At 68.7% G+C, this 115343-nt stretch carries 89 protein-coding genes and 1 pseudogene (1 of these 90 only partly in view); 58 read left to right on the plus strand and 32 right to left on the minus strand.

The annotated features are described in order from the left end of the window. The first annotated feature begins 597 nt into the window (after positions 1–597). Positions 598–1101, plus strand: a complete 504-nt coding sequence (locus OD750_RS01480; protein WP_263543768.1) for a transposase — start codon at positions 598–600, stop codon at positions 1099–1101. A gap of 84 nt (positions 1102–1185) precedes the next feature. Here OD750_RS01480 and OD750_RS01485 read toward each other — a convergent pair whose 3' ends face one another. The 7 genes from OD750_RS01485 to OD750_RS01515 all read right to left on the minus strand — a co-directional run bounded on the left by OD750_RS01485 (position 1186) and on the right by OD750_RS01515 (position 6826). Continuing rightward, positions 1186–1689, minus strand: a complete 504-nt coding sequence (locus OD750_RS01485; RefSeq protein ID WP_263543767.1) for a hypothetical protein — start codon at positions 1687–1689, stop codon at positions 1186–1188. A gap of 138 nt (positions 1690–1827) precedes the next feature. Then, on the minus strand, positions 1828–2589 hold the full coding sequence (locus OD750_RS01490) for a class I SAM-dependent methyltransferase (RefSeq protein ID WP_263543766.1): 762 nt from the start codon (positions 2587–2589) through the stop codon (positions 1828–1830). Between the two features lie 93 nt (positions 2590–2682). Continuing rightward, entirely contained in the window at positions 2683–3240 is a 558-nt protein-coding gene (locus OD750_RS01495) for a TMEM165/GDT1 family protein (protein ID WP_263543765.1), read from the minus strand. A gap of 257 nt (positions 3241–3497) precedes the next feature. After that, entirely contained in the window at positions 3498–4457 is a 960-nt protein-coding gene (locus tag OD750_RS01500; protein WP_263543764.1) for a hypothetical protein, read from the minus strand. Positions 4458–4477: 20 nt separating this feature from the next. Continuing rightward, positions 4478–5044: a 2OG-Fe(II) oxygenase gene (locus OD750_RS01505; protein ID WP_263543763.1), complete on the minus strand. Its 567-nt coding sequence runs from the start codon at positions 5042–5044 to the stop codon at positions 4478–4480. A gap of 79 nt (positions 5045–5123) precedes the next feature. Beyond that, on the minus strand, positions 5124–5597 hold the full coding sequence (locus tag OD750_RS01510) for a hypothetical protein (RefSeq protein WP_263543762.1): 474 nt from the start codon (positions 5595–5597) through the stop codon (positions 5124–5126). Between the two features lie 227 nt (positions 5598–5824). Continuing rightward, the gene (locus OD750_RS01515; RefSeq protein WP_263543761.1) at positions 5825–6826 is read right to left on the minus strand and encodes a dipeptidase; all 1002 of its coding nucleotides are present in this window, start codon (positions 6824–6826) and stop codon (positions 5825–5827) included. Positions 6827–6906: 80 nt separating this feature from the next. Between OD750_RS01515 and OD750_RS01520 the strand changes: the two genes are divergently transcribed. The 3 genes from OD750_RS01520 to OD750_RS01530 all read left to right on the plus strand — a co-directional run bounded on the left by OD750_RS01520 (position 6907) and on the right by OD750_RS01530 (position 9656). After that, positions 6907–7611 carry an SDR family oxidoreductase gene (locus OD750_RS01520; protein ID WP_263543760.1) on the plus strand — a complete coding sequence of 235 codons (705 nt, stop codon included), beginning with the start codon at positions 6907–6909 and terminating at the stop codon, positions 7609–7611. A 24-nt stretch (positions 7612–7635) separates the two neighbouring features. After that, complete coding sequence (locus OD750_RS01525; protein WP_263543759.1) at positions 7636–8250, plus strand: SMI1/KNR4 family protein; 615 nt, start codon at positions 7636–7638, stop codon at positions 8248–8250. Between the two features lie 158 nt (positions 8251–8408). Next, entirely contained in the window at positions 8409–9656 is a 1248-nt protein-coding gene (locus OD750_RS01530) for a TCR/Tet family MFS transporter (protein WP_263543758.1), read from the plus strand. A 1-nt stretch (position 9657) separates the two neighbouring features. Here OD750_RS01530 and OD750_RS01535 read toward each other — a convergent pair whose 3' ends face one another. After that, on the minus strand, positions 9658–10587 hold the full coding sequence (locus tag OD750_RS01535; protein WP_263543757.1) for a hypothetical protein: 930 nt from the start codon (positions 10585–10587) through the stop codon (positions 9658–9660). Between the two features lie 68 nt (positions 10588–10655). Beyond that, on the minus strand, positions 10656–11330 hold the full coding sequence (locus OD750_RS01540; protein WP_263543756.1) for a peptidoglycan DD-metalloendopeptidase family protein: 675 nt from the start codon (positions 11328–11330) through the stop codon (positions 10656–10658). 272 nt (positions 11331–11602) lie between these two features. On the opposite strand from OD750_RS01540, the gene OD750_RS01545 reads away from it, so the two are divergent. Further along, positions 11603–12361, plus strand: a complete 759-nt coding sequence (locus OD750_RS01545; RefSeq protein WP_263543755.1) for a hypothetical protein — start codon at positions 11603–11605, stop codon at positions 12359–12361. A gap of 23 nt (positions 12362–12384) precedes the next feature. Here the strand turns inward: OD750_RS01545 and OD750_RS01550 are convergent, their stop codons facing one another. Then, positions 12385–13890: a M36 family metallopeptidase gene (locus tag OD750_RS01550; protein WP_263543754.1), complete on the minus strand. Its 1506-nt coding sequence runs from the start codon at positions 13888–13890 to the stop codon at positions 12385–12387. A 194-nt stretch (positions 13891–14084) separates the two neighbouring features. Between OD750_RS01550 and hemP the strand changes: the two genes are divergently transcribed. Both hemP and OD750_RS01560 read left to right on the plus strand, forming a co-directional pair. Continuing rightward, positions 14085–14285: a hemin uptake protein HemP gene (gene hemP, locus OD750_RS01555; protein ID WP_263543753.1), complete on the plus strand. Its 201-nt coding sequence runs from the start codon at positions 14085–14087 to the stop codon at positions 14283–14285. A 253-nt stretch (positions 14286–14538) separates the two neighbouring features. After that, a complete protein-coding gene (locus tag OD750_RS01560; RefSeq protein WP_263543752.1) occupies positions 14539–15144 on the plus strand; it encodes a hypothetical protein in 606 nt (201 codons plus the stop codon). A 4-nt stretch (positions 15145–15148) separates the two neighbouring features. Here OD750_RS01560 and OD750_RS01565 read toward each other — a convergent pair whose 3' ends face one another. Then, positions 15149–15700: a GNAT family N-acetyltransferase gene (locus OD750_RS01565; RefSeq protein WP_263543751.1), complete on the minus strand. Its 552-nt coding sequence runs from the start codon at positions 15698–15700 to the stop codon at positions 15149–15151. A gap of 115 nt (positions 15701–15815) precedes the next feature. Here OD750_RS01565 and OD750_RS01570 point away from each other — a divergent pair, with 115 nt between their 5' ends. Together OD750_RS01570 and OD750_RS01575 are read left to right on the plus strand one after the other, a co-directional pair. After that, positions 15816–16271: a DUF1579 domain-containing protein gene (locus tag OD750_RS01570; protein ID WP_263543750.1), complete on the plus strand. Its 456-nt coding sequence runs from the start codon at positions 15816–15818 to the stop codon at positions 16269–16271. Positions 16272–16279: 8 nt separating this feature from the next. Further along, a complete protein-coding gene (locus OD750_RS01575; protein ID WP_263543749.1) occupies positions 16280–16771 on the plus strand; it encodes a DUF4184 family protein in 492 nt (163 codons plus the stop codon). A gap of 29 nt (positions 16772–16800) precedes the next feature. Here the strand turns inward: OD750_RS01575 and OD750_RS01580 are convergent, their stop codons facing one another. The 3 genes from OD750_RS01580 to OD750_RS01590 are packed head-to-tail and all read right to left on the minus strand — an operon-like array spanning position 16801 to position 19299. Continuing rightward, positions 16801–18120, minus strand: coding sequence for a PDZ domain-containing protein (locus OD750_RS01580; RefSeq protein ID WP_263543748.1), 1320 nt, complete (start codon positions 18118–18120; stop codon positions 16801–16803). Positions 18121–18130: 10 nt separating this feature from the next. Beyond that, positions 18131–18724: a hypothetical protein gene (locus tag OD750_RS01585; RefSeq protein WP_263543747.1), complete on the minus strand. Its 594-nt coding sequence runs from the start codon at positions 18722–18724 to the stop codon at positions 18131–18133. Beyond that, positions 18697–19299, minus strand: coding sequence for an RNA polymerase sigma factor (locus tag OD750_RS01590; RefSeq protein ID WP_263543746.1), 603 nt, complete (start codon positions 19297–19299; stop codon positions 18697–18699). Before OD750_RS01590 ends, OD750_RS01585 begins: the two co-directional genes overlap by 28 nt. Before the next feature lie 213 nt (positions 19300–19512). On the opposite strand from OD750_RS01590, the gene OD750_RS01595 reads away from it, so the two are divergent. From OD750_RS01595 to OD750_RS01650, 12 genes are all read left to right on the plus strand, one after another. Beyond that, on the plus strand, positions 19513–20787 hold the full coding sequence (locus OD750_RS01595; RefSeq protein WP_263543745.1) for an efflux RND transporter periplasmic adaptor subunit: 1275 nt from the start codon (positions 19513–19515) through the stop codon (positions 20785–20787). 71 nt (positions 20788–20858) lie between these two features. Then, the gene (locus OD750_RS01600; protein ID WP_263543744.1) at positions 20859–21584 is read left to right on the plus strand and encodes an ABC transporter ATP-binding protein; all 726 of its coding nucleotides are present in this window, start codon (positions 20859–20861) and stop codon (positions 21582–21584) included. Positions 21585–21594: 10 nt separating this feature from the next. Next, a complete protein-coding gene (locus OD750_RS01605; RefSeq protein ID WP_263543743.1) occupies positions 21595–22908 on the plus strand; it encodes an ABC transporter permease in 1314 nt (437 codons plus the stop codon). An 8-nt stretch (positions 22909–22916) separates the two neighbouring features. Continuing rightward, positions 22917–24149, plus strand: coding sequence for an ABC transporter permease (locus OD750_RS01610; protein WP_263543742.1), 1233 nt, complete (start codon positions 22917–22919; stop codon positions 24147–24149). Positions 24150–24333: 184 nt separating this feature from the next. Next, positions 24334–25671, plus strand: coding sequence for a sigma-54-dependent transcriptional regulator (locus OD750_RS01615; RefSeq protein WP_263543741.1), 1338 nt, complete (start codon positions 24334–24336; stop codon positions 25669–25671). Positions 25672–25779: 108 nt separating this feature from the next. Then, a complete protein-coding gene (locus OD750_RS01620; RefSeq protein ID WP_263543740.1) occupies positions 25780–27102 on the plus strand; it encodes a sensor histidine kinase in 1323 nt (440 codons plus the stop codon). An 85-nt stretch (positions 27103–27187) separates the two neighbouring features. Further along, positions 27188–30178: a serine/threonine-protein kinase gene (locus OD750_RS01625; protein WP_263543739.1), complete on the plus strand. Its 2991-nt coding sequence runs from the start codon at positions 27188–27190 to the stop codon at positions 30176–30178. Between the two features lie 4 nt (positions 30179–30182). Continuing rightward, positions 30183–31034, plus strand: coding sequence for a hypothetical protein (locus OD750_RS01630; protein ID WP_263543738.1), 852 nt, complete (start codon positions 30183–30185; stop codon positions 31032–31034). A 180-nt stretch (positions 31035–31214) separates the two neighbouring features. Further along, positions 31215–39701: an RHS repeat-associated core domain-containing protein gene (locus tag OD750_RS01635; protein ID WP_263543737.1), complete on the plus strand. Its 8487-nt coding sequence runs from the start codon at positions 31215–31217 to the stop codon at positions 39699–39701. 130 nt (positions 39702–39831) lie between these two features. Next, entirely contained in the window at positions 39832–40344 is a 513-nt protein-coding gene (locus OD750_RS01640) for a hypothetical protein (protein WP_263543736.1), read from the plus strand. Between the two features lie 63 nt (positions 40345–40407). Beyond that, entirely contained in the window at positions 40408–40866 is a 459-nt protein-coding gene (locus tag OD750_RS01645) for a hypothetical protein (protein WP_263543735.1), read from the plus strand. 206 nt (positions 40867–41072) lie between these two features. Beyond that, positions 41073–43919, plus strand: a complete 2847-nt coding sequence (locus OD750_RS01650; RefSeq protein WP_263543734.1) for a TolB family protein — start codon at positions 41073–41075, stop codon at positions 43917–43919. Between the two features lie 69 nt (positions 43920–43988). Here the strand turns inward: OD750_RS01650 and OD750_RS01655 are convergent, their stop codons facing one another. Beyond that, a complete protein-coding gene (locus OD750_RS01655; RefSeq protein WP_263543733.1) occupies positions 43989–45278 on the minus strand; it encodes an OmpP1/FadL family transporter in 1290 nt (429 codons plus the stop codon). A 232-nt stretch (positions 45279–45510) separates the two neighbouring features. On the opposite strand from OD750_RS01655, the gene OD750_RS01660 reads away from it, so the two are divergent. The 8 genes from OD750_RS01660 (at position 45511) to OD750_RS01695 (ending at position 53916) form a co-directional block, all read left to right on the plus strand. Then, positions 45511–46470, plus strand: a complete 960-nt coding sequence (locus OD750_RS01660; RefSeq protein WP_263543732.1) for an SPFH domain-containing protein — start codon at positions 45511–45513, stop codon at positions 46468–46470. A 17-nt stretch (positions 46471–46487) separates the two neighbouring features. Next, positions 46488–46919: an NfeD family protein gene (locus OD750_RS01665; RefSeq protein ID WP_263543731.1), complete on the plus strand. Its 432-nt coding sequence runs from the start codon at positions 46488–46490 to the stop codon at positions 46917–46919. Positions 46920–47233: 314 nt separating this feature from the next. Then, positions 47234–48319, plus strand: coding sequence for a glycine cleavage system aminomethyltransferase GcvT (gcvT, locus tag OD750_RS01670; RefSeq protein WP_263543730.1), 1086 nt, complete (start codon positions 47234–47236; stop codon positions 48317–48319). A gap of 97 nt (positions 48320–48416) precedes the next feature. Next, positions 48417–48815, plus strand: a complete 399-nt coding sequence (gene gcvH / locus OD750_RS01675) for a glycine cleavage system protein GcvH (RefSeq protein ID WP_263543729.1) — start codon at positions 48417–48419, stop codon at positions 48813–48815. Positions 48816–48977: 162 nt separating this feature from the next. Further along, positions 48978–50333 (plus strand): aminomethyl-transferring glycine dehydrogenase subunit GcvPA, encoded by a 1356-nt coding sequence (gene gcvPA, locus OD750_RS01680; RefSeq protein WP_263543728.1) that lies wholly within the window; start codon positions 48978–48980, stop codon positions 50331–50333. A 500-nt stretch (positions 50334–50833) separates the two neighbouring features. After that, positions 50834–51346, plus strand: coding sequence for a met regulon transcriptional regulator MetJ (gene metJ / locus OD750_RS01685; RefSeq protein WP_263543727.1), 513 nt, complete (start codon positions 50834–50836; stop codon positions 51344–51346). A 191-nt stretch (positions 51347–51537) separates the two neighbouring features. Continuing rightward, positions 51538–52569 (plus strand): SRPBCC family protein, encoded by a 1032-nt coding sequence (locus OD750_RS01690; protein WP_263543726.1) that lies wholly within the window; start codon positions 51538–51540, stop codon positions 52567–52569. Positions 52570–52836: 267 nt separating this feature from the next. Then, entirely contained in the window at positions 52837–53916 is a 1080-nt protein-coding gene (locus OD750_RS01695; protein ID WP_263543725.1) for an energy transducer TonB, read from the plus strand. A 120-nt stretch (positions 53917–54036) separates the two neighbouring features. Here OD750_RS01695 and OD750_RS01700 read toward each other — a convergent pair whose 3' ends face one another. Then, positions 54037–54654, minus strand: a complete 618-nt coding sequence (locus OD750_RS01700; protein ID WP_263543724.1) for a GPP34 family phosphoprotein — start codon at positions 54652–54654, stop codon at positions 54037–54039. Positions 54655–54721: 67 nt separating this feature from the next. Next, complete coding sequence (locus OD750_RS01705; RefSeq protein WP_263543723.1) at positions 54722–56071, minus strand: serine hydrolase domain-containing protein; 1350 nt, start codon at positions 56069–56071, stop codon at positions 54722–54724. A gap of 87 nt (positions 56072–56158) precedes the next feature. Here OD750_RS01705 and OD750_RS01710 point away from each other — a divergent pair, with 87 nt between their 5' ends. From OD750_RS01710 to OD750_RS01730, 5 genes are all read left to right on the plus strand, one after another. Then, a complete protein-coding gene (locus OD750_RS01710) occupies positions 56159–56743 on the plus strand; it encodes a LemA family protein (RefSeq protein WP_263543722.1) in 585 nt (194 codons plus the stop codon). A gap of 64 nt (positions 56744–56807) precedes the next feature. Beyond that, positions 56808–58706, plus strand: a complete 1899-nt coding sequence (locus OD750_RS01715) for a M48 family metallopeptidase (RefSeq protein WP_272841746.1) — start codon at positions 56808–56810, stop codon at positions 58704–58706. A gap of 334 nt (positions 58707–59040) precedes the next feature. Beyond that, positions 59041–61182 (plus strand): winged helix-turn-helix domain-containing protein, encoded by a 2142-nt coding sequence (locus OD750_RS01720; protein ID WP_263543720.1) that lies wholly within the window; start codon positions 59041–59043, stop codon positions 61180–61182. Positions 61183–61616: 434 nt separating this feature from the next. Further along, positions 61617–62609, plus strand: a complete 993-nt coding sequence (locus tag OD750_RS01725) for a helix-turn-helix domain-containing protein (protein WP_263543719.1) — start codon at positions 61617–61619, stop codon at positions 62607–62609. 135 nt (positions 62610–62744) lie between these two features. Further along, on the plus strand, positions 62745–65642 hold the full coding sequence (locus tag OD750_RS01730) for a TonB-dependent receptor domain-containing protein (protein ID WP_263543718.1): 2898 nt from the start codon (positions 62745–62747) through the stop codon (positions 65640–65642). A gap of 256 nt (positions 65643–65898) precedes the next feature. On the opposite strand, the gene OD750_RS01735 is transcribed toward OD750_RS01730, so the two are convergent. Together OD750_RS01735 and OD750_RS01740 are read right to left on the minus strand one after the other, a co-directional pair. Next, entirely contained in the window at positions 65899–67476 is a 1578-nt protein-coding gene (locus OD750_RS01735; protein WP_263543717.1) for a GMC family oxidoreductase, read from the minus strand. 80 nt (positions 67477–67556) lie between these two features. Next, positions 67557–68360, minus strand: a complete 804-nt coding sequence (locus OD750_RS01740) for an MOSC domain-containing protein (protein ID WP_263543716.1) — start codon at positions 68358–68360, stop codon at positions 67557–67559. A gap of 125 nt (positions 68361–68485) precedes the next feature. On the opposite strand from OD750_RS01740, the gene OD750_RS01745 reads away from it, so the two are divergent. From OD750_RS01745 to prmC, 3 genes are all read left to right on the plus strand, one after another. Continuing rightward, complete coding sequence (locus tag OD750_RS01745) at positions 68486–69757, plus strand: NTP/NDP exchange transporter (RefSeq protein ID WP_263543715.1); 1272 nt, start codon at positions 68486–68488, stop codon at positions 69755–69757. A gap of 65 nt (positions 69758–69822) precedes the next feature. Next, positions 69823–73992, plus strand: coding sequence for a hypothetical protein (locus OD750_RS01750; protein ID WP_263543714.1), 4170 nt, complete (start codon positions 69823–69825; stop codon positions 73990–73992). Then, positions 73989–74819 carry a peptide chain release factor N(5)-glutamine methyltransferase gene (gene prmC, locus OD750_RS01755; RefSeq protein ID WP_263543713.1) on the plus strand — a complete coding sequence of 277 codons (831 nt, stop codon included), beginning with the start codon at positions 73989–73991 and terminating at the stop codon, positions 74817–74819. The genes OD750_RS01750 and prmC overlap by 4 nt, the downstream gene beginning before the upstream one ends. Before the next feature lie 278 nt (positions 74820–75097). Here prmC and ppk2 read toward each other — a convergent pair whose 3' ends face one another. From ppk2 to OD750_RS01790, 7 genes and pseudogenes are all read right to left on the minus strand, one after another. Next, on the minus strand, positions 75098–75874 hold the full coding sequence (gene ppk2 / locus OD750_RS01760; RefSeq protein WP_263543712.1) for a polyphosphate kinase 2: 777 nt from the start codon (positions 75872–75874) through the stop codon (positions 75098–75100). A gap of 10 nt (positions 75875–75884) precedes the next feature. After that, a pseudogene (gene moaB / locus OD750_RS01765) lies at positions 75885–76402 on the minus strand (molybdenum cofactor biosynthesis protein B). Positions 76403–76464: 62 nt separating this feature from the next. Continuing rightward, on the minus strand, positions 76465–77505 hold the full coding sequence (rlmM, locus tag OD750_RS01770) for a 23S rRNA (cytidine(2498)-2'-O)-methyltransferase RlmM (protein WP_263543710.1): 1041 nt from the start codon (positions 77503–77505) through the stop codon (positions 76465–76467). Between the two features lie 8 nt (positions 77506–77513). Beyond that, positions 77514–78074, minus strand: a complete 561-nt coding sequence (locus tag OD750_RS01775) for a nucleoside deaminase (RefSeq protein WP_263543709.1) — start codon at positions 78072–78074, stop codon at positions 77514–77516. A 111-nt stretch (positions 78075–78185) separates the two neighbouring features. Further along, on the minus strand, positions 78186–78452 hold the full coding sequence (locus OD750_RS01780; protein WP_263543708.1) for a hypothetical protein: 267 nt from the start codon (positions 78450–78452) through the stop codon (positions 78186–78188). Then, a complete protein-coding gene (locus OD750_RS01785; RefSeq protein WP_263543707.1) occupies positions 78431–80161 on the minus strand; it encodes a glutamine--tRNA ligase/YqeY domain fusion protein in 1731 nt (576 codons plus the stop codon). Before OD750_RS01785 ends, OD750_RS01780 begins: the two co-directional genes overlap by 22 nt. Before the next feature lie 52 nt (positions 80162–80213). Next, the gene (locus OD750_RS01790) at positions 80214–80732 is read right to left on the minus strand and encodes a DinB family protein (protein WP_263543706.1); all 519 of its coding nucleotides are present in this window, start codon (positions 80730–80732) and stop codon (positions 80214–80216) included. 93 nt (positions 80733–80825) lie between these two features. Here OD750_RS01790 and OD750_RS01795 point away from each other — a divergent pair, with 93 nt between their 5' ends. From OD750_RS01795 to OD750_RS01830, 8 genes are all read left to right on the plus strand, one after another. Then, the gene (locus tag OD750_RS01795; RefSeq protein ID WP_263543705.1) at positions 80826–81089 is read left to right on the plus strand and encodes a putative signal transducing protein; all 264 of its coding nucleotides are present in this window, start codon (positions 80826–80828) and stop codon (positions 81087–81089) included. Between the two features lie 190 nt (positions 81090–81279). Further along, complete coding sequence (gene nadA, locus OD750_RS01800; RefSeq protein WP_263543704.1) at positions 81280–82314, plus strand: quinolinate synthase NadA; 1035 nt, start codon at positions 81280–81282, stop codon at positions 82312–82314. Then, complete coding sequence (locus OD750_RS01805; protein ID WP_263543703.1) at positions 82311–82658, plus strand: ADP-ribosylation/crystallin J1; 348 nt, start codon at positions 82311–82313, stop codon at positions 82656–82658. The genes nadA and OD750_RS01805 overlap by 4 nt, the downstream gene beginning before the upstream one ends. Positions 82659–82668: 10 nt before the next feature. Further along, positions 82669–84141 carry an L-aspartate oxidase gene (locus OD750_RS01810; RefSeq protein WP_263543702.1) on the plus strand — a complete coding sequence of 491 codons (1473 nt, stop codon included), beginning with the start codon at positions 82669–82671 and terminating at the stop codon, positions 84139–84141. 98 nt (positions 84142–84239) lie between these two features. After that, positions 84240–84560 carry a hypothetical protein gene (locus tag OD750_RS01815; protein WP_263543701.1) on the plus strand — a complete coding sequence of 107 codons (321 nt, stop codon included), beginning with the start codon at positions 84240–84242 and terminating at the stop codon, positions 84558–84560. A gap of 128 nt (positions 84561–84688) precedes the next feature. After that, the gene (locus tag OD750_RS01820; protein WP_263543700.1) at positions 84689–85345 is read left to right on the plus strand and encodes a glutathione S-transferase family protein; all 657 of its coding nucleotides are present in this window, start codon (positions 84689–84691) and stop codon (positions 85343–85345) included. Beyond that, a complete protein-coding gene (locus tag OD750_RS01825) occupies positions 85342–86235 on the plus strand; it encodes a DMT family transporter (protein WP_263543699.1) in 894 nt (297 codons plus the stop codon). Before OD750_RS01820 ends, OD750_RS01825 begins: the two co-directional genes overlap by 4 nt. Next, entirely contained in the window at positions 86232–86750 is a 519-nt protein-coding gene (locus OD750_RS01830) for an adenine phosphoribosyltransferase (RefSeq protein WP_263543698.1), read from the plus strand. The genes OD750_RS01825 and OD750_RS01830 overlap by 4 nt, the downstream gene beginning before the upstream one ends. Positions 86751–86806: 56 nt before the next feature. On the opposite strand, the gene OD750_RS01835 is transcribed toward OD750_RS01830, so the two are convergent. After that, the gene (locus OD750_RS01835; RefSeq protein WP_263543697.1) at positions 86807–87016 is read right to left on the minus strand and encodes a hypothetical protein; all 210 of its coding nucleotides are present in this window, start codon (positions 87014–87016) and stop codon (positions 86807–86809) included. Positions 87017–87300: 284 nt separating this feature from the next. Here OD750_RS01835 and msrA point away from each other — a divergent pair, with 284 nt between their 5' ends. The 7 genes from msrA (at position 87301) to OD750_RS01870 (ending at position 96582) form a co-directional block, all read left to right on the plus strand. Continuing rightward, positions 87301–87948: a peptide-methionine (S)-S-oxide reductase MsrA gene (msrA, locus tag OD750_RS01840; protein WP_263543696.1), complete on the plus strand. Its 648-nt coding sequence runs from the start codon at positions 87301–87303 to the stop codon at positions 87946–87948. Between the two features lie 279 nt (positions 87949–88227). Then, positions 88228–89058, plus strand: a complete 831-nt coding sequence (locus tag OD750_RS01845; RefSeq protein ID WP_263543695.1) for a penicillin-binding transpeptidase domain-containing protein — start codon at positions 88228–88230, stop codon at positions 89056–89058. Positions 89059–89147: 89 nt separating this feature from the next. Next, a complete protein-coding gene (locus OD750_RS01850; RefSeq protein ID WP_263543694.1) occupies positions 89148–91343 on the plus strand; it encodes a winged helix-turn-helix domain-containing protein in 2196 nt (731 codons plus the stop codon). 245 nt (positions 91344–91588) lie between these two features. Continuing rightward, positions 91589–91804: a hypothetical protein gene (locus OD750_RS01855; protein WP_263543693.1), complete on the plus strand. Its 216-nt coding sequence runs from the start codon at positions 91589–91591 to the stop codon at positions 91802–91804. Positions 91805–91888: 84 nt separating this feature from the next. Continuing rightward, positions 91889–92791, plus strand: coding sequence for a helix-turn-helix transcriptional regulator (locus OD750_RS01860; protein ID WP_263543692.1), 903 nt, complete (start codon positions 91889–91891; stop codon positions 92789–92791). Positions 92792–92911: 120 nt separating this feature from the next. Beyond that, positions 92912–95827, plus strand: coding sequence for a TonB-dependent receptor (locus OD750_RS01865; protein WP_263543691.1), 2916 nt, complete (start codon positions 92912–92914; stop codon positions 95825–95827). A 101-nt stretch (positions 95828–95928) separates the two neighbouring features. Further along, complete coding sequence (locus OD750_RS01870; protein WP_263543690.1) at positions 95929–96582, plus strand: glutathione S-transferase family protein; 654 nt, start codon at positions 95929–95931, stop codon at positions 96580–96582. 58 nt (positions 96583–96640) lie between these two features. Here OD750_RS01870 and OD750_RS01875 read toward each other — a convergent pair whose 3' ends face one another. Further along, the gene (locus OD750_RS01875; protein WP_263543689.1) at positions 96641–97693 is read right to left on the minus strand and encodes an ATP-binding protein; all 1053 of its coding nucleotides are present in this window, start codon (positions 97691–97693) and stop codon (positions 96641–96643) included. Positions 97694–97941: 248 nt separating this feature from the next. Between OD750_RS01875 and OD750_RS01880 the strand changes: the two genes are divergently transcribed. Both OD750_RS01880 and pbpC read left to right on the plus strand, forming a co-directional pair. Then, a complete protein-coding gene (locus OD750_RS01880; RefSeq protein ID WP_263543688.1) occupies positions 97942–103950 on the plus strand; it encodes an alpha-2-macroglobulin in 6009 nt (2002 codons plus the stop codon). Between the two features lie 37 nt (positions 103951–103987). Beyond that, positions 103988–106327, plus strand: coding sequence for a penicillin-binding protein 1C (gene pbpC, locus OD750_RS01885; protein ID WP_263543687.1), 2340 nt, complete (start codon positions 103988–103990; stop codon positions 106325–106327). Here pbpC and OD750_RS01890 read toward each other — a convergent pair. Beyond that, positions 106324–107235 (minus strand): LysR substrate-binding domain-containing protein, encoded by a 912-nt coding sequence (locus OD750_RS01890; protein WP_263543686.1) that lies wholly within the window; start codon positions 107233–107235, stop codon positions 106324–106326. The genes pbpC and OD750_RS01890 overlap by 4 nt on opposite strands. Before the next feature lie 153 nt (positions 107236–107388). Between OD750_RS01890 and OD750_RS01895 the strand changes: the two genes are divergently transcribed. From OD750_RS01895 to OD750_RS01910, 4 genes are all read left to right on the plus strand, one after another. After that, positions 107389–107928: a peroxiredoxin gene (locus OD750_RS01895; RefSeq protein WP_263543685.1), complete on the plus strand. Its 540-nt coding sequence runs from the start codon at positions 107389–107391 to the stop codon at positions 107926–107928. Between the two features lie 156 nt (positions 107929–108084). Further along, the gene (locus tag OD750_RS01900) at positions 108085–108612 is read left to right on the plus strand and encodes a carboxymuconolactone decarboxylase family protein (RefSeq protein ID WP_263543684.1); all 528 of its coding nucleotides are present in this window, start codon (positions 108085–108087) and stop codon (positions 108610–108612) included. Positions 108613–108822: 210 nt separating this feature from the next. Then, positions 108823–111504 carry a M1 family metallopeptidase gene (locus tag OD750_RS01905; protein WP_263543683.1) on the plus strand — a complete coding sequence of 894 codons (2682 nt, stop codon included), beginning with the start codon at positions 108823–108825 and terminating at the stop codon, positions 111502–111504. 28 nt (positions 111505–111532) lie between these two features. Beyond that, positions 111533–112090 (plus strand): Pycsar system effector family protein, encoded by a 558-nt coding sequence (locus OD750_RS01910; RefSeq protein WP_263543682.1) that lies wholly within the window; start codon positions 111533–111535, stop codon positions 112088–112090. On the opposite strand, the gene OD750_RS01915 is transcribed toward OD750_RS01910, so the two are convergent. The 3 genes in view from OD750_RS01915 to OD750_RS01925 are tightly spaced (at most 60 nt apart) and all read right to left on the minus strand, a layout consistent with a single transcriptional unit that may run on beyond the window. Then, positions 112087–112554 (minus strand): hotdog fold domain-containing protein, encoded by a 468-nt coding sequence (locus tag OD750_RS01915; protein ID WP_263543681.1) that lies wholly within the window; start codon positions 112552–112554, stop codon positions 112087–112089. The genes OD750_RS01910 and OD750_RS01915 overlap by 4 nt on opposite strands. Before the next feature lie 60 nt (positions 112555–112614). Next, complete coding sequence (locus OD750_RS01920) at positions 112615–115083, minus strand: acyl-CoA dehydrogenase (protein ID WP_263543680.1); 2469 nt, start codon at positions 115081–115083, stop codon at positions 112615–112617. A gap of 10 nt (positions 115084–115093) precedes the next feature. Further along, positions 115094–115343 carry the 3' end of an alpha/beta fold hydrolase gene (locus OD750_RS01925; RefSeq protein WP_263543679.1) on the minus strand. Its footprint extends 650 nt past the window's final position, so 250 of the gene's 900 nt are visible here — the last part of the coding sequence; the start codon falls outside the window, past its right edge; the stop codon is at positions 115094–115096.

The following is a 115343-nucleotide window of genomic DNA, read 5'->3' on the forward strand; positions in this document are numbered from 1 at the left end:
TGATGGCCGCGAAGACTTGGTCCGGAGTGCCCGTTGAGAAATTGCAGGACTGGCGGCGCGCATACTCGAATTTTTCCTCCGAGTATTTCGTTCACGCACCCTGCCCGATCTGTGGGGGGATGGGGCTTCGTCGCTACTACTATTTTGTTGGGAAACGACTGCGGATTGAGCTGTGCGGGAATTTGTACCAAGGCAAGGGAGGGTTTTGGGCGTGGTGCACACTTTGCAGGTCGTATCTGCACTCCGAGGCCCTTGTGCCGGAGGATTGGATGCACACGTTCACTGATTTTGATCACTATCATCTAACTCCTGTCCCGGATGTTATTGACGAAAAAATCAACGAAATAGTTGGGCGTTCGAATTGCGACTAGCACGCGAAATGCTGATCGCTCGGGGAAAAAGAAGGCTGGATGTCCAGGATTCTGGATGTCCAGGATTCTGGAAAGCTGGACACCCACCGGAAAGCTGGACACCCGAAATCTGCCAGTGGCCCTAGAAATCCTAGAAATCCTGGACATCCAGACATCCGAAATTTCCCAGGCAACTCGGCGGCAATCGCCCGATGCGTTATCGCCCGGATGACGTCACGCTGCCGACATGACCATCGCCCGCATGCACATCGTTGACGCCCAGGTCGCCGGCACCTATCACTTCGTCTCGCGCTGCGTTCGTCGCGCTTGGCTGAGCGGACGCGATCCGTTGACAGGCAGCGACTTCTCGCATCGCAAGCGCTGGATCGAAGAGCGCATCGTCGCCCTGGCCGCGCAGTTCGCTATCGCGGTCTACGCGTATGCCGCGATGAGCAACCACGTCCATCTGGTCGTACGAATCGATCCCGAAGCGTCGCAGCAATGGGATGTGGAAACCGTCCTGCGCCGTTGGTTTGCCGTATCGCCGCGCAAGCACGACACCGACGAAACGCAGCAACAGCGAACCGAGGCAAACACCGGCAACGAGGCGCGAATCGCCGAGTATCGATCGCGGCTCGGCAGTCTCAGCTGGTTCATGCGCGCGCTGAACGAATCGGTCGCGCGGGCGGCCAACGCCGAAGATGGCTGCAAAGGGCGATTCTGGGAAGGTCGGGTTCGTTGTCAGGCATGACCGCGAAATCCCGAAATCCTGGACGCTGGAAATCTCATTCGAAGGACCAGTACGAAGGAAGTACGATCCGCGATCGTCGACGGATCAGATGCCGTGCGAATCGCTGTCCGCGAGCGCTTTGCTCAGATCCTGCACTGCTGTCAGCATGCCATCTTCGAAAGTCAGCTCCAGCACTTTTACGAATTTCGTCGGCGACGGGAAACGCAACTCCGGGTGCGATTCTCGATACGGCTCACGACCGATCCGCACCCGGCCGGTGTATCGCAGGCGCAGCCCGATGCGCTCGAACATCCATCTGCCAACGTCGGGCATTGTCGACTCTCGAGCTTCGACACCGTTCAGCGACGGTGGGCGTTTCAGCTGCGACGCCGGCACGCGACCTTCCTGATGGTTGACGTGGAACGCATCGAGCACGAGGAGATCATCCCGGACTTCGTACACGCACAGATAGCCGCGCCGGCATGCCGTACTCGACGATACCGGGCGAAAATCGTAGTCGGTCGGCACGAACGGCTCGCCGTCGACGAAACTTGCGATCAGGTGATTCCGACCGTCGAAGATGACGACGTCCGACTTTTGAAGGGTCATGGCTTTGTGGCGACGTGAAGATCCAGAGCGGTCGATTGTCGGGCATGCGTGTCGGAAAGAAGCGAGTGCCGCGTCGCCCCCGCCAGTAGGCCTGGTGTGTTCCTTGCGCCGGGATGCCGACGATCCGACGCTTCAGCGTCAAACTCTCCGATACGCAACCATGCACGTCTCGTACGGGAATGCCACGTCGCCGCCGTGCGAGAGCTCCGGCGTTCGCGCGATCAGCGCGTTCACTTCTTGTGCGACGACGTCGCGCTGCTCGGCCGGAAGTCCCGCGATGAAGCTGACCGACAGCGTACGTCCGAGCACGACGTCCTCGGCGGCGCCGACATGGCTGTTGCGCACGAGGCGTTCACCGACGAACGCGAAGCCCGGCGCAGGGAAGACGCGTCGCCAGTCGCCGGTCCGATAGCGTGGCGTGTCGCCTTCGTACCGATTCGTGATCGCCGACAGTTCGGCGACCCACGGCACGCTCTCGTCGCGAACGTTCCAGATCAGTCCCAGCGCGCCGCCGGTCGCCAGCACCCGATGCATTTCGGACAGCGCCGCCGGTGTGGCGAACCAGTGAAACGCCTGCGCGCAGACCACGGCATCCACCGACGCGTCGGGAAGCGGGATTGCCTCGGCGGTTCCGGCCATCGCCTCGACGTCGGGATGGTCGCGGATCAGCCGCTCGCGCATCTCGTCGATCGGTTCTAGGGCGACGATCGTGCCGCCGCATTGCTTGAGCACCGGCACGAACTTGCCGGTGCCTGCGCCGACCTCAAGCACCTTGCGACCGGGACCGACCCCGACGACGTCGCACAGCCAGTCGACCGCCTCGGGCGGATAGCCGGGGCGACCACGCACATAGTGCGCGGCGCCCGTGTGATATCCCTTCGACTTCTCGTGGATCGGCATGTGTTTCTCGTCCGGGTTCGCACGAGCCCAGCATCGGTCGTCGACGAGCGACGGTCAACGCCGATGTCGTCGCCTGAAAACGCGCGCCGCGCGTCAGCGCAGCGCGATCCACACGGCCAGCACCAGAAACAGGATCGCCGCGCCGATGCGCGCGGCCCTGAGCGGCAGGCGTTCGGCGAACTTCGCGCCGAGAAAGACCACCGGCACGTTCGCCAGCAACATGCCGAGCGTCGTGCCGGCGACGATCTGCCAGAGCGGCGAATACTGCGCGGCGAGCACCACGGTCGCGACCTGCGTCTTGTCGCCCATTTCGGCGATGAAGAACGCGACGATCGTCGCGACGAGCACGCCGTGACCGGCGCCCCTGGCCGCGTCGTCGTCGTCGGCCTTGTCCGGCACCAGCGTCCATGCCGCGACCGCGAGAAAACTCGCGACGACGATCCACTTCAGTACTTCGGGAGAAAGCCATTCCGATACCAGCGCGCCGGCGGCGCCGGCCAGCGCGTGGTTGGCGAGCGTGGCCACGAGTATGCCGATGCAGATCGGCCAGGGACGGCGGTATTTGGCGGCGAGGATCAGCGACAGCAGCTGTGTCTTGTCGCCGATTTCGGCGATGGCGACGGCACCGGTCGACACGAGGAACGCTTGCATGGGAACTCCGGCGGGCTGGGGCGGAACGGACGCAATGGCTCACACGCGTCCGCCCCTGCCCGGGTCGTCGCATGCGTGCCAAAGGTCTTGCCGGGCGACGGATCGTCGCAGCTGCGCCATGGTCGCAACGGACCAAGTGTGTTGACGCAGGGCCCGCGCGCGCGGCGCGGTCGGCTACTCCCCAATGGAGCGGGGCGCAGTGTAGGGGCGTGCCGGCCTCGAAACAAGGTTTGCCGGTTGCGACGTTCGTCGCGGCGTCAGTTGTCGCGTCCGCTGAAATACTCGAGCCGCAGCTTGTCGGCGGCGGCCTGCGCCGCGGCGCGCTCGTCGTCGGTCAGCGCGTCGCGCAGTTCGGCGAGCAGTTGCTGCGTGCGTTCCAGGCGCGCCGGATCGGGCTGCGTCGACAGATACAGCCAGAGCAGTTCGTACGCCCGTTTCGGATCGTTCGCGAGCGAGGCGTTGAAGGCGTTGCGCGTCACCGCGCCGCGGCGGCGCTCGTCGTAGTCGTCCTTCGCGTAGGCCACGCCGAGCGCGAACGCGGCTTCGGCGTCGCCTTCGGCGAGTTGCGCCTGCGCGATGCCGAGCGCGCGTGCCGACCAGTCGCGCCGGCGCGCGTCGTTGGCGGCGAGGTCGGCCGGCGGCGTGTCGATGAACTGCCACTTCGCCTGCGTCGGCCCCGACAGCGCGGCGGCGAGCGCGATGCGGTAGACCTCGTCGTCGGTCGGATCCTGGCTGCCGGCGCACAGAGTTTCGAGCCGCTCCATGAGGTTCTGCGCGTTCGCCGCGGCGATTTCGGCACTGTTGGCCGGATTGCGAAACGCTTCGAGTTCGTCCGGCGGCATCGCGAAGAACGGCGGCTGGCTGCCGCCCGCGGCGGCGGCGTCGATCAGCTTGCGTGCGAATCCTTCCGGCGCCGCCGACCACTCGCGCCAGCGCCGGCAGTCGGCCTGTTCGCGATACCAGCGCCATGCCGCGGCGCCGTCGCCGCCGCTCGCGCGTTCGCGCAGCGCCGTGTCGGTCGACGCGTGCGGCGCATCGGCGGGCGGCAGCGGCGCGCGTGCGACGGTCGGCGTTTGCGTTGCGTGTGGCGGCGTCGCCGCAACCGCAGGCGGCGGCGCGGCGCGTTCGGGCGCCGGCGCGCGCTGCTGCGTGACATACCAGGCGCCCGCGGCGGCGGCGGCAACGACGGCGAGCAGTACGACGGCGCGGGTTTGCATGGTGTTCCTCGGCTTCGCGGCTACACGCCGGGCGCGAGCAGCCAGGACGCGATGGTATAGCGTTTGCCGTGCGTGACGATCGCGACCTCGTGCGTCGTCTCGGCCCGAAACGCCACGAGCGTGCCGGCGGAGGGTGTCAGCATCTCGCGACGGTTCGGCTCGTCGCGCCCGCCGTGCAGCACGAGCGCGCCGCCGGCATAGTCGGCGGGATCGCTCAGCGCGATCACGAACGAGACGCGCCGATGCCGCGAGGCGTCATGGACGAGCGGCGTGTTGCCGTCCTGGTGCGCCACGAAATAGTCGCCGGGGTCGTAGCGCAGGAACTGCGGCGGCTCGCACGCGCCCAGCGCCGCGCCGTGCCACGTTTCGATGTCGCCGCGCCGGGCTTCGATTCGCGCCAATACGGCTTGTTCGATGCCAGCGCCGGGCGTCAGGCGCGTCGAGCGGCGCATCTGCGGCGCGACGCGACCGCCGGGCTGCGCCGACATTATCGTCGCGGCGCCGCCTTCGGCATCGCGCACGACGCGGCGCCAATGTTCCAGTGTCGCCGCGTCGAGAAAATCGCCGATTCTGAGCCAGTCGAGCACCGCGCGCCTCGCCGCAAAGAGCGGCAACGTAGCCGTCGCGCGCCGCGCGCGCAAGCGGCGCGGCGGCCGGTGCGGCGGCTTACAGGCAACCGATCAGCCCTTCGTAGATCGGCATGTCGCTTCGCGGCAGCGGCGCGTACAACGGCCGGTCGCCGGCCAGCGCGGCGAGGAGTTCGTGCAGCGTCGTGCCGCGCACGATCGGGACGCGGCAGCGCCACGTGCGCGTGTCGACGAGGATGCGGCCGGTCGGCGCGTCGACTTCCTCGTTGCTTGCGGCGAACACCCATACGCAGCGGCCGATCGCGCCGGTCGCGCGCTCGACCGAACAGCGCATGCGCAGCGCTTCGATATTGCTCCATTCGCCTTCGCAGAACGTGTCGGCGCAGATGTCGTCGAAGTTGCGGCGCAGGTTGGCGAGCAGCGTGTACCACGCTTCGACGTCGGCGTCGGTGCGCACCCAGCTGCCGGCTTCGACGTATTCGCGCGGCGGCGTCTGCGCGCCGGCCGAGCCCGCGGCGAGCATCAGCGACAACAGCAGCGACAGGCGTTTCATGTGAGCGCTCCTTGGGTTGGGGAGCGCCAGTTCAACGCGTGCGCCGTGCCGGTTTCAAGCCGCGATGTTGCGAAAGATAAAAATTAGAAAACTATTTGAAGCGACAAATTATCATTGAAATATCACGGCTGCCGGCGCGCGTTCGTACGGGGCCGTATGTCGATTGCGGCGACGCTCATCGTACGTTTGTGTATTTCAATACTCGGAACAACGCCGCAAGCCGGCCGTCAGCGCCACACCTGCCGCGCGATGCGCATCCAGTTGCCGCCGAGCACGGCGGCGACGTCGTTTTCCGGCCATCCGCGCGCGAGCAGCGTTTCGGTCAGCTCCGGCAGCTGCTCGGGTTCGACCATGCGGATGCCGGCGCCGTAGCCCAGATGCGGCGGAAACGTCACGGGATGCGCGGCGATGTATTCGTCGACTTCCGCGCTGTCGAACGTGTAGTCGAGGCCGAGGCCGACGTGCTCGACGCCGACGAGACCGGCGACGTACTCGACGTGCCGCGCGAGCGTCGCCGACGACGCGTCGTTGTCGCCGAGAAAGATGCCGATGCCGTTGATGCCGACGACGCCGCCGCGCGCGGCGCAGGCGCGGATCAGATCGTCCGGGATGTTGCGCGGATGGTCGCGCAGCGCGCGCGGATTGGAGTGCGAGAAGATCACCGGCGTCGGCGACGCGTCGATCGCTTCGCGCGCCGTGCGGTAGCCCGTGTGCGAGCAGCACGCGATCATGCCGACGCGCGCCATTTCCTCGAGCATGCGACGGCCGTAGTCGGTGAGGCCGCCGTCGTCGTCCTGGCAGCCGCCGCCGGCGAGATTGTTGCGGTTGTACGCGACGAGCATCCAGCGCACGCCGAGGTCGTAGTACAGCCGCACGAGGCTCAGCTGGTCGCCGATCGCGCGTGCGCCTTCGATGTCGAAGCCGACCGCGAGAAGGCCTTCGGCGCGGGCGCGTTCGATGTCGTCGACGGTGCCGATCAGGCGATAGCGGTCGGCGTTGCCGGCGAACCAGTCGCGCAGCGCGGCGAGCATGCGCAGGTGATCCTCGATGCTCTGGTCGCCGAAGCCGACGTTGACGATCACGACGTCGGCGCCGGCCGCGCGGTGGCGTTCGAGCTGCGGCAGGAAGCGCGTGTCGTGCGGGCGCAGCGGCATGCACGCGTGGTTGTCCCAGACGAGGTGGCGCGCGAGCAGTTCGCGGGCGTGCGGCGCGGCGGCGATGGCGTTCATCGCGCGAGCGTAGCGCCTTGCGCCGCGCGGGGGAACGATCGGGCGCGCTACCATAGCGCTCTTATCCCGAGGGACCGACTATGAACTTCACTGATCGCATCGTCATGGTGACCGGCGCGGCCGGCAATCTCGGCCGCGCCGTCGCGCAGGCGTTCGCCGACCGCGGCGCGCGCCTCGTGCTCGTGGACGTCAAGCGCGAGTATCTGGAAAAAGCGTTCGGCGCCGAGAACGACGCGCGCCGCTTCGCGCCGACCGACCTGCTCGACGCCGCGCAGGTCGCCGTGACGGTCGACGGCGCGATCGCGCAGTTCGGACGCATCGACGTGCTGTGCAATCTCGCCGGCGGATTCCGCATGGGCGAGGCGGTGCACGAAACCTCGGCGAAGAACTGGGATTTCCTGTTCGACATCAACGCGCGCACGCTGCTCAACATGGTGCATGCGGTGGTGCCGCGCATGCTCGCGGCCGGCGGCGGCAAGATCGTCAACGTCGGCGCGTTCTCGGCGCAGAAGGGCGTCGCGCAGATGGCCGCGTACACGGCGTCGAAGGCGGCGGTGATCCGCCTGACCGAGGCGATGTCGGCGGAACTGCGCGAGCAGGGCGTCAACGTCAACTGCGTGCTGCCGACGATCATCGACACGCCGGAAAACCGCGCGGCGATGCCGGGCGCCGATCCGTCGCGCTGGGTGGCGCCGGCGGACCTCGCCAACGCGATCGCGTTTCTCGCGTCGGACGAAGCGCGCGCGGTGCACGGCGCGGCGTTGCCGGTGACGGGGTTGAGCTGATCCAAGGCGACACGGACACGACCAATGACCCTAGAGCGCTCGACCGGCGAATGGACCGCGCTGCTTGCGCGGTTCTGCGACGAGCAGATCCGGCGTGTCGAAGCAACATCGGACCTGCACGATGTCGCCGAGATGCTGACCCACCATCAGCCGGTTTCCGATTCGCTGGTCGAACGCGCCGACCTTGGGGAATGCATGGCCCCGGGTCTGGACGAAGCCGCGCTCGCCGACCTTGAACGCAGGCTCGGATCGCCGCTGCCGCCGAGCTACCGCCGCTTCCTGGCCGCGACCGACGGACTCGTCGTCGCGTCGAATGTTTCGTTGTTGCCCGCGTGCGACGTCGGGTGGTATCGCGATCTCGATCATGATGCAGTCGAGTCGTGGCAGCGATGGAACGAGGCGAGCGACGCGCAGTATGAGGTCTACGGCCCTGCCCAGGATTGCATCTACATGCGACCGCGGCACTTGCGTACGGCGTTGCAGATCAGCACGTCGATCGACGGCGACGTGCTGCTGCTCGTGCCGGCCGTGCGTTTCGGCGACGAATGGGAAGCCTGGTTTCTCGGCGCGAAGAATCCGGGCGCCAACCGATACCGCTCGTTTGACGAGATGGTCGACGTACTGTTTTTCGGCGACTGAATCGAGGCGCACTCACGGACAAGTGATGACACCCATCACTTGTCCACAACCCGCGCGAACGAAAGAATCCGGCATCCTTCGCCGATCCCGTCGCACCGCCGACGAGCGGCGTTCCCGCGACGCGTTCCGCGTCGCCGCCGCTCTTTCGGATCATCCTCATGTCCACGATCTCGGGCGCCGGCCGTCAGGCCGCGATCGCGTTCATTCTCGTCACCGCGGTGCTCGACATCATCGCGATGGGCATCGTCATTCCGGTGCTGCCGCCGCTGATCGAGGCGTTCGCGGGCTCCAGCGCGCAGGCCGGCGTGATCAACGGCATGTTCATCGCGCTGTGGGGCCTCATGCAGTTCGTCGCGTCGCCGATCATCGGTTCGCTGTCGGATCAGTACGGCCGCCGTCCCGTGCTGCTGCTCTCCGCGCTCGGCCTCGCCGCCGACTACGTGCTGATGGCGCTCGCGCCGAACCTGTGGTGGCTCGCGCTCGGCCGGCTGATCGCCGGCGTCACGTCGGCGAGCTTCACCACCGTTTACGCGTACATGGCCGACATCACCGAGCCCGAGCACCGCGCACGCGCCTACGGCCTGATCGGCGCGGCGTTCAGCGGCGGCTTCGTGCTCGGTCCGCTGCTCGGCGGTTTTCTCGGCGAGATTTCGCCGCGCGCGCCGTTCTGGGTCGCCGGCGCGATGAGCGGCATCGCGTTCCTGTACGGCTGGCTGATCCTGCCCGAATCGCTGCCGGCCGACCGCCGCATGCCGTTCGCGTGGAGCCGCGCCAATCCGTTCGGCGCGATGCGCCTGTTGCGCTCGCATCACGAACTCGTCGGCCTCGCCGTCGTGAATTTCCTGCTGTACTTCGCGCACCACGTGTTCTCGGCGGTGTTCGTGCTGTACGCGGCGTATCGCTACGGCTGGACCGCATGGGAAGTCGGTGCGCTGCTCGCGCTGGTCGGCGTGCTCGACATGCTCGTGCAGGGCGCGCTCGTCGGCCCGGTCGCCAAGCGCTACGGCGACCGTGCGACGATGGTGTTCGGCCTGTTCGGCGGCGCGGTCGGCCTCGCCTGCATGGGCTTCGCGCCGACGAGCCTCGCGTTCGTGCTCGCGATGCTGCCGAACGCGTTGTGGGGCCTCGCCATGCCGACGCTGCAGTCCCTCATGACGCGGCGCGTGTCCGACTCGGAGCAGGGCCAGCTGCAGGGCGCGAACTCGGCGGTCGCGAGCATCGCGGGCGTCGTCTCGCCGCTGTTCTTCGGCTGGATCTATTCGCTGTCGGTCGGCGACAGGCCGCTGATGCCGACGTCCGGTGCGGCGTTTCTGATCGCGGCGCTCGTGCTGCTCGCCGCCGCGCTGATGGGCTGGTTCGTCGCACGCCAGGTGTTGCTGCGAGAGCGCGCCGAAGCTGCGGAGTAAGTCAGTGCCGTGCGTCCAGCGCGGCCTGGCTCTGCGCGTACAGCGCGTGTTCGGCGCGGTTGAGCGGATAGCGCTGCAGCGCGAACAGCGCCGAGGCGCGATCGGCGTCGTCGTAGGCAGGGTCGGTCGCGATGTCGATCAGCGCGAGCTTCATGCGCGCCGACTGCGCCGACGAGCCGATCGCCCCGGCGATCGCGGCGCGGCGTACGGCGAGCGCGGGATCGTTCAGCGCGCGGTGCAGCGCGACTTCGGTATTGGTGGCATTGTCCCATTGTGCATATTGCAGCACCGCCTGCGCGCGCACGTCGGCATCGGCGTGGCGCGAGAGATCGGCGAGCCGCGCGATCACGGGTGCGGCGTCTTCTTCGGCGACGAGGCTCGGCGTCAGCGCTTCGATCAGCGACTTGAGCGCCGCCGGATCGCTTTCGCGTTCGAGCCGCTGCGTGACGAGGTCGCGCGCGTCGGCATCGTTCATCGGAAACATCTTCAAGAGATCGAGGCCGTTGCGGCGCGCCTGCGCGTCGGCGCCGTCGAGCTGCGCGCGCGCGTAGGCGAGCAGTTGCGCGTTCGGGGCGCCGGCGAGAATCGCCAGCAGCGCGCCGCGCGCGTCGAGTTCGGTTTCGGTCGACAGCCGTGCGAGCAGCGAGGCGAGGTACTCAGGGTCGGTGCGCGCGCGGTTCTGCAGGTTTTCCAGCGATTCGGCGCCCTGCGCGAGCGCCTGCGCTTCGGCGACACGCATCGGCGAAGCGGGTTTCGGCACGCGCGCGGCGGCGCTCGAGGCGGCTGCCGATCCGGCGTCGTCGCGCGACGACGGCGCGGTCGTTTCGAAGAGCCGCGACGGCGGTGCGCGCAACGGCGAAAGCCAGGCGCCGGCCGCGGCGCCGACGAGCGCGGCGGCGACGAGGGCGGATGTGGAATGGCGCTTGTTCATGACGTCACCTCGGTCGCGATTGTGTCACCGGTGGCGCGGCCGCCGCAGCGGCGGCCGCGCGGCAATGCTTACGGACACAGCGGTGCGACGAGACCGTCCGAACCGGTGTAGGTGTAGGCGTCCGGAATGAACTGGCCCGAGCCGATGCGGTTCCAGATGCGGCTCGTGCCGCGCGTGCCGGTGATCGTCTCGCCGTAGGTCTGGCACTGGATCGTCACGGTCGCGCCGTCGGCGCGCGAGCCGACGATCGCGTAGCTCGTGCCGGGGCCGGCGCGCACGTTGAGGTTCGCGCCGTTCGTGTCGACGACGCCGGTGACGGTGCCGCTGCCGCAGCGGTTCGCGCTCGTGTAGCTGCGCGTGCCGAAATACAGGATCTGCGCGCCGTTCCACACGATGCGCTGCGCCGAGCCGTTCAGGCGTTCTTCGAAATGCAGGTGCGGGCCGGTCGAACCGCCGGTGCTGCCGACGGTACCGATCGCCTGGCCCTGCGCCACCTGCTGGCCGACCGACACCGACCAGGAGTTCAGATGCGCGTACAGCGTCGTCCACCCGCTGCCGTGATCGATGACGACGTAGCGGCCGTAGCTCGTCGAGCCGAGATTCGTCACGGTGGTGACGCGGCCGGCCGCCGAGGCGACCACGGTGTCGCCGAGGTCGTCGGCGCGATTGAGGTCGACGGAGTTCTGCGGGCTGTGGTTCGTCCGCGTCTGGCCTTCCCAGGTCTGGCCGCACGCGAACGGCATCTGGAAGGCCGGCGCGGCGGTAGCGGCGGATGTGACAAACGCAAGTGTGCACAAGGCAAGTCGCAGGGCGCGACGAAAGCGAGCTTTCATGACCGGTCCCCAGAGTTCGTGAATGCAGGATTCGTGATTGGCGGAGGGCGCGACGGGCGGCGCCCGGCGGCACTGTGCCGGCACGGCCCGGTGGCGCCATTCCGGCCGCATTCCGAAGCGACTCCGGAATGATTCATGCGGCGGGGTTACGATGGGGGCCGCGCTATCTGCAGGAGCCGGCCATGATCCGCGTCGTGATGTTCGATTTCGCCGGAACGGCCGTCGACGAAGACCGGCGGGTTCACCATCACCTGCACGGGCTGGTCGACACGGTCGGCAGTTTCGAGACGGCCGGCGGCAAGCCGTTGCGCACGTGCATCGTGTCGGACGCCGCGATGCCGGCGCGTGCGGCGTTCGAAGCCGAGCTCAAGCGTCTGCGCGTTCGCGCGACGTTCGACGAATGCCTCTGCGTGGCCGCGGACGCCGAACATGTCTCCGCCGCGCGCTCGCTCGGCATGCCGGTGCTGCGGTTCGGCGGCACCGGGGCCGATGCGTTCGACGACTGGTCGCAGGCGCCGGCGCTGATCGCGCAGCGCGTGGCCCCGGAATCCGAGGCGAACGCGCTCGTCGCGATTCGCGCACACCTCACGGCGCGCGGCATCGACGTGGCGTCGATCTCGCCGGCCGACGCGAACGGCAGGCGCATGGTGTCGGCGCGCATCTGGCGGGTGCTGTCGAGCGCGTCGGATTCGCAACCGCTGCGCGTCGCGGTGCCGGTGTCGGCCACGGTCGACCGTGCGCCGAACGGCGCGCTGCGCGCGCACATCGACATGCCGACGAAGGAGGAGATCGACGAGGCGGCGAACTACGCGCGCAGCCTCGCCGCGCACGGGCAGGTCGCGGCGCCCGGCGCGCCGGCGACGGGCGAGGCGACGCATACGCTCGAACCCGACGAACACGGCGGGCACAAGCTCGTGCGCCGCCGCTTCAAGGCCATCTGATCAAGGCGATTCGAGCCGGCGGGTCAACACCCGCACTGGAACCGCTTGCGCTTGAGCACCTTCTTGCCGCCGACCGTGCGCACTTCGTGCGTCGTGTGGTCCCACGGCTTGGCGACCGCGACGGCGCCGCGCCTGCGCGACGGGGCCGCCGCGCGCTTCTTCGGCGTGTCGATCGCGATGCGCCCGTACGCGAGCAGCGACTCGACGTAGGCCAGCACCTCGGCGTCGGTGTCGCTCGTATGCGGCACGGCGCCCATCACCGCGGCGCGACGGCCCGAGGCGCCGACCATCACCGGTTCCTGCGCGAGCGCGACGACGCCTTTGAGCTGCGGATGCAGCGAGGCCAGCGACACGCCGCGCGTCTGCACGGCCGCGATCGCGGGCGTGCCGAACAGGTCGACCTTCGACGTCGACAGCGTCGCGCCGGCGACGTTGCCGAGCCGCCGGCGCACGTCCTTGCGCGTCGCGGCGCTCAATGTCGCGCCGGTCGGCGCCGCGCCGGCGAGCACGGCGGACGGCGCCAGCATCGCGTTCGCGCCGAGCAGAATCTCGTGCGCGGCGAACGCGTCGCGGATGTGCGCGTGGTTCGCGCCGCCGTGCAGCGTCTGGTCGGCGAGCACCATCGCGCGGCCGATCGACTGCATGAAGCGCGTCTTGACCACGGCGGCCTTGAGGCCCTCGATCGTGATCTTGCCGGCGAGGCGCGCGGCGGCCAGCAGCGCCGCGTCGTTCTTCGTCTTCGTCGCGTTGAAGAGATTGGCCACGAGATCCCAGAAGCAGCCGGTGAACACCATGCCGAAGCTGTGCACTTCGTTGAGCAGTTCGCCCGGGCCGCCGTGCATCGGCAGCGTGCTCGGAATCTGGTACTTGAACGTGTTGAACGCGTGCCGCGGTTCGGAGGCGTTGTGGCCGGGCACCGCGATGCCGATCGCGCGCGACAGATCTTCGGCCGTGCTTTCGACGAAGTTGCGCTTGCGCAGGTCGGGCGAGGCCGCGAGCAGCTTCTTGCGCGTTTGCGCGTCTTCGAGCGCGGTCAGGATCGCGACGATGTCGCCGACCGCTTCGTGCACCGCGCCGACTTCGAGAAACGCGACGTCCCACAGGTCCGGGCGCAGCGAATCGAGCAGGCCGTGGCCGACTTCGTGCGCGACGACGTCGGTGCTCGCGCCCGAGAAGAACAGCGCGCCGCCGACGCTTTCGTGGAAAAAGGCAAAACTGGCGCGGTCGTAGGCGGCGTTGAGATCGATGCCGTCGTCGGGCAGCAGCGGCAGCTTCTTGCGATCGGCCTGCCACAGCTTGTGCGGCGCGCCGGACGCCGCCTCCCACGCGTCGACCGCCGCGATCGCAGCTTCGCGCGACTGCCAGAACAGGAACTGCGGCGTACCCGGATCGGCCGCGCCTTCGGCGCTCGGGGCGGGAAAGTCGAAACCCGAGCGGGCGGCGGGCCGGTTCGCCCGCTTGGCCTGCTTGCGCAACGGCGGCGCGTCGGCGCCGGCGCTCGGGTCGTTCGGAATGTAGTTGATCGTCATGCGCGGCTCCTGGACGGGGTGGGGAGCGGCGGTTCGTCGCGAGCCGCCGGCCGGTCTTGCTCGACGTCACTTCTCCACCGAACTGTGCCGAATCGGCGGCGGACCTCTCAGGTCTGCACATTCAGAAAAATGTCGTTGACAGCTAAATGCGAATCGTTATCATTTGCTCGCACCCCGCGGATCCGGAGCTAGCCATGCAAGCGATCACGTCCACCCTCACCCTCAATCGCACCGCGCAGACTGCCGTTTCGCGCCCGGCCGCGCCGGCCGTCGCGCCGCGCCGCGTCGACAGCCGTCTGCTGCTGCGCGAGTCCAAAGAGCTGGTCATCGAGCACATGGGTCAGGAATACCGTCTGCGCCGCACGCGCAACGACAAGCTGATCCTCACCAAGTAAGCGCGAACGCGCGTCCCTCCCGCGGCACGGCGGGCGGTGCGCGCGTTCGTGCGAACGTTCACGTCAGAGCAGCCAGCCCGGCCGACCGCCATCCCGGCCACTTGCCAGCCAGTCTCGGAACCTTCGTCCGCACGCTGACGACGGTTTCATCGCACCGCCCTCGAAGCGCAACGCAGCGCGTTCCGATCGGGGTTCAAACGCACCGCAGTCACGCCCCGCGAAAGCCGCCGGCCTTTCGGCCGAGGAGTAGCGCATGCCCAAATTGCCCCTTTTTGCACGCGCCGAGCGCGGATTGCGTTCGCCCGGCCGCGGCGGCATCTCGGCGGTCGCCGACGAGCCGGCGGCGCCGCCCGCGTTCCAGGCGTTGCGCCTGCCGGCGCAAGTCGCGCTGCGCGACCTCGCGCGGCGCTGGGTCGGACTCGGCCCGGTGCTGTGGCTGTGGCGCGCGCCGTCCGGCAACGCGCCGAGCTTCGACACCATCGCGGGCTGGCGCGGCCTGAACCGCATCGGCCCCGACGGCGTGTGCGAAGCGCTGCGCCTGTACAGCGCCGACGGCTGCGAGCGCGCGCGGCTGTGCCTCTTGCCCGACAGCGACTATCTCGTCTGGGAACACGTGCTGGCCGGCGTGCCGTGCACCGCATGCGACGATCATCGCGGCGGCCACCAGGGTCTGCGCGAAGCGGCGTGGTCGCGGCTCGGCCCGCGCTGGCACGCCTCGCTCGTGCGCTTCCGCCACGCGCACGCGTGCGACAACGGCGACGAGTGGCTGCTGGCGATGCCGGTGCGCGACGTTTCGTCGCCGGGCGCGCGGCTCGCGTCGGAAATCTGTACGGCGCTCGACGCGCGCGTCGTCGATTAGCTAGCTAAAGCGACCGACGCACCTTCGCCAGCACGCGCACGTCGAGCACGCGCCCGTGCTTGACCACGGCGCAGCGCGCCACGCCCTCCTCGTCGAAGCCGCATTTGGCGAGCACGCGCGCCGACGCGGGATTCGTTTCGAGCACCGTGGCGAACAATCGGTACAGCGCGAGCGAGTCCATCACCCACGGCGCGAACAGCCCGACCGCGCGCGTCATCACGCCGCGGCCCCAGTGCTTTTGCGCGAGCCAGTAGCCGATCTCGGCCGACTGCGCGCGTTCGAGCGCGCCCGGGCGAGCGCCGATGCCGCCGCACGCGGCGCCGTCGATTTCGATCGCGAACACCGGATGCGAAAAGTCGACGACGCGGCCTTCGAGAAACGCGATGCCGTCGTCGCGCGTATACGGATGCGGGAAGCGGTCGCTCGTCGCGCGCGCAACGGCCGGATCGTTCGCGTTGGCCACGAGATCGTCGAGGTCGTCGGCGCGCCAGCGGCGCAGCACGAAGCCGTCGCCCTGCAGGCGGACGGCGTTATCGGTCGAATTTAAGGCGCTCATAACCCGAGCGTAACGCCTTGATCGCAAATCGCAACGGACGTTTGGCGATGACGTTCCGATCGCACTAGGCTTGGCGCCCGCAAGGTCTTACCGCTCGACGCAGGAGAGGACACTCATGACCGACATCGCCGCCGCCACGGCCGCGCACCAGCCGCTCGCCGCCTTCGTGGGGGCCTGGAACACGCGCGGCGAAGTGAAACTGCTGGGGCCGTCGGGACGCGGCGCGCCGTTTCATGCGACCGACAACTACGAATGGCTGCCGGGCGGCCACTACCTCGTGCATCGCTACTCGGCGCAGATGCCGGACGGCGCGGTCGACGGCATCGAGATCGTCGGCTGGGACGCGAGCCGCAAGCTCTACACGATGCAGTCGTACGACAGCCAGGGCAACGCCAATACGATGACCGCGGCGGTCGACGGCGACCAGTGGACGTTCACCGGCAACAACGTGCGCTTTCGCGGCGGGTTCGGCGAGGAGGGGCGGGTGTTCGCGGGCGTGTGGGAGATGCGCGAGCGACTGAACGCGCCGTGGCGCGCGTGGATGACCGTGGAGCTGCGGCGCGCGGAGTGATCGCCGCCATGCCGTTCACGCCGTTCCACTTCGGACCCGGCGCGGCGCTGCAGGCGCTGGCGCCGCGGCACGTGAGCTTCATCGCGTTCTGCGGCACGAACGTGCTGATCGACGTCGAGTCGCTGATCAATCTCGTCCGGTCGCGCCATCCGGTGCACGCGTTCTTCCACACGTATATCGGCGCGACGCTCGCGGCCGGTGCCGCGACGCTGCTGTTGTGGGGCGCCTGCCGGCTCGGGCGGCGATGGCGGTTGCCGAACCCGTTCGGGTGGCGCGATCTCGACGCCGTGCCGATCGCGATCGGCGCGTTCGCCGGCGCGTACTCGCACGTCGTGCTCGACAGCCTCATGCACGGAGACATCGCGCCGTTCTCGCCGTTCAGCCAAAGCAATCCGTTGTTCGGCGCCGTGCCGCTCGACGCGCTGCACGCCGGCTGCGCCGTGGCCGGCATGGTCGGATTCGTCGCGCTGCTCTGGCGCGAGGCGCGGCAGGAGCGATAGCGGCGCCGCTCTCGCGGCGCCGGATCGATTCAGTCGTCGTGGCCGCGCGGCGGTGCGGGCGGTCTCGGCGGCGCGGGCGGGGCCGGCGGCGCGGCGACGGGCGGTACCGGCATCGCAGCCATCGGCGTCGGCGGAGCGGGCGGTGCCGGCGGTGCCGGTGCGGCGGGCGGCGCCGGCGGTTCGGGCGGCTCGGGCGGCAGCGGGAACAGCGATTTGAACTCGGGCGCCTTCATGGAGAGCGACAGCGTCTTGCCGCGGCGCAGTACCGACAGTTTCAGGTCGGTGCCGGCCGGCGCGTCGCGCAACAGGCGCATCGCGTCTTCGGGGCTGTCGACCTTGTCGCCGCCGATCGATTGCAATACGTCGCCGCTTTTCAACGACGGCGCGGCGTCGTCGTCGGCCGACAGCACGAGTACGCCTTCCTTCGTGCCGAAGTAGCCCGACAGATCGTCGTTCAGCGCGACGAGGTTCAGACCCCACCACGGCATGCGAAACCGCAGGTCGCGCACGGCGCGTTCCGCGCTGCGCCGCGCGTCGCGTTCGATGCGCCGCACGTCGCGCTGGCTGATCTGCGCCGCACGCTGCGCCTGCTGGCGGATGCGCTCGATCTGCGTCCGGTCGAGCGTGCCGGCTTCGCGCACCGCGCGATCGACGTCGGCGCGGATCTTCTCGGCGTCGATGCCGATGTCGATATCGATGTCGTCGCCGACGTCCACGCCGCCGTCGTGATCGACCGCGACGCGGATCGCGCGCGGCCAGTTCCATGCCTCGCGCCGCACGGCTTTGAGGTTCACGTCGACGTTCTTGCCGTCGCGCAGCACCACGAGCTTCAGGTTCTGGTCGACCTTGAGGTCGCCGAACGCGTTCTGGGTGACGTCCGGCGACTTGCCGTCGACCTTGCGGCCGTCGACGCTGACGACGATGTCGCCGTGGCGCATGCCGGCCTTCTCGGCGGGACCGCCCGGCGTGACGCCGACGATCTTGACGCCTCTCGGGTCGTTCTGCGTGATCACGCCGACGATCGCGCGGTCCTTGTCGCCGATGTAGCGCCACGCGTAGGCGCGCGGGTTCTCGTCGCCGAGCCTGGTCGACAGCTCGCCCATCTTGCGCGTGAGTTCGCGAACCTGTCCGCGCATCTCCTCGAGTTGCGCGCGCGCGGCGGCGTTCGCTTCGGCCGCCGCCTGCGCGCTCGCTGCCGGCGCGGCCGAAGCCGCCGCGGATGCCGATGCGGACGCCGATGCCGACGTTGCGGCGGTGGCCTTCGGCGCCGCCTCGGCCTTCGGTGCGTCGGCGGCGCTCGCGCCCGCCGCGGCGAGCGTCAATGCCAGAAAAAGTACGGTACGTTTCATCGTTGCCTCGTCAATTGATCCAGGTGCCGGGCGCGGCCGCGGTTCCGTTCGCGGCGACGCCGTTGCCAGCCAGGCTGTAAGCGTTGTTCGTTCGAATGGCGGCGAGATCGCGCAGGAGATCCACGCGCTGGCGCCACAGCGCCGCCGCATCCGGCGACGCGTCGTTCGCGCCGGCGAGCTGCAGGTCGACGAGGCCGATCAGGTCTTCGACTTCGGTCGCCGCCATGAGGTCGCGGCCGTCGAGCGGCCCGCCGCTCGCGGAGACCTTGCGCAGCCAGCCTTCGATCCGCTGCGATTCGTCGCGCAGACGCTCGACCGACGGCGCGGGTGCCGCCGCGAGCGTCGTCGTCGTCGTGCCGCCGGGTTCGGCGCCGCCCGGCGTCTGCACGCGGTTGGGCCACACGGCGAACAGCGCGAGTGCTGCGGCGAGCGCGGCCGGTATCGCGTAGCGCTTGCGCACGAGCGGCTGTCGCGCGGCGCCGGCCGCGCGCAGCGCGCGTTCGAGATCGGGCCACGCGCTCGCCGACGGCGACGCGAGCGGCAGGTCGCGCAGCGCTGCCCCGAGCGTGTCGTCGTTCAAGTCGTTTGCGGTGCGAATAGACATGATGCTGACTCCGTAACGCCGAGCAGAAAACCGCGCATGCGGGCCGTGCCTCGGGCTACCTGTGACTTCGAAAAACTGATCGTCTTGCCGAGCGAATCGGCGATTTCCGCGTGCGAGTAGCCTTCGACGTGATACAGCCACAGCACGCTGCGCGTGACCGGCGAGAGCTTGCCGAGCGCCTGTTCGAGCGCCAGGCCGTCGGCATGCACCCACGGCGCCGCGACTTCGGCTTCGATGTCGTCGTACACCGCGTCGAACTCGAGCTTGCGATCCTTGCGCAGGCGCATCAGCGCCTCGTTCAGCGCGATCTGCCGCAGCCAGCCCCAGAACGGCGAGTCGCCGCGGAACTGCGCGATGCGCTGGAACAGCTTGAGCATCGCGTCGTGCAGGATTTCGCGCGCCACGTCGGCGTCGCCGAGCAGGCGCAGCGCAAGCGTGTAGACCGGCCGCTCGAACAAGCGGTAGATCTGTTCGAACGCGCGCAGGTCGCCGCGCTGCGCGCGGTCGATCAGGCTCGTCGGTACGTCGATGGCGAAGGTCGATTGTCGTTCCACGGTCGGATAGATGCGCCTCATCGCGAAACGGTCGCAAGTGCCGCGGCATTCGACTGTCCGGACGCCCGGACACTCGCGACGAACCCCTGTCCGGGCACTGTCCGCGGACACCGTTCGGTATCGCGCACGTCATTCAATTATTTGATTTCAAAAGATTAAATGCGTTGGCACGCCTGTTGCTCTCTCGTCTGCATCAGCGCCATGAACGACGGCGCACGGACAACGGAGCAGACCATGATTCGCGATACCTCAGCCCAGGACAAAGCCGTCGCCGCACCGGCGATGCCCGCTTCGCGCAAGATCCGGCTCGCGGCGATCGCCGGCGGCGTGATCCTGCTCGGCGCGTGGTTCGTGCCGGGCATGGTACGCACGCTCACGCTCGGCGCGACGGTCAGCGCCGAGCGCCTGCGCATCGCGCCGGTGACGCGCGGCAACCTGACGCGCGACGTTTCCGCCCAGGGCAAGGTCGTCGCCGCAGTCGCGCCGACGCTGTACACGCCGACCGGCGGCATCGTCACCTTGACCGTGCAGGCCGGCGACAAGGTTGAGAAGGACCAGGTCGTCGCCGAAGTCGTGAGCCCGGAACTGACGAACAAGCTCGCCCAGGAAATGGCCACGCTGCAGAGCGTCGAGCTCGACGCCGAGCGCGCCGGCATCGACCACCGCAAGCAGAAGCTCGCCACGACCAAGGCGATCGACCAGGCGGAAATCGACCGCCAGACCGCCGCGCGCGAAGTCGAGCGCACCGAGAAGGCGTACAAGCTCGGCGCGCTGCCGCAGCTCGACGTGGCGCGCGCGAAGGACGCGCTGCAGAAGGCCGACATCACGCTCGAACACGCGCGCAAGGATTCGGGCCTGGAACGCGAAAGCCTCGATTTCGAACTGAAGACCAAGATGCTCGCGCGCGACCGCCAGCGCCTGATGGTTGCCGATCTCAAGCGTCAGGTCGACGAGCTGAACCTGCGCTCGCCGGTTGCCGGCCAGGTCGGCCAGCTGCTGGTGCAGCAAAAGGCGAGCGTGTCGGCGAACGCCGGCGTGCTGACCGTCATCGACCTGTCGAAGATGGAAGTGGAAGTGCCGGTGTCCGAAACGTTCGCGCGCGATCTTGCGATCGGCATGCCCGCGCAGATCGTCAACGGCAGCGAGACGTTCGCCGGCGAGCTGTCGGCGGTGAGCCCGGAAGTCGTCAACGGACAGGTCACCGCGCGCGTGCGCTTCACCGACAAGGAGCCTGCTGGTCTGCGCCAGAACCAGCGCCTGTCGACGCGCATCCTGATCGACGAGCACCCGAACGTGCTGATGGTCGAACGCGGCCCGTTCGTCGACGCGGGCGCCGGGCGCGTGGCCTACGTCGTGCGCGACGGCGTCGCCGAGCGGCGCGCGATCGAAGTCGGCGCGACGAGCCTGTCGTCGGTCGAACTCGTCACCGGCGTCAAGGAAGGCGAGCGCATCGTCATCTCCGGCGTCGACGAGTTCAAGGGTGCCGAACGCGTGGCGCTCGCGCGCTGAAGACGCAACGAAATTACCCCGACGCGCATCCAAGTCGCGCCGCAAACCGATTCCCCGCGAGGAAAACCGCCATGTTGAAAATGAATCATCTTTCCAAGGTATACCGCACCCACATGATCGAGACGCACGCGCTGCGCGACTTCTCGATCCACGTGCGCGAAGGCGAGTTCGTCGCCGTCACCGGCCCCTCGGGCTCGGGCAAGACCACGTTCCTCAACATCGCGGGCCTGCTCGAAGAATTTTCCGGCGGCGAATTCTTCATCGACGGCGTGAGCGTGTCGGGTCTGGGCGACGATGCGCGCTCGCGGCTGCGCAACGAGAAGATCGGCTTCATTTTCCAGGGCTTCAACCTGATTCCCGACCTCAACCTGTTCGACAACGTCGACGTGCCGCTGCGCTACCGCGGCTTCAGCGCGGCCGACCGCAAGCGCCGCATCGAAGAAAACCTCGCGCGCGTGGGCCTCGCCTCGCGCATGAAGCACTTCCCGTCGGAACTGTCGGGCGGGCAGCAGCAGCGCGTCGCGATCGCGCGCGCGCTGGCCGGCTCGCCGCGCCTGCTGCTCGCCGACGAACCGACCGGCAACCTCGATTCGCTGATGGCGCGCGGCGTGATGGAACTGCTCGAAGAGATCAACCGCCAGGGCACGACGATCATCATGGTCACGCACGATCCGGAACTCGCCGCGCGCGCGCAGCGCAACGTGCACGTGATCGACGGCCAGGTCACCGACTTCGACGAGGAGCCGCGCCTGCGCGTGCCCGAGAACGGCCGCGACACGGTCGCGACGACGGCCTGAGGAACGAGCGATGTTCTCCTATTACCTGCAACTGGGCTTTCACAGCCTGAAGCGCAATCCGGTGCTGACGCTCCTGATGGTGCTCGGCATCGCGATCGGCATCGGCGCGAGCATGACGAGCCTCACCGTATTCCACGTCATGGGCAGCGATCCGATTCCGTGGAAGAGCGACAAACTGCACTACGTGCAAATGGACAGCTGGGATCCGAACCGCGCGTACGACGACGACGACCAGTCGATGCCGCCGGATCAGGTGACGTACCGCGACGCCGTCGCGCTGATCGAGGCCGGCAAGGCCGACCGCCAGGCCGTGATGTACAAGGTGGCGTGGCCGGTGCAGCCGGAGAACCGCGACATCAAGCCGTTCCAGTCGCTCGGCCGCGCGACGTCGGGCGACTTCTTCGCGCTGTTCGACACGCCGTTCGAGTACGGCAACGGCTGGGACCGCGCGCAGGACAAGGAACACGCGCGCGTCGTGGTGCTGGCGCGCGAGACGAACGAAAAGCTGTTCGGCGGACAGAACAGCGTCGGCAAGCGCGTGCGCCTCAACGACGTCGAGTATTCCGTGGTCGGCGTGCTCAAGGAATGGAAGCCGAAGATCAAGTACTACGATCTGACCAACGGCTCGTTCAGCGATCCGGAAGAATTCTTCGTGCCGTTCAACACCGCGATCGAACTGAAGACGCCGGCCGCGGGCAACAACAACTGCTGGAAGAATTCGGCCGAGGGCTGGGAAGGCTATCTCGAATCCGAATGCATCTGGCTGCAGATGTGGGTGGAGCTCGAGAACGCGACGCGCACGGCCGAATACCACTCGTTCCTCGACAACTACGTGGCGGAACAGAAGAAGCTCGGCCGCTTCCCGCGTCCGGTCAACAACCGCCTGCCCGACGTGAACCAGTGGATGAAGGACAACCGCGTCGTCTCGCGCGACGTTGAAATCCAGCTCGGTCTTTCGTTCGCGTTCCTCGTCGTGTGCCTCGTCAACACGATCGGCCTGCTGCTGGCGAAGTTCATGCGCAAGACCGGCGAGATCGGCCTGCGCCGCGCGCTGGGCGCGTCGAAGCCGCAACTGTTCATGCAGCACATCGTCGAGTCGGGCGTGATCGGCATCAGCGGCGGCCTGATCGGTCTGCTCCTGACCTGGCTCGGCCTCATGGCGGTGCGCGGGCTGTACGACTACTTCGACAGCGTCGCGCGGCTCGACTGGCCGATGGTGCTGGCCACGATCGGCCTGTCGATCGTCGCGTCGATCCTCGCCGGCCTGTACCCGACGTGGCGCGCGTGCCAGATCGCGCCCGCCGCGCAATTGAAGACTCAGTGAGGCACGCCATGGAATTCCGTCCGATTCTTTCCGCCCTGATGCGCAGCAAGGTCGCGCTGGTCCTGATCGGCCTGCAGATCGCGCTGACGCTCGCGATCGTCAGCAACGCGCTGTTCATCATCAATCAGCGCATCGAAAACATGGGCCGCGCGTCGGGCATGAACGAGGCCGACACGTTCATGATCTCGAGCCTCGGCTTCGGCGCCGGCTACGACGTGAAGAACGCGTACGCCGAAGACCTCGCGACGCTGCGCGGCATGCCCGGCGTCGCCAACGCCGCGCCGATCCTGACCGTGCCGATGTCGCAGAGCGGCTGGTCCGAAGGCATCAGCCTGACGACGACGCAGCAGAACTCCGACGTCGGCGTCGCGATGTACTTCATCGACGAGCAGGGTCTCGACACGTACGGCCTGAAGCTCGTCGGCGGTCGCAACTTCACCGCCGACGAAATCACGCACCGCGACGTGCGCAGCACGTCGTGGCCGAACATCGTGATGATCACCAAGGCGCTCGGCGAGCGTCTGTGGCCGGGCCAGAACGCGGTCGGCAAGCAGTTCTATCTCGACCAGGAAAAGCCGCCGCTGACCGTGATCGGCGTCGTCGACCGCCTGATCATGCCGTGGCCGAACATTTCCAACCGCAGCGGCGACAAGAACGCCTACGAGTTCTCGATGATGGTGCCGCAGATGGTGCCGTTCGGCCTGCAGACGCGCTATCTCGTGCGCGCCGAGCCGGGCCGCGTCACCGAACTGGTGAAGGCGGTCGAGGCGAAGCTGGCGCAGACCAACACGAGCCGCATCGTGCGCGAGGCGCGCACGCTGACCGAGATTCGCGCCGAGTGCTACCGCAGCGACCGCGCGATGCTGATCATCCTCATCGCCGTGATCGTGGCGCTGCTGTCGATCACCGCGCTCGGCATCGTCGGCATGGCGAGCTTCTGGGTCACGCAGCGCACCAAGCAGATCGGCACGCGCCGGGCGCTCGGCGCGACGCGCGGCAACATCCTGCGCTACTTCCTGACCGAGAACTTCGTGATCACCACGATCGGCCTCGCGCTGGGCGCCGTGCTCACCTACGGCGTGAACCTGTGGCTGATGCAGGCCTATTCGGCGCAGCGCCTGCCCGTGCTGTACCTCGTCGGCGGCATGATCGCGCTGTGGCTGCTCGGCCAGCTCGCGGTGTTCGGCCCCGCCACGCGCGCCTCGCGCGTGCCGCCGGCCGTCGCGACGCGTTCGGTGTAACGTGCCACGCTCCGCCCGCGCGCCGTAACCAACGGACGGCGCGGGGGCGGAGTTGTGGTCCCGCCGCAACGCGCCGACAATCGCGCGCTCAATCGCAACGACGGTCAGCGATGCAACCTTTTAGTTTCTCCTCGCATCTGTGCGGCGTATGCGCCGCAATCTTCCGCCCAACGATCGAGTCGTCATGCGCACCGTCCTGGTGATCGACGACAATCCCGCCGTCGCCACGGCGCTGGAAGTGCTGCTGTCGCTCAACGAGATCCGCACGCTCGCGGCGCTGAGCCCCGACGAAGGCCTCGCCGTGCTCGAACGCGAGCAGGTCGAACTCGTCATCGCGGACATGAATTTCCACCAGGACACGACCTCGGGCGAGGAAGGCATCGCGCTGTTTCGCGCGATCCGCGCGCGGCATCCGGATCTTCCGGTGATCCTCCTGACCGCCTGGACGCACCTGGAAACCGCGGTCGAGCTCGTCAAGGCCGGCGCGGCGGACTACCTCGCCAAGCCCTGGGACGACCAGAAGCTGCTGGCGACGGTCGAAAACCTGATCGAGCTCTCCGAATCCACGCGCGAAGTGACGCGCCTCAAGCGCGCCCGGCACAAGAGCCAGGAAGCGCTGCGCGCGAAGTTCGAACTGAAGGGCCTCATCTTCGGCGACGGCGCGACCGAGCGCGTCATCGAGCTTGCGTGCCAGGTCGCGCGCGCCGATCTGCCGGTGCTGATCACCGGACCGAACGGCGCGGGCAAGGAGCGCATCGCGGAGATCGTGCACGCGAACTCGGCCGTCAAGCGCGGCCCGTTCGTGGCGGTGAACTGCGGCGCGCTGCCCAACGAGCTGATCGAGGCGGAACTGTTCGGCGCCGACGCCGGCGCGTACACCGGCGCGGGCAAGGCGCGCGAAGGGCGCTTCGAACTCGCCGACGGCGGCACGCTGTTTCTCGACGAGATCGGCAACCTGCCGCTGTCGGGTCAGGTGAAGCTGTTGCGCGTGCTCGAAACCGGTCAGTTCGAACGGCTCGGTTCGGGCCGCACGCGCACGGTCAAGGTACGCGTGCTGTCGGCGACGAACGCCGACCTGCCGGCGATGATCCGCGACGGCCGCTTCCGCGAAGACCTGTACTACCGCTTGAACGTGATCGAACTCGCGCTGCCCGCGCTGCGCGACCGGCCCGACGACATTCTGCCGCTGGCGATGCATTTTCTCGACGGCGGCGCGCAGCTGTCGGAAGACGCGCGGCAGGCGCTGATGGTGCACACGTGGCCCGGCAACGTGCGCGAACTCAAGAACGCGATCCAGCGCGCGCGGCTTCTGTGCCGCGACGGCGTGGTGCAGCCGGCCGACCTGGGTCTTGCGTCGCTGCGCCCGGCGCCGCGCGGCGCCGACGAGCCCGACCGCGCCGCGATCGAAGCGGCGCTGGCGCGTGCGCGCGGCGTGATCAGCCAGGCGGCGTCGGAGCTGGGGCTGTCGCGGCAGGCGCTGTATCGCCGGTTGGAGAAGCTCGGGATTTCGGTGGGGAACTAGACGCTTTCCCTCTCCCCCAAGGCGAGCCTTGGGGGAGAGGGAGCCCTGCGTTTGGCGCATGCCTCACTCGCGCGCTATCGTGAAATCTTTGAGCCGTCCCGAGCCCCGATGCGCCTGTTCTCCCTCGAAGGAAAAGTCGCCGTAGCGCTCGGCGTGTTCGCGCTCGGCGCGGGCGCGCTCGCGCTGTCGCTGTACGCCTGGCTCGAAAGCGACCTCGTCGTCGCCGCGGTGCTGCTCGCCGTGCTCGCCGTCTGCGCGCCGGTCGTCGCGCGCATGCTCACGCGCACGCCGGCCAGCCTGTTCCGTGCGCTCGCCGGCAGCGTCGCGAGCTTCAAGGACGGCGATTTCAGCTTCTCGATCGCCGCCGACCGCCGCGATGAGCTCGGCGACCTCGCGCGCGCGCACAACGAGCTCGGCCGCGTGCTGCGCGAAGAACGCCAGAACCTGTTCCAGCGCGAGCTTCTGCTCGACACCGTCGTGCAGCACACGCCGAACGCGCTGGTGCTGACCGATCCGCTCGGTCACGTGGTCTACGCGAACATCGCCGCGCGCCAGCTGCTCAACGGCGGCCAGCGGCTGCAGGGACTCACGTTCGCCGACGTCGTCGCCGAATGCCCGCCGGCTTTCGCCGCCGCGGTCGCGCACGGCGGCGACACGCTGTTCACCGTGCCGCTCGATCGGGAAGACGAAACCTTTCACTTCTCGCAACGCAGCTTCAAGCTGCAGGGACGCCTGCACTGCATGTACCTGATCAAGCGCATGACGCGCGAAATCAGCCGCCAGGAAGTGGCGACGTGGAAAAAGGTCATTCGCGTCATCAGTCACGAATTGAACAATTCCCTCGCGCCGATGCAGTCGCTCGCGCATTCCGGCCGCGTGCTAGCGCAGAAGGGCGAGTTCGGCCGCCTGGCGCCGGTGTTCGACACGATCGAGGACCGCACGCGCCACCTGCACGCGTTCATCCGCGGCTACGCCGAGTTCGCCAAGCTGCCGCAGCCGCGATCGGAGCGCGTCGCCTGGCCGGCGCTGCTCGGCGCGATCGCGCGGCAGCACCCGGAAATCGCCGTCGGCGCGGCGCCGCCGGAGCCGGGCTGGTTCGACCGCGCGCAGGTCGAGCAGGTGCTGATCAACCTCGTCAAGAACGCGCACGAGGCGGGCAGCCCGCTGGACGCGATCCGCATCGACGTGACGCAGCGCGCCGAGGAATCGCGGATCGAGGTTTCCGATCGCGGCACCGGCATGAGCGATACCGTGCTCGCGAACGCGCTGCTGCCGTTCTATTCGACCAAGCGCAGCGGCACGGGCCTCGGCCTCGCGCTCGCGCGCGAGATCGTCGAGGCGCACGGCGGTCGCATCGTGCTGGCGAACCGGGAGGACGGCGGCCTTCGCGTCGCGCTGATATTGCCGCGACCGCTCGTTGCGGCCGACTAGCATCGACGATTGCGCGTTTGTTGCTTGCGCGCCACGTCGCGATGCGCGCTTGCTATGATCGGGCCGGGTACGGGGAGCCCTTACGATGCCTGCCGGGCCGATCAGAATTCCGGGATATGAACTCCTGCGCCAGCTCGGCGCGGGCGGCATGTCCACGGTCTGGCTCGCGGTGCAGGAGTCGCTGCAGCGCAAGATCGCGATCAAGGTGATGCGGCGCGCGCACGAGTCGTCCGGCGACGACGTGCGCCAGTTCGAGAAGCGGTTCCTGCTCGAAGGCCGCACGATGGCCAAGCTGCCGCATCGCAATATCGTCGCGGTGTACGACATCGTCTCGAACGACGACGTCTCGTACATCGCGATGGAATACCTCGAAGGCGGCACGCTGTCCGAGCGCATGCAGACCGGGCTGTCGCTCGCCGAGGCGGTCAGCGTCGTGGTGCAGATCGGCGGCGCGCTCGACTTCGCGCACCAGCACAACATCGTGCACCGCGATCTCAAGCCCGCCAACATCATGTTCCGCGACGCGCTGACGCCGGTCCTGACCGACTTCGGCATCGCGCGCACGCAGGACCAGGCCGCCACGCGCCTGACGCAGACCGGCATGCTCGTGGGCACGCCGAACTACATGAGCCCCGAGCAGATTTCCGGCGGCGACATCGACGGCCGCTCGGATCTGTACAGCCTCGGCGTGATGTTCTTCGAGCTGCTGTCGGGCAAGACGCCGTTCAACGGCGACACGCCGATCGCCGTGATGATGGCGCACCTGACGACGCCGGCGCCGCCGCTGCCGCCCGAGTTCGCGTTCTTCCAGCCGGTCGTCGACCGCATGCTCGCGAAGAACCGCGACGATCGCTACGCCGACCTGCGCGAATTCATCGCGGCGCTCAAGCAGCGCGTGGTCGGCAGCGACACGTTGCTGATGCGGCTCAAGCTCGATCCGGCGCTGTCCTCGTCCGACCAGTTGCGCGCGCTCGGTTTTACCGCGAGCGATCCGGCCGCGCGCAATCTGCGCTCCGGTGCGATTTCGGGCGCGCAGCCGCTGCCTCGGCCGCAAGCGCCGTCGCGAGCGCCGTCGCGCCCGACCGCGCCGCCGCCGAGCCGCGTGCCGCCCGCAAGACCGCGCTGGCCGTGGTTCGCGCTCGGCGGCGCATTGCTCGCCGCGGCGCTCGGCATCGGCGTGTGGCAGTTCGCCGGCCGCGGCGGGCTGTCGGCCGAGGAGCGCGAGCTCGTCGGCTTCTGGCTCAAGGATGCCGCGCGCCACGTCGACGAGCGCCGGCTGGTGTCGCCGCCGGGCGACAACGCGTACGAACTCCTGCAGAAGCTGCTGCAGAAAGATCCGGAGAACGCGCAGGCGCAGGCGCTGCTCGACCGCATTGCCGCGGCGATGCGCGACGAGGCGCAGGCCGCGCTCGCCAAGGGCGACTACGCCGCCGCGCTCGACCGCGCCGAACAGGGCCTGTTCGTGCGCAAGGACGACGCCGCGCTCGCGCAGCTCAAAACGCGCATCGAAACCGAGCGCGCCGCCGCGCAGCAGCGGCAGCAGCTCGAGCAGCTGTTGACCGGCGCCGATGCGGCGGAAAAGGCCGGCCGCCCGTTCGGTCCGGACGGCGCGTACGCGCAGCTCGTGCGCGCGAAGGAACTGGCGCCGGCCGACGCCGCGGTGAAGACGCGCTACGAGCGCTTCGTCGAGGCGCAGCTCGCGCCGGCGCGCGAGGCGCTTGCGGCGAAAGACGCGGCGCGCGCGAGCCGGATGCTCGCGTTGCTCAAGGCCGATCTCGGCAACGAATCGACCTACGCGACCCTCGCCGACGCCGCGACGCTCGCGCAGCGGCAGGCCGACGCCGAAAAGCAGATCGCCGACCTCGCCGCGCGCGGCGCGCAGGAACTCGCCGCCGGACGGCTCGACGAACCGGCGAACGCGAACGCATTCGCCACATTGGGACAATTGCGCGACCTCGCGCCGGACGATCCGCGCGTGCGCGCGCTCGCCGGCAACCTCGCCGCCGCGCTCGTCGCCGACGGCCGCAAGGCGGCTGCCGCGACGCCGCAGCGCGCGCTCGAACGCGCCGAACTCGCGCTGCGCGTCGAACCGGGCCGGACCGACGCCGCCGCGCTCAAGACCGATATCGAGCAGCGCCTCGGCCAGCGCCTGGCCGACATCGGCCGCGCACTGTCGGCGGCGAAACAGGCGCTCGCCGAAGAACGTTTCCTCGCGCCGGCCGACGACAACGCGCGCGCGGCGCTCGACCAGGTGCTCAAGCTCGATCCCGACAATGCCGAGGCGCGCAAGCTCGCGGCCGAGCTGCCGCAGCGCGTCGCCGCGGCGATCGCCGCGCGCGTCGAGGCGCGCGACACGGCCGGCGCGCTCGCGCTCGCACAGGCGGCGCAGCAGGCGTACCCGGACGACGCCGCGGTCAAGCGGCTCGTCGCGAACATCAACACGCAGATGCTGCGCGAGAAAGCGGACGCCGACGCCGCGGCGGCGCGCGAACGCACGGCGGTCGCGATCGCGATGACGCCGCCGACGCCGGAATCGCTCGCCAACGCGGCGGGCCTCCTCGGCGGCGTGCTCGCGACCGACGCGCGCAACGCCGACGCGCTCGCGCTGCGCAAGCGCCTCGCCGAAACGTTCGCCGCCGCGTTGCGCGGCGCCTCGACGCTGCCGGCATTCGACGCGCTCGCCGCCTTCGCGCAGAAGCAGGAAGCGCTGCTCGGCGCCGAACCGGAATTCGCCGCCGCGCGCCGCGACGCGGCGGCGCTGCGCGGCAAGCTGGTCGACGCGCAAGCGGCGCGCATCGCCGCCGAGCAGGGCGAACTCGTGCTCAACGCGCAGCCGTGGGCGAAGGTCGAATCCGTACTCGACGGCAATCGCAAGGCGGTCGCGCTGCCGGCCGACGCGTCGACGCCGTTCGCGCTGAAGCTGCCGGCCGGCAGCTACGTGATCACGTTCCGGCATCCGCAGGCGGCCAAGCCGGTGACGGTCATCGCCAAAGTGGAGGCGCAGCGCCGCGCGAGCGCGAACGCGGCGTTCCCGACGATCTCGGCAGAGGACTATTTCACGCGTGCGGGCTGGTAACGGCATGCGCGCGCTCGCCGCCGCCGTCGCGCTCGCCGCGGCGACGGCCGCGCAGGCCGACTACAAGGACGCCTACAGCCGCGGCCTCGAAGCCGTGCGCGACGGCGACTGGAACGAGGTGCGCCGCCGCATGACCGAAGCCGCGGCCGAACAGCCGGCGCCGGCGACGCGCGTGCGCCTGTACGGCCAGCGCTGGGAGCCGTACGTGCCGCAGTACTACCTCGGCCTCGCCGCGTTCAAGCAGGGCGACTGCGCCGGCGCGCTGCGCGAATGGCGTTCGGCCGCGAACGCCGGCGTCGTCGGCGGCGTGCCGAATCTCAAGGCCGAGCAGGATCGCAACGCCGCGTCGTGCGAGTCGCGCGTCGCGCAGCAGACGCCGCCGAAGCCGCCGGTCGACGAGCCCAAACCGGCGGAGACGCCGAAGCCGCCGGTTGCCGAAACGCCGAAGCCGGTCGATACGCCGAAGCCGCCGGACAAGCCGAAGACCGAGCCGCCGAAAGCCGAGCCGGCGAAGCCCGAGCCGGCCAGGACGGAACCGCCGAAACCGGCGCCGACGCCGATCGCGGCGCGCGTGCCGACCCCGCTGCTCGATGCGTACCGCGCATGGCTCGCGGGCCGCTACGCCGACGTCGCGCGGATCAATCCCGACAGCTACGGCGACCCGCGCGCGAAAGCGCAGGCGTTCCTCGTGCGCGCGGCCGCCCGCCATGTGCAGGCCGAAATCGACGGCGATGCGCAAGCGCTCGACGCCGCGCGCGCCGACGTGCGCGCGGTGCGCGCGCTCGACGCGCGGCTCGCGCCCGACGCCGCGATGTTCTCGCCGCGCTTCCGCGCGTTCTTCGCCGCGACGAAGTAGCTCCTCGCGCGTCAGCGATCCCGCGTAGCAAACCTTGAGACACCCCTCCCGGACACTGCCGTCTTCGGCATGTCGCGCCGTTCGCGCGCGATGGTCTGTTTTTTTCCGGTTTTCCGATTAGTCGCTTTGGCGGGCGGAAGGGCTTTCCGCGCCGATTCGTTCAGAACAAGGGGTATCAGGGTGACAAACGACAGCAACAGCGCGCGCCGGCGGACCGGCGGCGACAAGCGTGCGCCGGATTCGGCGGCGGGAACGGGCGCATGGATGCGCCGGGCGGTGCTGTTCGCGGCGCTGTGCGCGGCGGGCCAGGCATCGGCGCAGATGGCACGCCCGGCGGCGCCGGCGGCGGACGCCTGTTCGATCGTCGAACCGCCGATCGACCCGGGATCGACGCCGGCGTTTCCGGGGCACTGGTACAACCCCAAGCGCCAGGGCACCGGCTGGGACTTCTACTACGCCGACGTCAACGGCGTGCGGTACATGATCGGCTTCTGGTACGCGTTCGACCGCAACCACGTGCCGGTGTGGTATCGCACCGACCTGATCGACATCACCTCGACGTCGCCGACGTGGAGCGCCGAGTTGTTCCGAGTGACGCTCAATAGCAGCGGCAGCACGAGCTATCGCCGGGTAGGCACGCTCGGCGGCCGGTTCTTTCCGGGTTCGGCGACGCACATCGGCATCAACTGGACGCATGAGGACTATCCGGGAACCTATTCGGAGTGTCTGTACGACATCTTCCGAGCGTCGCCCGTGAACCAGCCGTCGAGCGCGGAGAGCAATCCGAGCTACAACGGCAACTGGTACGACCCGGCCCACGGCAACTGGGGCTACAACTATTCGATGGGCCGGTTTTCGACGGGCGAATATGTCGAGACGGAAAAGGCGCTGATCTACGACAAGACCGGCAATCCCGTCTGGCTGATGGGTGTGACGTCGTCGCCGACCGAGCCGCCGAACAACACGACCGGTACGCCGCGCAAGCTCGACTACATCAGCGGCGTGAAGCATCTGGACGAAGACTGCACGGTGGCCGCGAACTGTCTGCGCGTGTGGGGCACGCAGGCGTCGCCGCTGGGCACGGTCGCGCGCAATTTCACCGGCCCCAATTCAGCGACCGGCAGCATAGCCGTGAACGTGCCGGCGAACCTCAACAACGGATCGGTGAGCCTGCCGAACGCGCAGGTGGTCTGGCCGAACCCGGACGTGGTCTGGCCGGCCGGCGTGCTGACGAATCCGACCGCCATGGTCAAGGGAACGGTGATCGACCACGTCTACGTCGGCAATTCGTACTGCGTGGCGCCGAACGCCGCGAGCACGTGCGACGTGTACGTCGGCTGGGCGTCGACGCCGCAGCCGGGCGGTTCGCCGAACCACCTGTACCGTCGCAATCTGGCGACCAACGCGATCTCGCAGGTGTCGGCGCAGCCCAACGGCAGCCTGCACGACTGGCTCGCGCCCGGATCGCGCGTGCAGTACGAACTGCGCTCGGGTTCGGCGACCGGCGTGCTCGTCGGCGAGTCGGCCGAGGTGCTGGTGACGGTGGCCACGAGCGGCGGCGGCAACGACTCGACGTCGGGTCCGCCGGATGCGGCGCCGGCGCCGACGCCGTTCCAGGAACCGACGCTGGACGACGCGTCCGACCGCGTCGGCGCGCTCGGCGGCGAGTTCAAGGTCAGCGAAGGCGGGCACGCGACGTACCGCGTCGACGTGTACGCGCCGCGCGGCCGCGGCGGACTGACGCCGTCGGTGGCGCTGAGCTACAGCAGCGCGGGCGGTGAAGGGCTCTTGGGCACGGGCTTCAACCTCGAAGCCGCCTCGTCGATCCAGAAGTGCCGTTCGGGCAAGGAATTCGGCGACGGCGACACGGTCAGCAGCGACCTGAACCAGTTTTGCCTGGACGGTCAGCGCCTGCTGTTGTGGAAAGGAACCCATATGCAGGCCGGTGCGGAGTACCGCACCGAGGTGGAGTCGTTCCAGCGCATCGTGCTGAGCGACGCGACGCCGCTGCCGGCGACGATGCACGGCACGAACGGGACGGTGCCGACGTACGCGTTCACGGTGTACGGCAAGGACGGCACGGTGCGGCGCTTCGGCGGATCGGCCGGCACGGTGGTGGCGCGCAGCTTCGGCAACCGCGGTACGGCGATCAGCTGGCTGCAGACCGAGCAGGCCGACGCGTCGGGCAATACGCTGACCTACACGTATTCGTCGCAGGGCAGCGGCACGCTGACGATGCCGGGCGAACGCGTGCTGACGCAGATCGGCTACACCGGCGGACGCGTGGTGTTCGACTACCGCGCCTCGGGCCGGCGCGACCTGAGCCACTCGAGCCTGGGCGACGCGATCGCCTCGCAGCTGCTCAACGCGGTCACGGTGCGCGACGAGAACGACAAGGTGATCCGCTACTACCCGGTGACCTACGCCAACGCGGTGGTGTCGGCGGTGGACCTGGTGCGTCCGCGCGTGACGCAGATCCGCGAGTGCGCCGACACGGCGCAGGCGGTGTGCTACGCGCCCACGACGTTCGCGTGGCAGGACGTGGTCTCGAGCGTGGGCACGCCGAACACCGACGGCAGCGGCGCGAACCGGCGCTTCCCGGGCCTGGTGTCGCATCGCCTGGCCGACTTCGACGGCGACGGCCGCACGGACATCGCGTGGATCGACAACGGCCGGCGCCTGAACGTGCTGTACTCGCGGCCCGACGCGGTCGGCATCAACTTTTCCACGAATACCGAAGTGGTGCGGCTGGACGGGGTCGACCCGGTCGGCGCGTTCCAGACGATCGACCTGAACGCGGACGGTCTGGACGATCTGATCTACCTGTCGCGTTCGCAGACCAATACGGGGCGGGTGAGCTGGTATCTGCGCCTGTCCACCGGCAGCGGCTTCGGCGCGGCCGAATTGCTGCTCGACAACGTCGGCTACGCCGATACGAGCAGCACGCTCAAGTTCGAGTCGAACCTGGTCGACCACACCGGCGACGGGCTGCCCGACCTCGTGTATCGCATCGGCGTGGACTCCAATCGCATCGCGATCATGGAACGCGTGCCGGGCGACAACGAGCGGCCGTACCGCTTCGCGCAGCCGCTCCTGGTGCGGCTGATGGACGATGCGAACGGCGCGTTCGGCTGCGCGGCGTCGACGTACACGGCGCGGCGCGACGAAGAACGCGCGCAGGTGGTGGACGTGGACGGCGACGGCCGCGGCGACCTGCGCTTCATGTCGTCGGCCGCCGCGTGCGGCAGCGGCGGCATCGTCATCGGCGGCGTGGCGCCGGGCACGGAAGTGCCGCAGACCGAAGCGCCGACGATCGAGGAGCCGGGTCCGGATACGCCGCTGGGCACGCCGGTGGCGTACTACTTCGTGACCTACCGCGCCGAGGGCGTGGTGAACGGCGAGTTCCGCTTCATGCGCACGACGCGCACGGTGCGGGTGATCGAGAACCACGACGAGAACTCGTCCACCCGGGCCAGCCAGCGCGTGATCTCGGCCGACGTCAACGCCGACGGCTACATGGACGTGGTGTACCTGGCCGACAACGGCCAGTGGCGCTCGAACCTGACGGTCGGCGACACGGTGTTCGGCTACGAGCAGTGCGTGGCCAACTGCCTCAACGCCAACCACATCGACAAGGTGCAGCTGCTTGACTACGACGGCGACGGCCGGCTCGACTTCTGGTGGCCCAATTCGGCGACGCCGAACCGCAACTACCAGGTTTATCTGTGGAAGGGCGACGCGTTCACGAGCGTGCCGGTCGATACCGGCTTCGTGGCGACCTCGGGCAACGACTGGCGCCGCCTGCCGGCCGACTTCGACGGCGACGGCCTGATCGACAACCTGTTGATCAAGCCGTTCGCCGGGTCCAGCGGCGACGGTGGCTGGCAGGTCTACCGTTCCAACTCGCACCATCGCGCACGCGGCGTGGTCGGCGCGATCACCGACGGCCTGGGCGCGAGGACGACGATCGAGTACTCGCCGCTGACGTTCGCGTCGGTGTACCGGCGCGACTACGACGCCTCGGTGCGCAACTGGGCGCGCGGCTCGGCCGTGTTCGACATGGCCTTGCCGAACTATGTGGTGCAGTACGTGGGCAGCAGCGCGCCGACGCCGGGCGATCCGGCCGACGAGGCGTACGTGCAATACCAGTACGCGGGCCTGAAGATGCAGGCCGGCGGCCGCGGTTCGCTGGGCTTCCGCCGCGTGACCACGGTCGACCTGCAGACGGCGGTGTCGATCGATACCACGTTCTACCAGGAGTTCCCGTTCGCCGGCCTGCCGCAGCAGACGCGCACGCGCAAGCTTGCGGCCCTGCCGGTGGACGTGTGCCGTACGGGCAGCCAGATCAACGAACTGGGCGCGGGCTGCTATGCGCGCACGCCGGTGTGTCCGTCGGGCAAGCTGCACATCTGCGATCCGGGCTTCCTGGAGCCGGCCAATTCGATCTCGGCCAAGGTGCTGTCGTCGAACTACGGCTGGCGCTACCAGCGGGCGACGCTGAGCGACGCCAACGGCGCCAGTGATCTCAACGACTACACCCAGGGCCTGCAGACGCTGCCGCCGCCGGCGAACGTGCCGGTGCCCTCGATCTTCGTGGCGCTGAGGCTGACCAACACGACGAACTTCAGCGACGACGGCCAGCAGACGTCGTTCACGGCCTCGCAGTTCCAGGGCGCGGTGTACGACGACTTCGGCAATCCGACGACGAGCAAGGTGACCGTGCGTGGCCGCATGTTCCCGCAGGCCGGCCAGGACGACACGTCCACGACGCTCGATGCGCGCAGCCAGTACGTCAACGACCCGGTGGCCTGGAAGCTCGGCCGCCTGATGTCCACGCGCACGTTCAACACGCGCGTGGAGACGCGCAGCGGCGTGGTCACGACGACGACGCAGGGCCGCCGCGCCTCGTTCACGTACACCGATCCGTCGAACCCGTCCGACGTGCGCGGCCTGCTGCGTTCCGAACGCGTCGAGGCGATGGTCGGCACGTCGGTCGACGCGCTGTCGCCCGATACGACGGTGCGTGGCGTGGCGACGTACTACACGCTCGATGCGTTCGGCAACCGTACCAACACGGCCACGTGCAGCACGGACGTGCCGGAGTCGACCTGCCGCATCCTGCGCGCGGGCCTGGGCAGCTACGTGTTCCATCCGGCCGGCCCGCAGGTGATGCGCTATGTGCGCAACGCCTACGACAGCCTGGGCCGCTACGTGCAGTCGACGAGCGAAGCGATCTCGGCCGGCGCGGACGCGGCGACGGAAGTGACCACGGGGACGGTGATCCTGCGCAATGCCGGCGGCGATCCGCTGCAGACGCAGGACGCCAACGGCCTCGTCACCCAACTGCGCTACGGCAAGCTCGGCCGCCAGCGCTTCGCCTACACGCCCGACGGCACTTCGGTGCGCACCGACTGGATCGCGTGCACGGCGGGCAACTGCCCGGCGAACCTGGCGCTGGCGTACATCGCGCGGACCACGACGAGCGGCGCGCCGACGCGCTGGACGTTCCACGACGTGCTGGGCCGGCCGACGCTCGCGCTGACGCAGGGCCTGAACGGCGGCGACTACGTGGCGGTGCTCACGCAGTACGACGCGCGCGGCAATGCGCGGCGCGTGTCCGAACCGTTCTACGCGAACGACAACGCGACCGGGGCGGCGACCCCGCGCGCGGGCGAGACGCTGGCGTGGACGACGACGAACCGCGACCACTACGGCCGCGTGTATCAGACGATCGGGCCGAACAGCGCGGCGACGACGACCGCGTTCCTGGGCCGCACCACGGTGACGACGCTGCCGCCGAACGCGGCCGGCGTGCAGCAGACGCTGACCGAGGTGCGCAGTCCGCAGGGCGAGGTGATCGCCACGACCGACCACAAGGGCATGACGGTGGCGTTCGCGTACGACGCGACGGGCCAGGTGCTGACGACCACGCGCAACGGCAAGGTGACGGCGACGACGTACGACGGCCTGGGCCGCAAGCTGCGCGTGGCCGATCCGGATGCCGGCACGTGGAACTACGCGGTCAACGACGCGGGCGAGACGATCCAGCAGCTCAGTCCGCGCAACACCTGCACGCAGCAGCGCTACGACGGCCGCGGCCGGGTGTGGAAGCGCATCGACTACGGCACTGGCTGCGGCGGTGCGGAATACGCCTCGGCGACCTGGCAGTTCGACACCGCCGCGTTCGGCGTGGGCAAGCTCGCGAGCGAGCAGTTCGCCGAAGGCGGCGCGGTGAGCGTGACGCGCACGATCGCCTACAACGGCGTGGGCCAGGCGGTGAGCGTGAGCACCGCGCAGGACGGCCGCACCTATCTGGCGCAGTCGACCTACGATCAGTACGGCCGTGCGTTCCAGGGCTTCTTCACCGCGCCGGGCCTGCCCACCACGGGCGAGAAGAACACGTACAACGCGCAGGGCTACGCCACCGCGGTGCGTTCGGCGTATCCGGCCGGCACCGGCCCGGTGTACCACGAGGTGCTCGAGATGAACGCGCGCGGCTCCGTCACGCGCGAGCGCAAGGCGATCGGTACCGAAATCGTCACCACGCGGCAGTTCGATACGCAGACCGGCCGTCTGCGCGGCCAGCAGGTGCAGGGCGGCATGCTGCAGAACCTGGCGCTCGACTACGACCCGATCGGCAACGTGCGCTACCGCGAGGCGACCTCCGGCGGCGTGACGCAGCGCGAGACGTTCGCGTACGACGAGCTGCAGCGCCTGACGTCCTCGACCTTCACGCGCAACGGCGCCACGACGGGCACGAGCGCGCAGACCTATGACGGCGAAGGCAACATCCTGACCAAGAGCGGCCGCAACTACGCGTACAGCGGTTCGACCGCCGGTACCTGCGCCACGCAGCCGGGCGTGACGGCGCCGGGTCCGCACGCGGTCACGCGCGCGGGCACGACCGACTACTGCTACGACCCCAACGGCAACGTCGTGCGCATCCTGGGCGGCGGCGACGACCGCACCCTGAGCTACACCGCCTACGACCTCGTCAAGGCGATCCGTTCGGACGCCACCAACGTGCGCACGAACTACAACTACGGCCCGAACCGCGAGAAGGTGCGGCGCCTGGACTACGCGAGCGCCACCGCGTTCAGTCCGAGCGCGATCACCGAGTACGTGTCGGGCGCGGAAGTGCGCTGGGTCAACAACGCGATCGAAGAAGTGGCGCGCTACGCCGGCGCGGTGATCGTCAAGCAGCGCCGCAACGGCGCGAACTACGTGGTGACGCAGCAGTACCTCATCGTCGACGCGCAAGGCTCCACCGACGTCGTGCTCGACATCTGGGGTCAGCCTGTCAATCCGACGGCGAGCATGAGCTTCGATGCGTTCGGCCAGCGCCGCAGCGCGGGCACGTGGACGGCACCGATGCCGTGGACGCCGAGCCTGCGCACGGAGCTTCTGGCCACGACGCGGCACGGCTACACCGGGCACGAGCAGGTGGACGAGGCGGGCATCGTGCACATGAACGGGCGCATCTACGACCCGGCGCTGGGCCGCTTCCTGCAGGCCGATCCGTTCGTGCAGTCGCCGGGCAACAGCCAGAGCCACAACCGCTACAGCTACGTGTTCAACAACCCGATGGCGTACACCGATCCGACCGGCTACTTCGGGTCGAAGGAACGTCAGGGCGTGCGCGCGGCGGCGGCGATCGTGATATCGATCTTCCTGCCCGGCGCGCTGACCAGCTCGGCGATCGGCATGACCACCACGCAGGCGGCGATCGTGACCGGCGCGGTGGCCGGAGCGGTGCAGAGCGGCAATGCGCGCGGCGCGGCGCTGGGCGCGCTGACCGCGGCGGCGTTCGTGGGCGTGGACCGGGCGATCAACGTGGACGTGTCGAAGGCGGCGTTCAAGACGCCGGCGACGCAGATGCGCTTCGCCGCGCGCGCGCTGGCCAACGGCGCGGTCGGCGGCGTGCTCTCGAGCGTGCAGGGCGGGCGCTTCGGACACGGCTTCATCAGCGCGGGCCTGGGCGACTACCTGGGTCCGGTCAATCCGCAGCAGACCGACATGAGCCCGGCGCAGATGCTCGGCTCGGCCATGGCCGGCGGCACCCTCTCGGCCGTCAGCGGCGGCGACTTCGCCAACGGGGCCATGACGGCGGCGTTCAAGGGCATCGTGCGAAGCGCGAAGCAGGGTGCGGAAAATACTCGAATGGCCGCACTCGTCTATGGCGATCGCCAGGACTGGGTCGCGTTCGAATGGGACGTTTTCGTCTTTGGCGGCCTCGTGGGCGAGCCTCCCATCCCATCTCCGGTAAAGCCGGTCGGAGAAGTGATCGGCGTCGCCGGCGTGTCGAGCGAGGATGGCGGCTATGTGGGCGCGATCGCCGCGGGCGGTCTGCACGTGGGCGGGCATTCGAACTACGTCGCACACCTTGAAGGCTACGAAGTGCTGTCGGGCGGCGGTGCACCCGAACGCATCTCGCTGACGGAAGTCGGGGTCGGCGTCGAGGTTCCTTTCGTAGCAGGCGCCGGTTTTTCGCTCGGCCGTTACGCAACGCATCACAACTCGGGCGGTTTTCTGTCCGTCAACGGCGGCGTGCTGGGAGAACGCGCCGCGCTCGGCGTCGGCGGATCGGTGAACTTCGACACTGAAATCGGGGTGATGCGAGACTGGATGGTACGCAGGGCCTACAACGGGCAGAGCGGATTCCGCTAGCATCGACGGCGCGCAACGGCGGGATCGACTCCCGCCGCTGCGCGCCGCTTCCGGTGGCGGTGCGGTACCGCAGCAGGAGAACACCGTGGAACGCATAGATCGCATCAGAGAGGCGTCGGAGGCATCGGGCATGACGGTCGTCGTGCAGGCCGAACGCGGCGCGTTGTATATTTTGTTTCTTTACGTCGCCCTCGCCTTCGTCGTCGTGCTTGCCGCGATCGCGGTGTCGGGCATCGTGCGGGCCGACATCGACGGGGCGGGACGAACGATCGCCATTGCCGTCGCGGCGGCGAGCGGTTTGCTCGCCGTGGCGCTCGGCATCGAGGCCGCCTGGAGCGGCGGCGGCGTCGAGCGTTGGACCGTCACGCCGGAACGGGTCGAATTTGCGCGCAGCCTGTTCGGGGTGAAGGTTCGCGAGCGCTGCCTTGCGGCGACCGAACTACGGTCGCTCGGCATCGCGCAGAGAACGATGAAGCGTCGCGGCGGCAGTTTCACGTTGCACACGTTCGAGGCCGTCGGCCGTAGCGGGAAACTGTTCGGCTGGGGCCGTTTTGCGAAATCGGATGCCGATCGCATCAATCGGCTGTTGACGGCGCGCCTGGCCGAGTTCGGTTATGCCGCCGTCGTGCCGTCGCTTGCGTGACCGGCTGAAAACGAACGGAGCCCGCGGACGCTCGTTTCCGACTCATCCGCACGACGAGAACCCATGAAAAGACGATCCGTATCGCTCGCCGCGGCGATCATCGCGGCAGCCGTCTGCGCCGGTGCCGAAGCGCGCGGCATGCTGCGCGCGTATGCCGAACGCATCGACGTCGTCGATGCGATGGGCTATCGGGTGCAGGCACGGGTGCGCGAGGAAGCGTTCGCGTTTCTGAAGCTGACGCTCGATCGCGGCCGTTCGCTCGCGATCGACGCACGCAAGCTCGCGTTCGCCCGAACGCCGGATCTTCGCGCCGCGGCGCTCTGGTTCGACCAGGCCGACGGCGTCAACTACTACCGGCTGACGATTCCGTTCCGGAACTTCGGCGAGCGCGGCGAGAACGACTATCTTCTGGTCGTCAACATCGCCGATCGCGCGTTGCGTTCGATCTTCGTCGGCATGGCGGGCGAACCGGGCGGGCGGGTCGTCGCGTGCATCGAAGGCGACTGCGACTCGGCCTGGTAGGCCGGCGAGGTTCCCGCACGATGTCGGCTTCCGGCGTCGCCGAACGTTCGCTCCGACGTACCGGTAACGTCGCGCGTGCCACAGTGACCGCACGGTGACATGATGTCGCCGTCGTCGGCGCCGGACTCGGCGCGGCGCACCGGTTGCATCTTCGGCACGGCGCGGGCCGTGCGTTCGGAAAGACTGGCGGCGGTGGGGAGGGACGTATGCGCACGATGTGGCTGGCCGTACTCGGTTTCTCGGCAGGATTCGTCGCGGCGCCTGCCGCGCTCGCCGGCTCGCCGCCGGCCTTCACCAACGGCATCGAAGGCGACGCGCCCTCGCAAGTGCTCGTCGATACGCAGATCACGCTGACCTGGTCGGCGAATGCGAGCGCGTTCTACTGCGACTACGCCGGCAGCACGTTTCCGAACGGCGTGAGCTTTCCCGACTGGCCCACGTCGAATCCGGTCTGCGTCTACACGGTCGGCGGCAGCGGCAGCCAGGGCTGCTCGACGCTGCGCACGACCCGGCTGCGCCTGACCGAGCGCGGCACCTACCGCTTCAAGGTGAACTGCTACAGCTCGGCCGGCGGCGGACCGTCCGCCTCGTCGAGCGCGTCGGTCACGGCGATCGATACGGCGACGAGCGACGGCGTGTCGATCGGCCTCGCCGCGAACACGCCGGGGCCGGTCAGGCCCGGCGCGTCGTTCCGCTACGCCGTGACCCTGCGCAACAACGGCGCGTCGCGTCTGACCTCGCCGGCGCTGGCGCTCGAACTGCCGGCCGCGCTGACGGCGCTCGACAACGACTGCGACGCGCGCCCGGCGAACGGGCGCCTCACCTGGTCGCTGCCGAACGGCCTGTCGACCGGCGGCGTCGCTACGTGCAACGTCAACGTGCGCCTGAACGCGATTCCCGACGCGGAGATCGTCGCGACCGGCGCGAACGTCGCGTTCTCGATCGCCAACGTGCCGTTCACATTGTCCACTCGTGAAGAAACCGGCACCGCGCATCGCGCGCGGCCGTTGTCGAAGACGACGAACGGCGCACCGACGACGCGCGATTCCGGCGCGCCGGCATTGAGCGGCGACGGCCGCACGCTCGTGTTCGCCTCGCAGCAGACCGGCCTCGTCGACGGCGACGCCGGTTCGAACGGCGCGAACATCGTGCTGGCCGATCGTGCGAGCGGCGCCCGCAAGCTCGTCAACGTCGACGCCGAAGGCCGCCGGCTGCCCGGCAGCGCCGCCAGCCCCGCGCTGTCGTTGAACGGCAAGGCGGCCGCGTTCGTCAACGTGCCGGCGGCGGCCGCGGCGAAGGCCGGCGCCGTCGTCAACGACGGCGAGGCGGGCCAGCTGTGCGCGTCGCCGCCGAACGGCCTGTTCCGGCCGGTGTGCGGCGAGCGAAATGCCTCCGGCGGCCTGCTCAACGGGCCGAGCGAATCGCCGAGCCTGTCGGCGAACGGCAAGCTGCTCGCGTTCTGCTCGTCGGCGAGCAACTGGGTGCCGAACGACACGAACAACGCCAAGGACGTGTTCGTGAAAGACCAGGACACCGGCGTCGTCCGCCGCGCGAGCACTGACGCGGCGGGCACGCAGGGGCAGGGCGACAGCTGCGATCCGATGATCTCCGGCGACGGCGTCTGGGTCGCGTTCCGCACGCGCGCGCCGAATCTCGGCGGCACGGCCGACTGGCAGGTCGTGCGCAAGAACCTCGACACCGGCGCGATCGAAACGCTGAGCGTGTCGCCGGGCGGCGCGCCGGCGAACGCGGAGGCCGGCCCGCCGTCGGTGTCGTACGACGGATCGCGCATCGTGTTCGCGTCGCGTGCGACCAACCTCGTCGCCGACTTCACCGCGAATTTTCGCAATGTGTACATGGCCGAGCGCGGCGACGGCGCGCCGGCCGCTGCGAAGGGCATCGGCGGCGGTCTGTTCGGCGTGCGCGACCGCAACGGCGGCCCGCCGGACGGCGACGCGTCCGATCCGACGATCTCGTGCAGCGGCAACGCGATCGCGTTCGGTTCGACGGCGACCGATCTCGTCGAAGGCGAGATCGGCAATCTGATGGACGTGTTCGCGGTCGATCCGAATACCGGCGTCGCGCGGCGCGCGGTCGCGGGCGCCGGCGGCGGCGCGCCGAACGGCGCATCGACCGATCCCGCGCTCGACTGCGAAGGCACGACGACGGCGTTCGCATCCGGCGCGTCGAACCTCGATCCGGCCGACCCGAACGGCAACACCGACATCTACGGGCAGGACGATCCGCTGCGCACCGACCCGGCCGCCGTCGACGTCGACGCGTCGTACAGCGGCAACTGGTACAACCCGGGCCAGAGCGGCCACGGCGTGCTGGTCGAGGCGCTGCCGCTGTCGGGTGCGCCGTTCTACGTCACCTGGTACCTGTACGTGAACGGCGAGCCGGTGTTTCTGCAGGGCGTCGCGCCGGCGCAGGGCAATGTGATCAATGTGCAGATGTACAGTACGCGCTCGACCGGCTTTCCGATCGGGCCGGGCGGGCCGATCAACACCGCGTGGGGTTCGTTGCGGCTGACGTTCACCGATTCGAGCAGCGCGACGCTGGAATGGTTTCCGACCGTGTTCGGCCTGTCGGCGGGGCAGATGAACCTGCGCCGGCTGACGCGGCCGGCGCTCGTCCAGAACGACGCGCCGGACGGCGTGATCAAGGCGTGCTACAGCGGCGTGTGGAACGAGGCGGCGCGCTCGGGCTACGGCTTCGATCTCGAGGTCAACGACTTCGCCGACGATCGCTACCTCACCGCGTACTGGTACACGTACCGCCCGGACGGCTCGCCGCTGTGGCTCGTCGGCGTCGGCCGCCGCTTCGGTGCCGGCGTGTTCATGAACCTCTACGTCGGCGGCGGCGAGGGGGCACAGTTTCCGCCGAACTTCGCAGCGTCGGCCGTGACGCAGACCTTGTGGGGCTCGGCGAATTTCCGCTTCACGTCGAACGACGCGATGACCGTGACCTACGCGCCGGTGCTGCCGGGCTATGCGGCCGGCTCGGTCAACCTGCAGCGGCTGACGAGCCTGCGCGGTCGCGCCTGCGAGTAGCGCGATCGCGTGTGGCCGAGAAACGCAAACGGCGCCGCGAGGCGCCGTTTGCGTTGCGACACCGGCGAATCAGAAGCGATACACGCCCGACAGCGAATACGTATCGACGCCCTCGGACCAGTCGGCGGCGAAGTCGACCTGGAACTTCGAGAACGCCCAGCCGCCGCCGATCGCGTAGTGCGTATCGGCGCCGCGACCGCCGGCGAACAGGGTCGCGAGCACGGCGTCTTCGAGCGTGTTCGGCGTACCGTCGAACTTCACCGAATGGCGCGGGTCGTGCCACACGCCGCCGCGCAGGCTGAACGGATGCGTCATTCCGGCAAAAGTGTATTCCGCACCGAGGTGCACTTCGGTACCGTCCTCCAGGCGCAGGCGATTGGCCGAGCTCTGGATGCCGAAGATCGACGTGATGTTGTCGGTGAGCTGCGAGTACTCGACGCGGTTGACGTCGAAGTTGACGATCAGCGCGTCGGTCGGACGCCACGACAGGCCCGCGCCCCAGACGTCCGGAATGTCGAAGCGCACGCCGTCGAACGCGAACACGGCCGGATCGGGCAGCGGCACGCCGCCGTCGGAGAAGATCACGTTGAGCGCGCGGTACTTGAAGTCCGGCGCGCGGCGGTAGGTGAGGCCGAGACTCAGCGAATCCGACAGCGCGAAGCGCGCGCCGAGGTTCCAGCCGTAGCCGTCGTCGTCGCCGTCCTGCACCTGGCCGGACGCCGCGATCGGCACCTGCGGCAGGTCGTCGACGCGGCCCGTGACGGTTTCGAAGCGGAAGTCGTAGTACGACAGCCCGAGGCCCAGCGACACGCGGTCGCTGACCTTGTACGCCGCGGTCGCGCTGTAGCTGAGAATGCGCAGGTCGGCGTCCGAGCTGAAGGGAAACAGCACCACTTCGGGACCGACGTCGGCGCCTTCGAGCGTCAGGAACGAGGTGTGGAAGCGCGCCAGCTCCTGGCGATAGAACGCGAACGCCCAGCGATCGTGCGGTATCACGACCGACAGGTACGACAGGTTGTTTTCCGACGTGTCGGCGTTGTTCGTGCGCAGGCCGGTGGTCGTGAACGGATTGAGCGTCGAGCCGCCGCCGTCGATGTACGGCGTGCTGTAGCTCGTATGGCGGCCTTCGAGCGAGATTTCGGTCTGGCGCAGCTGCGTGAGGCCCGCGGGATTGGCGTAGGCCGCGGTCGCGTCGTCGGCAAGGCCTATGAATGCGCCGCCCATGCCGAGGCTGCGGGCACCCGGGCTTGCGAAGCTGAACGGGATGCTTGCGTTGGTTTCCGAATCGGTAATGGCGAACGCGACGCCCGAGCATCCGAGCAGGGCCGCGCCGACGGCCAGCGACAATCGACGGTACATAGGTTTCATCCCTCCCAATGTGTGGTCACACCCCGGACGCACGGCCGCATTGGTACTGGCGCAGCCGCGCGAGCGGGATCGATAGTAACACCGCCGTATGGCGCGCCGTCGGCATGAGGTGTCGCAGGACGTTCCTCTATACTCGGGCGGCACGCGCGCTTCGTTTCAAGGTTCCGGGGTGCAAGGCGCAGCGGTGCGCTGTCGATAACGTAAAACGGAGGGGAAAACCGACATGTCAGGCACTGCTATTTTCATCCTGGTCGTCGCAGTCTTCGCGTATATCGCGGTTTCCAAGACCGTACGCATCGTGCCGCAGGGCTACGAATGGACGGTGCAGCGCTTCGGCCGCTACACGCATACGATGAGTCCCGGCATCCACATCCTGTTTCCGATCGTGCAGACGGTCGGCCAGAAGATGAACATGATGGAGCAGGTGCTGGAGATTCCCTCGCAGGACGTCATCACGAAGGACAACGCGGTCGTGCGCGTCGACGGCGTCGTGTTCTACCAGATCCTCGACGCGGCGAAGGCCGCGTACGAAGTGTCGAATCTCGAACAGGCGATCACCGCGCTCGTGATGACGAACATCCGCACGGCGATCGGTTCGCTCGACCTCGACGAGTCGCTGTCCAAGCGCGACGAGATCAACGCGCGGCTGCTGCACGTGATCGACGAGGCGACGCATCCCTGGGGCATCAAGGCGAACCGCATCGAGCTGAAAGACATCCAGCCGCCGCGCGACCTCGTCGAATCGATGGGGCGCCAGATGAAGGCCGAACGCGACAAGCGCGCCGCCGTGCTCGAAGCCGAAGGCGCCCGTCAGTCCGAAGTGCTGCGCGCCGACGGCGAGAAGCAGGCCGCGATCCTCGAAGCCGAAGGCAAGCGCGAAGCGGCGTATCGCGAAGCCGAGGCGCGCGAACGCCTGGCCGAAGCCGAGGCGAAGGCGACGATGATGGTGTCGCAGGCGATCGCCAAGGGCGACATCAATGCGCTCAACTACTTCATCGCGACGAAATACGTCGAAGCGTTCAAGGCCGTCGCGACCGCGCCGAACCAGAAGATCTTCATGATGCCGGTCGAGGCGACCGCGATACTCGGCTCGCTCGGCGGCATCGCGGAAATGGCCAAGGCCATGACCGAAGGCGCGGCAGGTGCGGCGCAGGCGCCGCGTCCGCCGAAGCCGACCGCGTAACCGAACGAAGGGCGTCTATGACCGCGTACTATTTCTGGTGGATTCTCGGCGTCGGGCTCGTCGCCGTGGAAATGCTCGTGCCGGGCTTCTTCCTGATGTGGATCGGCTTCGCCGCGCTCGCGATGGGCTTCGTCATGTGGTTCGTGCCGACGCTCGGCGGCGTGCCGCAGATCCTCCTCTTCACCGCGCTCGCGCTCGCCAGCTGCGTCGTGTGGTGGCGGATACTGCGCAAGAAGGGCAACGAGCCCGATGCCGCGAGCGCGCTCAATCGCCGCGGCGATCAGCTGATCGGACGCCGCTACGTGCTCGAAACCGCGATCGAGAACGGCCGCGGCAAGGCGCGCGTCGGCGATTCGCTGTGGCTCGTCGAAGGGCCGGACCTGCCGGCCGGCGCGAACGTCGAGGTGCTGAGCGTGCACGGCGCGACGCTCGTCGTGCGCGCGGCGTGACGGCCGTGCGCACGGCGTGATGCGCGGCGCGAGCGGTACACCGCGCTTCCGCTTTAGCTCGTCATCCCAGCGAAAGCTGGGATCCAGCTTGTGACTTTCGCCAATCGTCCCGGCGAACGAGTGCGGAGCAAAGACTAGAGGCTGGATCCCAGCTTTCGCTGGGATGACGAACGTTGAGAGCACGTCGCCATCCAGCCGTCCAAACGTTCGTTTGCGCGTTTGGCGATTCCGCATGCCGCCTCGCGGCTTTATGCGCTTGGAATAGCGCTCGCCGCCCGCGATAATGCGCGACTTCCTTCGCCAGGTTCGCGCTCATGACGCAGAAAACCGTACTCAACGAAACCCATCGCGCGCTCGGCGCGAAGATGGTCGATTTCGGCGGCTGGGACATGCCGATCAACTACGGTTCGCAGATCGAGGAACACCACGCCGTCCGCCGCGACGCCGGCATGTTCGACGTGTCGCACATGACCGTCGTCGATCTTCGCGGCGCGCGCGTACGCGAGTTCCTGCGGCAACTCGTCGCCAACAGCGTCGACAAGCTCAAGGTGTCGGGCAAGGCGCTGTACACGTGCATGCTCAACGCCGACGGCGGCGTGATCGACGACCTCATCGTGTACTACCTGTCCGAAGAATTCTTCCGCCTCGTGGTCAACGCCGCGACGCGCGACAAGGACCTCGCGTGGATCACGGCGCAGGCGCAGCCGTTTGGCGTGACGGTCACCGAGCGTCCCGAACTGGCGATGATCGCGGTGCAGGGCCCGAACGCGCGTGCCAAGGCGCTCGGCCTGTTTTCGCCAGATACGCGCGCGAAGGCCGAGAAGATCGGCAAGTTCGCCGCGTGCGAAGGCGACGGTCTCTTCATCGCGCGCACCGGCTACACCGGCGAGGACGGCTTCGAGATCGTCGTGCCGCAGGAGCAGGCGATCGATTTGTGGAACAAGCTGCAGGCCGCGGGCGTAGCCCCGGCCGGACTCGGCGCGCGCGACACGCTGCGCCTGGAAGCCGGCATGAATCTCTACGGCCAGGACATGGACGACACCGTCTCGCCGTACGAGGCGGGCCTCGCCTGGACCGTCGCGCTCGACGCCGGCCGCGCCTTCACCGGCCGCGCCGTGCTCGAAGCGCAGAAGGCGAACGGCGCGCCGCGCCAGATGATCGGCATCGTGATGGACGACAAGGGCGTGCTGCGCCACGGCCAGCGCGTCGTCACGGCGAACGGCGACGGCGAAATCCTGTCGGGCACCTTCTCGCCGACGCTCGGCAAGGCGATCGCGTTCGCGCGCGTGCCGGCCGGCGATCCGGGCGCGCTGTCCGTCGACATTCGCGGCAAACTTGTGCCCGTTCGCGCGGTCAAGTATCCGTTCGTGCGCGACGGCAAGCCCCAGGAAGGCGTCTGACCCTGCGGCGACCGGCACGACCAACCGCCAACTCTTGCATCACGCCGCGTCCGTGTAGAATTCGCGCCGCGGCGCTACCACCAATCAGGATGAGACCATGAACGAGATTCCCGGCGACCTGAAATTCATGAAGTCCCACGAGTGGGCGCGTGTCGAAGACGACGGCACGGTCACGGTCGGGATTTCCGATCACGCACAGAGCCTGCTCGGCGACCTCGTCTACGTCGAGCTGCCGAACGTCGGCGACACCGTGGAAGTCGGCGGCGCGTGCGCCGTGGTCGAATCGGTCAAGGCCGCGTCCGACGTCTACGCGCCGGTTGCCGGCGAAGTGATCAAGGTCAACGCGTCGCTCGCCGACAAGCCCGAAACGATCAACGAAGACGCGTTCGGCGACGGCTGGATCGTCGTGATCAAGCCGACGAGCCTGCAGGACGACATGGACAATCTGCTCGACCCCGACGCGTACGTCGAACAGATCGAGTCCGAGGATCACTGAGCGCCCGAGCGCCGGTCGATCCGCATTGCACATCGAGGGCGTGCCGCAGGCGCGCCCTCATAGTTTGAAAGTCGCGTGCCGTCGGCACGCCCTCGTAGTTTGAATGACGCGCGCCGCAGGCACGCTCTCGCAGCTTTCTACACCGCATTCGAGTAAATCATCATGCCGTTCATTCCGCACTCCGACGCCGACGTCAAGGCGATGCTCAAGACCATCGGCGCGTCGAGCATCGAAGACCTGTTCGACGAGATTCCGGCCGAGCTGAAAATCGGCGCGCTCGAGCAGGTGCCGCCGGGCCTCAACGAAATGGAGATCTCGCGGCTGATGAAGGAGCGCGCGGCGCAGGACGGCACGCCGCTCAACTTCGCCGGCGCGGGGGCGTACGAGCATCACATTCCGGCCGCGGTGTGGACCATCGTCACGCGCGGCGAGTTCTACTCGGCGTACACGCCGTATCAGGCCGAGGCGAGCCAGGGCACGCTGCAGCTGATCTACGAATACCAGACGATGATGACGCGCCTGACCGGCATGGACGTCAGCAACGCGTCGCTGTACGACGGCGCGACGTCGCTCGCCGAAGCCGTGCTGATGGCCGAGCGCTGCGCGAAGAAGGGCCCGCGCAAGGTGCTGGTGCCCAGGAGCGTGCATCCGTCGTACCGCAAGACGTTGCACACGATCGTCGACCAGCAGGACATCGAAGTCGTCGAGATCGACGTCGATGCGACCGGCGGTCATCTCGATCCGGCGTGGCTCGCGACGCAGGACTTCGGCGACTTCACCGCGCTCGTCGTGCCGCAGCCGAACTTCTTCGGCGTGCTCGAAGACGTCGACGCGCTGACCGATTGGGCGCACGCCAAGGGCGCGCTCGTCATCGGCGTCGTCAATCCGCTGTCGCTCGCGGTGCTCAAGGCGCCGGGGCAGTGGGGCAGGACCGGCGCCGACATCGTCTGCGGCGACGGCCAGCCGCTCGGCGTGCCGCTGTCGTCGGGCGGTCCGTACTTCGGCATTCTCGCGTGCAAGAAAGAATTCGTGCGCCAGATGGCCGGACGCATCGTCGGCCGCACCACCGATCTCGACGGCAAGGAAGGTTTCGCGCTGACGCTGCAGGCGCGCGAGCAGCACATCCGCCGCGCGAAGGCGACGTCGAACATCTGCACGAATCAGGGTCTGCTCGTCACCGCCGCGACGATCCACATGTCGATGCTCGGACCGCAGGGCGTCGAGCGCGTCGCCGCGGTATCGATGGACAACACGCGTCGCCTGCGCGACAAGCTGTGCGCGATTGACGGCGTCGAAGTACTGTTCGCGCGGCCGTTCTTCCATGAAGTGGCGCTGCGTCTGCCCAAGCCCGCGCACGACATCGTCGAGCGTCTCGCGCACGAAAACATCGTCGCGGGTTTCGCGCTCGGCGAGGAGTATCCCGAGCTCGGCGACGCGCTGCTCGTATGCGCGACGGAGACGAAAACGGAAGGCGATCTCGATCGCTTCGCCGCCGCGCTCGCCGCCGCGCTGCGCTGATCGACGCGCGATCGCGTCCGCCGATCGCCTGCGCAGTTTTGCGCATTTCGCGCTTCGCGACGTCCGTGCGCGAGGCGAACGACGAACGCCGCGACCCTGTCGCGGCGTTCGCGCTTTAGGCGCGGTTCATCGTCTCGCGACGCGTGCGGGCGCTTGCGCGGTTCGTGCGCGGGCCATGCCGCTTCCGCGCTGCGGCATTGTGGCCGAATGGCGGAAAGAAACTTGTGGATTCGCTCGACCCCGCGCCGTTGCTGGCGTTGCGCGGCGTCGCGTTTGCGGCCGTGCGCGCGGCGTATGCGAATTTGCGATATCCGTTTAGACGTCTGGACGGCTCGGGCCGCGCGCGACCGCGCGCGCCGCCGGACGATCGCGCCGTGAATCGGGCGGTGCGAGATTCGTTGCATCTTCGTGCATGTGCTTGTCGCGCATCGAAAACTTGTTGACACTGCACAACGACAGGAATAATTTCCGCGCCGTTGAAACGCGCGCGTAACGGAGATATGACGGCAGCTAAGTACATCGCCCCGTATGTCGAACACGGGCAGAAGGCCGAGGCGGTCAGAAAGATCACGGTCTCGATCCCCACACACGTACTTCGACTCCTCTCCGACGAACGAACGCGGCGGCAGGTCGCCAACCTCCGCCACGCTACCAACAGCGATTTGCTGTGCGAAGCGTTTCTGCACGCTTTTACTGGGCAACCACTGCCAACTGACGAGGAGCTAAAACGTATGGCCATGAAGAAAGCAACCGCGAAGAAACCCGCCGCCAAGAAAGCCGCGGCGAAGAAAGCCACCGTGAAGAAGGCTGCGCCGGCCAAGAAGGTCGCCAAGGCCAAGGCGCCGGCAGCCAAGAAGGTTGCCGCCAAGAAGCCGGCGGCCAAGAAGGCTGCGGCGAAGAAGACCACTGCCAAGAAGGCCACCGCCAAGAAGGCGACTCCGGCGAAGGCCGCTCGCGCGACGAAGGCTGCGAAGCCGGCCGCCAAGCCTGCTGCGAAGCCGGCCGCGAAGTAACACCGCTACACCGCTACAAGAAACAAACGCAAGAACGGTACTTTCCCTCCCTGCGGTGCCCAGCGCAGGGAGAGGACTTGCCGGATAGAAACGCCGCCTCTAGCGGCGTTTTTTGTTGGTGCCGAGCCGGACGCTTTTCGAGCACGCCTCCCAAGCACTAGCATCCGACTATTCGTCGTCGGAGAAGTCTCATGCGCTGGGTGCTGCGTCTCGTCGTCTACCTGCTGGTCGCGATCGTCGCGGCGATCGGCGTCGCCTTCGTGCTGCCGTCGACGTCGCACGTCGAACGTTCGATCACGATCGACCGGCCCGCGTCGCAGATCCACCTCCTGCTGTCGGGCTTCAGGCGATTCAACGAATGGTCGCCGTGGTTCGGACGCGATCCGAACGCGACGTACACGCTCAGCGGCCCGGCGCGCGGCATCGGCGCGAAGCTCGCGTGGGCGAGCGCGCAGGCGGATGTCGGCACCGGCAGCCAGACCGTCGTCGCGCTCGCGCCGAACGAGTCGGTCGACATCGAACTCGAGTTCGAGGGCTACGGCAAATCGGCCGCGCGATTCGCGCTCGCGCCGAACGGCGTCGGCACGCGCGTGACGTGGTCGTTCGACGGCCGGCATCCGCTCGCGTTCGACGGCGCGTTCGTACGCAACGTGATCGGCCGCTACATGGGCCTCGCCATGGATCGCATGGTCGGACCCGACTACGAGGCGGGTCTCGCGAAGCTCAAGCGTCTGGTCGAATCGTTTCCGAACGTCGACGTCGCCGGCGTCGCGCCGGAAGTCGTCGAGCTTCCGCCGCGCAAGATCGTGACGGTGACCGGCACGGTCTCGCTCGACGATCCCGCGCTCGTCGCCAAATCGCTGCGCGACGCCTTCGCACAGGTGTGGCGATTCGCCAGCGACAACAAGCTCGCGATCGAAGGCGAACGCCTGACCCTGACGCGCGCGTCCGACGGCGCGAGCTGGACCTACGACGCCGGCGTCGGCGCCGCGTGGGACGTGATGCCGCAGGACGCGCTGGTGCTCGGCCGGCAGGTGCCGGCGGGGCGCGCGGTGCGCGTGTCGTACGTCGGCCCGCTCAAGGGGCTGTCGAAAGTCGTGCAGCAGGCGCATGGGTGGATCGCGGTGCAGGGCTGGAAGACGCGCGACATGACCTTGCAGGAATACAGCGGCGATCTCGACGCGCCCGATCTCAAGGTCGTCGTCAGCATTCCCGTCGAATAGTGACCGGCGAGCGGCGCAATCTGACAACGGCCGTACGCGCGCCGTCGCGCACGGCCGCGTAACGCGGCGAAGAACCGAACCGATCGATGGCATGCAGATTGCGACACCCGTCGCAAAATGCGCTATCTTCGAATCGTCCGCGCAAAGCGGCCGCGTAGGCACAGGGGAGCACTGGTAGCCAAGCGATGCGGCCGTCGGAGGAGACCGACTCGGAGGACACCGATAGGGATGCGCGGATTCCCGGAAAACTTCCTGCGACGAGAAACCATGGCTGCCACTATCGATTTTTCGCCTCTTCGCCGCGCGCGCGGCAACGCCGTCCTCATTGCGCTCGTCGTGCTCGTGCTGCTGTCGATCGGCGGCGCGGCAGCCTGGTACTTCCTCGTACGCAAGCCGGCCGTCGAGCCGACGCTGGAACAGGCGCCGACCATGTCGGCCAACGCCGAACCCGGCGCGGCCACCGCTCCGGCGGACGCGACGCCCGCGCCCGGCGCGGTCGACAAACTCAATTCCCTGTCGGTCGACCAGCTGTTCAAGGAGGCGCGCACGGCGCTCAACGAACAGCGGCTCGTCGCGCCGGCGAGCAACAACGCGCTGGAGTTCTACCTCAAGATTCTCGAGAAGGAGCCCGGCAACAGCGGCGCGCAGGAAGCGTTGCGCGAGCTGTTCACGTTCGCCGCGAGCGCGGCCGAACAGGACATCAACGCACGCAACATCGACGGTGCTCAGCGCGTCATCGAACTTCTGACGAAGGTCGACGCGAACAACTACACGTTGACGATCCTGCGCTCCAAGCTCGACGCGCAGCGCAAGATCGTCGACCGTGAAGCGGCTCAGGCGCAGGCGCAGGCCGATGCAGCGGCACGCCGGGCCGCCGAGCCCGCGGCGACCGCCGCGGCGACGCCTGCGGCCGGCACGGCGCCGGCCGCGGGCACTTCTTCCGGCGCGTCGACGCCGAGCGCGCCGAGCACGCCGGGCGCGACGCCGCCCGCGGCCGCGAGCACGACGCCGGCCGACAGCGCCGCGACGGCCGCGGCAACGCCCGCGCCGGCGGCACCGGCGCCGGCTGCCGGCGGAGAAACCCGCGACGCGGTGCTCGTGGGACAGGCGCAGCCGGTCTATCCGACGACGGCGGTGCGCCGCCGGCAGGAAGGCTGGGTGATGGTCGAGTTCACCGTGACGACGACGGGCGGCGTCGCGAACGCGCGCGTCGTCGATTCCGACCCGCCGCGCACGTTCGATCGCGCCGCGCTCGACGCGGTGCAGAAATGGACGTTCCGTCCGGCCGTGCGCAACGGCGATCCGGTCGACGCGACGGTGCGCCGCAGAATCGAATTCAAGATGTGACCAATCGGTTCGCGCGCAGCGCGCACCGATGGGTCATCCCGACGAAGGTCGGGATCCACAAGGCCGGCGCAAGCCGGCCTTTTTGATGCAGAGGCGCGCAGCGCACCTCCTTCGAGCCGCCTACGCCAGCAACGCCTGCCTCACCGCCGCCAGCGCCGTGCGTTCGGCGTCGCCGTCGGGCACATGATTGAGCGTCAGCAGCGCCGCCGCCGCGCGCTCGTGATGCGCGGCATCCAGGCGTTGCGTCAGCACGCCCGCAAGATCGCACAGCATCAGCAGCGACAGCCCGGCGACGTCCGGCGCGAGCGCCGCGCGTTCGAGCGTCTGCTGCGCTTCGTTGCGCGCCTGCCATGAACGCAGCGGATAGCGCAGCGCGTCGCGGCGCCAGAAGCGCCAGTCGCGCTCGCGATGCAGGAAGTCGCGCCGCACGAGGCCCTCCAGTACCGCGTGCGGCAGCGGCGCCAGACGCTTCTCGATACGGGCGACCGCGTTCGCGATGCCGTCGTCGTTGCGGTCGTGCAGGGCCTTGGCGGCGCGGTCGAGCAGATGATGGGCCGGCGGCAGGCGGTCCTCGAGCACGAGCCGGCGCTGCTGCAGGTGCAGCCGCCGTTGCACGACGAGTTCGAGCGCGAGACCGGCGGCGCAGAGCGTGGCGAGGCCGGTGCCCGCGCGCGGCAAGGTGACGGTGCCGCCGGCCGGGTCGAGCGCCAGCAGCACGAAGCGTTCGGTGATCAGCACGAGCGGCATTCCCCTGAAACGCGCGCAGTATAGACCCGCGGTACGCCCACGACTGTCTCGCTGCCGGCTACTCGTCGCCGCCGCCGACGGCGATCGTCGAGCGCTCCAGGCCCTCGACGCCGGCCCAGTCGATCTGCGGCAGCGACAGATAGCGGTCGAGCAGCATCGGCAGCATGCCGGTCGGCAGTGCGGTTTCGCAGTTCCACAGCATCACGACGCCGAAGCGGTGGCGCGGCAGGAACGCGATCACGCCGCGATAGCCCTGCACCGCGCCGGCGTGGAACACGAGCGTTTCGCCGGCGTAGTCGAACACGCGCCAGCCGAGCGCGTAGTGCGCGTCGCGCAGCCGGCTGCGGCGCCACGGCGACGAGCGCAGTTCGGTCGGCGTCGATACCTGCGCGCCGTGCAGCGTTTCGAGCAGCGTCGGCGACAGCACGTCCGGACGGCCGCCCATGTGCGCGATCAGGTACTGCGCCATGTCCTTGACGCTCGCGTTGACGCCGGCGGCCGGCGCCACGTGGTAGTAGTTCTCGCGCGGCTGGAACGGCATCCAGTTGCGTCCGCGGCGCGTATGCGGGCGAGCCCAGTCGAGGCTCGACTCGAGCGCGTCGCGGCCGTAGGTGGCCGTCGACATGCCGAGCGGGTGGAAGATGCGTTTTTCGACCTGGTGATAGAAGAAGTCGCCGGTCACCGCGTAGATCACGTCGCCGAGCAGGCTGAACGCGATGTTCTGGTAGCTGTAGCAGTCGCCCGCGCCGCAGATCGGATCGACTTCGCGCAGGCGGTCGATGAGGAGCGGATACGGCTCGTCGTCTTCGAGCAGGCGGTCGTACGTGTTGTGCGGCAGGCCGACGCGATGGCTCATGATGTCGCGCACGGTCAGGCGCTCGCTGCTGGCGACGTCCTTGAGCGCGAACGTCGGCAGCACGCCGGCGATGCGCGTGTCCCACGACAGGTAGCCCGCGTCGACGAGCTGGCCCGCGAGCGTCGCGGCGAACGATTTGGACAGCGACGCGAGGCGAAACACGGTCGAGGGCGTGACCGGCGCGCGCGTCGCGGCGTCCGCGTAGCCGATGCCGCGCTGCAGCAGCACCTGATCGCCCTGGACCACCGCGACGGCGAGGCCGGCGACCTGGCCCGACGCTTCGATCGCGTCGAGCCAGCCGTTCATGTCGTTCGCCGCCGTGAGGCCCGCGTTCGCGGGCGGCATCGCGGCGCTGACCGACGCGGCGCTCACTTCGAGCGGCAGCGCGGCGTTGCGCTTGCCGGCGACGGCTTTGCGTTTCGCGGCCTGCTGCGCCTTCGTGGCCTTCTGCGCGGCCTGCGCCGCGCGCGGTGTGCGCGCGTGGCTCGCGTCGCAGAACGCGACGGCGAAAACGCATCCGAAGACGAGGCCGGCCAGGCGGGCGAGCCTCATGGCGCGGCCACGCCCGGGAGTGCGGAAAACCGCATGTTATGCTCGAATTGGTGCGCACAAAGCGCGGCTGGAACAAAGGGGTAGAGCATGTTCTTGATCGTATTGCTGGTCGTACTGGCGGGCATTGTCTTTTACTTCATCGGCATCTACAACGGATTGATCCGCGGGCGCCTGAACTTCGAGAACGCGCTGGCGCAGATCGACGTTCAGCTGACGCGCCGCTGCGACCTGATACCGAACCTCGTCGAAGTCGCCAAGGGCTATATGAAGCACGAGCGCGAAACGCTCGAAGCGGTGATCGCGGCGCGCGAGCGCTCGCTCGGCGGCATCGCCGGCGCGAAGGCGCATCCGGGCGATCCGGCCGCGATGCGCGAACTCGCTTCCGCCGAAGGGCAGTTGAACCAGTCGCTCGGGCGCCTGCTCGCCGTCAGCGAGGCGTATCCCGACCTCAAGGCGAACCAGAACATGATGCAGCTCACCGAAGAGCTGACCTCGACCGAAAACAAGGTCGCGTTCGCGCGCCAGGCCTACAACGACGCGGTCATGGGCTACAACGTGCTGCGCGAGGTGTTTCCGAACTACATCGTCGCGAACATGTGCAATTTCGGGCAGGCGTACGTGCTCGAGATCGAGGCGCCGGAAAAACGCGACGCCCCGAAGATCTCGTTCTGAAAACGCCCACCCGCGCATGAATTTCTTCGAGCATCAGGACCGGGCTCGACGCGCGTCGCGCCGCATGCTCGTGCTGTTCGCGCTCGCGGTGCTCGTGATCGTCGCGGCGGTCGACGCGCTCGTGCTGCTCGCGCTGCGGGCGGACGGCGATGCGGGCGCACCGCTCGCCGACGCGCCGACGATCGTCGCCGCGAGCATCGTGACGCTCCTCGTGATCGGCGCGGCGTCGCTGTACAAGGTGGCGAGCTTGCGCGGCGGCGGCTCGGCGGTTGCGCGCGGGCTCGGCGCGACGCAGGTTTCCGCGCAGACGACGAACCTCGCGTGGAAGCGCCTGCGCAACGTCGTCGAGGAGATCTCGATCGCGTCCGGCGTGCCGGTGCCGGAAATCTACGTGCTCGAAGGCGAGGCGGGCATCAACGCGTTCGCCGCGGGCTACACGCCGTCCGACGCCGCCGTCGCCGTGACGCAGGGCGCGCTCGACAAGCTCACGCGCGACGAACTGCAAGGCGTCGTCGCGCACGAGTTCAGCCACGTTCTCAACGGCGACATGCGGCTCAACATCCGCCTGATGGGCGTCGCGTTCGGCATCCTCGTGCTCTCGGTCGCCGGCCGCAAGATCCTGGAGAACACGCGCGGTTCGGGCAGCAACGCGGCCGGCGCCGCCATGTTCGGCGTCGCGCTGCTCGCGATCGGATCGATCGGCCTCTTCTGCGCGCGGCTGATCAAGGCTTCGGTGTCGCGCAACCGCGAATACCTCGCCGACGCGTCGGCCGTGCAGTTCACGCGGCAGACCGACGGCATCGCCGGCGCGTTGAAAAAAATCGGCGCGCTCGGCGTCGGCTCGCGCCTGGCGCGCGCCGACACGGAGGAAGTCGCGCACATGCTGTTCGGCGACGGCATCGGCTATTCGGCGCTGATGGCGACGCATCCGCCGCTGCGCAAGCGTCTCGCGCGCCTCGATCCGACGTTCGACGAACGCGAACTCGCGGCGATCGCGGCAGCCTGGACCGAGCCGGTGCACGGCCTGGACAGCGACGATCCCGATGCGTCCATTTCCGGATTTGTCGCAAAAGTACCGTATCGCAAGCGCCGCGAGACGCCGCCGCCCGCGCCGGACCTGCCGCACGCGCAGGCGTCGCTCGCGGTATCGGCGGCGCAGGTCGCCGAGCAGGTCGGCCATCCGCAATCCGACGACTATCGCGCCGCCGGCGCGATTCGCGCCGCGTTGCCCGCCGCGCTGCGCGACGCCGCGGCCGATCCGGCCGACGTCGAAGCGCTGGTGTTCGCGCTCGCGCTGTCGCGCGACGGGGCCGTGCGCGAACGCCAGCTGGCGCTGGTCGAGCGCGGTCGCGACGGCGTCGTGCGCGATCGCGTCGCGGCGCTGGCAGCGCTCGTCGCGCAAGCGCATCCGATGCAGCGCCTGCCGCTCGCGTCGCTCGCGTTTCCGCTCCTGCGCCGCAAACCGCGACCGCAGCTGCAGCAGTTCGTCGTGCTGCTCAACGGCCTCAACAACGTCGACGGCCGCATCGACGTCGACGAGTATTGCCTCTCCAAACTCGTATCGGTGCAGGTGCTCGAAGCGCTCGATCCGTCGCGCGCGCGTCCGACCGGCAGCCTGCGCCTGCCGCAGTGCCGCGACGCCGTGGTCGACGTCTGCGCCGTCGTCGCCGAACGCGGCCACGCCGACGCCGCAGCCGCGCAGCGAGCGTTTCAGCTCGGACTCGCCGAAGCGCTGCCGGACGCACGCGCGGCGTATGCGCCGCCGAACGACGCCGTCGAGGCGCTCGACCGCGCGCTCGCGACGCTCGATCGCCTGCAGCCGGCCGGCAAGGAATTGCTGGTGCGCGGGCTGACGCGCGCGATCAGCGACGACGGCGCGGTCAGCGTCGCCGAAGCCGAACTGCTGCGCACGATCTGCGCAAGCCTGCACTGTCCGCTGCCGCCGCTGCTCGCGCACGCCTGACTTTCGTTGCAAAACTGCGCGCCGGCTAAGGCATGCGCGGTCGAACGAATCCCGAATTTTGCACAAGTTGCGCGCCCGCGTTGACGTGGCAGCGCTCTTGTCGTGCGCGCAGTTACGGCAACGTGGCGACGGCGGCGCGGCGCGAAGATCGCCTCGCCCCGGCTGCGTGAGTCGGGGCGACACCGTTCGAGTGACTTGCAAAGCCACCGTGTCGAGACCGCGGTGGCTTTTTTTTGGCTGTACGAACGCGGCTGCGCGTACAGCGGCAGAGGCTTCGCACGTTGCGAAAACTGTGGCATGCTGGCGCAACTACGAAGGACTTCGTTCAAAGCCGATGCGACCAGAGGCCCTCGCCGATATCGCCCGCAACCGATCGCTGTCCGTCGCCGGACGACGCGTCGACGTCGGTGCGTTGCGCGTGATCGGCGACGGCACGAACGACAATGCCCGACTGACGCCCAAGGCGCTGGGCGTGCTGCTCGAACTCGCGCGCGAACCGGGCGTCACGCGCACGCGCGAGGAACTGCTCGAACGCGTGTGGGGCGGTGCCGGCGGCAACGACGTGCTGACGCAGGCGGTGAAGGAATTGCGCCGCGTGTTCTGCGACGATCCGACCGATCCGCGCTTCATCGAAACGGTGCCGCGCCTGGGCTATCGGCTGCTGGCCGACGTCGACTGGAACTGCGGGCGCGCGCTGCCGGAAGCGGCGAATCAGCCCGTCGCCGACACGGCGGTGCAGCTGCACGCGGCGTACCGGCGGCGCACGGTCTTCACCGTGGTCTGCACGCTCGCCATGGTCGCGGCGACCTTTGTGATGCTCGACCGGCGCGGCGACGCGCGCGTGGCCGCCGTGTACGCCGCGCGCGTCGAAGCGGCGCCGACGCTGACGACCGATCCGGGCGCCGAAACGGCGCCGCGCGTGTCGCCCGACGGCACGCGCGTCGCGTACGTTGCCGCCGACATCGACAGCGGCCGGCCGCGCGTGCATCTGCGCAGCGTTGCCGGTGCCGGCACGCTGCGGCCGACGCACGGCGGCGGCGACGAATCGTCGCCGGTGTGGTCGGCCGACGGTTCGGAACTGGCTTTCGTGCGCGCGTCGGCGAGTGCCTGCGAGTTCGTCACCGTACCCGCGCTGGGCGGCGCCGAACGGCGCCGCGGCACGTGCGACGCGGGCATGACCGGCGACTTCGACTGGTCGCCCGACGGCACGCAATTCGTGCTCGCTACCGCGCGCCGCGGCGACACCGCGCGGCTCGCGCATCGCTCGGTCACGGCGGGCGAAGCGGTGCCGTTCGATTATGCGCACGATCCGAACCAGCACGATGCGTATCCGCGCTACGCGCCGGACGGACGCCGCATCGCGTTTCGCCGCGGCCTGCCGCCGTACTTCGACCTGTACGTCGTCGGCGCGCGCGGCGGCGCGGTGCGCCGCGTGACGCGGCTGGGCGCCGACATCCACGGTTTCGACTGGCTGCCCGACGGCCGCTCGCTCGTGTTCGCGTCGAGCCACGGCGGCGCGCCGGCGCTGTATCGCGTCGACGCCGACGGCGGCAACGTCGAACCGCTCGGCGTCGGCCTCGCGCAGTCGCCGGCGTTCGCGCGGCAGGGGCGTACGGCCGTGTACGAAGTGCCGCGCCTGCGCACGACGCTGCGCGGCATCGTGCTCGGCGACGCCGGCGCGCCGAGCGACGTCGCCGCGTCGACCGGCAGCGACAGCCAGCCGGCGCTGTCGCCCGACGATACGCGCGTCGCCTTCATTTCCGATCGCAACGGCCGTCCGCAGCTGTGGCTGTACGACGGCGCCGAGCGACAGGCGGTGGCGCTCACGCACGACGCCGACGCGCAGCTCAACTATCCGGAATGGAACGGCGCCGGCACGCACGTGCTGGTGACGCGGCGCCGCAACGGCGTCGGCCAGCTCGTCGAGATCGACCTTGCGAGCCAGACGCAGCGCGCCGTGTCGCCGCCGCAGTACGACGTGCACTACGGCATCTACGCGCCGAGCGGCGGCTTTCTCGCGATCGTGCAGCACGAGGACGGGCCGCGGCTGCTGCGTTTCGCGAGCGACGCCTCGCTGCCGGCGGTGCTCGCGCGCAACGCGTCGTGGGTCGGCGCCGACGCGGTCGCCGGCGACGTGTACTACAGCCGTCCGGACGGCCAAACCGTACTGCGCCTCGCGCCGGGCGGCGCGCAGACCGTCGACGACTCCGTCGTCGCGACGATCGCCGGCGGCAACGCGTGGCGCATCGCCGCGGGCGCGCTGTGGTATCTCGACGCCGACGCCGACCGCCACGTCGCGCTCAAGCGTCGTGCGCTCGCGGGCGACGGCACCGGCGAGACGCAGCAGGCGTGGCGCAGCGACGAGCCGATCGACGCGAGCCACTTCTCGATCGGCGCCGACGCGCATCGCGTGCTCGTGACCGGCATCGTGCGCGACGACACCGACATCGGTCTCCTGCGCATCATCGGCAAATAACGCCCGCGCGCCGCACGTCACCCGCGACATCGCCCGACGCGGACTTTCAACGCGCGCGGGCCGCTTGCGTTTGCGCCCGCCGCGCGCGTTTTCGCATCGCCGTCGCACCGCCGTCGCACCGCGTTCGCTGCACGCGTGCGCGCACGCAGCGTCGCCGCTGCGCGCAACCCGGGCAACATCGCGCGCCGCACCCGGCACATCGCTCGCGCAGCTTCAGCGGCGCCGTTGCGATTTCGGCGTCGATTTCTTCAGTGCCGCGCATGTTGCCGATCGTGCGAAACAGCAGTCGCGGTATCGCCGCGGGCGTGTTTTCGCAAATTCCCGTCGAAATTTCGCCTCCCCTTAAGCGTCCGTTCGCTTCGCTTTCGCACCGCTTCGGGACTCGCTCTCGCCCGAGCTTCGATGCTCGGCGCAACGCACGAAGGGAGGGCGACATGAAGATCATCAGCGAGAATCTGCGCTACGGCGCACGCATCGACATCGGAAGCGGCGACGCGTTCCGGCAGCGCTACGGCGACGGGCTGCTCGTCGTGGTCGGCGGCGGTCGCGGCGCGACCGTCGCGAGCGCCGGCGACGGCGGCGGCCTGTGGCTGCCGCTGCGCGGACGCCTGAAGGTCGCCAGCGGTGAGGCGAACTTCACGCTCGAACCGGGACAGGTATTTCTGTCCGAACCGGAACTGCGCACGCAGATCGGCGGTCGCGGCGCGTCGCTGTGGCTCGGACTCGTCGCGCAGCGCGCCGGCTGGCGCCGCGTGCTGGCACGCGCGAGCGGCGCGATCGCGCCGGAGACCTCGCTCGTGCCGGCATGGCACAAGGCGCCGCCGCACCTGCGCCGGCTCGGCGTGCGCCTCGCCCGCGCGTGCCTGGCGCGCGCGTCCGAGCAGGAAACGCAACACGCCTGCGACGATCTCGTCGGCGGCGTGCTCGACCTGCAGGCCGGTTTCGACGCGATGGTCGAACGCTGTCCGGGCCGCACGCTCGCGCAGCGGCAGGGCGTGTTCCTGCGCCTGCAGCGCGTGCGCAACCACATGGCGCTGTCGTGCCAGCAAGAGCTCGACGTGCCCGAGCTTGCGCGCATGGCGAGCTATTCGCCGTGGCATTTCATTCGCGCGTTCCATGCCGTGTACGGCGAAACCCCGCACGCGTACCTCGTCGAGCAGCGCCTGGATCGCGCGCGCCGGCTGCTGCGCTCGAGCCCGCTCGCGATCAGCGAGATCGCGCTCGCGATCGGGTTTGAAAATCGCTGCGCGTTTTCACGGCTGTTCAAGCAGCGCTTCGGCGTCAGCGCCGCGCAGCTGCGGCGCGAATACGGACGGGCGGGCGCGGTGCGCGCACGGCGTTGCGATCCGCGCGAATTGCCGGTGCGCGCAAGTATGGCAACGCGCCCCGCCAATTCCGGCCAACTCGCGCTCGCCACGGATTTTTAACGTTGACGGCACGCGTTGCACACGGATGCGCTCCGTCTGCAACGCCTTTCGCCGGTCGCGCGGAACACGGGCCCGGTGCCGTTGCGGCGGCAGCGCCACACGCTGCTGCCGAATTCGAATCATCAGGAGAACATCATGCTCAATTCATCGCTACCGCGCGCGGTGCGCACCGCTCTCGGCGGATCGTTCGCCGGCGCCGGCGCGGCCCTGGCGGCGCTGGCCGGCGGCGCGGCTCTGCCGGCGTTCGCGCAGGACGCGGGCTCTGCGAACACCGACAAGCTCGAAACGATCGTCGTGACCGGTTCGCGCATTCGCCGCGTCGATCTGGAAACCGCGAGCCCGGTGTTCGTGCTCGACAAGTCGCAGATCGAAAAGACCGGCAAGCTCACGATCGGCGACCTGTTGCAGTCGACGCCGGCCGTGGCCGGCGGTGCGACCGCGACGAACCCGGCGGTGAACAACGGCGGCGGTACCGGCGCATCGACGATCGACCTGCGCGGCCTGGGCCCGCAGCGCACGCTGGTGCTCGTCAACGGCCGTCGCCTGACCGGCCCGGCGCCGGACGTCAACGCGATCCCGGTGAATCTCATCGAGCGCGTGGAAGTGCTCAAGGACGGCGCATCCGCCGTGTACGGTTCCGACGCGATCGGCGGCGTCGTCAACTTCATCCTGCGCAAGGACTATCAGGGCGCCGAAGTCGCGGTCGACTACGGCATCGCCGACAAGGACGACGGCCAGCGGCAAGGTTTCTCGGCGACGTTCGGTCACGCCAGCGACAAGGGCAGCGTGATGATCGGCCTCAACTACCACAAGCAGGACGAAGTGCTCGCGAGGGACCGCGACTTCTCCAAAGATGCCATTTATCTCTCGTCCGGCGTCGCGTCGGCGGCGGGCTCGAGCCGTACGCCGCGCGGCCGCGTGTTCCTGCCCGACGACATCCTCGCGCGCTACGGCGGCTGCGACGACGGCGCGGGTTCCGTCACGCGCGTTCCGGGCGCCGCGGGTACGTCGCTCGACGACTACCGCTGCTACGACGGCGCGGTCGATTCGTACAACTTCCAGGCCGTCGGCAACCGCGAACTGACGCCGCAGGAGCGCGGCAGCCTGTTCGTCGTCGGCAACTATCGGCTGTCCGACAGCGTCGAGGCGTACGTCGAGGCGTTCTACAACCGCACGAGTTCGTCGTTCGCGATCGCGCCGCTGCCGTTCGACGCGCGCAGCGACAACGTCATCATCTCGGCGCAGAACATGTACAACCCGTTCGGCGTCGATTTCGGCCGCAGCGGTCCGAACGATTCCGGCAATTCGTTCTTCCTGCGCCTGGAAGCGCTCGGCAACCGCGCCGCGTCCGCCGGCACCGACACGGTGCAGACGAACATGGGCCTGCGCGGCGGCATCGGGGACACCAGCTGGCAGTGGGACGCGAACTTCACGTTCGGCCGCACCTCGCTCGTGCAGCGCTTCACCGGCTATCTGTACCAGCCGGGCCTGTCGGCCGCGCTCGGTCCGTCGTTCCGCGACGCGAACGGAAACCCGACGTGCGGCACGCCCGACGCGCCGATCGCCGCCTGCATTCCGATCAATCCGTTCAACCCGGAAACGACGCCGGCCGGCTTCGCCGCGCTGTCGGCGCCGTATACGAACCGCACGACCGTGATCCAGCGCGAAATCGACGTCAACGCGAACGGCGAGCTGTTCGAACTGCCGGCCGGCGTGGTCAGCCTCGCCGTCGGCGGCACGTATCGCAAGGAATACCAGAACTTCGTGCCGGACTTCCTCGTCATCGCGCAGGGGCCGGACTTCACCAACTGCTTCCTCGCGCAGGACGCCTGCACGTCGCCGATCAACGGCGGGTTCAACGTCAAGGAAGCGTACGGCGAAATGTTCATTCCGGTACTTCGCGACGTCGCGTTCGCCAAGACGCTGAACGTCACGCTCGGTTCGCGCTATTCGAAGTATTCGACGTTCGGCAACACGACGAACTCGAAGATCGGCCTGGAGTGGCGCCCGATCGACGACCTGTTGTTCCGCGCGACGATCGCCGAGGTGTTCCGCGCGCCGACGGTCAGCAACCTGTTCTCGGCGCCGGCGTCGAACTCGCCGACGTTCCGCGATCCGTGCATCGGCCTCACCACGCCGGTCGGCGTCAACGCGAACATCGACCGCGCGTGCGCGAACGTGCCGCGCGACGGTTCGTTCGAAGGGCCGCCGAACGGCCAGACGACCGGCCTCGTTTCCGGCAATCCGAACCTGAAGCCGGAAGCGGGCAAGGCGTTCACGTGGGGTCTCGTGTACGACCCGAGCTGGCTCGAAGGCGCGTCGCTGAGCATGGACGTGTGGCGCTTCGCGCTCAACGACAACATCAGCGCGCTCGACGTCAACACGGTCGCGACGCAGTGCTACAACGCCGGCAACCTGTGCGAATTCATCCACCGTTTCTCGGCCGACGGCCAGGTGTTCTACATCGACCAGCCGACGCTCAACCTCGGCCGGCTCGATGCCAAGGGTCTCGACTTCGGCATCAAGTACCGCCTGCCGGAAACGCCGATCGGCAATTTCCGCTTCTCGATCGACACGACGTACGTGGCGAAGTTCGACCAGCTGATCCGCGACCAGGCCGGCAATCCGACCGGCGTGATCCACGCCGCGGGCCACTTCAACCGCCAGCTCGGCAACTACGCGCGCTGGCGCGGCCTCGGCACGATCGGCTGGGATCTGGGCAACTTCGACGCGAGCTGGACGACGCGCTACGTGCACGGCTTCCAGCTCGGCAGCCTGCGTCCGGACGGCGACAGCGCGGACGGCACGTTCCCGAACGTCGTCGTGAAATACGGCGCGTCGACGTACCACAACTTCCAGTTCGGCTACGCGATCGAACCGATCAACGCGCGCGTGGAGCTGGGCGTCGACAACGCGTTCGACAAACAGCCGCCGATCCTGTTCCAGAACAACGTGACGAACGGCAATACCGATCCGGTGACGTTCGACACGGTCGGGCGCTACTACTGGGCGCGGTTCAGTGTGAAGTTCTGAGCGAAGTGGCGATGTGAACGACGCCGCGCGGAGCGATCCGCGCGGCGTTTTGCCAAGTCGCATCGACAACCTCGACTCGAAGCAGTCCTGCGCGTCGCCCCCCTCATCCCAGCCTTCTCCCCCAACGCGGTTGGGGGAGAAGGAGCCGAGGATGCAGGCTCCGCGTCGCATAAGCCCTCTCCCTCAAGCTTGCTTGGGGGAGAGGGTTTGGGTGAGGGGGCGACGCTCAGGTCTTCGTTGCGCGATGGAGGTATTCTCAACCGGCGATCAAAGCCGCCGCACGCTCCGCGATCATGATCGTCGGCGCGTTCGTATTGCCTCCCGGCAGGCACGGCATCACCGACGCGTCGACCACGCGCAGCCCGTCGACGCCGCGCACGCGCAGCTGGTTGTCGACGACCGCATCGGCGTCGGCGCCCATGCGGCACGTGCCGATCGGGTGGTAGATCGATTCGGCCTTGCGCCGCACGAACGCTTCGATGTCGGCGTCGCTGCGCACGGCGTCGCCCGGGTAGATTTCCGGTCCGCGATACGGCGCGAACGCGGCCTGCGCGAAGATCTCGCGCGACAGCTTCGCCGCTTCGATCATCATTTTCAGGTCCCAGCCGTCGGCGTCGGAGAGATAGTTCGCGTGGATCGCGGCCGGTGCGGCCGGGTCGGCCGAACGCAGGCCGATGCGTCCGCGGCTTTTCGGACGCAGCGCGCACGCGTGCAGCGTGTAGCCGTTGCCGGGCAGGCGGTGACGGCCATGATCGTCGAGGAGGGCCGGCACGAAATGGAACTGCACGTCGCAGCGCTCGTCCGGCGCGTGGCGGCTGCGCACGAAGCCGCCGACTTCGGCGATGTTCGACGTGCCGATGCCTTGACGCTTGAGCAGGAATTTCAACGCGATCGCGACGTCGTTCGTGCGGTCGTACGTGACCGGCTGCGTGCAGCGCACGAGCGTGCAGATGTCGAGGTGATCCTGCAGGTTCGCGCCGACGCCGGCGACGTCGGCCTCGACGCGAATGCCGTGCGCGCGCAGGTGATCGGCCGGGCCGACGCCCGAGAGCATCAGCAGCTGCGGCGAATTGATCGAGCCGCCGCACAGGATCACTTCGCGGCCTTCGGCGCGCGTCAGACGGCCGTAGTGGCGGTAGTCGACGCCGCTCGCGCGACCGCCGGACACGAGCACGCGCTCGGTGCGCGCATGCGTGCGGATCGTGAGGTTGGCGCGACCGCGCGCGGGCGCCAGATACGCCGCGGCGGCCGAGCAGCGCGCGCCGTTGCGCTGCGTGACCTGGTAGTAGCCGAAGCCTTCCTGCGCCTGCGCGTTGAAGTCGTCGTTGCGCGGATATCCCGTCGCCGCGGCGGCCGCGAGCGCGACGTCCGAAAGCGGGTTGTGATGGCGCAGATCGGATACGCCGAGCGGTCCGTCGGCGCCGTGCCACGCGTCGGCGCCGCGCGTATTGGCTTCGCTCGCGCGGAACACCGGCAGCACGTTGCGCCAGGCCCAGCCGTCGTCGCCGGCGAGCGCGGCCCATTCGTCGTAGTCGCGCGCGTCGCCGCGGATGTAGCACATCGCGTTGATCGAACTCGAACCGCCGAGCACCTTGCCGCGCGGCCACCACAGGCGCCGCCCGTCGAGCTGCGGTTCGGGTTCGGTGTTGTAGTCCCAGTTCACGCGGCGGTTGTTGACGAGCTTGGCGAGGCCGGCCGGCATGTGGATGAACGGGTGCCAGTCGCGACCGCCGGCTTCGAGCAGCAGCACGCGCGTGCGCGGATTCGCGCTCAACCGGTTCGCCAGCACGCAGCCGGCGGAGCCGGCGCCGACGATGATGTAGTCGTAAGTCATTCCGTTTGCCGTCAACAAGACCCGTCGAGGCTAGGAGGCGCGGCTAGAGCAGATGCTCCATCGCAGTGCACCATTGCGGCTCAGGCGAGTACCGCGACCGTGTCGCCGAGTCGGATCGTGCCCGCCCCGCGCGGAATCAGGTTTTGCCCGAACGTCACGCCCTTGGGCGTGCGGCGGTACGTGATCAGCGTGCGCAGCGGCTCGCCGGCCGGATCGCGTTCGCCGCGTTCGGGGTCGACCGTCGTGAACACGCAGCGCGTGCACGGCTTGACGACGTCGAACTCGACCTCGCCGACGCGGATGCGCGTCCAGCCGTCCTCGGCGTGCGGCGCGACGCCGTCGACGACGAGGTTCGGGCGAAACCGCAGCATCGGGATCGGCTGCGCGAGCTTGCCGTTCAACTGATCGAGCGCCGCTTGCGAAATCAGCAGCACGGGAAAGCCATCGGCGAAGCTCACCTCGTCGCCGGGTTCGGCGTAGCTCTCGTCGACCGCGCGCCGCGCGGCGGCGTCCATGTACACGAGATCGGCCGGCTGGCCGAGGAACCGACTCAGCCACGCACGGGCCGCCGCATCCGCGGCCAGCGCGCCGACCGTCGCGCCCCACACCTCGACGGTGCGGCGCGCGCGATCGGGCGAAGGCGTCGCGACGGCGAGCGGCTGCATGCCGGGCGCGTCGAAGACGAGGCCGTGCGCGTCGGGCGCGACGCGGATCAGCGGCATGCGCGAGAACTCGCGGCCGGTGACGAACTTGCCGTTCGCGTCGACGATCATCCAGCGCCGGTCGTGCGCGAGGCCGCGCGTTTCGACCTGCGCTTCGCGCGGCGCGAGGGCGGCGCACGACTTGACGGGGTACACGTGCAGTGCGGAGAGAGTCGCGTTCATCGCGCGATTATGCCGGCTGCGCGCGACGAAAGCCGGAGCCATTGCGCAATCCATTTTGCGGGCCACACGCCGGTCGCGGGATTGCGTTAGTCTTGCGCCGGCCCGTCTCCCGATAAAACCAGCGCATGCCGAAACGGATCGCGGTCGAACGACACGAATGGCCCGCGCTCGTGGTGTCGTTCAGCTATTTTTTTCTCGTGCTCGCGGCGTACTACATGGTGAGGCCGGTGCGCGACCAGCTGTCGGCCGCCGTCGGCTCGACGGCGCTGCCGATGTTCTATCTCGTGACGTTCGTCGTCACGTTGTCGCTGACGCCGCTGTTCGGCGCGCTCGCATCGCGTTTTCCGCGCCGGCAGTTCGTGCCGGCCGTGTATCTGTTCTTTCTCGCGTGCCTGCTCGGCTTCATTCCGCTGTTCGAGATGCAGGACCAGATCGGCGCGAAGCTGCTCGGCACGATCTTCTTCGTCTGGGTCAGCGTGTTCAACCTGTTCGTCGTCGCGGTGTTCTGGAGTTTCATCGCCGACATCTTCGATCCGCAGCAGGCCCGCCGGCTGTTTCCCGTCATCGCCGTCGGCGGCGCGCTCGGCGCGATCGCCGGGCCGCTCGTGACGAAGGGGCTCGTGTACGAGGTCGGGGTCAGCGGCCTGCTGGTGCTGTCGGCGTCGCTGCTGGGCCTGTGCATCGCCTGCATCTTTTCGCTGTCGGCGTGGGCGCGGCGCAACCCGGTCGCGTCCGAGCCCGATCGCGACGCGCGCATCATCGGCGGCAGCATGATCGGCGGCGTCGTGCAGACGCTGCGCTCGCCGTTCCTGCGCCGCGTGGCGCTCCTGCTGCTGCTCGGCGACGCGGTCGGCACGGTCATCTACGCGATGCTCAGCGACTACAGCAACGCGACGTTCACGACGCGCGAGGAACGCATCGCGTTCGCGTCGAACGTCGATCTCTACGCGAACGTGCTGCAGATCGCGCTGCAGGTGACGCTGACGCGCGAGCTGCTGATGCGCTTCGGGCCGTCCGCGGCGATCATCGTCGACGGCCTGATCAAGGCCGTCATGCTCGTGGGCCTGATCGTGTTCGGCGCCGGCTGGATCGTCGTCGTGGCCGTGATCACGCGCGCGAGCGCGTACGGCGTGTTCAAGCCCGGCGCCGACAGTCTGTACACGATGGTCGACGCCGAAACGCGCTACAAGGCGAAAAATTTCATCGACACGGCCGTGTGGCGCTTCGGCGATCTCGTGGTGACGTCGGGCTTCAACCTGTTGCGCGCGGTCGGCGTCACGTTGCCGGGGTTCGCGCTGCTCACCGTCGCCGCCGCGCTGACGTCCGCCTGGCAGGGCTGGCGCGTCGCGCAGTCCGACGAACTGACCGGCAAGCCCGACGAAAAAGCCGCCGCGTAGGCCGGCGCGGAACCCCGTACACTTGCCGGCGTCGTTGCAGCGGCTTGTCGAATAGGGAGTGTTCCATGCGCACTGTGCTCGGCCTCGTTGCGTTGCTGTTCGCGTCCGTCCTCTGCGCGCAGTCGCCCGCGCCGCCCGATCCGATTCCGCCGCCGCTGCGCGACTGGCGCGGCTGGGTGCTCAAGGACCTCGACTACCGTGCCTGCCCGCTGATCGCCACGCAGGGTGCCGAATCCGCCGACGACTATCTGTGCGCGTGGCCCGGCCGCGTGACGATCGACGCCGGCGCGACGGGCGCCGCGATCGCGCAGACATGGCGCGTCGAGGCGACGTCGTGGGTGCCGCTGCCCGGGGACGCCGAATATTGGCCGCAGGAGGTGACGGTCAACGGGCAGGGCGCGCCGGTGCTCATGCACGACGATCAGCCCGCGCTGCGACTCGCGCCCGGCACGTACCAGATCAAGGCGCGCATTCCGTGGGCGCAGCGCCCGCAGCAGCTGCGGCTGGCGGCGGTCGTGGGCCTCGTCGACCTGCGCGTCGACGGCAAGGCGGTGACGCCGCTGCAGCGCGACGGCGACGAGCTGACGCTCGGCCGCGGCGAAACCGAGGAACCCGAGGCCGACGAGATCGGCATCAAAGTGTTCCGCAAGCTGACCGATGCGATTCCGGCGCAGCTCTCCACGCACCTGGAAATCTCCGTGTCCGGCCAGGCACGCGAGGAGACGTTCGCGCCGGTACTGCCGGCCGGAGTCGTTCCGACGCAGCTCGCCGGCGACCTGCCGGCGCGCATCGACGCCGAAGGCCGCCTGCACGTGCAGGTGCAGCCCGGCACGTGGGTGCTCACGCTCGATGCGCGGCTCACCGAACCGTTGACCAGGCTCGCCGCGAAGCTCGCATCCGAGCCGTGGCCCGAGCAGGAAATCTGGAGTTTCCAGGCGAATCCGGGCCTGCGCGTCACGAGCGTTGCCGGTGATACGCCGATCGATCCGGCGCAGGCCGGCGTGCCGGGCGACTGGCGCGCGCTGCCGGCGTTCGCGCTCGGCGACGGCGCCGCGCTGACGATCGAAGAACGCGCGCGCGGCCTGTCGGCCGACGATGCGAATCGATTGACGCTCGTGCGCGAGGCGTGGCTCGATTTTTCCGGCGCGGGCTTGAACGCGAAGGACCAGATCAGCGGCCGCATGCAGCGCGACTGGCGGCTCGATCTCGCGCCGCCGTTCACGCTCGAACGCGCCGAGGCCGACGGCGAAGGCCTGCTCGTCACGAAGGGCGCCGGCGAAGGCCGCACCGGTGTCGAGCTGCGCAATCCCAATGTGAATCTTTCCGCCGGCGTGCGCATCGCCCAGGCCGGCGGCGAACTGCCGATCGCCGGCTGGAAGCACAGCTTCGACCAGGTACAGCTGTCGCTGCACCTGCCGTACAGCTGGCGCCTGATCGCCGCGCCCGGCGCCGATCGCGCCGACGGCAGCTGGATCTGGCGCTGGACGCTGCTCGACGTGTTTCTCGTCGCGGTGATCGGCCTCGCCGCCGCGCGCGCCTTCGGCTGGCTCGGCGGCGCGTTCGCCGCGGGCTATCTCGTGCTCGCGTACCACGAGGCCGCCTCGCCGTTGTGGGCGCTGCTCGCGGCGCTCGCGCTGCTGCTGCTCGCGCGCGCGCTGCCGGCCGGACGCCTCGCCGACGTCGCGCGCTGGGCCGCGCGCGGCGCCTGCGTGCTGCTCGTGCTCGTCGCGCTGCCGTTCATCGCGACGCAAGTACGTTATGTGCTTTATCCGCAATTGGAAAATGCGGCCGACGACTTCGGCATCGTCGACGGTTTCGCCGGCGGGGCCATGCAAATGGAGATGCAGGCCGCACCGGCGCCGGCCGCGCCGCCGCCGCCGCCCGCGCCCGTGGCAGAGACGAACGCACAGGACAGCTCGTCGCTCGAATCGGTCGTCGTTGCCGGCAGCCGCGTGGCGAAGAAGATCGCCGGTGCGCCGCCCGAACAGGCGGGCTACAGCGGCCTGTACCGCCATCGCGCCGCGCGCCAGCGCTACGCGCAGAACACCGTGATCCAGGCCGGCCGCGGCGAGCCGGGCTGGCGCTTCGGCACGACCGCGTCGTTGAGCTGGAGCGGCCCCGTGCTCGCCGAACAGAGCGTGCGCCTGCTGCTGGCGCCGCCGTGGCTCGTGCGCGCGTTGCGCCTGGTCATGCTCGCGCTGCTCGTCTTGACGATCGTCGCGGTCGCACGGCGCGCGTTCGCCGGCGTCGCGGCGCCACCGACGGCACCGCGCGGTGCGACCGCGCTCGCGGTGTTCGGCTTCGCGACATTGCTCGCCGCGGGCGGCGTGCGCGCGCAGGCCGGTTATCCGTCCGACGAATTGCTCGAACAGCTGCGCGAACGCATCGTCGAAGCGCCGGCCTGCGCGCCGGGCTGCGCGAACGCGGCGCGCGCGATCGTGCGCGCCGACGCCGGCGCGGTGCGCGTGGCGCTCGACATCAACGCGGGCGAGCGCGTGGCCGTGCCGCTGCCGGGCGAAGACGCCGCGCTCGATCTGGCGAGCGTGCGCGTCGACGGTGCGGTGCAGGAGCACGTCGTGCGTCACGACGACGTGCTGTGGCTGGCGCTCGCGCGCGGCGTGCATCGCGTCGAACTCGAATTCCGCACCGGCGACACCGACCACCTCGCGCTGAAATTCCCGCTCAAGCCCGCCTTCGTCGACGTGTCGCTCGACGGCTGGCAGGCGACCGGCGTCAACGAAAACCGGCTGCTCGGCGACACGCTGTCGCTCGCGCGCGAGCGCCGCGGCGACGACGCGCAGGCGTCGCCGCGCGGCGCGGCGCAGCAGTTTCCGCCCTACGTGCAGGTCGAACGCCGGCTCGTGTTCGATCTCGAATGGCGCGTCGAATCGCAGGCGACGCGCATCGCGCCGCGCACCGGCGGCTTCTCGGTCGCGGTGCCGCTCCTGCCCGGCGAGCAGCTGCTCAGCTCCGGCGTGCGCCAGCAGGACGGCAAGGTGCTGCTGTCGTTCGGCGGCGATCAGGCGCAACTGAGCTGGTCGAGCCGGCTCGACCCGTCGGCGAGCGTCGCGTTGACCGCGCCGGCGCTCGCCGATCGCGCGGAAGTGTGGAAAGTGGTACAGAATCCGACGTGGCACGCGCAGTTCGCCGGCGTGCCCGAAGTGCAGTCGGCCGAGAGCGGCGCCGAGTGGACGCACGAGTTTCGCCCGCTGCCCGGCGAAACGCTGACCATCGCGCTGGCGCGGCCCGAGGCGGTTGCCGGCCGCAGCATCGCGATCGACGGCGTGACGGCGGCGAGCAGCGCCGGCCTGCGCGCGCTCGACACGCAATTGACGTTCACGCTGCGCAGCACGCAGGGCGGTGAGCACGCGATCGCGCTGCCGGCCGGCGCCGAAGTGCTCGCGGTGCAGAAGAACGGCCAGCCGCTGAACGTGCGGCCGCGCGAGGATCGCCTGAGCCTGCCGGTGACGCCGGGCGCGCAGACGTTCGTCGTTTCGTTGCGGCAGCCGCAGCCGATCGGCATCGTCGCGCGCACGCCGGCGTTCGCGCTCGGCGCGCCGGCGGCCAATCTGCGCACGTCGCTGTCGTTGCCGGAAGACCGCTGGGTGCTTTTCGTGTCGGGGCCCGCGGTCGGGCCGGCCGTGCTGTATTGGGGCGAGCTCGTCGTGATGATCGCGCTCGCGTGGGGCCTTGCGCGCACGCGGCGCACGCCGCTCAAACTCTGGCACTGGCTGCTGCTCGGTTTCGGCTTTTCGACCGGCTCGTGGTTCGCGCTCGGCCTCGTCGCGGCATGGTTGTTCGCATTCGACTGGCGCGAACGCGGCCAGGTGCGGGACACGGGGTTGTTCAATCTCGCGCAGATCTGCCTTGCCCTCGTCACGCTGCCGATGCTGCTCGCCGTCGTACACGCGGTCTGGCACGGCCTGCTCGGCGATCCGGACATGAGCGTCGTCGGCAACGGTTCGAGCGCGCGCTATCTGCAGTGGTTCGCCGATCAGGCCGACGGCAACCTGCCGCAGGGCGTCGCGGTCACGCTGCCGCTGTGGCTGCATCGCGTGGCGATGCTCGCCTGGGCGCTGTGGCTCGCGAATGCGCTCGTCGGCTGGCTGCGCTGGGCGTTCGCGGCGTGGAGTGCCGGCGGCTACTGGCGTTCGCCGCCGAAGGTCGCGAAGGTGTCGATCGATCCGCTGCCCGCCGCACCGGAATACAAGCCCGAGCGACGGCCCGACGCATGAGCATTCGCGCCGCGCTGCGCGATGCCGCCGCGCGCCTTCCCGGGGAGGGCGCGCGGCTCGATGCCGAAGTGCTGCTGCTGCACGTGCTCGGGCGTTCGCGCGCGTGGCTGTTCGCGCACGGCGACGACGCGCTCGATCCGGCGCACGCCCTGGCGCTCGACGCGCTCGTGTCGCGCCGCGCGCTCGGCGTGCCGGTCGCGCACCTGACCGGCACGCGCGAGTTCTGGTCGATGACGCTCAAGGTGACGCCCGATACGCTGATCCCGCGCCCGGAAACCGAACTGCTCGTCGAACTCGCGCTCGCGCGCATCGCGCCGGACGCATCGTGCGCCGTCGCCGATCTCGGCACCGGCACCGGCGCGGTCGCGCTCGCGCTCGCGCGCGAACGGCCGCGCGCGCGCGTCGTCGCGACCGACATCAGCGCCGCCGCGCTGTCGGTCGCGCGGGAAAATGCAAAAGAATTGAAGATCAGCAATGTGGATTTTGCGCTCGGCGACTGGTGCGGCGCACTGGGCGACCTGCGTTGCGACGTGATCGCGTCGAACCCGCCGTATATCGAGCGGACCGATGCGCACCTGGAGCAGGGCGACCTGCGCTACGAGCCGATCGCGGCGCTGGCGTCGGGCGACGACGGTCTCGATGCGATCCGCGCGATCGCGACGCAATCGCCGGAACATCTGCGGCCCGGCGGGTGGCTCCTGCTCGAGCACGGCTGGATGCAGGGCGAGGCGGTACGCAAGATATTGATCGAGCGGGCATTCGTCGACGTTCAGACGTGGCGCGACCTCGAAGATCGCGACCGTGTCACCGGCGGCAGACGCACATAGTGTGATGGAGTTGGCAGTTGCGGCGTGCGGCAGATCGCCCGTCGACCGGCGGGCCGTTAACGGACGTCCGCGTGCGGAATGCGGAACATACGCCTCACGCCACATGGCTGGTGTGGCTACCCGCCCGGAGCGGCAACAAGGCTCCAGTGCACAGCGACAGCCGGGAGGCAGGCGCGGGTGGGATCCCAAAGGGCGGGCGCCGAACGGCGCTGCTCAAGGAAGTGCAAAGCCCCTCGCGGTTGCGGGGGCTTCTTTTTGCGCCGGTTCGAAAGGGACGGTCAATACGTCTCTTTGATCCACAATTTTTCGTTCTTTACTTTTTCTTTGGTCGGCGCACCCTTGAGCTTGGGCAGCTTCACCGGCTGGTCGGGCAGCTTGCGATCGGGCAGGTGGTCGAGCAGGTGGCGAATGAGGTTCAGGCGCCCGCGCCGCTGGTCGTTGAAGTCGACGAGGTGCCACGGCGCGTTCGGCGCGTTCGTATGCTCGATCATCACGTCGCGCGCGCGGCCGTATTCGGCGTATTTCTCGCGCGCGGCGATGTCGATCGGCGAGATCTTCCAGCGTTTGAACGGATCGCTCGCGCGTTCGGCGAAGCGCTCTTCCTGCTGCTTCTGGTCGACCGTGAGCCAGTATTTGACGAGGATGATGCCGCTGTCGGTGAGCAGGCGCTCGAACACCGGACAGTCGGCGAGAAAGCGGCGGTATTCCTCGTCGCTGCAAAAACCCATGACGTGTTCGACGCCGGCGCGGTTGTACCAGCTGCGGTCGAACAGCACGGCCTCGCCGGCGCTCGGCAGGTGTTCGACGTAGCGCTGGAAATACCACTGCGACGTTTCGCGCTCGCTCGGCTTGGACAGCGCGACGACGCGATAGCCGCGTGTATTGAGCCGCTGCGTGATCGCGTTGATGACGCCGCCCTTGCCGGCCGCGTCGCGGCCTTCGAGCACGACGACGATGCGCCGGCCCGTCTGCATCAGCCAGCGCTGCGCGTCGATCAGTTCGCGCTGCAGGCCTTCGAGGATTTCGTCGTATTCCTTGCGCTTGAACTTGCTCATCGCGACTCCTTCATTCGCGCAGACGGGGCATCAGGCCTGCGAGGTTGCACGGCTTCGTGCGCGCGTCGAGCTGCGCGCGGACGATTTTTCCCAGGCCGTACGGCATGCCGAGGTCGAACCCGGCAGGCAGAACACGAAACTGTTGTTGGAAAGGCCGGCGAACGCGCGCGACTGCAGCGTCGACGTGCCGATTTCGTCGAAGCTCACGGCGCGGAACAGTTCGCCGAATCCGGGCATGAGCTTGTCGAGCAGCGGCTCGATCGCCTCGGGCGTCGAGTCGCGGCCGGTGAAGCCGGTACCGCCCGTGACGATGACGCCGTGCACGCGCTCGTCGGCGATCCAGTCGGCGACGAGCGCGCGGATGCGGTATTTGTCGTCCTTCGCGATGCGCCGCTCGTGCAGGCGATGCCCCGCTGCGGTCAGCGAATCGACGAGATAGTCGCCCGACGTGTCGTTGTCGGCGGTGCGCGTATCGGAGACGGTGAGGACGCAGAGCGTCAGCGGCTGGAACTCGGCGGAGGCGGTCATGGCCCAACGCTAGCGCAGCCGGCTGCGATGAGCAATTGGCGATGAACGATCGGCAATGCGCATCAGCGCGGCTGCGCGAACACCGTGATCTCTTCGCGGTCGTGATAGAGCTGCTTGGCGCGGATATCGAGATCACCGGCGATGCGCCGCATCGCGTCGAACGCCGCCTGCACTTCGGCGTAGCGCTTTTTCATCGGCAGCTTGAGGTTGAATATCGTGCGCCGGCAGAAACCTTCCGCGAGCCACTGCGCCATGCGTTCGGCCACGCGTCGCGGCTGTTCGACCATGTCGCAGACCATCCAGTCGACCGTGCGCTTGGGCGCGTATCGGAAGCCGTCCTCGCGCAGATGCGCGACGAGGCCCGACGACATCAGCGCCTCGTCCATCGGGCCGTTGTCGATCGCGGTGACGTGCACGCCGCGATGCACGAGCTGCCAGGTCCAGCCGCCGGGCGCGGCGCCGAGGTCGACCGCGCTCATGCCGGGCTTGAGCCAACGCTCGCGTTCGCGCTCGTCGAGCAGCACCGCAAACGCTTCGTCGAGCTTGAGCGTCGAGCGGCTCGGCGCGTCCTTCGGAAATTTCAGGCGCGGAATGCCCTGCGGCCACGGCGCGCTCTTGCGCACGTCGGCGAGGGCGACGAGACAGTCCTCGCCGGTCGGGAAGAACGCGTGCAGACGCAGAGGGCTGGTTTTGTCCATACGTCCACTTTTCTTCAGGCCCTGCACGAGCGCGTTGCCGAAGCTGCGGCAGAATGCCGCGAGCGTCTTGCCCTCGTCGGTTTCGGGCGGCTCGACCCACGCGTCGGCGACGGCGAAGCCGTCGGGCAGCGCCGCGAGCAGCGGTGTCAGGCGGTCGCTGCGCGGCAGCGCGTCGAGTCGCGCGATCACGGCGAGCGACTGGCGCGCGAACACTTGCCGGCGCCAGGCGAACGTATCGTCCGACGACGCGAACGGCGCCGGCTCGGCCAGCACGAACTGCGCGTAGCCGGCGCCGCGCTCGGCGCGGGCGTAGCCGGGCACGCCGGCATCGGCCGCGAGCGCGTCGAGCTCCTGCGCGCATTCGCCTTCGAAGCCGGGGCGGCAGTAGACGAGCTGGGCGAGCATCCGGGCGTTCAATACATCAACCCGCCGTGCTCGCTGTAGAACTTGAGCGCGGCGCGCGCGTCGTCGCGCAGAATGTCGCGACGCACGGCGATGCCGCGGCGCTCGAGTTCGCCGACCCAGTCGGCCGGCAGCGGGCCTTCGTCGAACTCGGTGAGCTCCTCGACGTCTTCGCTGCGCGCGCCGATCAGAAGCTCGTCGATGCCGGCCCAGACGCTCGCGCCGTAGCACTGGCAGCACGGCTGCGAACTCGTCGCGAGCACGTAGCGGCGGCCGTCGTCGTTGAGGCGAAAGCGCCGCGTGCGGCCCTGCGCCGACAGAAACGCCATCATTTCGGCGTGCGCGATCGAGCAGGTGTGCGGCACGACGCGATTGACGCCGACGGCGACGAGCGCACCGTCGCCGTCGAACACCGCGGCACCGAACGGACCGCCGGTATCGGATTCCACATTGCGCCGCGACAGGCGTATCGCGAGCGCCACCTTGTCCTCGTCCGTCGCGTAGACGCGCGCGGCGTCGACTTCCGCGTCGATCCATTCGGGCAGGGTCAGCTGGGGCAGGTACTGGCGCATGGGCGTCTCTCGTGAAGCGTCGCAGCCGCGAAGGATAGCCGATGCGTGCGCGCGGGTTCGCGGGGGGCGGCGCACGCGGATCGACGAACTCGTCGGAAAACAGGCTCGGCTTCAGCTCCGCGTGTCGAGCAGCCATCGCTTCAAACGCGACAGGACGCCGACGATATGCGTCTCGTCGTAGAGAAACTCGCCGCCGCCGGGTGCGTACGACGCGAGCGCGATCACCGCGTCGCCGACGACGGATTCGTCGCCGGGGTGCGCGTCGTCGAGCGCGACCTCGATCGCCTGTGCCTGGGCCAACGAGCGATCGTCACCGCTGACGAACGTATCGATCAGCGCGACGATCGCCGCGAGCGTCACTTCGCCGTTTTCGCCCACGAATCGCGCAAGGTGACGGTGCGGTTGAACACCGGCTTGCCCGGCGCGTGGTCGACGCGGTCGGCGACGAAGTAGCCGAGGCGCTCGAACTGGAACGAGGTTTCCGCCGCGGCCTGCGCCGCCGACGGTTCGAGCCAGCCTTGTACGACGCGCTTGGCGGCCGGGTTCAGATAGTCGCGGTACGTCTTGCCTTCGCTTTCGTCGTCCGGGTTCGGCACGACGAACAGGCGGTCGTACAGGCGGATTTCCGCGGCCGTCGCGTGCGCCGCGCTGACCCAGTGGATCGTGCCCTTGACCTTGCGGTCGGCGCCGGCGAGGCCCGGACGCGTGTCGGCGTCGAGCGTCGCGTGCACGACGGTCACGTTGCCGTCCGCATCTTTTTCCAGTTCGGTACAACGCACGATGCCGACGCCGCGCAGGCGCACTTCGCCGCCCGGCACGAGTCGATGGAAGCCCTTCGGCGGCACTTCCATGAAATCTTCGCGCTCGATCCACAGCTCGCGCGAAAACGGCACGGCGCGCGTGCCGAACGCCTCGTTCTTCGGGTGGTTCGGAAACGACAGTTCCTCGACGTGGCCTTCCGGCAGGTTGTCGATCACGAGCTTGAGCGGGTCGATCACGGCGAGGCGGCGCGCCGCGTTCGCGTCGAGGTCGTCGCGCACGCAGCCTTCGAGCACCGAGAATTCGATGATGCTGTTCTGCTTGGTCACGCCGACGCGCTCGATCAGCGCGCGCAGCGCCGCCGGCGTGAAGCCGCGGCGGCGCGCGCCGACGAGCGTCGGCATGCGCGGATCGTCCCAGCCGTCGACGAGGTTTTCGGCGATCAGCGCGAGCAGCTTGCGCTTGGACATCACCGTGTAGTCGAGGTTGAGGCGCGAGAATTCGATCTGCTGCGGATCGCCGATCGTCACGGTCATGCCGGCCTGCGCGACCGGCTCGGCGAGCTGCGGATGATGCGGCAGGTCGATTTCGCGCAGAAACCATTCGTACAGCGGGCGATGGTCTTCGAATTCGAGCGTGCACAGCGAATGCGAGATGCCCTCGACGGCGTCCGACAGGCAATGCGCATAGTCGTACATCGGGTAGATGCACCAGGCGTCGCCGGTGTTCTGGTGCGAGACGTGGCGGATGCGGTAGATCGTCGGGTCGCGCAGGTTGATGTTGCCCGACGTCATGTCGATCTTCACGCGCAGCGTGCGCGCGCCGTCCGGAAACTCGCCGGCGCGCATGCGGCGGAACAGGTCGAGATTCTCTTCGACGCTGCGGTCGCGGAACGGCGAGTTGCGGCCGGGTTCGGTCAGCGTGCCGCGATAGGCGCGCACGTCGTCGGCCGACAGATCGCAGACGAACGCCTTGCCGGTTTCGATCAGGCGCTCGGCGCAGCGGTAGAACAGTTCGAAGTAGTCCGACGCGTGGCGCAACTCGTTCCATTCGAAGCCGAGCCAGCGCACGTTTTCCTTGATGGCCTCGACGAATTCGATGTCTTCCTTCGACGGGTTGGTGTCGTCGAAGCGCAGGTTGCAGCGGCCGCCGAATTCGCGCGCGATGCCGAAATTGAGGCAGATCGACTTGGCGTGGCCGATGTGCAGGTAGCCGTTCGGTTCGGGCGGAAAGCGCGTCGCGACGCGGCCGCCGTGTTTGCCGGCGGCGACGTCGTCGCTGACGATCTGGCGAATGAAGTGGTTGTTCGGCGTGTTTTCGAGAGTCATGACGACGCGCCCGGCCAGGCCGGAATCAAGGTGGACCCGCGAGTTTAGCGGTTTAGCCGCGCAGACGCTCGCGCGGCAGGTCGTTCAGAAAATACGGCAGGTCCATGACCGGCGCCGCCTGCCCGAGCTGCACGAGCGCGATCGACACCTGTCCGCGGTGATGCGTCGCATGGTTGAACACGTGGAGCACGAGCGTCGCGTAGGGCAGTTCGTACGCATCGCCGGCAAGGCTCACGTAGGCGAGGTCGCCGGCTACCTGTTCGGGCGTCAGCGCATCGACGAACGCGCGCCAGCCCGTGGCGAAGTCGAGCAGGCGGCGCTTGAGCGCCGCGCGATCGGTTTCAAGTTCGGCGTCGAGCCCGCTCGCGGCGAACACGGTGTGCGCGAGCCGCGCCTGCCACAGGTGTTCGACCAGCAGGAGGTGATTGAGCGTGCCGTGCACGCTGCGGAAGAACTGGCCGCAGTCGCGGCGATAGTCGGCGTCGCTCAGGCGGTCGACTTCCGCGTACAGGCGATCGAACGCCCAGCGGTGATAGTCGGCCATCAGCTTCAGGTGCTGGTGCAGGTCCATGGGCCCTCCGGTGCTCGGGACCGGAGCTTAACGGCTTTGACCGCGCCCGTTGAGCGGCGTAGCGTGCGGTTGTCGTCCTACGCCGGAGCGCTCATGCGTATCGTCTACCAGGCCGAGAACATCGTCGACGCGCACCTCGTCAAGAACGCGCTGGAAGGCGCGGGCATCCGCGCGTTCGTCGCCGGCGAATACCTGACCGGCGGCGCGGGCCTGTTGCCCGCGATGGATCTCGTCGCGGTGATGGTGGACGACGCGGACATCGAAACCGCCGGCCCGATCGTCGCCGACATCGACGCCGCGCTGCGCGAGAACCGCGCGAACCCTAACGCGTTCGACGCGCTGCCCGATCCGGCCTGAGGCCGCTCTCGCGACGCTGCCGCCGCGCCCCGCTCTCGCCGCGTCGCGCTCGTACCGACGCCGCATAAGCTCATGCCTTCAGAGCGCACGCGATGCGGCCCCAGACCGTTGACGGGTCTTATGCTCATCCGTAGCATAAGCCGCCCCGATATGCTCATCCTGAGCATAAGGCGGCAGGCAAGAGGTAGTGATGGCCACGCTTTCGACGTTGCCCGGCATCGTGCCGGAACTGACCCCGCAACTCCTTGCGCGCTACGCCCCGATGTACGACCGCGTGCGCGACGTGATTCCCGAACTCGAATGGCAGACGCACCTGCCGTGGATCGACGCGATCTCGCGCCTGAAGAAGCAGCGCAACGCGGTGATCCTCGCGCACAACTACCAGCCGCCCGAGATCTACCACACGATTTCAGATTTCACCGGCGACTCGCTCGCGCTCGCGCAGCAGGCCACGCGCACCGAGGCCGACGTGATCGTGCAGTGCGGCGTGCACTTCATGGCCGAGACGTCGAAGGTGCTCAATCCCGGCAAGACCGTGCTGATTCCCGACACCGGCGCCGGCTGCTCGCTCGCCGAGTCGATCACCGCCGACGACGTGCGCCTCCTCAAGGCGAAGTATCCCGGCGTGCCGGTCGTGACCTACGTCAACACGTCGGCCGACGTGAAGGCCGAGTCGGACGTGTGCTGCACGTCGGCGAACGCCGTGCACATCGTCGAATCGCTCGGCGTCGAGCGCGTGATCTTTCTGCCCGACAAGTATCTGGGCCAGTACGTCGCGTCGAAGACGAACGTGAAGATCATTCTCTGGGAAGGCTCCTGCGAGGTGCACGAGCGCTTCACCGGCGAGGAGCTGCGCGCGTACCGTCGCGCGCACGGCGGCGTGCGCATCCTGGCGCATCCAGAGTGCCCGCCCGACGTGTTGCGCGAAGCCGACTTCGTGGGTTCCACCGCGGCGATGATCACGCATCTGAACGAGCGCCGGCCGCGCCGCGTCGTGATGATCACCGAGTGCTCGATGAGCGACAACGTCGCGGTCGAATTCCCGGACATCGAATTCACGCGGCCGTGCAACCTGTGCCCGCATATGCGCCGCATCACGCTGCCGCGCATCCACGACGCGCTGTTGCACCTGCGTCACGAGGTTCACGTCGATCCGGCCGTGGCGCAGGGCGCGCGCCGCGCGGTCGAGCGCATGCTCGCGTTCGGACGCAAGGAAGCGGCATGAGCGAGACGATCGTGATGTACCGGCCGACCGGCCCGAAGGAGCTCGAACTCGTGCGCGAGAGCGGCTGGCGGCGCTGGCCGCCGCGGCTGCCGGAACAGCCGATCTTCTATCCGGTGACGAACGAGGCGTACGCCGTGCAGATCGCGCGCGACTGGAACGTGCCGGCGAGCGGCGCGGGCTACGTCACGCGCTTTGCGGTGCGCGCCGATTTCATGCGCCGCTATCCGCTGCAGACGGTCGGCGGCAGCGGGCACGTCGAGTGGTGGGTGCCCGCCGAAGATCTCGAGGAACTGAACGACAACATCGTCGGCACGATCGACGTGATCCAGGAGTTTCTGCCGTAACACGACCGCCATGCACTACGACGTCATCGTGATCGGTTCCGGCATCGCCGGCCTTGCCTGCGCACTCGCGGCGGCGCCCGCGCGCGTCGCCGTGCTCACACGCGGCGCTTTCGGCGAAGACGGCGCCAGCCGCTGGGCGCAGGGCGGCATCGCCGCGGCGCTCGCGCCGGACGACAGCCCGTCGCTGCACGCCCGCGACACGCTCGCCGCCGGCGCGCAGTTGAACGACGCGAACGCCGTGCGCCGCCTGACCGACGGCGCGCCCGCCGCGGTGCACTGGCTCGATCGCATCGGCGCGGCGTTCGACCGCGACGGCGCGGGCTATCGGCTCGGCCGCGAAGCCGCGCATTCGCGCGCGCGCATCGTGCACGCGCACGGCGACGCGAGCGGCGCCGAGGCGATGCGCGCGCTGCGCACGGCGGCGCGCGCGGCGTCGCACGTCGACGTGTTCGAGCACCATCGCGCGGTGCGGCTCGCGACGCGCGACGGCGGCGTGCGCGGCGTCGCCGCGATCGGCCCGGACGGCGCGGTCGTCTTCGCGGCGAACGCCGTCGTGCTCGCGACGGGCGGCATCGGCGCGCTGTATCGCTACACGACGAATCCGGCGTCCGCCGATGCTTCGGGCCTCGCGCTCGCGCTCGATGCCGGTGCGGCATTGTCCGATCTGGAATTTGTGCAATTTCATCCGACCGCGCTCGCGCCGGCCGGCGGCGAAAGCGGGCAGCTTCCGCTCTTGACCGAAGCGCTGCGCGGCGCCGGCGCCGTGCTCGTCAACGGCGCGGGCCGCCGCTTCATGCCGGCGCTGGCGCGCGACGCCGAACTCGCGCCGCGCGACGTCGTCGCGCGCGCCGTATGGGCCGAACTCGAACGCGGCGAAACCGTGTGGCTCGACGCGACGCGCGCGGTCGGGGCGGCGTTCGCGCAGGCGTTTCCGACGGTTTACGCGAGTTGCCGCGCGCGCGGCATCGATCCCGCGCGCGAACCGATGCCGGTCGTGCCGGCGCAGCACTACCACATGGGTGGCGTGCGCACCGACGCGTTCGCGCGCACATCGGTGCCGGGCCTGTATGCGGTCGGCGAAGTCGCGTGCAGCGGCGTACACGGCGCCAACCGGCTCGCGAGCAATTCGCTGCTCGAAGGCCTCGTATTCGGACGGGCGCTCGGCCAGCGGCTGGCGGGCGTGGCGAGCGCGGCGCGGCGCGTCGATCTCGACGTCGATGCCGCCGATCCGGGCGAGGTTCCCGCCGACGTCGACGCGGCGATCCGCGACACGCTGTGGCGCCACGCCGGTCTCGTGCGCGACGCGCACGGCCTTGCGCTCGCCGCGGCGCGCCTGCGTGAACTGGCTCGCGCCGCGCCGCCCCGATCGGCCGCCGCCGCGCGCATCGCGGTCGCGCAGCGCATCGTCGAGGCAGCCGCCCGCCGCACCGACAGCATCGGTGCGCATCATCGCCGCGACGCGGTGGCCGCGCAGGCCGGCTGAACGCCTCGCAAACGCGAAGGCCGTGCCGCGTCAACACGCCTGCGCGGCCGGCGTTTTTCCGTCATGCCGGCATCCTCCGGTGTGAAGGGAGAAACGTCATGAAACATCGCATCGCCGCCATCGCCGTCGCCTGCGCCTGCCTGTTCGCCGCCACCGCGCAGGCCGCGCCGCCGCAGTCGAACATCAACGCGCGCCAGGCCGAACAGCAGCAGCGCATTCGCCAGGGCGTCGCCAGCGGCCAGCTCACGCGCCGCGAGGCGGCGTATCTGCAGCACCGCGAAGCCGACGTGCGCCGCACCGAACGCGTCGCGCGTTCCGACGGCTACATGAGCCCGTCCGAGCGCGCGCGCATCAACCGCATGCTCGACGCGAACAGCCGCGCGATCCGCAACCAGAAGCACGACGGGCAGTTCCGTTAAGCGGACTCACCGTTACTTCTACCCGCACTGACGGCGCCGCTTCGACGCGGCACCGTCTGATACGCTAGCGGTCTTTCCGCGCCGTCTCGCCGTGCGAGGCGGCGCGTTCGCTCGAACGGAGTTTCGACATGACCGCCGCCCGGCCGACCCTCGTCATCGGCACCAAGAACTATTCGTCGTGGTCGCTGCGCCCGTGGCTCCTGATGCGCGAGCAGGGCGTCGCGTTCGACGAAGTGCGCCTGCCGCTCGACACGCCGGAGTTCTACGCGACCATCGGCCGCTGGTCGCCGACCGGCCGCGTGCCGGTGCTGCGCGACGGCGAACTCGCGATCTGGGATTCGCTGGCCATTTGTGAATATGTCAACGAACGCTGGCTGGCGGGCGCCGGCTGGCCGGCCGATCTCGCGCAGCGCGGACACGCGCGCGCCGTGAGCGCCGAGATGCATTCGGGTTTCGCCGCGCTGCGCGGCGAATGCCCGCTCGACGTCGTGCGGCGCACGCGCGATCCGATCGGCGCCGAGGCGAAGCGCGACATCGATCGCATCGGCGTGCTGTGGCGTGACTGCCGCGCGCGCTACGCCGGCGGCGGCGCGTTCCTGTTCGGCGCGTTCTCGATCGCCGATGCCATGTACGCGCCGGTCGCGCTGCGCATCGAAAGCTACGGCATCGACGTGGGGCCGGTCGAACGCGACTACGTCGCGACGCTGCTGTCGCTCGCCGGCATGCGTGAGTGGATCGCCGACGCGCAGGCCGAGCAGGCCGGCAAACGCGACCCGGCACGATGAATCCATCGCCCCGCAAGGCGCTGGTGGCACTGGCCGCCGGCGCGGCGGTGATCAGCTGGACCAGCATCTTCGTCCGGCTCGCGCATGTCGCGCCGACCGTGTCGGCGTTCTATCGCATGGCGTTCGGCGGCGCGATGCTCGCGCTCGTGCTGATCGCGCAGCGGCGCTGGACGAAGCCGACGCTGCGCGACATCGGCTGGATGCTGCTGCCCGCGAGCGCGTTCGCGCTGGATCTTTTCCTGTGGCATCGCTCGATCGCGTACATCGGCCCGGGTCTCGCCACGCTGATCGGCAATTTCCAGGTGTTCGTCATGGCGCTCGCCGGCTGGCTCGTCTATCGCGAGCGCATCGGCCTGCGCTTTCTCGCGGGGCTGATGCTCGCGTTCGCGGGGCTGTGGATGCTGGTCGGCCGCGGCTGGAACGCGTTCGATCCGCAGTACCGCCTCGGCGTGTGGTTCGGCATCCTCACCGGCATCGCGTACGCGGCGTACATGCTGACGTTCCGCCACGCGCAGAAGGAAAAGCTCACGCTCGGCCCGATGCCGCTGATGTGCCTCAATTCGCTGCTCTGCGCCGTGCTGCTCGCGGCCGTCGCCGCGCTCGAGGGCGAAAGCTTCGCGATACCCGACATGCAGTCGCTGTGGGCGCTCCTCGCGCTCGCGCTGTCGGGACAGGTGCTCGGCGGCCTCCTGATCGTCTGGGCGATGCCGCAGCTGGCGGCGTCGGTCGTCGGTATGATGCTGCTGCTGCAGCCGGGGCTGTCGTTCGCGCTCGACGTCGCGATCTTCGGACGCCCGACGACGACGCTCGACTGGATCGGGCTCGCCGTGTCGCTGATCGGCATCTTCCTCGCCACCGGCATTCAGAAAACGGACAACGGGAAATCATGAATCCGCACGCCGCACTCATTCGCGACATCCCGGACTTTCCGAAGCCCGGCGTGGTGTTCAAGGACATCACGCCGCTCCTGCGCGACGCCGCGGCGCTGCGCGACGTGATCGGCGCGCTGGCCGGCACGGTGCGCGGAGAACGCGTCGACGTCATCGCCGCGATCGAGTCGCGCGGCTTCATCTTCGGCGCGGCGCTCGCCACGGCGCTCGGCGCCGGCTTCGTGCCGATCCGCAAGCCCGGCAAGCTGCCGGCGCGCACGGTCGGCGTCGACTACGCGCTCGAATACGGCACCGACCGCCTGGAAATTCACGCCGACGCGTTCGCGCCCGGCGCGCGCGTGGTGCTGATCGACGACGTGCTCGCGACCGGCGGCACGCTGCTGGCTGCCAAGGATCTGATCAAGGCCGTCGGCGGCGAACTCGTCGCCGCGACGGTGGTCATCGAACTGGCGTTTCTCGACGGGCGCCGCCGCTGGGGCGACGGCGCGCCGCTGCATGCGTTGTGGCGTTATTGAGAAATGGATAAATATTTGCCGATGTAGAAGAGCCGGGTGAGAGCGGCTGGCGAAGGCTAGTCGCGCCGCGCGATGCGGCGGTTGTCGTCGCGCGCGCCATCGGTTTCGTCCGCGACGGCGTCCGGGACGTCGTTCGCGCAGTCGGCCGCAAGCAGCCGCGCAAGGCGCCGCCGGGCGGAACGGGCGGCGAAATGGTCGCGCTGCGGCGCCGCCGTCGTTCGAAAAAGCAGCTTCGTGTTGAAAAGGGAAAATGCGTCGTTGTGCATGTCGATCGATACTCGCGAGCGTGAGGTTCAGGGATTCCGAACGGCGCGCGCGTCCTTGCGGCCCGCGGTGGCGGGAACGTCGAGTGCGTCGGTCGGCGATGCGGCGGCGTGAGGCGAGCGCCGCGGCGGGCCGCGTGCCGCGACCCGAAAGCGATCATGCGCCCGACCGGTCTCATGCCCTGCGATTGCGTCAAAACAACGGCTTGCGCGTGTCGCGGCCTTGATGCGCCGCCCCCGCGGCCTTACGTTCGGCGCATCCCTTCGAACCTCACAGGAGCGATCCCATGCTCGGCATCGGCGCCTACAAGCAACGCATGGTCGACCCCGCCGCGGCGCTGCCCGGCCGCGACGCGTCCATGCCCGTCGTCAACCGTCACGCCGTCACCGGTCGCCCGATCGCGGGCGAGTTTCCGGGGCTTGCGCGCGTGCAGCTCGGCCTCGGCTGTTTCTGGGGCGCGGAACGCAAATTCTGGAATCTTCCCGGCGTATACACCACGGCGGTCGGCTATGCCGGCGGCTACACGCCGAATCCGACCTACGAGGAGGTGTGCTCGGGCATGACCGGCCACACGGAAGCCGTGCTGGTCGTGTACGACCCGGAGACGATCGACCTTGAAGAAATCCTGAAGGTGTTCTGGGAAAGCCACGATCCGACGCAGGGTATGCGCCAGGGCAACGATCGCGGCACGCAGTACCGCTCGGCGGTCTATGTCGAGAACGCCGCCGACCTCGCACTGGCCGAAGCGTCGCGCGCGGCCTACCAGAAGGCGCTCGACGCCGCGCGTCACGGTGCGATCACGACCGAGGTCGCGCTCGCCGGTCCGTTCTACTATGCCGAGGACTATCACCAGCAATACCTCGCGAAAAATCCGAACGGCTATTGCGGACTCGGCGGCACCGGCGTGAGCTGTCCGATCGGACTCGACGCGTAGGTCCGACCGCCGCGCTTCGACGCGGGTGTTGCAACGGTGTGCCGATCGCGCCGCCGCGGTGTTGCGGCGGTGCCGATCGGTCTACAGTCGGCGCGTACCGGCAGGCTGTCGAGAGACTGCCTGCCGGCGCGATCCATCGATGGATCGTCCGAGAGTCGATCGCGCAAGCGATTGACTCTTGGAGAAGGTGCGCAAGCTCTGCTTGCGCCGTTCGATTGAGAAACGGGCAGGAGCCCGTTTCTCAACATCCTACCCTCGGGCCGAGGATCGCAACCGATCGTGCGCATACCGTCGCTTGTCGTCGTACTGATGCTGCTGCCCGCCCTGGCGAGCGGCACCGTCGAATCCGCGCGCAGCCCGGGCGAGGTCTCGTTCGCGCGGCGTTCGTGTTTTCTGCTGTACGAGATCGGCGTCGGCGAACGGCGGCGCGAACCGGATTCCGCCTGCAATCTGCGCGTGACGCCGGGCTCGACCTTCATGGTGCCGCACGCGCTGTTCGCGCTCGACGCCGGCGTCGTTGCGAGCCCGGACGAAAAGATCGCCTACGACGGCACGGGCAAGGACCTGCCCGAGTCGTCGCGCCGCGACCACACGCTCGCCTCGTCGCTGCAGCATTCGGTGGTGTGGTATCACCAGCGGCTCGCCGAGCGGCTCGGCGCCGCGCGCGAGAAGTCGTATCTCATCAACGCGGGCTACGGCAACATGGACGGCAGCGGCGGTCCGACGCGTTTCTGGATCGGCGACTCGCTGGCGATTTCGCCGGACGAGCAGCAGACGTTTCTGCTGCGTCTGTACAACGACAAGCTGCCGATGTCGCCGCGCGCGCAAGCACAGGTGCGCGCGATGCTCGTGCAGCCGCCCGGCGTCGTCGTCAATTCGCGCGGCGCGCACAACTTCGCCGCGCCGTGGCCGGCGGGCGCCGTCGTCAGCGCGAAGACCGCGGCGACGACCGACCTCACCGGCCACGGCGTGCGCTGGATCGTCGGTCACGTGCAGCGCGGCCCGCGCGCCTACGTGTTCGTCGCCTGCGTCGTCGGACCGCCGGCGATGGGGCCGAACGTCGCGATCGATCTGGCCGCGCAGGGGCTGCGCGAAACCGGCGTTCTGTAGCCGCTCGACGCGTCCGCGCCAGGACTTTCGCGTATTGCGAAAATGCGCAACGTGATGGCATGTTGCCCGGGTTTTCGTCAGTGATGATCATGACCGACCCGATCGCCTCCCATCCCGGCAACGTTCTGCCGTTCGCGCGCCCTCGCACGGCGTCCGAGCGCGGCGGCGCGGCCGGCATGAGCGGCATTCTGCGTGTCGGCTCGCATCGCGTGGATCTCGGCGCGCTGCGCGTGATCTCCGATCCCGAACGGCCGCGGCTGACGCTCAAGGCCGCGATGGTGCTGGTCGAGCTCGCACGGCGCGGCGGGCAGACGCTCAGCCGCGACGATCTGCTCGGCACCGTCTGGGCCGGCACGACGCCGACGCCGGAAGTCGTGACGCAGGCGATCCGCGAGCTGCGGCGCGCGCTCGGCGATAAAGGCGACGGTCCGCGCCAGATCGAGACCGTGCCGAAGCTCGGTTATCGCCTCGTGGTGCCGGTTGAATTCGTCGCCGCGGTCGAGCCGGCCGCCGCCGGTGCCGCGAACGATGCGACTCCCGCGCCGATCGAACCGGTCGACGTCGCATCGCCGCCGCGGCGCAAGTCGTCGTGGCGCGCGATGCTCGCGACGCTCGCCGTGGTCGCGACGCTCGCGGCTGCCCTCGTCGTGTACGCGTTGCTGCCGCGCGCCGTGGCGTACGAATGGCGCGCGCAGTCGCTGCGCGTGCTGACCAACCTGCCGGGGCCGGAGCAGTACCCGCATATTTCCAACGACGGCTTGCGGTTCGCGTACAGCCGCTTCGACGGCGTCGACGAGCGCGTGTCCGTGCGCGAAATCGACGCCTCGCGCGCGAGGGAAATCGAGGGCGACGGCGATGCGCACGACCACTACGCCGTGTGGTCGCCGAACGACGCGGAGCTTGCGTTCATCCGCAAAGAGAAGGATCGCTGCCGCATCGTCGCGACGCCGCTCGCCGGCGGCCCCGTGCGCGAACTCGGCGCGTGCGGCCGTGAAGTTGCGACGCTGTACTCGTGGACGCCCGACGGCGGCGCGATCGTGAGTTCGGGCCTCGACGGACCCGACGGCTTCGGCACGCGGCCGGTCGTCCAGCATCCGGGCCGGGCGCCGCAGGAGATCGTGTATCCGCGCGCGCAGACGAGCTACGACCTCGACCCGAAATATTCGCCGGACGGCCGCCGCCTCGCGTTCCGGCGCGGCACGATTCCGTTCAGCGACCTGTACGTCATGGAGGTCGGCGATCCGGACAGCGTGCGCCGGCTGACGCGGCTCGCGTCGACGATGTTCGGCTACGACTGGACGCGCGACGGCGCCGCGCTGGTGTTCTCGTCCGATCACGAAGGGCCGCCGGCGCTCTACGCGGTCGACGTCGCCGACGCGCGTCTGACCGCGCTCGGCATCGCGCCGGCGACCTGGCCCGATCTCGCGCTGCATGCCGACGTCGGCGTCTACGAAATTCCCGAGCACCACATCCAGATGCGCCGTCTCGATCTGGCGCGCGCGGACAAGCCCGCGCCGCTCGCGGCGTCGAGCGCGAACGACGTCGGCGCGCGGATTTCGCCGGACGGCAAGCGCGTCGCGCTGCTGTCGGATCGTTCGGGCAGCTGGCAGGTGTGGATACACGATCTGACGACCGGCGACGCCTTCGCGATTTCGAATCTCGCCAGGCGCATGCCGGAATTTCCCGAATGGCGGCCGGACGGACGCGCGGTCGGCTTCATCACGCACGGCAGCGGTCCGGGCGACGCGCGCGAAATCGAAATCGACTCGCGCGTCGAACGCCGGCTGGGTTCGGCCGGCCTCGACGCGCGCCGCGTGACGTATGCCGCCGACGGCGCCGTGCTGCTCGTCGCCGTGAAGAACGGCGCCGCGGCGCTCTATCGCGTCGAGGCCGATCGCGAAACCGAACTCGTCGCCGGCGCGAGTTTCGCGCGCGAAGCGGCCGGCGGCGACGTGCTGTTCAACTACGCCGACCGCGACGGCCTGTTTCGTCGCAGCGCGCGCGACGGCGCGATCGCGCTGCTGACGCCCGACGTATCGAACCGGCTGCGGCGCGGCTGGGACATCGTCGGCAACCACGTCTACTACGTCGAACCGATGCGCGAGCACGCGCCGGTCATGCGCTACGACCTTGCGAGCGGCGCGCTCGACGAAGTCGCCGCGACGCGGTGCGGCGTGTCGGCCCACAGCCTGTCGGTGTTCGCCGACGAGCGCGCGGCGATCGCCTCGTGCAGCGAAAGCTACGAATCCGACGTGGGGCTGTTGCGGATCGATCGCGGCGGGTGATGCGAGGGACGCCGCACGCATCCGGCGAAAACCGTCACTCGACGCGATCGACGCGTCGCCCCCTCACCCCCGACCCTCTCCCCCAAGCGAGCTTGGGGGAGAGGGAGCAAAGCGCCGACGCCACTGCTTGAGCCCTCTCCCCCAACCGCGTCGGGGGAAAGGATTGGCCGCTCCTGCGCATCCTGCGCCCGCGGCATTAGTACATCCATGTACGTCATGGTGAGCGGGCGACGCCGAGACGTGCGTTGCATCAGTCGCTGCGCGTCGACCGCTACGTCGATAGCCTCTCCATCGGCAAACTCGATCAAGCCGGCCTCGCGCCGGCTTTTTCGTTGCGGCCGTTCGAAAAGCGCGCCGCGCTCGCCCGACGTAGCCCGAAAGTCACCGTGACTTTCGTTGCGGCGATGCGCGCGGACTTCGCAAAAAAAGATGAAAGACATCTGAAACCGCGGCTTTCATGAAAATCTGCCGCCGAATTAAGGCGGGTCTCAGGACTAAATCACGAAGCGCGTCGTACTTAAGGGCCTCGTTCAAGGAGGTCCGCCATGCAACTCGCCCACGACATCACTGCTCCCGTTCGCACGCCGGCCCGGTCGGTCGATCGCATCGCCGCCGCGCGCCGCGATCTCGAATTCACGGCCGGTGTCGGCCAGCGCCATGGCTTCGACAGCGGCGCGACGCTCGTCGTCGTCGGCCGCGGTCGCGTCTGCGTACGCACCGCCGACGGGGTGCTCGCCCTGCGCGGCGGCGAGGCCGGCGCGTTTCACGGCGCGGTCGAAGTATTTCCGGTGCGCGTCGGCAGCGGCATCTGGGGCATGGTCAACGGCACCGACGATGCCTGGCTGCGCGCGCTGCAGCGCGCGACCAGCGAGCTGACGCCGGCCGCGCTGCTGCCCGGTTTCGGCGCATGCCCGCCGCGCGTGCGCCGCAGCCTGTTTCGCGCGCTGCGCGCCGGCGGCGAGGGCAACGCGCTCGCCGCGTCGCTGCGCCGCGAATTCCTGCAGGAGCTGATCGACTGGCAGGAGCCGCGCCGCGTGCAGGTCGAGGCGTGTCCCGGCCGCACGCTGCAGCAGCGGCGCAACGTCTACGCGCGGCTGCAGCGCGTGCGGCACTACATGGTCGCCAACAGCAGCGTCGATCTCGACACGCGTGCGCTGGCCGCGGTCGTGAGCTATTCGCCGTGGCACTTCATCCGCATCTTCGACGCCGTGTTTGGCGAAACGCCGCACGATTTCCTGATGCGCCGCCGGCTCGACGAAGCGCGCCGCCTGCTGCGCGAAAGCCGTCTCGCGATTGCCGAGATCGCGCTCGTCGCCGGCTTCGACAACCGCTGCACGTTCGCGCGCCTGTTTCGCCGCCGCTACGGCATCACCGCCGGCGACTACCGCCGCGAGCACGCGCCGGCCGCGGCGATGTCCGCACGCGAATGCGCATCCGACGCCGCATGAGTTCTGCCGCACAGCCTCCGCGCGCGGCGGCTGCGCGTCGTAACGTTCCGTTCACATTGACATTGCGTTTCACCCCGACTGCCGGACCACCGGAAACGTCCCAAAGAGGATTGTAGAAGTATGAGAAATTACAACACATCGCGGCGCCCCCGCGTTCGCCGCACGCTGCTCGCGCTGGCTCTCGGCTTCGCGCTCGCGCAGCCGACGTTCGCGCAGACGAGCGCCGGTTCGATCTTCGGCCAGGCCAGCGGCAAGGTCACGATCGAGAACCTCGACACCGGTTTCACGCGCGAGGTCGAAGCCGACGCGCAGGGCCGCTTCCGCGTCACGGCGCTGCCGACCGGCAAGTACAAGGTGAGCTCCGGCGGCAACGAAAAGACCGTCACCGTCAACGCCGGCGTCGGTAGCGAAGTGCAGTTCGCGAACGACGCGGCGACGCTCGACAGCATCGTCGTCACCGGCAGCGCGGTGAACCCGATCGACGTGTCGTCGGTCGAATCGGTCACCGTGCTCACGGCCGAACAGGTCAACACGCTGCCGGTTGCGCGCGACGTCACGTCGGTCGCGCTGCTCGCGCCGGGTACGACCAAGGGCGACGCCGCGTTCGGCAACCTCGCATCGTTCGGCGGCTCGTCGGTGGCCGAGAACGCGTATTTCGTCAACGGCTTCAACGTGACGAACATCTTCAAGGGCGTCGCCTATGCGCAGCTGCCGTTCGAGGCGATCGCCGAAACGCAGGTCAAGACCGGCGGCTACGGCGCCGAGTTCGGTCGCTCTACCGGCGGCGTCGTCAACATCGTGACGAAGCGCGGCAGCAACGAGTGGAAGGCCGGCGGCAGTCTCTACTTTGCGCCCGATTCGCTGCTGTCGGACAACCCGAACATCTACGATCGCGACGGCGAGCTTTACAACCGCAACGACAACGAGAGCAACACCGCGCTCACGTACGCCGGCTACGTCAGCGGCCCGATCGTCAAGGACAAACTGTTCTTCTACGCGCTGTACCAGGAGCGCAGCGCCGACACCGACCGGAGCCTGAGCCGCTCGTTCGGTCAATACTACAAGTACGAGGACAAGGATCCGCTCTGGCTGACCAAGTTCGACTGGAACCTCACCGACAACCAGATCCTCGAATTCACCGGCTTCTCCGACAAGCGCACGTCCGACGTCGAAGTGCTCAATCACGACGACTTCCAGGGCGCCGGAACGCCGCGCGGAAATCTGCGCCTCAAAGAGGGCGGCGACAACTACATCGCCAAGTACACGGGCTACTTCGGCGACGACTTCACGCTGTCGGCGCTGTACGGCTACGGCAAGTACCAGCGCTACGGCGCCGGCACCGGCGCGACCGGCGGCAACTGCCCGCTCGTGATCGATCAGCGCACCGGCGTCGATCACGTGTCGGGCTGCTGGGTCGACGACGACGGCCTCGCCGAGCGCCTCGACTCCGGCGACCGTCGCCGCCAGTTCCGCGTCGACGGCGAATGGGTGCTCGGCGATCACAGCATCGGCTTCGGCTACGACAGCGAAGACTGGAACACCGTCGGCGGCCAGGAATACGTCGGCGGCATCTACTACCGCTACAACGACGCGACGCCGGGCGGCGTGGCGCCGAACGGCGCGCCGATTCCCGACGGCGTGACGCAGATCGTGCGTCGCCGCTTCACGCAGAACGGCGGCTCGGTCGACATCAAACAGGGCGCGCTGTACGTGCAGGACGACTGGAAAGTCAACGACAACCTGCTCGTCTACGCGGGCCTGCGCAACGAGGCGTTCGACAACAAGAACCCGGCCGGCCAGACGTTCGCGAAGCTCTCGACGCAGATCGCGCCGCGCCTGGGCTTCTCGTGGGACACGAACGGCGACTCCACGCGCAAGGTGTTCGGCAGCGCGGGCCGCTACCACCTGCCGATCGCCGCGAACACCAACGTGCGCGCGTCGGGCAGCGAAACCGGCTGGAACGAGTACTACACGTTCACCGGCATCGACCCGGTCACCGGCGTGCCGATCATCGGGCAGCAGCTCGGCGACCGCGTCTACACGTCCAACGGCGTCGTGCCGAACCCGCGCTCGGTGGCCGACCGCAACCTCAAGGCGATGTACCAGGACGAGCTGATCCTGGGCTTCCAGCAGCAGCTCGCGAACAACTGGTCGGTCGGCGTGCGCGCGATCCACCGCAATCTCGGCAGCGCGATCGACGACTTCTGCTCGAAGCTGCCGTTCGCGCGCTGGGCAGACCGCAACAATGTCGAATACAGCGCCGTCAACGTTCCCGGCTGCGTCGTATTCAATCCGGGCGAAGACGTCAGCGTCGACGTCGACATCGACAACGACGGCGATCTCGACCGCGTCGATCTGTCGGCCGCCGACCTGCGCTTCGACAAGGCCAAGCGCAAGTACAACGCGCTGGAAGTGTTCTTCGAGCGCGGCTGGGACGACAAGTGGTTCCTGCAGGGCTCGTACACCTGGGGCCACAGCTACGGCAACACCGAAGGCTACGTGAAGTCGGACATCGGTCAGGACGACGCCGGCGTCACGCAGGACTTCGATTTCCCGCAGCTGATGAACGGCGCCTACGGCAATCTGCCGAACGACCGCCGCCACACGTTCAAGGTATTCGGCGCGTACAAGCCGGCCGAAGAGTGGACGATCGGCGGCAACTTCCTGTTGCAGTCGGGCCGGCCGAAGAACTGCCTCGGCTACTACCCGGACCTCGACGATCCGGATCTCGAACCGGCGGCGGCGAGCTACGAGGCGGCGTTCTTCTACTGCAACGGCAAGCTCACGCCGCGCGGTTCGATCGGCACGACGCCGTGGATCACCAACTTCGACGTCAACCTCGAATACCGTCCGCGCTTCGCCGACGGCCGTCTGGCGCTCAAACTCGACGTGTTCAACCTGTTCAACCGGCACACGGTCACGTCGGTCAACGACACGGGCGAAGACGCGCCGGGCCAGATCTCGTCGACCTACGGCGTCCCGCTGTCGTTCCAGGCGCCGCGTTCGGCCCGCTTCTCGGTGCGTTACGATTTCTGATACGAGTGGCGGTTGTGGAAAAAGAAAGGCCGGCGCAAGCCGGCCTTTTCGTTTGCGTGCGATCGGCGCATGCTCTTCCGATCGTTCCCGGAGAAACCGCGATGACGCCGCTGCTGTACGCCCATCCGTTCGCGTCGTACTGCCAGAAGGTGCTGATCGCGCTGTACGAGAACGCCACACCGTTCGATTTCAAGCTCGTCGCCACGCCCGACGACTTCGACGAACTCGGCAAGCTCTGGCCGTTCCGGCAGTTCCCGGTGCTCGTCGACGGCGACATGACGCTGATCGAGGCGACGATCGTCATCGAATACCTCGATACGTTCCGCCGCGGCGCGACGCGCTTCGTGCCGGATGACGCGAAGGCCGCGCTCGACGTGCGCTTCATGGACCGCTTCTTCGACAACTACGTGCACACGCCGATGCAGGCGGTGGTGTACGACGCGCTGCGCGCGGAACACGAGCGCGACCCGAAAGGCGTCGCCGACGCGCGCGACAAACTCGAGGCCGCGTATCGCTGGCTCGATCAGCGCATGGCCGGCCGCGAATGGGCGAGCGGCGAGACGTTCACGCTGGCCGACTGCGCGGCGGGCCCGGCGCTGTTCTACGCCGACTGGGTGCACCGGATCGATCCGGCGCACGCGAACGTCGTAGCGTATCGCGAGCGGCTCAATGCGAGGCCGTCGTTCAAGCGCGCGATCGACGAGGCGCGGCCGTTTCGGCCGTACTTTCCGTTGGGGGCGCCGGAGAGGGATTAGAGACCGCGCGTCACGTCGACCAAGGGATGGCAGAAACCGGATCGATCGCGTCGGCTCCCTACGTGATCGGCCCGCGCTTCGGATCGTGACGCCCGATCCCTCGTTCTCGACAGAATGCCTCCAGCGGTCCCGTCAGCGCTGCGCGTATCGCCTCGCGCGCACCCGGCGACACGTACTCGTCGCGCGTCGGATGCGCATAGCGCGGATCGTGCGCGATCACGTGCAGCATCGCCGACGCCGGCTGCCAGCCCACTGCGGCGAGCGCGTCTCCAAAGCCATTGCGGTGTTCGCCGTGCAACGGCGTCTCGCGGCCATTGATCCACGTGTGCCAATACGTGTCGACGCCGCGCCAGCCGCTCGCCGCCGCATCGATCTCGTAGTCGCCGCAGCGGCCGTGCCAGTGGAACGTTTGCGGCGGACCTTGTTCTGCGCGTCGGATCATCGCGGTGTCGTCGTGCAGTTGCGCAAGGTCGCGCAGGCCCTCGCGGGCGATGAACACCTCGTCGTTGCAGTGCACCCGGAGTCCCGCGAACAGATGGGCGGCTTGCCATAGGCTTGCGCGCAGCGGCGCCGGTGCCGGCGACGCGGCTTCGACGAGATCGACATCGGGTCGCATGACGATCGACGTGCCGCGGCCGTCGCCGCGCACGACGACGCGCGGCGCGTCGACCGGCTCGCCGATCGCGAACGCCTGTTCCCACTGCGCGCCGTCGCGCCAGCTGCGGCAGACGAGCGACGTGCAGCAGTGCGAGACGAGCGCAAGGCCGACGCCCGAGCGGTTGTGCAGATGCACGTGCGGCGCGTGATCGTCGGCGCGCGCGGTGTAATGCGGCGTCGTGAACCAATGCGTGGCGAGGCTCGCGCTGCCGCCGGGCGCCGGTTCGTCGAACGGCAGGCCGGGGCCGTCGTCGGTCACTTCGATGCCGCCGTCGTCGTGCACGCGCACGCCGACGAACGACGCGCGTCCCATCAGGAACTGGTCGATCGCGTTCGACACGAGTTCGTCGATCAGATGCTGCAACGCTTCCGGCCCCGGATCGCCGAGATACATGCCGGGGCGCCGGCGGATCGCTTCGCCGAACGTCAACGGCTTCGAAGGTGTGGCATCCATCGGCCTCTCCGCCTGTCGGTTCCCTATTTTACGGGCCGCGTTCGGCGAACGCTCGGGCGGCGCCAGCACCCGCACCGACTCCTTCCACGAACCGTCATCGCGCCGCCCGCAAACCGCCATGCCCGAACGATGTCATTGTCGCGCGGCACGCGCAGCTTGCGGGTTTGCGTTCGTTTCCCGACCATTGCCGCGTTTGTCGCTGTTTTCGGCGCCGCCTTGCGGCGCGGTTCGTTCACTCGGGGGAAGACATGGATTTCCTGCGCGCGTTGGTTCGCCTGCCGGTCGCATTGATCGTCGGGCTGTGGCGCTTCGTCGTTTTTCTGCTGCGCATGCTCGGTGTGGCGTTGTCGTTCGTCGTCGGACGCGTCAACTGGCAGGCGCCCGCATGGATGCTCGCGATCGAACGCGGCGGCGTCGCCGGCGCGAACGCGGTCCGCGCGAATCCGGGCCGCGCCGCGGCCGTCGTCGGTACGCTCGCGCTGGTCGTCGGCGGCGGCTGGTTCGGCTATCGCGCCTGGCGCGACCGCCCGCGACCGCCCGAACCCGTCGCCGTGACGTTCGCCGTCACGGCGCCGCGCACGACGAACTACGAGTCCGAGCCGACCGACGTCGCGCCGCTGCAGGTGCAGTTCAGCGGTTCCGTCGCGCCGATCGACAAGGTCGGCAAGGAAGTCGCCGACGGCATCGCGATGACGCCGCCGGTCGCCGGCACGTGGACGTGGAACGGCGACAAGGCGCTCACTTTCGCGCCGAAGGAAGACTGGCCGGTCGGTCAGGCGTTCAAGGTGCGTTTCGACAAGGCCAAGCTGTTCGCGCCGCAGGTGCGCGTGCCCGAAGACCACTTCGACTTCTCCAGCGCGCCGTTCGTCGTGTCGGTCGCGAACGCGGAGTTCTACCAGGACCCGCAGGACGCCGCGGCGAAGAAGACGATCATGCAGCTGCACTTCACGCACCCGGTCGACACCGCCGAGTTCGAGAAGCGCCTGTCGCTCGAGCTGGTGAACGCCAAGGGCAAGCCCGAGCCGCGCAAGTTCGTCGTCAATTACGACAAGCTCAAGCTCAACGCGTTCGTGCATTCCGAACCGCTGGCCGTGCCGAAGGATCCGACCAGCGTGCGCCTGACCGTCGCCGAAGGCGTGCGCGCCGCGCGCGGCGGCACCGGCAGCGTCGGTGCGATCACCGCGAACGCCTCGGTGCCGGGGCTGTACAGCCTGGGCCTGGCGAGCGCCGATCTTACCCTCGTGGACAATGCGAGATTCGAGCCCGAGCAGGTGCTGCTGCTCGAACTCACGCGCGCCGTCGGCGAGAAGGAAATCGTCGGCGCGACGAAGGCGTGGCTGTTGCCCGTGTACAACCCGAAGACGCCGGAGGCCGAACGCAACGGGCCGTGGAGCTGGTCGTACGACGAGGTCGACGAGAAGGTGCTCAAGGAATCGGAGCCGCTCGCGCTCGATCCGGTCGCGGCCGAACTCGAATACTCGACGACGCAGAGTTTCAAATATCGCGCCGATCCCGGCCGCTACGTCTACGTGCAGGTCGGCAAGGGCCTGCGCGCGTTCGGCGGCTACCAGCTCGCCGACGCGCAGCGCAACGTGCTGCGCGTGCCGGACTACGCGCGCATGCTGCGCTTCATGGCCGACGGCGCGCTGCTGTCGCTGTCGGGCGAGAAGCGCGTGGCGGTCGTGTCGCGCAACGTGCCGGGCATGAAGCTCGAGATCGCGCGCGTGCTGCCGGACCAGCTGCAGCACCTCGTCACGTTCAACCAGAACACGTTCGCGAAACCCGAACTCGGCGCGCTGTCGCCCGACCAGATCACCGACCGCTTCGAACAGAAGATCGCGTTTTCGACCGACGATCCGGTGAAGGCGCACTACGAGGGCGTCGATCTCGGCCGCTATCTCGCCGACGGCAAGCGCGGCGTGTTCCTGCTCAAACTCTCCGACTACGATCCGGCGAGCGACCAGCCGGCCGAGGCGAAGCCGGACGAATACAGCGCGCCGGACGAGTCGGCCGGCGACGAAGGCGAGGGCGAGGAATTCGAAGGCGCGGGCGAAGAGGTCTACGCCGAAGAAAATCCGGAGGTCAGCGACAAGCGCTTCATCGTCGTCACCGACCTCGGCCTCATCGTCAAGAAGAACATGGACGGCACGCTCGACGCGTTCGTGCAGTCGATCGCGAACGGCCGGCCGGTCGACGGCGCGTCGATCGAAGTGCTCGGCAAGAACGGCCAGACCTTGCTGCGCGAAGCGACCGACCACGACGGCCGTGCGCATTTCGGCGCGCTCGACGGCTACACGCGCGAGAAGTCGCCGGCGCTGTTCGTGGTCAAGAAGGGCGACGACCTGTCGTTCCTGCCGGTCAACGGCCACGACCGCCGTCTCGACTTTTCGCGCTTCGACGTCGGCGGCATCAAGAACGCGCGCAACGCGGGACAGCTCAGCGCGTACCTGTTCTCCGACCGCGGCCTGTACCGGCCCGGCGACACGTTCCACATCGGCATGATCGTGCGCGCGGCCGACTGGACCAAGCCGATCGTCGGCGTGCCCCTCGAAGCGGAAATCCTCGACGCGCGCGGCCTGTCGGTCGAACGCCGCAAGCTGCGTCTGGGCGAGGTCGGTTTCGAGGAACTCGCGTACACGACGCAGGAAACCTCGCCGACCGGTTCGTGGACGATCAACCTGTCGCTCGTCAAGGACGACGGCCTGACGCAGCCGATCGGTTCCACGACGGTACAAGTGAAAGAATTTCTGCCGGACCGCATGAAGGCGACGGCGCGGCTGTCGCAGGAAGTGATCGAAGGCTGGATCAAGCCCGAGAACCTGTCGGCGCGCGTGAGCCTGATGAACCTCTTCGGCACGCCGGCGCAGAACCGCCGCGTCGAAGCGACGCTGACCTTGTCGCCGGTGCTGCCGGTGTTCCGCAGCTACCCGCAGCACGTGTTCCACGATCCGCAGCGCGCGAAGGAAGGCTATAGCGAACCGCTCGGCGAGCAGACGACGAACGACAAGGGCGAGGCCGAGTTCCCGCTCGATCTCGCCAAATACGGCACGGCGAGCTATCGCCTGCACTTCCTCGCCAAGGGCTACGAGCCCGAGGGCGGTCGCAGCGTGTCGGCCGAGGCGGCGAGCCTCGTGTCGTCGCTCGACTATCTCGTCGGCGCGAAGGTGATCGACAACCTCGACTACGTCAATCGCGGCGACGTGCGCACGGTCAACCTCATCGCGATCGATCCGAGCGCGAAGCGCACGGCGGTCGAAGGACTCAAGGCCGTGCTCGTCGAGCGCCGCTACGTGTCGGTGCTGACGAAGCAGGATTCGGGCGTCTACAAATACGAATCGCGCCTGAAAGAGATTCCGGTCAAGGAAGAACCGCTGACGATTCCGGCAGCCGGCATCGACTTCAAGCTCGCGACCGGCGAGCCCGGCGACTACTCGCTCGTGGTCAAGAACAACCGTGGCGAAGCGCTGAACCAGGTGAGCTACTCCGTCGCCGGCGAAGCGAACCTCGCGCGTTCGCTCGAACGCAACGCCGAGCTGCAGCTGGCGCTGTCGAAGAAGGACTACGCGCCGGGCGAAGACGTCGAAATCGCCGTGCGCGCGCCGTACGCGGGTTCGGGCCTGATCACGATCGAACGCGACAAGGTGTACGCGCACGCGTGGTTCACGTCGAAGACGACGGGTTCGGTGCAGAAGATCCGCGTGCCGGCCGACTTCGAGGGCAACGGCTACGTCAACGTGCAGTACGTGCGCGACGCGGCGTCGAACGAAGTGTTCATGAGCCCGATGTCGTACGGCGTCGCGCCGTTCTCGGTCAATCGCGACGCGCGCCGCAACGCGTTCTCGGTGGCGTCGCCTGCGTGGGTCAAACCCGGAGACACGCTGACGATGAAGGTGACGGCCGGCACGCCGTCGCGCGTGGCGGTGTTCGCGGTCGACGAGGGCATCCTGCAGGTCGCGCGCTACAAGCTCGGCGATCCGCTCGATCACTTCTTCCAGAAGCGCATGCTGGAAGTGTCCACGAGCCAGATTCTCGATCTGATCCTGCCCGAGTTCGCGCGCCTCGCCGGCATGGCCGCGCCCGGCGGCGACGCCGACGGGCTGCTCGGCAAGCATCTCAACCCGTTCAAGAAGAAGCGCAAGCCGCCGGTCGCGTACTGGTCGGGCATCGTCGAGGTCAGCGGCGAGCACGAGTTCAAGTACGCGATTCCCGACGAGTTCAACGGCAAGCTGCGCGTGATGGCCGTGGCCGTCGCGCCCGACCGCATCGGCACGTTCGAAACCTCGACCACGGTGCGCGGCGACTTCGTGCTGAGCCCGAACGTGCCGAGCATGGTCGCGCCGGGCGACGAGTTCGAAGTGAGCGTCGGCGTCGCGAACAATCTCACGGGCCTCGCCGGCAAGGAACTGCCGGTCGCCGTGAAGCTCGAGCCGACGAAGGACGTCGAAGCGGTCGGCGAACCGGCGCAGACGCTCAATCTCGGTGAAGGCCGCGAAGGCGTCGTCGTGTTCCGCCTGCGTGCGAAGGGCGAGCCGGGTGCGGCGGCGCTGAAGTTCACCGCATCGAGCGGCGAGAAGGCCGCGCGCATGTCGGTCGACCTGTCGGTGCGTCCGGCAGTGCCGTATCGCACCGAAGTCGCCGTCGGCAACATCGGCAAGGGCGACGCGCAGGTCAAGCCGCTGCGCACGATGTTCGACGCGTACGCCAAGCGCGACGCGTCGGCGTCGTACGTGCCGCTGGTGCTCGCGCGCGGCCTCGCGAGCTATCTCGACAGCTTCCCGCACAAATGCACCGAGCAGCTGCTGAGCGCGGCGATTCCGGCGATGGTGTTCGACAAGCGGCCGGAATTCGGCAAGCTCGTGACGCGCGGCGACGACGTGCGCACGCCGGCCGAGGCGTTCAAGGTGATCGTCGCGGTGCTGCGCTCGCGCCAGAACGCCGAGGGCGGCTTCGGCCTGTGGAGCGCCTCGCCGGATGCGGTGCGCTACGTGTCGGTGTACGCGACGCTGTTCCTGCTCGAAGCGAAGGAGCGCGGTTTCGTCGTGCCGCAGGATCTTGTCGACCGCGCGAACAACTACGTGGCGCAGCTCGCTGCCGACGAAAGCGACGGCAGCCTCGAAGGGCTGCGCGAGCGCGCGTTCGCGGTGTACGTGCTGACGCGCCAGGGCAAGGTGACGACGAACGCGCTCGCGACGCTGCGCCAGCGCCTGGAAGATCGCTACGCGCAGGTGTGGAAGACCGACATCGCCGCGTCGTACGTCGCCGCAACTTTGCAACTTCTGAAAGAAGAGAAAGAAGCGGCGAAGCTGATCGCCGGTCCCGAAGGCGTGCTCAAGCGCACCGCCGAGGAATCGGGCTGGCACTACGCGCGCTACTACGATCCGCTGATTCGCGACACCGGCACGCTGTATCTCGTGGCCAGGCACTTCCCGGAACGCGCCAAGGCGCTGCCGCCGCAGGCGCTCGCCAACATCGTGCGCGCGCTGCAGAAGGGCTGGTTCAACACGCTGTCGTCGGCGACGACGATTCTCGCGCTCGACACGTACGCGACGAGCGTCGGCAGTCTCGGCGGCGACAATCTCGCGCTCGCGGAAGTCGCGGCCGACGGCAAGAGCAAGCCGCTCGGCAAGGCCGAAGGTCTCGTGGTGCGCGGCGCGTTCGGCGCGGGCGCGGCGGCGGTGTCGATCGCGAATGCGGCCGATCTCTCGGCGTGGTACACGGTCGCGCAGACCGGCTACGACCGCACGCTGCCCGACAAGGAAATCAAGGAAGGCATCGAGATCGTGCGCGAGCTGACCGACGCGAACGGCCGCGCGGTCGCCAAGGTGGGCCTCGGCGACGAGGTGTACGTGCACATCAAGATCCGCTCGACGCGCGGCGACGGCATCGGCAGCGTCGCGATCGTCGACCTGCTGCCCGGCGGCTTCGAGCCGGTGCAGGAGATACCGGCGGCGCCGAATCCCGACGAGAACGCCGACGGTGCCGAAGCGACGGAAGCGGCGACGAACGCGCAGACGGTCTGGCGCGGTTCCGTCGGCCTGCCGACGTCGACGTGGATGCCCGAGTACGCCGACGTGCGCGACGACCGCGTCGTCATCTACGGCACCGCGACCACCGACGTGCGCGAGTTCGTGTATCGCATCAAGGCGACGAACGCCGGCAGCTTCGTCGTGCCGCCGCCGTACGGCGAGTCGATGTACGAGCGAACCGTGCAGGCGCAGGGCAAGGGCGGGCGTATCACGGTGGAGCGTCCGCAATGAAAAAAGCCGCCGCCTCGCGCAGCGCCTCACGCGGTTCGTGCCGCGCTGGCACAACGCGCTGGCGGCGGCGTCGTTCGTTCTCGTCGTGCTCGCCGCGTTCCGGCTGTGGCCGCACGAGCCGCTGTCGGCCGCGCTGCCTTCGTCGACCGCGCTGTACGACGATCAGGGCAAGTTGTTGCGCCTGACGCTGTCGGCCGACGACAAGTACCGGCTGTGGGTGCCGCTGGCCGACATGCCGGCGGCGCTCGTCGACGGCGTGCTGCTGCACGAGGACGCGTGGTTCCGCTGGCATCCCGGGTTCAATCCGGTGAGTCTCGCGCGCGGCGCGTTCGTCACCTACGTCCAAGGCGGCAACCGGCAGGGCGGCTCGACGATCACGATGCAGCTCGCGCGCCTGAAGTACCGCCTGAACACGCGCACGCCGGCCGGCAAGGCCGAGCAGGTGGCGCGCGCGTTCTGGCTCGAATTGCGGTATTCCAAGAATGAAATATTGGAAGCGTATCTCAACAGCGCGCCGTACGGCCGCAACGTCGAAGGCGTGGCCGCGGCGAGCCTCGTGTACTTCGGCAAGGCGCCGGACCGGCTGAGCCTGCCCGAGGCGCTGACGCTCGCGGTGATTCCGCAGGACCCGACGCGCCGCCTGCGCGAAACGCTCGCCGACGACGACGGCCTCGGCGCGGGCCTCGCCGCCGCGCGCGACCGGCTGTACGCGCGCTGGCGCGACGCGCACGGCGCCGACGCGGCGAACGATGCGCTGTTTCGCCTGCCGCTCGCGCTGAAGCATCCGTCGGAACTGCCGTTCGCGGCGCCGCATGCGATCGACCAGATCGTGCGCGAAAACCGCATGGCCGGCGGCGAGGCGCCGCGCATCGACACGACGCTGGATCTGGCGTTGCAGCGCACGCTCGAACGGCAGCTGCGCGAAGCCGTCAAGCGCCTCGGCGAACGCGGCGTCGGCAATGCCGCGGCGATGCTCGTCGACACGCGCGACCTCGGCATCAAGGCGATGGTCGGTTCGGCCGACTACTTCAACGCCGGCATCGCGGGGCAGGTGAACGGCACGGCCGCGAAGCGTTCGCCGGGTTCCACGCTGAAGCCGTTCATCTACGCGCTCGGCATCGACCAGGGCGTGCTGCATCCGCGCACGGTGCTGCGCGACGTGCCGAGTTCGTTCGGCCCGTTCACGCCGGAGAACTACGACGGACGGTTTCTCGGACCGGTGACCGCGACCGACGCGCTCGTGCGCAGCCGCAATATTCCGGCCGTGTGGGTGGCGTCGCAGCTGGCGAGTCCCGATCTGTACGATTTCCTGAAGTCGGCCGGCGTCGCGCGCATGGCGAGCCAGGCGCACTACGGCCTCGCGCTCGTGCTCGGCGGCGGCGAAGTGACGATGCAGGAACTCGCCACGCTGTACGCGATGCTCGCCAACCGCGGCGTGTTGAAACCCCTGCGCTTGCGCGCCGACGCGCCGCGAGCCGCCGGCGTGCGCCTGCTGAGCGAGGAGGCGAGCTTCATGACGCTCGACATGCTGCGCCAGAATCCGCGCCCGGACGAGGCGACGACCGCTACGCCCGCGCGCCTGCCGATCTACTGGAAGACCGGCACGTCGTGGGGCTTTCGCGACGCATGGACGGCCGGCAGCTTCGGGCCGTACGTGCTCGTGGTGTGGCTCGGCAATTTCGACGGCGCCGGCAACCCGGCGCTGATCGGCGTCGAAGCCGCGGCGCCGCTGTTCTTCCGCATCGCCGACGCGATCCTCGCGCAGGATCGCACGCTCGCCGAACCCGCGTGGACCGTGCCCGCGCACGTCAAGCGCGTGGAGGTGTGCCTGGCGAGCGGCGACCTGCCGAACGCGTGGTGTCCGCAGCGCGGCATGACGTGGTTCATTCCGGGCAAGTCGCCGATCCGCGTCAGCGACGTGCATCGGCCGGTCGCGATCGACACGCGCACCGGCCTTGCCGCGTGCGCGCCGTACGATCCGGCGACGACGCGTACAGAAGTGTACGAATTCTGGCCGTCGGACCTCGCGCGCGTATTCGCGCAGGCGGGCATTCCGCGACGCAAGCCGCCGGCACAGGGCGACTGCGGCGAACTCGTGGCCGGCGACGGCCAGGCGCCGCGCATCACGTCGCCGGTGCGCGGCGCGGCCTACACGCTGCGCGGCGCGCACGCGGACGAGCGCGTGGCGTTCAACGTCACCGTCGACGCCGGCGTGCGCCAGGTGTACTGGTTCGTCGACGATGCGTACGTCGGCGCCGCGGCGCCCGGCGAAACGCTGTTCTGGCAGGCGCAGACGCCGGGCAGACACGTCGCGCGCGCGGTCGACGATCGCGGCCGCGGCGACGCGCGCGAGTTGCGGATCGTCGCGGTCGACTAGGATTTGTGCTTGGGCAGCAGGCCCGACGAGAGTTTCTTCATCGTCTGCGAAAAGTGCTCGAGAAACGGCACCGCGGCCGAACTCTTGCGCCACACGAGCGCGATGCGCCGGCTCGGCGGATCGCCGCGGAAGGACAACAGATGGATCGCGTCCGACTGCACCACCGGCGGCCGCACCGAGAGCATCGGCAAGAGCGTGATGCCGACGTTCGCGGCCACCATCTGCCGCAGCGTTTCCAGGCTCGTCGCGCGAAAGCCGTCGCGCTCGTTCGCGCCGGCGAGCTGGCACACGTCGAGTGCCTGGTCGCGCAGGCAATGGCCGTCTTCGAGCAGCAGCAGACTCTCGTTGGCGAGATCGTCGATCGTGAGCGACTTGCGCTTCGCCAGCGCGTGCTCGGCCGGCACGGCGAGCAGAAACGGTTCGTCGAACAGGAACTCGGCATGCAACTGGTCGTCGTGCAGCGGCAGGGCGAGCACGGCCGCGTCGAGGCGGCCCTCGCGCAGCCGTTCGAGCAGCACTTCGGTCTTCTCTTCGATCAGCAGCAGTTCGAGGCGCGGAAAGCGCTCGCGCAGGCCCGGCACCACATGCGGCAGCAGGTACGGTGCGAGCGTCGGAAAAATACCGAGGCGCAAGGTGCCGGCTTCCGGGTCCTTGGTTCGGCGCGCGATGGCCCTTATTTCGTCGATCTGGTGCAGGACGCCGCGCGCGCGCGTCGCGATCTCGCGTCCGACGTCGGTCAGCAGTATCTTGCGCGGGGTGCGTTCGACCAGCGCGACCTCGAGCTCGTCTTCGAGCTTCTTGATCTGCGTCGACAGCGTGGGCTGGCTGACGAAGCTGGCGTCGGCGGCCTTGCCGAAATGCTTGTGCTCGGCCAGTGCCACGAGATAGCGGAGATCGCGCAGGTTCATGGCGGTGTCATCGACAGAATCTATCGTGCTGATGCTATCAATTGATTGGACGCATGGGAACCCGGCTCGTAGAATTCGCCCATCGTTTCCGCCCGCAACCTTCCGCATCACCCCTTCCGCTGAAGGGATTCTTTGGAAAAAAGGAGAAATCGCATGCTTTCCGTTGGTGAAAAGTTCCCGCAGTTCAACCTCAAGGCGACCGTTTCGACCGATCTCAAGAACGCGTTCGTCGACATCACGAACGACACCTACAAGGGCAAGTGGCTGGTCGTGTTCTTCTACCCGAAGGACTTCACGTTCGTCTGCCCGACCGAAATCACCGGCTTCGCCAAGCACAACCAGGCGTTCGTCGACCGCGACGCGCAGCTCCTGACCGGTTCGACCGACTCCGAGTTCGTGCATCACGCGTGGCGCACGCACCACAAGGACCTCAACAACCTGCCGTTCCCGATGCTGGCCGACATCAAGCGCGAGCTGACCTCGTCGCTCGGCATCCTCGACAAGGAAGCGGGCGTGGCGCAGCGCGCGACGTTCATCGTCGACCCGCAGGGCATCATCCGTTTCGTGTACGTGACCGACCTGTCGGTCGGCCGCAACCCGGAAGAAGTGCTGCGCGTGCTCGACGCGCTGCAGACCGACGAGCTGTGCCCGTGCAACTGGCACCAGGGCGAAGACACCCTGAAGGTCGCGTAAGACCTGGCCTTGCGAGCCCGCATCGGCGGGCTCGCAAGGCCCTCGCGCGCGGCGCGGTCGCGCCGCGCGCTTCGTATACCCGTCACGCCGTTTCGAACCTGCACGCCGCGTTTGCGCCGGCGTAACGAACCGCCGTGTCCGTCACTGGAGAACGCAATGAACCTCGCCGAACTCAAGGCTTCCATTCCCGACTACGCCAAGGACCTGCGCCTGAATCTGGACTCGGTGCTGACCGAGGGCGGCGCGCCGGGCCTTTCGCGCAAGCAGATCGCGCTGGTCGCGCTCGCCTCGGCGATCGCTTCGCGTTACGAACCGCTCGTCGCCGCGCTGGCCGCCGACGGCGCCGCGCACGCCAGCGAAGCCGAACTCAACGGCGCGCGCACCGCGGCCGCGATCATGGCCATGAACAATGTGTACTACCGCTTCACGCATCTCGTGAGCGAGCCGGAATACGCGACGCTGCGCGCGGGCCTGCGCATGAACGCGATGGCGAATCCGGGCTGCGACAAGATCGACTTCGAGCTGTGTTCGCTCGCGGTGTCGGCGATCAACGGCTGCGGCATGTGCATGGACTCGCACGAAAAGACGCTGCGCAAGCACGAGCTGACCGCGCAGACGGTGCAGAGCGCGGTGCGCATCGCCTCGGCGGTGCACGCGGCGGCGGTGACGCTGGAACAGAAGTAAACAATGCCTCCCTCTCCCCCGCAGGCTTGCGGGGGAGAGGGCTGGGGTGAGGGGGCATGCGCTGCGTACTTCGTCGAGGTTGAAGAAGTGCACGGCGTCGCCCCTCACCCAACCCTCTCCCCCAGGCGAGTTGGGGGAGAGGGCTTTCGGTCCTTGGGCGCACGGGCCGCGGGTGCTAGCCTTTCGCGGATTCCCCGACAGGAACCCGCCATGCGTCCGTTGCTCGCCGCCTGCCTGCTGATTTTCGCCGCGTCCGCGCTCGCCGACGACGCTCCCCGCGGACGTTTGCCGAAAACCGCCGAACCGCTGCACTACGCGCTGCAGTTTCGCATCGACCCGGCCGCGGACGGTTTCGCCGGCGTCACGACGATCCGGGTGCGCCTGAACGAGGCCGCCGATCACCTGTGGCTGCACGGCGATTCGCTCTCCGTCGAAAAGGTCGACGTGACCGACGCGGCCGGCACCGCGCACACCGGCAAATATGCGCAGGCGAAAGACGCCGACGGCGTCGCGCGCATCGACTTCGGCAAGACGCTGCCCGCGCAGACGATCGACCTGCGCATCGTCTACCGTTCCAGGTACGACGAGCATCTGGAAGGTTTGTACAAAGCCAGGCACGCGGACAAGCCGTACGTCGTCACGCAGATGGAACCGATCAGCGCGCGCCGCGCGTTTCCCGGTTTCGACGAGCCGGTGTTCAAGACGCCGTACGACGTCACGCTCGAAGTGCCGCCCGGCCAGAAGGGCGTGACCAACGCCGCGCAGAAGAGCGCGGTCAAGCTCGCCGACGGCTGGACGCGGCTGACGTTCGAAACCACCGCGAAACTGCCGACGTACCTGATCGCGATCGGCGTCGGGCCGTGGGACGTCGTCGACGCGCCGCCGATCGCGGCGAGCCGCTGGCGCGACAAGCCGGTGCCGCTGCGCGCGATCGCGGCGGCCGGCGAAGGCCCGCGGCTCAAGGAAATTCTCGGCGCGACGCCGCAGATCGTCGCGGCGCTCGAAGACTATTTCGGCTACCCGTACGCGTTCGGCAAGCTCGACCTGCTCGCCGCGCCGGACTTCAGCGCCGGCGCGATGGAAAACGCGGGACTCATCATCTATCGCGACACGCTGATGCTGCTCGACGCGAACTCGCCGACGCAGCTGCGCCGCTCGTCGTTCGAGGTCAATACGCACGAACTGGCGCACCAGTGGTTCGGCGACACGGTGACGATGCAGTGGTGGGACGACATCTGGCTCAACGAAGCGTTCGCGACGTGGCTGGAAAACCGCATCACGGGCCGGCTGCGGCCGGAGAATCGCGCCGATCTCGGCATGGTCGAGGGCGCGCAGTACGCGATGCGCGCCGACAGCCTCGCGAGCGCGCGGCGCGTGCGCCAGCCGATCAGCGGCGTCGGCGACATCGAAGACGCGTTCGACAGCCTCACGTACCAGAAAGGCGCGGCGGTGCTCGGCATGTTCGAGGCATGGCTCGGCGAAGAAACGTTCCGTAGTGGAATTCGCAACTATGTGCGCGAGCACGAGTTCGGCAATGCGACGTCGGACGATCTGATCGCCGCGCTGGCGAAGGCCGGCGACCGCGACGAGCGTTTCGGCAAGGCGATGAAGAGCTTTCTCGACCAGCCCGGCGTACCGCAGGTGACGACGTCGCTTTCGTGCGACGGCGGCAAGGCGACGCTCGCGCTGTCGCAGCAGCGCTATTTTCCGGCGGGCTCCAAAGGCGACGCGGCGCAGCGCTGGGGCGTGCCGGTATGCGTGCGCCTGGGTTACGGCGACAAGACGTCGGTGCAGTGCGAACTGCTCGACCAGGCGTCGGGCACGATGACGCTCGCCGACGGCTGTCCCGACTGGTATCTGCCGAACGCCGATTCGCGCGGCTACTACCGCATCGCGATGCCGGCGGCGGAACTCGGCAAGCTCACGGCGGCCGTCGACAAGCTTGCCGAACGCGAACAGCTCGGCTTCGCCGATGCGATCCGCGCCGGCTTCGAGCGCGGCGACGTCGACGTCGCCGCGGCGCTCGCCGCGATGCGGCAACTGGCGCCGTCGAAGACGCGCGAGATCTCGACGTCGCTGTTCGGCACGTTCAACTGGATACGCGACTATCTGTCCGACGCGACGACGCGCCCGGCGCTCGATGCGTTCGCGACGTCGCTGTACCTGCCGCGCCTGCGCGAACTCGGCTATGCGCAGCGCGCCGGCGAGAACAGCGACGATGCGCTGATGCGCTCGGCGCTCGCCGAATTTCTCGCGCGCGACGTCGAAAACGCGCAGGTGCGCGCCGCGCTGGTGGAGCAGGGCCGCGCGGTGCTCAAGATCGGCGACAACGGACACCTGACGTTCAGCGCGGCGAACTACGACCTGCTCGGCACCACGCTGTCGATCACGGTGCAGGAACTCGGCGCGCCCGCGATCGACGCGCTCGTCGCCGAGATCGGCCGGCAGAGCGATCCGACGCTGCGCGCGTCGATGATCGGCGCGCTCGGCGCGACGCGCGACGGCAAGCTCGGCGACCGCGTGCGCAACTACGTGCTGACCGACGCGGTGAAGCTCGGCGAGGTGTCGCGCCTGCTCGGCGTCAACCAGTCGCACCCGGAGAATCACGCCGCGTACTGGACGTGGCTCAAGGCGAATTTCGACGCGCTGGTCAAGCGCATGCCGGCGAAGGGCGAGGGACGTCTGGTCGAGCGCGCGTCGGACGGCTGGTGCGCCGCGGCGCAGGAAAAGGAACTCGTGGAATTTTTCGCGCCGCGCGCGGCGAGCCTCACCGGCGGCGACACGGCGCTGGCGCGGGCGCGCGAGAAGATCGCGCTGTGCGTCGCCCGGCGCGAAAAGCAGGGTACGGCCGGCCTCGCGGCGTGGGCGAAAGCGAACCCGCCGGCGCTATGATGGCGCCAGGCGCCGCGGGGAGGTGGCCATGAGCGAAACGCAGACCGAAACGACGCGCGCCGCATACGCGCAGGTGCCCGAACGCAACACGTCGGACAACATCCTGCGCACGGCGCAGCAGCATCACGTGCAGCTCTCGGCGATGGCCGACACGAAGGCGAACATCATCATCACGGTGTCGTCGATCGTGCTGACGCTGTCGCTCGGCAAGCTCAACGACCCGGCGCTGCGCATCGCGGTGCTGATCCTGACGGTGTTCACGCTCGGCGCGCTGCTGCTCGCGATACTCGCGGTGTTGCCGAAGTACCGGCCGCTCAAGCTCGACAGCGAGGTGCTGCCGCCGCATTTCAACCTGCTGTTCTTCGGCCACTTCTCGGAGATTTCGCGAGAACGCTTTCTCGACGAGATCGCGCGGCTGCTGCAGCCCGACGGTTCGATCTATCGGACGCAGGCGAACGACCTCTACTCGCTCGGCATCTATCTCGCGCGGCACAAGTACCGCTATCTGCGGCTGTCGTATCTGTTCTTTCTCACGGGTTTCGTGCTCGCCTGCGGCGAACAGGCCGTGCGGATGTTGTTCGCCTAGCCTTTCTTCGGCGACACCCACATCGTGATGTCGGCGTCGAACACGACGTCGCCGGCCGCGTCGCGCACTTCGACGATCGCATGCAGATCCTGCGCGACGCTCGCGTCGGCGACGGCCGCCACGCGTGCGGTCGCGGTCATCGTGCCGGTCGCCTTCTTGAGGTAGCGCACGCTCATGCCCTTGGGAATCCAGCGCGTCGTGGCCGGGATCGTCGCGTCGGTCGCGAGACCGCCGGCCATCTCGGCCATGTTGCACAGCGCGATCGCGTGCACCGTGCCGATATGGTTCTGCACGCGGCGGCGATGGCGGATCGTCACGACGCAGCGCCCCGGCTCGAGCATCTGCACGGTCGGCCCGATGCTGCCGAAATACGGCGCGCGCAGACAGATCAGCCGCGAGTAGAGCCACCGGCCGAAGCCGGACTTGCCGTGCTTTTCGAACAGGCGCAGCGCTTGCGAAGCCAAGGCGTGTCTCCGGGCGAACGTCCCGGCCGCGGCCGGGACGTTCAAGGTCGGTACGGGCGTTTAAGCGACGGAGCGCAGTACGGTCTTGCCGTGCTTGACCGCGGCTTCGAGTTCGCGCGGGTCGAAATCGTCGACGCTGATGAATTCGAACGTCGCGGCGCGCACGCGTTCGAGCAGCTTGCGCTCCTCTTCGGTGATGCCGCCCAGCGCTTCGACTTCGGCGAGCTGCTGCACGTAATCGTGCGACTTGATCTCGCCGCTCTTGAGGGCCTTCAGGAACTTGCGCTCGACCGGCTCGGCCGCGATCACGTCCGGCAGAATCGCGTTCATGCGGCCGATCGCGTTGTTCGGGTTCGGCGTGAGATAGACGTATTCGCCGAGACGGTCGCGCGTTTCGTTCGGCGCGCACAGGATCGCGGCGACGCGGCGGCCGAGGCGGTCCGACGGCGGCACTTCGCGGCGGCCGAGCGGAAACACCAGCGCGCGCAGCAGCCACGCGACCGGACGCACGGGGAAGTTGCGCAGCACGCCGTCGAGCGCCATCTGCATGCGCCAGACGCTGTCGTGGAACGCCCACGCGAGCATCGGCTGGTCCGCGGCGGGGTGGCCCTGGTCTTCGTAGCGCTTCAACATGCTCGATGCGATGTACAGGTTCGACAGCACGTCGCCGAGGCGCGCGGAGATCTTTTCCTTGAACTTGAGTTTGCCGCCGAGCACGAGCATCGACGTATCGGCGACGAGCGCGAGCGCCGCGGCATAGCGGTTCAATTTGCGGAAATAGCGCTTGGTATACTTGTCGCCCGGCGCCGAGCCGATCTTCGCATGCGTCAGGCCCAGCACGAAGCTGCGCACGGCGTTGGACACGGCAAAGCCGATATGGCCGAACAGCGCGCGGTCGAACGCGCGCAGGCGTTCGGCGTAGTCGGGCAGCTGCGCCGCTTCGAGTTCCTTGAGCACGTACGGATGGCAGCGGATCGCGCCCTGGCCGAAGATCATCATGCTGCGCGTGAGGATGTTCGCGCCCTCGACCGTGATCGCGATCGGCGCGCCCTGCCAGGCGCGGCCGGCGTAGTTTTTCGGTCCCAGGATCACGGCCTTGCCGCCGTGGATGTCCATGACGTCTTTCGCGATTTCGCGGCCGAGTTCGGTCGCGTGGTATTTGGCGATCGCCGACGGCACCGACGGCTTCTCGCCGCGGTCGACCGCCGCGGCGGTCGCACGCGACAGCGCGCTGATCGCGTAGGTGTAGCCGCCGACGCGCGCGAGCGCTTCCTCGATGCCTTCGAAGCGGCCGATCGCCATGCCGAACTGCTTGCGGATGCGCGCGTAGGCGCCGGTGGCGAGTGAGCCGATGCGCGCGGCGCCGGTCGCGTTCGACGGCAGCGAGATCGAGCGGCCGACCGACAGGCATTCGACGAGCATGCGCCAGCCCTGGCCGGCCATTTCCGGTCCGCCGATCAGCTGCGACAGCGGCACGAACACGTCCTTGCCGCGCACCGGGCCGTTCTGGAACGGCACGTTCAGCGGGAAATGACGGCGGCCGGCTTCCAGGCCCTTGGTGTCGCGCGGCAGCAGCGCGAGCGTGATGCCGAGGTCTTCGACGTCGCCGAGCAGTTTTTCCGGGTCGTACATGCGGAACGCGAGGCCGATCACCGTCGCGATCGGCGCGAGCGTGATGTAGCGCTTGTCGAACGTCAGCCGCACGCCGACGACGTTGGCGCCGTTCCATTCGCCCTTGCAGACGATGCCGTAGTCGGGAATCGACGTCGCGTCCGAACCGGCGTAGGGGCCGGTCAGCGCGAAGCACGGAATTTCGCGTCCGTCGGCGAGGCGCGGCAGGTAGTGGTCTTTCTGCTCCTTCGTGCCGTAGTGCAGCAGGAGCTCGGCCGGGCCGAGCGAGTTCGGCACCGCGACGGTCGAGCCGACCGTCGTGGAGATGCTCGCGATCTTCTGCAGCACCGCCGAATGCGCCAGCGCCGAGAACTGCAGGCCGCCGTATTCCTTCGGAATGATCATGCCGAAGAACTTGTTCTTCTTGAGGAACTCCCACACGGGCGGCGGCAGGTCGGCCAGCTCGTGCGTGATTTCCCAGTCGTTCGTCATGCGGCACAGTTCTTCGACCGGACCGTCGAGAAACGCGCGTTCTTCGATCGACAACTGCGGCACCGGCTGGCGCAACAGCTGGTTCCAGTCCGGCTTGCCGCTGAAGAGCTGCCCCTCGAAACCGACCGTGCCCGCTTCGAGCGCGACTTTCTCGGTATCGGAGAGCTGCGGCGTGATCTTCTGGTAGATCGACAGGAGCGGCGCGGTGATGCGGCGCCGGCGGAAGTCGACGAGGTTCAAGGGCGCGGCGACGAGCGCGAACAGCGTCAGCGTCGCCAGCGTTGCGAGCCAGTGCGCGCCGCCGAACCCGCCGGCGGCGAGAATCGCGACGGCGACGGCGCCGGTCCAGACGATCAGCCCCGCGCGGCGATAGGCGCAGATCACGCTGACGAGGATCGCGGCGATCAATGGCAGCCAGTGTTGCATGTCCGACTCCTTAAATATTCAGCGAGTCCCGGCGTGCGCCGAGAGATCGTACGAAGGTGAGAACGGCGTCGGTGAACGCTTCGTTGCGGTCGCCGACGACCATATGCGTCGCACGCGGCACGACGACGTGCTGCGCATGCGGCACGAGCGAGAGGAACTCGCCGATCGTCGTTTGCGAGACGACGTCGCTTTCGCTGCCCGAGAGCAGCAGCGTCGGCACGTCGATGCGTGCCGCGGCGCCGAGCAGGCGTTCCTGGTGC

The sequence above is a fragment of the Tahibacter soli genome (genome assembly GCF_025717065.2).
Taxonomy (GTDB): domain Bacteria; phylum Pseudomonadota; class Gammaproteobacteria; order Xanthomonadales; family Rhodanobacteraceae; genus Tahibacter; species Tahibacter soli.

Coding starts and splice junctions, on each gene's coding strand:
- OD750_RS01480 (WP_263543768.1), top strand. CDS start 598: ATGACCATCGCCCGCATGCACATCGTTGACGCCCAGGTCGCCGGCACC.
- OD750_RS01485 (WP_263543767.1), bottom strand. CDS start 1,689: ATGACCCTTCAAAAGTCGGACGTCGTCATCTTCGACGGTCGGAATCAC.
- OD750_RS01490 (WP_263543766.1), bottom strand. CDS start 2,589: ATGCCGATCCACGAGAAGTCGAAGGGATATCACACGGGCGCCGCGCAC.
- OD750_RS01495 (WP_263543765.1), bottom strand. CDS start 3,240: ATGCAAGCGTTCCTCGTGTCGACCGGTGCCGTCGCCATCGCCGAAATC.
- OD750_RS01500 (WP_263543764.1), bottom strand. CDS start 4,457: ATGCAAACCCGCGCCGTCGTACTGCTCGCCGTCGTTGCCGCCGCCGCC.
- OD750_RS01510 (WP_263543762.1), bottom strand. CDS start 5,597: ATGAAACGCCTGTCGCTGCTGTTGTCGCTGATGCTCGCCGCGGGCTCG.
- OD750_RS01515 (WP_263543761.1), bottom strand. CDS start 6,826: ATGAACGCCATCGCCGCCGCGCCGCACGCCCGCGAACTGCTCGCGCGC.
- OD750_RS01520 (WP_263543760.1), top strand. CDS start 6,907: ATGAACTTCACTGATCGCATCGTCATGGTGACCGGCGCGGCCGGCAAT.
- OD750_RS01525 (WP_263543759.1), top strand. CDS start 7,636: ATGACCCTAGAGCGCTCGACCGGCGAATGGACCGCGCTGCTTGCGCGG.
- OD750_RS01530 (WP_263543758.1), top strand. CDS start 8,409: ATGTCCACGATCTCGGGCGCCGGCCGTCAGGCCGCGATCGCGTTCATT.
- OD750_RS01535 (WP_263543757.1), bottom strand. CDS start 10,587: ATGAACAAGCGCCATTCCACATCCGCCCTCGTCGCCGCCGCGCTCGTC.
- OD750_RS01540 (WP_263543756.1), bottom strand. CDS start 11,330: ATGCCGTTCGCGTGCGGCCAGACCTGGGAAGGCCAGACGCGGACGAAC.
- OD750_RS01545 (WP_263543755.1), top strand. CDS start 11,603: ATGATCCGCGTCGTGATGTTCGATTTCGCCGGAACGGCCGTCGACGAA.
- OD750_RS01550 (WP_263543754.1), bottom strand. CDS start 13,890: ATGACGATCAACTACATTCCGAACGACCCGAGCGCCGGCGCCGACGCG.
- hemP (WP_263543753.1), top strand. CDS start 14,085: ATGCAAGCGATCACGTCCACCCTCACCCTCAATCGCACCGCGCAGACT.
- OD750_RS01560 (WP_263543752.1), top strand. CDS start 14,539: ATGCCCAAATTGCCCCTTTTTGCACGCGCCGAGCGCGGATTGCGTTCG.
- OD750_RS01565 (WP_263543751.1), bottom strand. CDS start 15,700: ATGAGCGCCTTAAATTCGACCGATAACGCCGTCCGCCTGCAGGGCGAC.
- OD750_RS01570 (WP_263543750.1), top strand. CDS start 15,816: ATGACCGACATCGCCGCCGCCACGGCCGCGCACCAGCCGCTCGCCGCC.
- OD750_RS01575 (WP_263543749.1), top strand. CDS start 16,280: ATGCCGTTCACGCCGTTCCACTTCGGACCCGGCGCGGCGCTGCAGGCG.
- OD750_RS01580 (WP_263543748.1), bottom strand. CDS start 18,120: ATGAAACGTACCGTACTTTTTCTGGCATTGACGCTCGCCGCGGCGGGC.
- OD750_RS01585 (WP_263543747.1), bottom strand. CDS start 18,724: ATGTCTATTCGCACCGCAAACGACTTGAACGACGACACGCTCGGGGCA.
- OD750_RS01590 (WP_263543746.1), bottom strand. CDS start 19,299: ATGAGGCGCATCTATCCGACCGTGGAACGACAATCGACCTTCGCCATC.
- OD750_RS01595 (WP_263543745.1), top strand. CDS start 19,513: ATGATTCGCGATACCTCAGCCCAGGACAAAGCCGTCGCCGCACCGGCG.
- OD750_RS01600 (WP_263543744.1), top strand. CDS start 20,859: ATGTTGAAAATGAATCATCTTTCCAAGGTATACCGCACCCACATGATC.
- OD750_RS01605 (WP_263543743.1), top strand. CDS start 21,595: ATGTTCTCCTATTACCTGCAACTGGGCTTTCACAGCCTGAAGCGCAAT.
- OD750_RS01610 (WP_263543742.1), top strand. CDS start 22,917: ATGGAATTCCGTCCGATTCTTTCCGCCCTGATGCGCAGCAAGGTCGCG.
- OD750_RS01615 (WP_263543741.1), top strand. CDS start 24,334: ATGCGCACCGTCCTGGTGATCGACGACAATCCCGCCGTCGCCACGGCG.
- OD750_RS01620 (WP_263543740.1), top strand. CDS start 25,780: ATGCGCCTGTTCTCCCTCGAAGGAAAAGTCGCCGTAGCGCTCGGCGTG.
- OD750_RS01625 (WP_263543739.1), top strand. CDS start 27,188: ATGCCTGCCGGGCCGATCAGAATTCCGGGATATGAACTCCTGCGCCAG.
- OD750_RS01630 (WP_263543738.1), top strand. CDS start 30,183: ATGCGCGCGCTCGCCGCCGCCGTCGCGCTCGCCGCGGCGACGGCCGCG.
- OD750_RS01640 (WP_263543736.1), top strand. CDS start 39,832: ATGACGGTCGTCGTGCAGGCCGAACGCGGCGCGTTGTATATTTTGTTT.
- OD750_RS01645 (WP_263543735.1), top strand. CDS start 40,408: ATGAAAAGACGATCCGTATCGCTCGCCGCGGCGATCATCGCGGCAGCC.
- OD750_RS01650 (WP_263543734.1), top strand. CDS start 41,073: ATGCGCACGATGTGGCTGGCCGTACTCGGTTTCTCGGCAGGATTCGTC.
- OD750_RS01655 (WP_263543733.1), bottom strand. CDS start 45,278: ATGTACCGTCGATTGTCGCTGGCCGTCGGCGCGGCCCTGCTCGGATGC.
- OD750_RS01660 (WP_263543732.1), top strand. CDS start 45,511: ATGTCAGGCACTGCTATTTTCATCCTGGTCGTCGCAGTCTTCGCGTAT.
- OD750_RS01665 (WP_263543731.1), top strand. CDS start 46,488: ATGACCGCGTACTATTTCTGGTGGATTCTCGGCGTCGGGCTCGTCGCC.
- gcvT (WP_263543730.1), top strand. CDS start 47,234: ATGACGCAGAAAACCGTACTCAACGAAACCCATCGCGCGCTCGGCGCG.
- gcvH (WP_263543729.1), top strand. CDS start 48,417: ATGAACGAGATTCCCGGCGACCTGAAATTCATGAAGTCCCACGAGTGG.
- gcvPA (WP_263543728.1), top strand. CDS start 48,978: ATGCCGTTCATTCCGCACTCCGACGCCGACGTCAAGGCGATGCTCAAG.
- metJ (WP_263543727.1), top strand. CDS start 50,834: ATGACGGCAGCTAAGTACATCGCCCCGTATGTCGAACACGGGCAGAAG.
- OD750_RS01690 (WP_263543726.1), top strand. CDS start 51,538: ATGCGCTGGGTGCTGCGTCTCGTCGTCTACCTGCTGGTCGCGATCGTC.
- OD750_RS01695 (WP_263543725.1), top strand. CDS start 52,837: ATGGCTGCCACTATCGATTTTTCGCCTCTTCGCCGCGCGCGCGGCAAC.
- OD750_RS01705 (WP_263543723.1), bottom strand. CDS start 56,071: ATGAGGCTCGCCCGCCTGGCCGGCCTCGTCTTCGGATGCGTTTTCGCC.
- OD750_RS01710 (WP_263543722.1), top strand. CDS start 56,159: ATGTTCTTGATCGTATTGCTGGTCGTACTGGCGGGCATTGTCTTTTAC.
- OD750_RS01715 (WP_272841746.1), top strand. CDS start 56,808: ATGCTCGTGCTGTTCGCGCTCGCGGTGCTCGTGATCGTCGCGGCGGTC.
- OD750_RS01720 (WP_263543720.1), top strand. CDS start 59,041: ATGCGACCAGAGGCCCTCGCCGATATCGCCCGCAACCGATCGCTGTCC.
- OD750_RS01725 (WP_263543719.1), top strand. CDS start 61,617: ATGAAGATCATCAGCGAGAATCTGCGCTACGGCGCACGCATCGACATC.
- OD750_RS01730 (WP_263543718.1), top strand. CDS start 62,745: ATGCTCAATTCATCGCTACCGCGCGCGGTGCGCACCGCTCTCGGCGGA.
- OD750_RS01735 (WP_263543717.1), bottom strand. CDS start 67,476: ATGACTTACGACTACATCATCGTCGGCGCCGGCTCCGCCGGCTGCGTG.
- OD750_RS01740 (WP_263543716.1), bottom strand. CDS start 68,360: ATGAACGCGACTCTCTCCGCACTGCACGTGTACCCCGTCAAGTCGTGC.
- OD750_RS01745 (WP_263543715.1), top strand. CDS start 68,486: ATGCCGAAACGGATCGCGGTCGAACGACACGAATGGCCCGCGCTCGTG.
- OD750_RS01750 (WP_263543714.1), top strand. CDS start 69,823: ATGCGCACTGTGCTCGGCCTCGTTGCGTTGCTGTTCGCGTCCGTCCTC.
- prmC (WP_263543713.1), top strand. CDS start 73,989: ATGAGCATTCGCGCCGCGCTGCGCGATGCCGCCGCGCGCCTTCCCGGG.
- ppk2 (WP_263543712.1), bottom strand. CDS start 75,874: ATGAGCAAGTTCAAGCGCAAGGAATACGACGAAATCCTCGAAGGCCTG.
- rlmM (WP_263543710.1), bottom strand. CDS start 77,505: ATGCTCGCCCAGCTCGTCTACTGCCGCCCCGGCTTCGAAGGCGAATGC.
- OD750_RS01775 (WP_263543709.1), bottom strand. CDS start 78,074: ATGCGCCAGTACCTGCCCCAGCTGACCCTGCCCGAATGGATCGACGCG.
- OD750_RS01785 (WP_263543707.1), bottom strand. CDS start 80,161: ATGACTCTCGAAAACACGCCGAACAACCACTTCATTCGCCAGATCGTC.
- OD750_RS01790 (WP_263543706.1), bottom strand. CDS start 80,732: ATGGACCTGCACCAGCACCTGAAGCTGATGGCCGACTATCACCGCTGG.
- OD750_RS01795 (WP_263543705.1), top strand. CDS start 80,826: ATGCGTATCGTCTACCAGGCCGAGAACATCGTCGACGCGCACCTCGTC.
- nadA (WP_263543704.1), top strand. CDS start 81,280: ATGGCCACGCTTTCGACGTTGCCCGGCATCGTGCCGGAACTGACCCCG.
- OD750_RS01805 (WP_263543703.1), top strand. CDS start 82,311: ATGAGCGAGACGATCGTGATGTACCGGCCGACCGGCCCGAAGGAGCTC.
- OD750_RS01810 (WP_263543702.1), top strand. CDS start 82,669: ATGCACTACGACGTCATCGTGATCGGTTCCGGCATCGCCGGCCTTGCC.
- OD750_RS01815 (WP_263543701.1), top strand. CDS start 84,240: ATGAAACATCGCATCGCCGCCATCGCCGTCGCCTGCGCCTGCCTGTTC.
- OD750_RS01820 (WP_263543700.1), top strand. CDS start 84,689: ATGACCGCCGCCCGGCCGACCCTCGTCATCGGCACCAAGAACTATTCG.
- OD750_RS01825 (WP_263543699.1), top strand. CDS start 85,342: ATGAATCCATCGCCCCGCAAGGCGCTGGTGGCACTGGCCGCCGGCGCG.
- OD750_RS01830 (WP_263543698.1), top strand. CDS start 86,232: ATGAATCCGCACGCCGCACTCATTCGCGACATCCCGGACTTTCCGAAG.
- OD750_RS01835 (WP_263543697.1), bottom strand. CDS start 87,016: ATGCACAACGACGCATTTTCCCTTTTCAACACGAAGCTGCTTTTTCGA.
- msrA (WP_263543696.1), top strand. CDS start 87,301: ATGCTCGGCATCGGCGCCTACAAGCAACGCATGGTCGACCCCGCCGCG.
- OD750_RS01850 (WP_263543694.1), top strand. CDS start 89,148: ATGACCGACCCGATCGCCTCCCATCCCGGCAACGTTCTGCCGTTCGCG.
- OD750_RS01860 (WP_263543692.1), top strand. CDS start 91,889: ATGCAACTCGCCCACGACATCACTGCTCCCGTTCGCACGCCGGCCCGG.
- OD750_RS01865 (WP_263543691.1), top strand. CDS start 92,912: ATGAGAAATTACAACACATCGCGGCGCCCCCGCGTTCGCCGCACGCTG.
- OD750_RS01870 (WP_263543690.1), top strand. CDS start 95,929: ATGACGCCGCTGCTGTACGCCCATCCGTTCGCGTCGTACTGCCAGAAG.
- OD750_RS01875 (WP_263543689.1), bottom strand. CDS start 97,693: ATGGATGCCACACCTTCGAAGCCGTTGACGTTCGGCGAAGCGATCCGC.
- OD750_RS01880 (WP_263543688.1), top strand. CDS start 97,942: ATGGATTTCCTGCGCGCGTTGGTTCGCCTGCCGGTCGCATTGATCGTC.
- OD750_RS01890 (WP_263543686.1), bottom strand. CDS start 107,235: ATGAACCTGCGCGATCTCCGCTATCTCGTGGCACTGGCCGAGCACAAG.
- OD750_RS01895 (WP_263543685.1), top strand. CDS start 107,389: ATGCTTTCCGTTGGTGAAAAGTTCCCGCAGTTCAACCTCAAGGCGACC.
- OD750_RS01900 (WP_263543684.1), top strand. CDS start 108,085: ATGAACCTCGCCGAACTCAAGGCTTCCATTCCCGACTACGCCAAGGAC.
- OD750_RS01905 (WP_263543683.1), top strand. CDS start 108,823: ATGCGTCCGTTGCTCGCCGCCTGCCTGCTGATTTTCGCCGCGTCCGCG.
- OD750_RS01910 (WP_263543682.1), top strand. CDS start 111,533: ATGAGCGAAACGCAGACCGAAACGACGCGCGCCGCATACGCGCAGGTG.
- OD750_RS01920 (WP_263543680.1), bottom strand. CDS start 115,083: ATGCAACACTGGCTGCCATTGATCGCCGCGATCCTCGTCAGCGTGATC.